General features: G+C 49.5%; 94 protein-coding genes, 2 tRNA genes, 3 other RNA genes and 23 pseudogenes (2 of these 122 cut by a window edge). 62 read left to right on the top strand and 60 right to left on the bottom strand.

Features of this window, described 5'->3' with window-relative positions; translation table 11 throughout:
- The 4 genes from trpCF to KQP84_RS11875 all read left to right on the top strand — a co-directional run.
- Nucleotides 1–187: the end of a bifunctional indole-3-glycerol-phosphate synthase TrpC/phosphoribosylanthranilate isomerase TrpF gene (gene trpCF, locus KQP84_RS11890; RefSeq protein ID WP_215846691.1), read on the top strand. The gene continues 1,175 nt to the left of window position 1, outside the view; only the last 187 of its 1,362 coding nucleotides appear in the window; the start codon falls outside the window, past its left edge; it ends in the stop codon at nt 185–187.
- A gap of 47 nt (nt 188–234) precedes the next feature.
- On the top strand, nt 235–1,425 hold the full coding sequence (gene trpB / locus KQP84_RS11885) for a tryptophan synthase subunit beta (protein ID WP_215846690.1): 1,191 nt from the start codon (nt 235–237) through the stop codon (nt 1,423–1,425).
- Entirely contained in the window at nt 1,425–2,228 is an 804-nt protein-coding gene (trpA, locus tag KQP84_RS11880) for a tryptophan synthase subunit alpha (protein WP_215846689.1), read from the top strand. Before trpB ends, trpA begins: the two co-directional genes overlap by 1 nt.
- Before the next feature lie 142 nt (nt 2,229–2,370).
- Nucleotides 2,371–2,685: a BON domain-containing protein gene (locus KQP84_RS11875; RefSeq protein ID WP_215846688.1), complete on the top strand. Its 315-nt coding sequence runs from the start codon at nt 2,371–2,373 to the stop codon at nt 2,683–2,685.
- 52 nt (nt 2,686–2,737) lie between these two features.
- On the opposite strand, the pseudogene ompW reads toward KQP84_RS11875, so the two are convergent.
- Nucleotides 2,738–3,369, bottom strand: a pseudogene (gene ompW, locus KQP84_RS11870) (outer membrane protein OmpW).
- 254 nt (nt 3,370–3,623) lie between these two features.
- Here ompW and KQP84_RS11865 point away from each other — a divergent pair.
- The 4 genes and pseudogenes from KQP84_RS11865 to yciA all read left to right on the top strand — a co-directional run bounded on the left by KQP84_RS11865 (nt 3,624) and on the right by yciA (nt 5,886).
- Nucleotides 3,624–4,040 (top strand): YkgJ family cysteine cluster protein, encoded by a 417-nt coding sequence (locus KQP84_RS11865; RefSeq protein ID WP_215846687.1) that lies wholly within the window; start codon nt 3,624–3,626, stop codon nt 4,038–4,040.
- A gap of 27 nt (nt 4,041–4,067) precedes the next feature.
- Nucleotides 4,068–4,801 (top strand): annotated as a pseudogene (locus KQP84_RS11860) (YciC family protein).
- Between the two features lie 56 nt (nt 4,802–4,857).
- Nucleotides 4,858–5,394, top strand: a complete 537-nt coding sequence (locus tag KQP84_RS11855; protein ID WP_215846686.1) for a septation protein A — start codon at nt 4,858–4,860, stop codon at nt 5,392–5,394.
- A gap of 69 nt (nt 5,395–5,463) precedes the next feature.
- Nucleotides 5,464–5,886 (top strand): acyl-CoA thioester hydrolase YciA, encoded by a 423-nt coding sequence (gene yciA, locus KQP84_RS11850; RefSeq protein WP_215846685.1) that lies wholly within the window; start codon nt 5,464–5,466, stop codon nt 5,884–5,886.
- A 152-nt stretch (nt 5,887–6,038) separates the two neighbouring features.
- Here yciA and tonB read toward each other — a convergent pair whose 3' ends face one another.
- Nucleotides 6,039–6,800 carry a TonB system transport protein TonB gene (gene tonB, locus KQP84_RS11845; protein ID WP_215848271.1) on the bottom strand — a complete coding sequence of 254 codons (762 nt, stop codon included), beginning with the start codon at nt 6,798–6,800 and terminating at the stop codon, nt 6,039–6,041.
- A gap of 203 nt (nt 6,801–7,003) precedes the next feature.
- On the opposite strand from tonB, the gene KQP84_RS11840 reads away from it, so the two are divergent.
- A complete protein-coding gene (locus tag KQP84_RS11840; protein WP_215846684.1) occupies nt 7,004–7,300 on the top strand; it encodes a YciI family protein in 297 nt (98 codons plus the stop codon).
- 70 nt (nt 7,301–7,370) lie between these two features.
- Nucleotides 7,371–7,544 carry a hypothetical protein gene (locus tag KQP84_RS11835; RefSeq protein WP_215846683.1) on the top strand — a complete coding sequence of 58 codons (174 nt, stop codon included), beginning with the start codon at nt 7,371–7,373 and terminating at the stop codon, nt 7,542–7,544.
- Nucleotides 7,545–7,575: 31 nt separating this feature from the next.
- Here the strand turns inward: KQP84_RS11835 and KQP84_RS11830 are convergent, their stop codons facing one another.
- Nucleotides 7,576–7,749, bottom strand: a complete 174-nt coding sequence (locus KQP84_RS11830) for a YciY family protein (RefSeq protein ID WP_215846682.1) — start codon at nt 7,747–7,749, stop codon at nt 7,576–7,578.
- 162 nt (nt 7,750–7,911) lie between these two features.
- Between KQP84_RS11830 and cls the strand changes: the two genes are divergently transcribed.
- Together cls and KQP84_RS11820 are read left to right on the top strand one after the other, a co-directional pair.
- A complete protein-coding gene (gene cls, locus KQP84_RS11825) occupies nt 7,912–9,372 on the top strand; it encodes a cardiolipin synthase (protein ID WP_215846681.1) in 1,461 nt (486 codons plus the stop codon).
- Nucleotides 9,373–9,416: 44 nt separating this feature from the next.
- A complete protein-coding gene (locus tag KQP84_RS11820) occupies nt 9,417–9,740 on the top strand; it encodes an HI1450 family dsDNA-mimic protein (protein WP_215846680.1) in 324 nt (107 codons plus the stop codon).
- Between the two features lie 45 nt (nt 9,741–9,785).
- Here the strand turns inward: KQP84_RS11820 and oppF are convergent, their stop codons facing one another.
- The 7 genes and pseudogenes from oppF to KQP84_RS11785 form a co-directional block, all read right to left on the bottom strand.
- Nucleotides 9,786–10,787, bottom strand: a complete 1,002-nt coding sequence (gene oppF, locus KQP84_RS11815) for a murein tripeptide/oligopeptide ABC transporter ATP binding protein OppF (protein WP_215846679.1) — start codon at nt 10,785–10,787, stop codon at nt 9,786–9,788.
- The gene (locus KQP84_RS11810; protein WP_215846678.1) at nt 10,784–11,797 is read right to left on the bottom strand and encodes an ABC transporter ATP-binding protein; all 1,014 of its coding nucleotides are present in this window, start codon (nt 11,795–11,797) and stop codon (nt 10,784–10,786) included. Before KQP84_RS11810 ends, oppF begins: the two co-directional genes overlap by 4 nt.
- 11 nt (nt 11,798–11,808) lie before the next feature.
- Nucleotides 11,809–12,717 (bottom strand): oligopeptide ABC transporter permease OppC, encoded by a 909-nt coding sequence (oppC, locus tag KQP84_RS11805; RefSeq protein ID WP_215846677.1) that lies wholly within the window; start codon nt 12,715–12,717, stop codon nt 11,809–11,811.
- 14 nt (nt 12,718–12,731) lie between these two features.
- Entirely contained in the window at nt 12,732–13,652 is a 921-nt protein-coding gene (gene oppB, locus KQP84_RS11800; RefSeq protein ID WP_215846676.1) for an oligopeptide ABC transporter permease OppB, read from the bottom strand.
- A 91-nt stretch (nt 13,653–13,743) separates the two neighbouring features.
- Nucleotides 13,744–15,383: pseudogene (gene oppA / locus KQP84_RS11795) on the bottom strand (oligopeptide ABC transporter substrate-binding protein OppA).
- A 160-nt stretch (nt 15,384–15,543) separates the two neighbouring features.
- Nucleotides 15,544–17,166: an ABC transporter substrate-binding protein gene (locus KQP84_RS11790; RefSeq protein WP_215846675.1), complete on the bottom strand. Its 1,623-nt coding sequence runs from the start codon at nt 17,164–17,166 to the stop codon at nt 15,544–15,546.
- A gap of 576 nt (nt 17,167–17,742) precedes the next feature.
- Nucleotides 17,743–18,390, bottom strand: coding sequence for a YchE family NAAT transporter (locus KQP84_RS11785; protein ID WP_370661485.1), 648 nt, complete (start codon nt 18,388–18,390; stop codon nt 17,743–17,745).
- 459 nt (nt 18,391–18,849) lie between these two features.
- Here KQP84_RS11785 and adhE point away from each other — a divergent pair.
- Nucleotides 18,850–21,536: pseudogene (gene adhE / locus KQP84_RS11780) on the top strand (bifunctional acetaldehyde-CoA/alcohol dehydrogenase).
- A gap of 56 nt (nt 21,537–21,592) precedes the next feature.
- On the opposite strand, the gene tdk reads toward adhE, so the two are convergent.
- A complete protein-coding gene (gene tdk, locus KQP84_RS11775) occupies nt 21,593–22,213 on the bottom strand; it encodes a thymidine kinase (protein WP_215846673.1) in 621 nt (206 codons plus the stop codon).
- A 426-nt stretch (nt 22,214–22,639) separates the two neighbouring features.
- Between tdk and hns the strand changes: the two genes are divergently transcribed.
- The gene (gene hns, locus KQP84_RS11770) at nt 22,640–23,047 is read left to right on the top strand and encodes a histone-like nucleoid-structuring protein H-NS (protein ID WP_215848270.1); all 408 of its coding nucleotides are present in this window, start codon (nt 22,640–22,642) and stop codon (nt 23,045–23,047) included.
- 98 nt (nt 23,048–23,145) lie between these two features.
- Here the strand turns inward: hns and KQP84_RS11765 are convergent, their stop codons facing one another.
- From KQP84_RS11765 to rssA, 5 genes and pseudogenes are all read right to left on the bottom strand, one after another.
- Complete coding sequence (locus KQP84_RS11765) at nt 23,146–24,153, bottom strand: NAD-dependent epimerase (RefSeq protein WP_215846672.1); 1,008 nt, start codon at nt 24,151–24,153, stop codon at nt 23,146–23,148.
- A 14-nt stretch (nt 24,154–24,167) separates the two neighbouring features.
- On the bottom strand, nt 24,168–25,508 hold the full coding sequence (locus KQP84_RS11760) for a UDP-glucose dehydrogenase family protein (RefSeq protein WP_215846671.1): 1,341 nt from the start codon (nt 25,506–25,508) through the stop codon (nt 24,168–24,170).
- A 22-nt stretch (nt 25,509–25,530) separates the two neighbouring features.
- The gene (galU, locus tag KQP84_RS11755) at nt 25,531–26,439 is read right to left on the bottom strand and encodes a UTP--glucose-1-phosphate uridylyltransferase GalU (RefSeq protein WP_215846670.1); all 909 of its coding nucleotides are present in this window, start codon (nt 26,437–26,439) and stop codon (nt 25,531–25,533) included.
- Nucleotides 26,440–26,631: 192 nt separating this feature from the next.
- Nucleotides 26,632–27,648, bottom strand: a complete 1,017-nt coding sequence (rssB, locus tag KQP84_RS11750) for a two-component system response regulator RssB (RefSeq protein ID WP_215846669.1) — start codon at nt 27,646–27,648, stop codon at nt 26,632–26,634.
- Nucleotides 27,649–27,747: 99 nt separating this feature from the next.
- A pseudogene (gene rssA, locus KQP84_RS11745) lies at nt 27,748–28,652 on the bottom strand (patatin-like phospholipase RssA).
- Nucleotides 28,653–28,847: 195 nt separating this feature from the next.
- On the opposite strand from rssA, the pseudogene KQP84_RS11740 reads away from it, so the two are divergent.
- The 8 genes and pseudogenes from KQP84_RS11740 to xthA all read left to right on the top strand — a co-directional run bounded on the left by KQP84_RS11740 (nt 28,848) and on the right by xthA (nt 31,980).
- Nucleotides 28,848–29,203 (top strand): annotated as a pseudogene (locus KQP84_RS11740) (YchJ family metal-binding protein).
- A 56-nt stretch (nt 29,204–29,259) separates the two neighbouring features.
- Nucleotides 29,260–30,107 (top strand): annotated as a pseudogene (gene purU / locus KQP84_RS11735) (formyltetrahydrofolate deformylase).
- 143 nt (nt 30,108–30,250) lie between these two features.
- Nucleotides 30,251–30,335, top strand: a tRNA-Tyr gene (locus tag KQP84_RS11730).
- A gap of 42 nt (nt 30,336–30,377) precedes the next feature.
- Nucleotides 30,378–30,462, top strand: a tRNA-Tyr gene (locus tag KQP84_RS11725).
- Nucleotides 30,463–30,499: 37 nt separating this feature from the next.
- Nucleotides 30,500–30,626: non-coding RNA, RtT sRNA (locus KQP84_RS11720), on the top strand.
- 37 nt (nt 30,627–30,663) lie between these two features.
- Nucleotides 30,664–30,790: non-coding RNA, RtT sRNA (locus KQP84_RS11715), on the top strand.
- 37 nt (nt 30,791–30,827) lie between these two features.
- Nucleotides 30,828–30,955: non-coding RNA, RtT sRNA (locus KQP84_RS11710), on the top strand.
- 218 nt (nt 30,956–31,173) lie between these two features.
- Nucleotides 31,174–31,980, top strand: a complete 807-nt coding sequence (gene xthA / locus KQP84_RS11705; RefSeq protein ID WP_215846668.1) for an exodeoxyribonuclease III — start codon at nt 31,174–31,176, stop codon at nt 31,978–31,980.
- A 27-nt stretch (nt 31,981–32,007) separates the two neighbouring features.
- On the opposite strand, the gene KQP84_RS11700 is transcribed toward xthA, so the two are convergent.
- From KQP84_RS11700 to KQP84_RS11685, 4 genes and pseudogenes are all read right to left on the bottom strand, one after another.
- A complete protein-coding gene (locus tag KQP84_RS11700) occupies nt 32,008–32,322 on the bottom strand; it encodes a YnjH family protein (protein WP_215846667.1) in 315 nt (104 codons plus the stop codon).
- Nucleotides 32,319–34,239: pseudogene (locus KQP84_RS11695) on the bottom strand (DNA topoisomerase III). The gene KQP84_RS11700 and the pseudogene KQP84_RS11695 overlap by 4 nt, the downstream one beginning before the upstream one ends.
- A 35-nt stretch (nt 34,240–34,274) precedes the next feature.
- Nucleotides 34,275–34,736 carry an AIR synthase-related protein gene (locus KQP84_RS11690; RefSeq protein WP_215846666.1) on the bottom strand — a complete coding sequence of 154 codons (462 nt, stop codon included), beginning with the start codon at nt 34,734–34,736 and terminating at the stop codon, nt 34,275–34,277.
- A 178-nt stretch (nt 34,737–34,914) separates the two neighbouring features.
- Nucleotides 34,915–35,466 (bottom strand): NAD(P)H nitroreductase, encoded by a 552-nt coding sequence (locus KQP84_RS11685; RefSeq protein ID WP_215846665.1) that lies wholly within the window; start codon nt 35,464–35,466, stop codon nt 34,915–34,917.
- 174 nt (nt 35,467–35,640) lie between these two features.
- Here KQP84_RS11685 and sppA point away from each other — a divergent pair, with 174 nt between their 5' ends.
- From sppA to pncA, 3 genes are all read left to right on the top strand, one after another.
- The gene (gene sppA / locus KQP84_RS11680) at nt 35,641–37,503 is read left to right on the top strand and encodes a signal peptide peptidase SppA (RefSeq protein WP_215846664.1); all 1,863 of its coding nucleotides are present in this window, start codon (nt 35,641–35,643) and stop codon (nt 37,501–37,503) included.
- Nucleotides 37,504–37,588: 85 nt separating this feature from the next.
- Complete coding sequence (gene ansA, locus KQP84_RS11675) at nt 37,589–38,602, top strand: asparaginase (protein ID WP_215846663.1); 1,014 nt, start codon at nt 37,589–37,591, stop codon at nt 38,600–38,602.
- Nucleotides 38,603–38,618: 16 nt separating this feature from the next.
- Complete coding sequence (gene pncA, locus KQP84_RS11670; RefSeq protein ID WP_215846662.1) at nt 38,619–39,227, top strand: bifunctional nicotinamidase/pyrazinamidase; 609 nt, start codon at nt 38,619–38,621, stop codon at nt 39,225–39,227.
- A gap of 47 nt (nt 39,228–39,274) precedes the next feature.
- Here pncA and KQP84_RS11665 read toward each other — a convergent pair whose 3' ends face one another.
- Together KQP84_RS11665 and msrB are read right to left on the bottom strand one after the other, a co-directional pair.
- Entirely contained in the window at nt 39,275–39,556 is a 282-nt protein-coding gene (locus tag KQP84_RS11665; RefSeq protein ID WP_215846661.1) for a YeaC family protein, read from the bottom strand.
- A 5-nt stretch (nt 39,557–39,561) separates the two neighbouring features.
- A complete protein-coding gene (msrB, locus tag KQP84_RS11660) occupies nt 39,562–39,972 on the bottom strand; it encodes a peptide-methionine (R)-S-oxide reductase MsrB (RefSeq protein ID WP_215846660.1) in 411 nt (136 codons plus the stop codon).
- Nucleotides 39,973–40,314: 342 nt separating this feature from the next.
- Here msrB and gapA point away from each other — a divergent pair, with 342 nt between their 5' ends.
- Together gapA and KQP84_RS11650 are read left to right on the top strand one after the other, a co-directional pair.
- Nucleotides 40,315–41,313 (top strand): glyceraldehyde-3-phosphate dehydrogenase, encoded by a 999-nt coding sequence (gapA, locus tag KQP84_RS11655; RefSeq protein WP_215846659.1) that lies wholly within the window; start codon nt 40,315–40,317, stop codon nt 41,311–41,313.
- A 75-nt stretch (nt 41,314–41,388) separates the two neighbouring features.
- On the top strand, nt 41,389–42,264 hold the full coding sequence (locus KQP84_RS11650; protein ID WP_215846658.1) for a D-hexose-6-phosphate mutarotase: 876 nt from the start codon (nt 41,389–41,391) through the stop codon (nt 42,262–42,264).
- A 27-nt stretch (nt 42,265–42,291) separates the two neighbouring features.
- Here KQP84_RS11650 and KQP84_RS11645 read toward each other — a convergent pair whose 3' ends face one another.
- Nucleotides 42,292–43,143: an aldo/keto reductase gene (locus KQP84_RS11645; protein ID WP_215846657.1), complete on the bottom strand. Its 852-nt coding sequence runs from the start codon at nt 43,141–43,143 to the stop codon at nt 42,292–42,294.
- 72 nt (nt 43,144–43,215) lie between these two features.
- Nucleotides 43,216–43,965 carry a MipA/OmpV family protein gene (locus KQP84_RS11640; protein WP_215846656.1) on the bottom strand — a complete coding sequence of 250 codons (750 nt, stop codon included), beginning with the start codon at nt 43,963–43,965 and terminating at the stop codon, nt 43,216–43,218.
- 424 nt (nt 43,966–44,389) lie between these two features.
- On the opposite strand from KQP84_RS11640, the gene yeaG reads away from it, so the two are divergent.
- The 6 genes from yeaG to KQP84_RS11610 all read left to right on the top strand — a co-directional run bounded on the left by yeaG (nt 44,390) and on the right by KQP84_RS11610 (nt 53,280).
- On the top strand, nt 44,390–46,324 hold the full coding sequence (gene yeaG / locus KQP84_RS11635) for a protein kinase YeaG (protein ID WP_215846655.1): 1,935 nt from the start codon (nt 44,390–44,392) through the stop codon (nt 46,322–46,324).
- Between the two features lie 93 nt (nt 46,325–46,417).
- On the top strand, nt 46,418–47,692 hold the full coding sequence (locus KQP84_RS11630; protein WP_215846654.1) for a YeaH/YhbH family protein: 1,275 nt from the start codon (nt 46,418–46,420) through the stop codon (nt 47,690–47,692).
- Between the two features lie 373 nt (nt 47,693–48,065).
- Nucleotides 48,066–49,793, top strand: coding sequence for a potassium/proton antiporter (locus KQP84_RS11625; protein WP_215846653.1), 1,728 nt, complete (start codon nt 48,066–48,068; stop codon nt 49,791–49,793).
- Between the two features lie 77 nt (nt 49,794–49,870).
- Entirely contained in the window at nt 49,871–50,104 is a 234-nt protein-coding gene (locus KQP84_RS11620; protein ID WP_215846652.1) for a DUF1480 family protein, read from the top strand.
- A gap of 377 nt (nt 50,105–50,481) precedes the next feature.
- Nucleotides 50,482–51,948: an undecaprenyl-phosphate galactose phosphotransferase WbaP gene (gene wbaP, locus KQP84_RS11615; protein ID WP_215846651.1), complete on the top strand. Its 1,467-nt coding sequence runs from the start codon at nt 50,482–50,484 to the stop codon at nt 51,946–51,948.
- Nucleotides 51,949–52,086: 138 nt separating this feature from the next.
- A complete protein-coding gene (locus tag KQP84_RS11610) occupies nt 52,087–53,280 on the top strand; it encodes a multidrug effflux MFS transporter (RefSeq protein WP_215846650.1) in 1,194 nt (397 codons plus the stop codon).
- On the opposite strand, the pseudogene dadX reads toward KQP84_RS11610, so the two are convergent.
- A pseudogene (gene dadX / locus KQP84_RS11605) lies at nt 53,273–54,342 on the bottom strand (catabolic alanine racemase DadX). The gene KQP84_RS11610 and the pseudogene dadX overlap by 8 nt on opposite strands.
- A 19-nt stretch (nt 54,343–54,361) precedes the next feature.
- Complete coding sequence (locus KQP84_RS11600; RefSeq protein ID WP_215848269.1) at nt 54,362–55,663, bottom strand: D-amino acid dehydrogenase; 1,302 nt, start codon at nt 55,661–55,663, stop codon at nt 54,362–54,364.
- Nucleotides 55,664–56,170: 507 nt separating this feature from the next.
- Here KQP84_RS11600 and KQP84_RS11595 point away from each other — a divergent pair.
- Nucleotides 56,171–57,706, top strand: a complete 1,536-nt coding sequence (locus KQP84_RS11595) for a SpoVR family protein (RefSeq protein WP_215846649.1) — start codon at nt 56,171–56,173, stop codon at nt 57,704–57,706.
- A 48-nt stretch (nt 57,707–57,754) separates the two neighbouring features.
- Here the strand turns inward: KQP84_RS11595 and fadR are convergent.
- Nucleotides 57,755–58,473, bottom strand: a pseudogene (fadR, locus tag KQP84_RS11590) (fatty acid metabolism transcriptional regulator FadR).
- A gap of 449 nt (nt 58,474–58,922) precedes the next feature.
- On the opposite strand from fadR, the gene dsbB reads away from it, so the two are divergent.
- Nucleotides 58,923–59,453, top strand: coding sequence for a disulfide bond formation protein DsbB (gene dsbB / locus KQP84_RS11585; protein WP_215846648.1), 531 nt, complete (start codon nt 58,923–58,925; stop codon nt 59,451–59,453).
- 73 nt (nt 59,454–59,526) lie between these two features.
- Here the strand turns inward: dsbB and ycgN are convergent.
- The 3 genes and pseudogenes from ycgN to KQP84_RS11570 all read right to left on the bottom strand — a co-directional run bounded on the left by ycgN (nt 59,527) and on the right by KQP84_RS11570 (nt 61,282).
- Nucleotides 59,527–59,972 (bottom strand): annotated as a pseudogene (ycgN, locus tag KQP84_RS11580) (cysteine cluster protein YcgN).
- Between the two features lie 64 nt (nt 59,973–60,036).
- Nucleotides 60,037–60,693, bottom strand: coding sequence for a fumarylacetoacetate hydrolase family protein (locus KQP84_RS11575; protein WP_215846647.1), 657 nt, complete (start codon nt 60,691–60,693; stop codon nt 60,037–60,039).
- Between the two features lie 313 nt (nt 60,694–61,006).
- Entirely contained in the window at nt 61,007–61,282 is a 276-nt protein-coding gene (locus tag KQP84_RS11570; RefSeq protein ID WP_215846646.1) for a YcgL domain-containing protein, read from the bottom strand.
- A gap of 154 nt (nt 61,283–61,436) precedes the next feature.
- Between KQP84_RS11570 and minC the strand changes: the two genes are divergently transcribed.
- From minC to minE, 3 genes are read left to right on the top strand one after another with little or no spacing between them, the layout of a single operon-like run.
- Entirely contained in the window at nt 61,437–62,138 is a 702-nt protein-coding gene (minC, locus tag KQP84_RS11565) for a septum site-determining protein MinC (protein WP_215846645.1), read from the top strand.
- 33 nt (nt 62,139–62,171) lie between these two features.
- Nucleotides 62,172–62,984, top strand: a complete 813-nt coding sequence (gene minD, locus KQP84_RS11560) for a septum site-determining protein MinD (protein WP_215846644.1) — start codon at nt 62,172–62,174, stop codon at nt 62,982–62,984.
- 3 nt (nt 62,985–62,987) lie between these two features.
- Nucleotides 62,988–63,257, top strand: coding sequence for a cell division topological specificity factor MinE (minE, locus tag KQP84_RS11555; protein WP_031374622.1), 270 nt, complete (start codon nt 62,988–62,990; stop codon nt 63,255–63,257).
- A 54-nt stretch (nt 63,258–63,311) separates the two neighbouring features.
- On the opposite strand, the gene rnd is transcribed toward minE, so the two are convergent.
- The 5 genes and pseudogenes from rnd to yoaA form a co-directional block, all read right to left on the bottom strand.
- A complete protein-coding gene (gene rnd, locus KQP84_RS11550) occupies nt 63,312–64,433 on the bottom strand; it encodes a ribonuclease D (protein ID WP_215846643.1) in 1,122 nt (373 codons plus the stop codon).
- Nucleotides 64,434–64,536: 103 nt separating this feature from the next.
- Entirely contained in the window at nt 64,537–66,210 is a 1,674-nt protein-coding gene (gene fadD, locus KQP84_RS11545) for a long-chain-fatty-acid--CoA ligase FadD (protein ID WP_215848268.1), read from the bottom strand.
- 208 nt (nt 66,211–66,418) lie between these two features.
- Complete coding sequence (locus KQP84_RS11540; RefSeq protein ID WP_215846642.1) at nt 66,419–67,012, bottom strand: Slp/YeaY family lipoprotein; 594 nt, start codon at nt 67,010–67,012, stop codon at nt 66,419–66,421.
- Nucleotides 67,013–67,068: 56 nt separating this feature from the next.
- Nucleotides 67,069–67,769, bottom strand: a pseudogene (gene tsaB / locus KQP84_RS11535) (tRNA (adenosine(37)-N6)-threonylcarbamoyltransferase complex dimerization subunit type 1 TsaB).
- A 45-nt stretch (nt 67,770–67,814) separates the two neighbouring features.
- Nucleotides 67,815–69,724, bottom strand: a pseudogene (gene yoaA / locus KQP84_RS11530) (DNA repair helicase YoaA).
- A gap of 561 nt (nt 69,725–70,285) precedes the next feature.
- On the opposite strand from yoaA, the gene KQP84_RS11525 reads away from it, so the two are divergent.
- The 3 genes from KQP84_RS11525 to KQP84_RS11515 all read left to right on the top strand — a co-directional run bounded on the left by KQP84_RS11525 (nt 70,286) and on the right by KQP84_RS11515 (nt 71,674).
- Nucleotides 70,286–70,594, top strand: coding sequence for a hypothetical protein (locus KQP84_RS11525; RefSeq protein WP_215846640.1), 309 nt, complete (start codon nt 70,286–70,288; stop codon nt 70,592–70,594).
- 275 nt (nt 70,595–70,869) lie between these two features.
- Entirely contained in the window at nt 70,870–71,109 is a 240-nt protein-coding gene (gene ycgZ / locus KQP84_RS11520) for a regulatory protein YcgZ (RefSeq protein ID WP_215846639.1), read from the top strand.
- Nucleotides 71,110–71,320: 211 nt separating this feature from the next.
- Nucleotides 71,321–71,674, top strand: a complete 354-nt coding sequence (locus KQP84_RS11515) for a biofilm development regulator YmgB/AriR family protein (RefSeq protein ID WP_252515265.1) — start codon at nt 71,321–71,323, stop codon at nt 71,672–71,674.
- Nucleotides 71,675–71,749: 75 nt separating this feature from the next.
- Here the strand turns inward: KQP84_RS11515 and KQP84_RS11510 are convergent.
- Nucleotides 71,750–72,612 (bottom strand): annotated as a pseudogene (locus tag KQP84_RS11510) (manganese catalase family protein).
- 273 nt (nt 72,613–72,885) lie between these two features.
- Here KQP84_RS11510 and KQP84_RS11505 point away from each other — a divergent pair.
- Nucleotides 72,886–73,229 (top strand): annotated as a pseudogene (locus tag KQP84_RS11505) (RidA family protein).
- A gap of 45 nt (nt 73,230–73,274) precedes the next feature.
- On the opposite strand, the gene KQP84_RS11500 reads toward KQP84_RS11505, so the two are convergent.
- Complete coding sequence (locus KQP84_RS11500; protein ID WP_215846638.1) at nt 73,275–73,466, bottom strand: YoaH family protein; 192 nt, start codon at nt 73,464–73,466, stop codon at nt 73,275–73,277.
- A gap of 109 nt (nt 73,467–73,575) precedes the next feature.
- Between KQP84_RS11500 and pabB the strand changes: the two are divergent.
- The 4 genes and pseudogenes from pabB (at nt 73,576) to KQP84_RS11480 (ending at nt 78,427) form a co-directional block, all read left to right on the top strand.
- Nucleotides 73,576–74,933: pseudogene (pabB, locus tag KQP84_RS11495) on the top strand (aminodeoxychorismate synthase component 1).
- Nucleotides 74,934–75,503 carry a CoA pyrophosphatase gene (locus tag KQP84_RS11490; protein ID WP_215846637.1) on the top strand — a complete coding sequence of 190 codons (570 nt, stop codon included), beginning with the start codon at nt 74,934–74,936 and terminating at the stop codon, nt 75,501–75,503.
- 88 nt (nt 75,504–75,591) lie between these two features.
- Nucleotides 75,592–76,821 carry an MFS transporter gene (locus tag KQP84_RS11485; RefSeq protein ID WP_215846636.1) on the top strand — a complete coding sequence of 410 codons (1,230 nt, stop codon included), beginning with the start codon at nt 75,592–75,594 and terminating at the stop codon, nt 76,819–76,821.
- Between the two features lie 241 nt (nt 76,822–77,062).
- Nucleotides 77,063–78,427: an L-serine ammonia-lyase gene (locus tag KQP84_RS11480; RefSeq protein ID WP_215846635.1), complete on the top strand. Its 1,365-nt coding sequence runs from the start codon at nt 77,063–77,065 to the stop codon at nt 78,425–78,427.
- Between the two features lies 1 nt (nt 78,428).
- On the opposite strand, the gene KQP84_RS11475 is transcribed toward KQP84_RS11480, so the two are convergent.
- A complete protein-coding gene (locus KQP84_RS11475) occupies nt 78,429–78,587 on the bottom strand; it encodes a hypothetical protein (protein ID WP_215846634.1) in 159 nt (52 codons plus the stop codon).
- Nucleotides 78,588–78,666: 79 nt separating this feature from the next.
- On the opposite strand from KQP84_RS11475, the gene pdeD reads away from it, so the two are divergent.
- The gene (gene pdeD / locus KQP84_RS11470) at nt 78,667–80,229 is read left to right on the top strand and encodes a cyclic di-3',5'-guanosine monophosphate phosphodiesterase PdeD (RefSeq protein WP_215846633.1); all 1,563 of its coding nucleotides are present in this window, start codon (nt 78,667–78,669) and stop codon (nt 80,227–80,229) included.
- Between the two features lie 92 nt (nt 80,230–80,321).
- Here the strand turns inward: pdeD and KQP84_RS11465 are convergent, their stop codons facing one another.
- Nucleotides 80,322–81,890, bottom strand: a complete 1,569-nt coding sequence (locus KQP84_RS11465; RefSeq protein ID WP_215846632.1) for a TerC family protein — start codon at nt 81,888–81,890, stop codon at nt 80,322–80,324.
- 508 nt (nt 81,891–82,398) lie between these two features.
- On the opposite strand from KQP84_RS11465, the pseudogene manX reads away from it, so the two are divergent.
- The 4 genes and pseudogenes from manX (at nt 82,399) to KQP84_RS11445 (ending at nt 85,633) form a co-directional block, all read left to right on the top strand.
- Nucleotides 82,399–83,357: pseudogene (gene manX / locus KQP84_RS11460) on the top strand (PTS mannose transporter subunit IIAB).
- 66 nt (nt 83,358–83,423) lie between these two features.
- Entirely contained in the window at nt 83,424–84,224 is an 801-nt protein-coding gene (locus tag KQP84_RS11455) for a PTS mannose/fructose/sorbose transporter subunit IIC (RefSeq protein ID WP_215848266.1), read from the top strand.
- 15 nt (nt 84,225–84,239) lie between these two features.
- Nucleotides 84,240–85,085: a PTS mannose transporter subunit IID gene (locus KQP84_RS11450; RefSeq protein ID WP_215846631.1), complete on the top strand. Its 846-nt coding sequence runs from the start codon at nt 84,240–84,242 to the stop codon at nt 85,083–85,085.
- A gap of 89 nt (nt 85,086–85,174) precedes the next feature.
- On the top strand, nt 85,175–85,633 hold the full coding sequence (locus tag KQP84_RS11445; protein ID WP_215846630.1) for a DUF986 family protein: 459 nt from the start codon (nt 85,175–85,177) through the stop codon (nt 85,631–85,633).
- On the opposite strand, the gene rlmA is transcribed toward KQP84_RS11445, so the two are convergent.
- From rlmA to KQP84_RS11420, 5 genes and pseudogenes are all read right to left on the bottom strand, one after another.
- On the bottom strand, nt 85,630–86,433 hold the full coding sequence (rlmA, locus tag KQP84_RS11440) for a 23S rRNA (guanine(745)-N(1))-methyltransferase (RefSeq protein WP_215846629.1): 804 nt from the start codon (nt 86,431–86,433) through the stop codon (nt 85,630–85,632). The genes KQP84_RS11445 and rlmA overlap by 4 nt on opposite strands.
- A 138-nt stretch (nt 86,434–86,571) precedes the next feature.
- Entirely contained in the window at nt 86,572–86,781 is a 210-nt protein-coding gene (cspE, locus tag KQP84_RS11435; RefSeq protein WP_003852684.1) for a transcription antiterminator/RNA stability regulator CspE, read from the bottom strand.
- An 81-nt stretch (nt 86,782–86,862) separates the two neighbouring features.
- The gene (locus KQP84_RS26190) at nt 86,863–86,937 is read right to left on the bottom strand and encodes a DUF2627 domain-containing protein (protein WP_110866451.1); all 75 of its coding nucleotides are present in this window, start codon (nt 86,935–86,937) and stop codon (nt 86,863–86,865) included.
- 520 nt (nt 86,938–87,457) lie between these two features.
- Nucleotides 87,458–88,466, bottom strand: a pseudogene (locus KQP84_RS11425) (MBL fold metallo-hydrolase).
- 17 nt (nt 88,467–88,483) lie between these two features.
- Nucleotides 88,484–88,756, bottom strand: coding sequence for a YebO family protein (locus KQP84_RS11420; RefSeq protein WP_215846628.1), 273 nt, complete (start codon nt 88,754–88,756; stop codon nt 88,484–88,486).
- A gap of 213 nt (nt 88,757–88,969) precedes the next feature.
- On the opposite strand from KQP84_RS11420, the gene KQP84_RS11415 reads away from it, so the two are divergent.
- Nucleotides 88,970–89,206, top strand: a complete 237-nt coding sequence (locus tag KQP84_RS11415) for a YobH family protein (protein ID WP_215846627.1) — start codon at nt 88,970–88,972, stop codon at nt 89,204–89,206.
- Between the two features lie 29 nt (nt 89,207–89,235).
- On the opposite strand, the gene kdgR is transcribed toward KQP84_RS11415, so the two are convergent.
- Nucleotides 89,236–90,027: a DNA-binding transcriptional regulator KdgR gene (gene kdgR / locus KQP84_RS11410; RefSeq protein WP_215846626.1), complete on the bottom strand. Its 792-nt coding sequence runs from the start codon at nt 90,025–90,027 to the stop codon at nt 89,236–89,238.
- Between the two features lie 196 nt (nt 90,028–90,223).
- On the opposite strand from kdgR, the pseudogene KQP84_RS11405 reads away from it, so the two are divergent.
- A pseudogene (locus tag KQP84_RS11405) lies at nt 90,224–91,599 on the top strand (MFS transporter).
- 52 nt (nt 91,600–91,651) lie between these two features.
- Here the strand turns inward: KQP84_RS11405 and htpX are convergent.
- The 4 genes from htpX to msrC all read right to left on the bottom strand — a co-directional run bounded on the left by htpX (nt 91,652) and on the right by msrC (nt 96,130).
- A complete protein-coding gene (gene htpX / locus KQP84_RS11400) occupies nt 91,652–92,533 on the bottom strand; it encodes a protease HtpX (protein ID WP_215846625.1) in 882 nt (293 codons plus the stop codon).
- 242 nt (nt 92,534–92,775) lie between these two features.
- Nucleotides 92,776–94,821 (bottom strand): carboxy terminal-processing peptidase, encoded by a 2,046-nt coding sequence (gene prc / locus KQP84_RS11395; protein WP_215846624.1) that lies wholly within the window; start codon nt 94,819–94,821, stop codon nt 92,776–92,778.
- Nucleotides 94,822–94,840: 19 nt separating this feature from the next.
- A complete protein-coding gene (gene proQ, locus KQP84_RS11390) occupies nt 94,841–95,533 on the bottom strand; it encodes an RNA chaperone ProQ (protein ID WP_215846623.1) in 693 nt (230 codons plus the stop codon).
- A 96-nt stretch (nt 95,534–95,629) separates the two neighbouring features.
- A complete protein-coding gene (gene msrC / locus KQP84_RS11385) occupies nt 95,630–96,130 on the bottom strand; it encodes a free L-methionine (R)-S-oxide reductase MsrC (protein WP_215846622.1) in 501 nt (166 codons plus the stop codon).
- Nucleotides 96,131–96,341: 211 nt separating this feature from the next.
- On the opposite strand from msrC, the pseudogene yebS reads away from it, so the two are divergent.
- The 3 genes and pseudogenes from yebS to rsmF all read left to right on the top strand — a co-directional run bounded on the left by yebS (nt 96,342) and on the right by rsmF (nt 101,698).
- Nucleotides 96,342–97,585: pseudogene (yebS, locus tag KQP84_RS11380) on the top strand (membrane integrity lipid transport subunit YebS).
- Nucleotides 97,554–100,193: a PqiB family protein gene (locus tag KQP84_RS11375; RefSeq protein ID WP_215846621.1), complete on the top strand. Its 2,640-nt coding sequence runs from the start codon at nt 97,554–97,556 to the stop codon at nt 100,191–100,193. The pseudogene yebS and the gene KQP84_RS11375 overlap by 32 nt, the downstream one beginning before the upstream one ends.
- A 71-nt stretch (nt 100,194–100,264) precedes the next feature.
- Nucleotides 100,265–101,698, top strand: coding sequence for a 16S rRNA (cytosine(1407)-C(5))-methyltransferase RsmF (gene rsmF / locus KQP84_RS11370; RefSeq protein ID WP_252515264.1), 1,434 nt, complete (start codon nt 100,265–100,267; stop codon nt 101,696–101,698).
- 3 nt (nt 101,699–101,701) lie between these two features.
- On the opposite strand, the gene KQP84_RS11365 is transcribed toward rsmF, so the two are convergent.
- Nucleotides 101,702–102,349, bottom strand: a complete 648-nt coding sequence (locus KQP84_RS11365; RefSeq protein ID WP_215846619.1) for a metallophosphoesterase — start codon at nt 102,347–102,349, stop codon at nt 101,702–101,704.
- A gap of 134 nt (nt 102,350–102,483) precedes the next feature.
- On the opposite strand from KQP84_RS11365, the pseudogene KQP84_RS11360 reads away from it, so the two are divergent.
- A pseudogene (locus KQP84_RS11360) lies at nt 102,484–103,217 on the top strand (class I SAM-dependent methyltransferase).
- 220 nt (nt 103,218–103,437) lie between these two features.
- Here KQP84_RS11360 and KQP84_RS11355 read toward each other — a convergent pair.
- The 3 genes from KQP84_RS11355 to KQP84_RS11345 all read right to left on the bottom strand — a co-directional run bounded on the left by KQP84_RS11355 (nt 103,438) and on the right by KQP84_RS11345 (nt 104,334).
- On the bottom strand, nt 103,438–103,650 hold the full coding sequence (locus KQP84_RS11355; RefSeq protein WP_215846618.1) for a DUF1272 domain-containing protein: 213 nt from the start codon (nt 103,648–103,650) through the stop codon (nt 103,438–103,440).
- 117 nt (nt 103,651–103,767) lie between these two features.
- Nucleotides 103,768–104,088, bottom strand: a complete 321-nt coding sequence (locus tag KQP84_RS11350; RefSeq protein WP_215846617.1) for a S24/S26 family peptidase — start codon at nt 104,086–104,088, stop codon at nt 103,768–103,770.
- 3 nt (nt 104,089–104,091) lie between these two features.
- Nucleotides 104,092–104,334: a hypothetical protein gene (locus KQP84_RS11345; protein WP_243077779.1), complete on the bottom strand. Its 243-nt coding sequence runs from the start codon at nt 104,332–104,334 to the stop codon at nt 104,092–104,094.
- 320 nt (nt 104,335–104,654) lie between these two features.
- On the opposite strand from KQP84_RS11345, the gene budC reads away from it, so the two are divergent.
- Together budC and KQP84_RS11335 are read left to right on the top strand one after the other, a co-directional pair.
- Nucleotides 104,655–105,419, top strand: a complete 765-nt coding sequence (budC, locus tag KQP84_RS11340) for a meso-2,3-butanediol dehydrogenase (protein ID WP_215846616.1) — start codon at nt 104,655–104,657, stop codon at nt 105,417–105,419.
- A gap of 283 nt (nt 105,420–105,702) precedes the next feature.
- Nucleotides 105,703–105,933: a hypothetical protein gene (locus tag KQP84_RS11335; RefSeq protein ID WP_215846615.1), complete on the top strand. Its 231-nt coding sequence runs from the start codon at nt 105,703–105,705 to the stop codon at nt 105,931–105,933.
- A gap of 538 nt (nt 105,934–106,471) precedes the next feature.
- Here KQP84_RS11335 and KQP84_RS11330 read toward each other — a convergent pair.
- The 3 genes from KQP84_RS11330 to copC are packed head-to-tail and all read right to left on the bottom strand — an operon-like array spanning nt 106,472 to nt 108,109.
- Complete coding sequence (locus KQP84_RS11330) at nt 106,472–106,819, bottom strand: YebY family protein (RefSeq protein ID WP_215848264.1); 348 nt, start codon at nt 106,817–106,819, stop codon at nt 106,472–106,474.
- A gap of 33 nt (nt 106,820–106,852) precedes the next feature.
- Nucleotides 106,853–107,728, bottom strand: a complete 876-nt coding sequence (gene copD, locus KQP84_RS11325) for a copper homeostasis membrane protein CopD (protein ID WP_215846614.1) — start codon at nt 107,726–107,728, stop codon at nt 106,853–106,855.
- 3 nt (nt 107,729–107,731) lie between these two features.
- Nucleotides 107,732–108,109, bottom strand: a complete 378-nt coding sequence (copC, locus tag KQP84_RS11320) for a copper homeostasis periplasmic binding protein CopC (protein ID WP_215846613.1) — start codon at nt 108,107–108,109, stop codon at nt 107,732–107,734.
- Nucleotides 108,110–108,260: 151 nt separating this feature from the next.
- On the opposite strand from copC, the gene KQP84_RS11315 reads away from it, so the two are divergent.
- Together KQP84_RS11315 and exoX are read left to right on the top strand one after the other, a co-directional pair.
- The gene (locus KQP84_RS11315) at nt 108,261–108,491 is read left to right on the top strand and encodes a DNA polymerase III subunit theta (RefSeq protein ID WP_215846612.1); all 231 of its coding nucleotides are present in this window, start codon (nt 108,261–108,263) and stop codon (nt 108,489–108,491) included.
- A 2-nt stretch (nt 108,492–108,493) separates the two neighbouring features.
- On the top strand, nt 108,494–109,162 hold the full coding sequence (gene exoX / locus KQP84_RS11310) for an exodeoxyribonuclease X (RefSeq protein WP_215846611.1): 669 nt from the start codon (nt 108,494–108,496) through the stop codon (nt 109,160–109,162).
- Here exoX and KQP84_RS11305 read toward each other — a convergent pair.
- Both KQP84_RS11305 and KQP84_RS11300 read right to left on the bottom strand, forming a co-directional pair.
- Nucleotides 109,156–111,183 carry a prolyl oligopeptidase family serine peptidase gene (locus KQP84_RS11305; protein WP_215846610.1) on the bottom strand — a complete coding sequence of 676 codons (2,028 nt, stop codon included), beginning with the start codon at nt 111,181–111,183 and terminating at the stop codon, nt 109,156–109,158. The two genes, exoX and KQP84_RS11305, sit on opposite strands and share 7 nt — an antisense overlap.
- Nucleotides 111,184–111,333: 150 nt before the next feature.
- Nucleotides 111,334–111,990: a tellurite resistance TerB family protein gene (locus tag KQP84_RS11300; RefSeq protein ID WP_215848263.1), complete on the bottom strand. Its 657-nt coding sequence runs from the start codon at nt 111,988–111,990 to the stop codon at nt 111,334–111,336.
- A gap of 165 nt (nt 111,991–112,155) precedes the next feature.
- Between KQP84_RS11300 and purT the strand changes: the two are divergent.
- Nucleotides 112,156–113,333: pseudogene (gene purT / locus KQP84_RS11295) on the top strand (formate-dependent phosphoribosylglycinamide formyltransferase).
- Nucleotides 113,334–113,369: 36 nt separating this feature from the next.
- Here the strand turns inward: purT and KQP84_RS11290 are convergent.
- Complete coding sequence (locus KQP84_RS11290; protein ID WP_215846609.1) at nt 113,370–114,008, bottom strand: bifunctional 4-hydroxy-2-oxoglutarate aldolase/2-dehydro-3-deoxy-phosphogluconate aldolase; 639 nt, start codon at nt 114,006–114,008, stop codon at nt 113,370–113,372.
- Between the two features lie 191 nt (nt 114,009–114,199).
- Nucleotides 114,200–115,343, bottom strand: a pseudogene (gene zwf, locus KQP84_RS11285) (glucose-6-phosphate dehydrogenase); it runs 331 nt beyond the window's last position.

Here is a 115,343-nt window from a genome sequence, read left to right as displayed (position 1 = left end):
GTCACTTTTGCAAGACCAAAAGCTCGATAATGTATTATTGGCAGGCGGATTAAGTGCTGACAACTGCGTTGAAGCGGCACGACAAGGTTGTGCGGGTCTCGACTTTAACTCTGGCGTAGAAAGTTCGCCGGGGATTAAAGATGCCAGCAAAATTGCGGCCGTGTTCCAGACGCTTCGCGCCTATTGATTTGCCGGACCCGCGTTGCTGCGGGTCAGAAAAAGAGAGATGAAAAAATGACGTTACTGAATCCCTATTTTGGCGAATTTGGCGGTATGTATGTACCGCAAATCCTGATGCCAGCCTTGCGCCAGCTGGAAGAAGCGTTTGTTGACGCGCAAAAAGACCCTGAGTTTCAGGCTGAATTCACCGATTTGTTGAAGAACTATGCGGGACGTCCCACAGCGTTAACGTTGTGTAAAAACCTGACTAAAGGCACCAAAACGCGTCTTTACCTGAAGCGTGAAGATCTGCTGCACGGCGGCGCGCATAAAACTAACCAGGTTCTGGGTCAGGCGCTGTTAGCGAAGCGCATGGGTAAAAACGAAATTATTGCCGAAACCGGTGCCGGGCAGCATGGCGTAGCTTCGGCATTGGCTTGTGCACTGCTTGGCATGAAATGCCGCATTTACATGGGTGCCAAAGATGTCGAGCGTCAGTCGCCTAACGTCTTTCGTATGCGTTTGATGGGTGCGGAAGTGATCCCTGTTCACAGCGGATCCGCGACCCTGAAAGATGCCTGTAACGAAGCATTGCGCGACTGGTCTGGTAGCTATGAAACCGCGCACTACATGTTGGGCACCGCTGCTGGCCCTCATCCTTTCCCAACTATTGTGCGTGAATTCCAACGCATGATTGGTGAAGAGACTAAAAAGCAGATCCTTGAAAGAGAAGGCCGTTTGCCAGATGCCGTGATCGCATGCGTGGGCGGCGGTTCAAACGCTATCGGTATGTTTGCTGATTTCATTGATGATACCAGCGTGAAGTTAATTGGCGTTGAACCAGCAGGACACGGCATTGAAACCGGCGAGCACGGTGCTCCGCTGAAACATGGTCGCGTTGGCATTTACTTCGGTATGAAAGCGCCAATGATGCAGACAGAAGATGGACAGATTGAAGAGTCGTATTCGATTTCTGCCGGTCTCGATTTCCCGTCCGTTGGCCCTCAGCATGCACACCTGAACAGCATTGGCCGTGCCGACTACGTATCCATCACTGATAATGAAGCCCTGGCTGCGTTTAAACAGTTGTGTCGTGCTGAAGGCATTATCCCCGCACTGGAATCGTCACACGCGCTGGCGCATGCACTGAAAATTATTCAGGCTGATCCTGAAAAAGAGCAGCTTATTGTGGTCAACCTTTCCGGTCGCGGCGACAAAGACATCTTCACCGTTCATGATATTTTGACAGCGCAGGGAGAAATCTGATGGAACGTTATGATCAACTGTTCAAGCGTCTGGCAGCGAACAAAGAAGGTGCTTTTGTTCCTTTCGTCACCTTGGGCGATCCGTCACCTGAACTCTCTTTGCGCGTAATTGATGCGCTGGTTGAAGGCGGTGCAGATGCGCTGGAGTTAGGCATTCCCTTTTCCGACCCGCTGGCTGATGGCCCGACAATTCAAAACGCAACATTGCGTGCCTTCGCTGCGGGTACCACGACGGCTCAATGTTTCGAAATGTTGGCAAGCATTCGTCAAAAATATCCCGAATTACCTATTGGCTTACTGATGTATGCCAACCTGGTGTTTGCGAATGGTATTGATGCGTTTTATGCACGCTGTGCAGAAGCTGGTGTGGATTCTGTATTAGTTGCTGATGTGCCGGTTGAGGAATCTGCGCCCTTCCGTCAGGCCGCCCTGCGCCATAATGTTGCGCCAATCTTCATTTGCCCACCAAACGCCAGCGATGATTTATTGCGTGAGATCGCTTCACATGGCCGTGGATATACTTATCTGCTGTCACGTGCCGGCGTAACCGGTGCTGAGAATCGCGCCAGCCTGCCGCTGCATCATCTGATCACCAAACTGCGTGAATACAATGCGGCCCCGCCTTTACAGGGTTTTGGTATCTCTGAACCTGGTCAGGTGAAAGAAGCCATTGCATCAGGTGCAGCGGGTGCTATCTCCGGATCGGCGATTGTGAAGATCATCGAAAAGAATCATGCACAACCTGACGTGATGCTGAGCGAGCTCAAAGCGTTCGTCAGCAATTTGAAAGCAGCCAGCCGCTAACAAAATCATGCCTTATCGTGCGGTAAGGCATGATTTCTTTCTCTTTATCTCCTCGCAGTTGCCCATTATTGAATTCTTGCACCACAATTAACTCGCGCCGTTATGGTAACGTCGCATCACCTTTGTGACAGGGAGAGAAGCAATGAAATGGTTTAAAGTGCTGACAGGTGCGTTGATTGCGAGTGTGGTTGCGCTGACACTGAGCGCCTGTGCGCCAACACCAACTAAAGAAGGCACCGGCGGTTATATTGATGACACCGTGGTAACGACTAAAGTTAAAGGTCAGCTTTTGAAAGATGACTCGCTGAAATCGACTGAAATTAATGTAGAAACCTTCAAAGGAAAAGTTCAGCTGAGCGGTTTTGTGAGTTCGCCACAAATGGCGAATCGTGCGGTAGAAGTGGCGCGAAGCGTAGCGGGTGTGAAATCTGTTGTGAATAACATGCAAATTAAATAGCACATTGTTCACCACTAAAAAGGCCGCTATGAAAAGCGGCCTTTTTCTTTTATCAGAAACGGTAACCCGCACCGAAGAAAAATACCCAAGGATCGATACGCATATTAATGTTCTGCTGCTCACCGCCTGCTTTAAACTTCACTTCTGTATCAATATCCATGTACCACACCGAAGCATTCAGCATCCAGTCGCGGTTAATCTGGTAATCCAATCCAACTTGTCCTGCCATACCCCACGAATCTTTAACGCTCAAATCAGTTAATCCGGCATCGCGTCCAGTGTTATTAAAATCGGCATCATAAAAAGTGGTGTAGTTAATACCTACGCCGATATAGGGGCGCGCTTTGCTTTTGCTGTCAAAAAATAGTATTGCGCCATCAGCGTTGGCGGCAACTGGCGCACCGTGGCCAACGTGCCGGTTGGTCCCAGACCCACTTTGTGGCGGAACGGCGTCGCTGCAAGTAGTTCCACGCCAATGTTATCCGTTGCCATATAGGTAAAAGTCAGGCCAAGCTGCGTATCATTGCTGGCGGAGAATGATCCCATGCCCAGCACATTATCCGATCCTTCGGTTGGTCGTACGGTTGCGCTGCCTGCACGCATAAAAAAATCGCCAGCCTGATGAGCCAGTGCCAGTTGAGGTAATACCAGAGTCAGTAGCATCGCGCATTTTGCCAGTTTCATGGTCGCTCCTTTGCAGAATTTTAATCGTGGGGAGATGTTGTCATTTATTTGTCGGCAAAGGTTTAACGCGATTTTTTGAAAAATGCATCCAAATCATTTCGACTAATTTGCTTAAAAAACAAAGGATTGATTTAGATCAATTTAGACGGAGCCATGATGTTGAAAATAGAGCTTGCTGAAAAATTTGCCCCCGCTTATTTTGCTTATCTTCTCTGGTGATTTTGGTTCGATGCTCAGGAGTAGCTGGCGATCAAATGAGCGAAATAACAAATCCATGTATCAGCTGTGGCGCCTGCTGCGCCCACTTCCGTGTCTCTTTTTACTGGGCTGAAGCTCAAGACGCGGGCGGCGTTGTGCCCACTGAATTAACTGAACCTCTCAGCCTGTTGATGCGCAACATGATCGGCACCAATACGCGTACACCACGCTGTATCGCGTTAGAGGGTGAAATCGGCGGGTGCGTTTCTTGCGGTATTTATGAACAGCGGCCAACACCTTGTCGAGAGTTTGCCATGTCCGGTGAAAATGGTGAGTGGAACGAAGCCTGCGATCGCGCCAGAGCGCGTCACGGTCTTCCAGCACTTTTTCACCCATCTTTACCTGTGATGACAGAAAGTTATGCCGCGGCGGGTGCCAGCGAGCTGCCAGAACATGTACAATCGCCGGGTTAATCAACCCGGTTTCTCCAAGGAGTGTACATGTCTATCACGGCAAGCTCGTTATACCGTGACACTGGAAATTTTTTCGCCACCAGTTATTAACTGTCGTGCTGATGTCGCTGTTGACCGCTTTTATCACGGTCATGCTGGCGCACGTAATGACGCCCGGTGAAGATCAATTGGCGATTTTGCAACAAGGCGATTCCAGCGCCACTTCTCTGTTTGACATGGTTCAGAATATGTCACCCGAACAGCAGCGTGTATTACTTCGCGCTTCCGCCGCGGGCACCTTTGCCGCGCTGGTGGGCAACGCCTTGCTGTTAGGTGGCATGCTGTGCCTGATCCCAATGGTCTCTTCCGGTCAACGCGTTAGCGCCTTACGTGCAATTGGTGCCTCTGCACCGCTGCTGCCGAAGCTGTTACTGCAAACCTTCCTCATCACCTTGCTGGTTCAACTCGGCTTCATGGTGGTTTTAATCCCGGGCGTGATTTTTGCGATTCTGTTTTCGCTGGCACCTGTGATGTTAGCCAGTGAAAATATGGGTGTATTCGCGTCTATGCGCGCCAGCATGCGTATGGCGTGGCAGAATATGAAGCTCATTGCTCCGGCTATTATTCTTTGGCTGCTGGCAAAAATCGCGGTTATGTTCTTCTTCTCCTCTTTGACCGTGCTGCCGGTAAATGTAACTTCAGTAATGCTGACCGCAGTGGGCAATCTGGTTTCCGTTGTCTTGATTATCTACCTGTACCGGCTCTATATGCTGTTACGTTAATTGTGGGTGCGCCTGCGGGCGCATCAACTAACGCCTCTGCCTTTACTGGAATGACTATGAAGCAGTTACTCGATTTTCTTCCCTTGGTGGTTTTTTTCGTTTTCTACAAGATGTACGACATCTTTGTCGCCTCCGGCGCGCTGATCGTTGCGACAGGCTTAGCCTTGGTTGTTAGCTGGGTGCTGTATCGCAAGCTAGAGAAAATGACTATCTTTACCTTTGTGCTGGTTGCAGTGTTTGGCACATTGACCCTGGTTTTCCATAACGATGAGTTCATTAAATGGAAAGTAACGGTGATTTACAGCCTGTTCGCGCTGGCATTGCTGTTTAGCCAATTTTTCATGAAACAACCGCTGATCCAGAGCATGTTAGGTAAAGAACTGCAGCTTCCTGGCCCCATCTGGCGTCGCTTGAATGTTGCCTGGGCGATATTCTTCCTGATGTGCGGCCTGGCAAATATTTATGTGGCCTTTTGGTTGCCTCAGGAAGTTTGGGTTAACTTTAAAGTGTTTGGTTTGACCGGCCTTACCCTGCTGTTTACCTTATTCAGCGGACTCTACATCTGGCGACAGATGCCGCAAGAACAAAAATAATGATTCGCCCGGTACGCGCCGGGCAATTTTTGGCGCCTGCCGCCATCACCTGCATAAGAAACTGAAGCAATGGACGATAAGCATAAGTTGCCGCAAGGCGAAATGGTGTTGCGTACCTTAGCCATGCCGGCGGATACCAATGCCAATGGCGATATATTTGGTGGCTGGCTCATGTCGCAGATGGACATGGGCGGCGCAATTTTGGCTAAGGAAATTGCAGAAGGACGCGTAGTGACAGTGCGTGTGGACGGTATGACGTTCCTCAAGCCGGTCGCTGTGGGAGATGTCGTGAGCTGCCATGCCAATTGCATTCGCACTGGCAACAGCTCCATGACGATTAACGTTCAGGTATGGATCAAGAAAGTCTCGTCAGAACCGATTGGCCAGACATATTGCGCGACGGAAGCGGTGTTTATTTATGTTGCGGTGGATAATGAAGGAAACTCTCGTCCGCTGCCGCAAGGCCGAGCCAATCAGCAACCCCATGCCTGAGTGACGTTGAAATAAACTGTGCTGGCGAAATCTAACGGATAAGGTTGAAAACTCTCAACGTCCGAGTCTGGGAAGGAGAGTCCGATGGTTAAAAGAAAAACGCGTTAACTGTCGGACATCCCCCACATTACCCCATCCTCAATAAAGAACGGTTATTCGATACTTGCGCCACCGTTCATTTTGAACACGATATTCATGGTCAAATTTTGTCCCGGACGACCACTCTGATAACGCCACTTCTTCATCGCCTGCTTCACTTCTCGCTCAAACATATTACGCGGCTCCGCTGAGAGCACGCGGATGTTATCAACGCGGCCATCGCTATCCACATCAAACTGCACACGAACGCGCCCTTCTATACGCAACGCAAAAGCACGTGCGGGATAAGCAGGTTTGCTGACATTCAGCGCTTTGGGTCCATTTGAGACCGATTGTGTCGGCGCAGGATTCGTTTTAGGCGCAGTAGTCGGCTTAGTTTGTGTTGTCGGCGTCTCTTGCTTAAAGGGATTCGCCTGCGGTTTGCTTTCCTGACGCGGTTTCACTTCGCGCTTCGGCTGCTCGCGTTTGTGCTCTGGCTTAGGTTTCGGCTTCGGCTTCGGCTTCGGTTCGGGCTTAGGAATGGGAACGGGCACAGGCTTAGGCGGTTCCGGCGCAGGCTGTGGCTCAGGAACCGGTTCAGGCTCTGGCTCAGGTTGCGGTTCCGGTTGTGGCGGTTGTACAACAGCAGGTGCCGGTTCAGGCTGCACTTCGGGAGCCACCATCGTTACGCTGATCGGCTGCGACGCCTTAGGAACTTCAATAACCTGGTTATACGAGGCATAAAGGACGCCTGCAATCACCGCGCCGTGTAATGCAACGGAAAGTAACATGGAAATCGGCGTGCGTTTTGGTAATGGCATAGTCAGCGTGGTCATAACAATCGCAGTCATTGAGTGAAGCAGCGATTTTAAATGCAAATAGCAATCAGTTTCAATAACTGCTGTAGCCAGGTTGAAAGAAAAGCGTTTTTTAAACCCTGGATGCTCACTAAAGTTGCGCATCTCTTCTTTCGTTTGCACTCTGATTAACGATCACTTAACGTGTTGCGAAATTCAGAAGAATTAATCGGAGCTACCAAGTGCTTTACGTCATTTATGCAGAAGACAATGCCGACTCACTGGAAAAACGTAACGCCGTGCGCCCTGCACATCTCGCACGCCTGAAACTGCTGCATGAAGAAGGTCGCCTGATCATTGCTGGACCCATGCCCGCTGTTGACAGCAACGATCCGGGTGTAGCGGGTTTTACGGGTTCAACGGTTATCGCTGAGTTTCCATCACTGGAAACCGCTCAATCCTGGGCTGAAGATGATCCTTACATTGCCGCAGGCGTATATAAGAACGTTGCGGTAAAGCCGTTCAAACGCGTTTTTTAATTTCCGCATTATATAAAAATGGCTTCTGAGCATCAGCGCAGAAGCCATTTTTTTGATTGGGCTCTGCATTATGCAAATGGTTATTTTGGCGCTGCTGTTGGTTATTGCTGTACTGATTGGCTCAGCGATTATGCTGTGGCGCAAACATGGCTGGAAGCGTAGAAAGCATTTGATTGTCATGCTGATTGTTCTTGCCGCCGCGCTACAGCTGGTCAACCTAAAATTAGTGATGACCGGACATTAATAAAAAAGCCGCATCGTGCGGCTTTTTTATTTTATAAAATTTGCGTAATGAACAGAATGGAACGACGTTGCTGCTGAGCAAGTTGATGCCGAATGCCGTGAATGCGCTTATAGCGTCGTGACTGCCCTTCCAGCCAACGCGAGCGGCGGCGGTGAGCCTGACGTAACATTCTCCAGCGAGCTACTTCATTTTTGCTTCGTCTCATGACTTCCTCTCTGACTTCGATATCACGCGGACGCATTATAGAGATCTGTACGCCAATGCCAAATCGTATCTCTTATCGTGAAGGGTCAACGATAAAGGGTTTCACTGACCGACATCTGCACGTAAACTTCTCAGACCAAAGCGCGAACAGGACGTCCACTTAATGACCACTTTTTACACGCTTATCAGTTGGTTATTGCTGTTTGGCTACTGGCTACTGATTGCCGGAGTCACGCTGCGAGTACTGATGAAGCGTCGTGCCGTGACTTCAGCCATGGCCTGGCTGTTAATTATCTATATTCTGCCGTTGGTTGGCATTATCGCTTATCTGTCGTTCGGCGAGCTACATTTAGGTAAACGGCGCGCCGAGCGTGCGCGCACCATGTGGCCTTCAACCGCAAGGTGGCTGAACGATCTTAAACAATGCCGTGAAATATTTGCCACCGAACACAGCGACGTAGCACGCTCACTTTTTCAGCTGTGTCAAAACCGTCAGGGCATTGCAGGCGTAAAAGGCAACCAGCTACAGCTGTTAACCAGCTCCGATGAAGTCATGCAGGCGCTGATTCGTGATATTCAGCTCGCTCGTCATAACATTGAAATGGTGTTCTATATCTGGCATCCCGGTGGCCTGGCGGATGAAGTTGCTGAGTCCTTGATGGCTGCCTCACGGCGTGGCGTACATTGCCGTCTGATGCTGGATTCAGCGGGCAGCGTAACGTTCTTCCGCAGCCCTTGGGTAGGTATGATGCGCAATGCGGGCATTGATGTGGTCGAAGCGTTGCAGGTCAGCTTGTTGCGTGTGTTTCTGCGCCGTATGGATCTCCGCCAGCACCGCAAAGTAGTATTAATCGACAACTATATTGCTTACACCGGTAGCATGAATCTGGTGGACCCACGCTTTTTCAAACAGGACGCAGGCGTAGGACAATGGGTCGATTTGATGGCGCGCATGGAAGGCCCCGTGGCTACCGCAATGGGCATTGTCTTTAGCTGTGACTGGGAAATTGAGACCGGCAAACGCATTCTTCCGCCGCCGCCCGATCGCAACATCATGCCTTTCGAAAAAGAGAGTGGTCACACGGTACAAGTTATCGCCTCGGGTCCAGGTTTTCCCGAGGACATGATTCATCAGGCTTTGTTAACCGCAGTTTACTCCGCGCGTGAGCAATTGATCATGACCACGCCCTACTTCGTGCCCAGCGACGATCTGTTACATGCGATCTGCACCGCAGCTTTACGTGGCGTGAATGTTAGCATTGTGGTACCACGCCACAATGATTCACTGCTGGTAGGCTGGGCCAGCCGCGCCTTTTTCAGTGAGTTACTGGAAGCGGGTGTTAAGATTTATCAGTTTGAGGATGGCTTGCTGCATACCAAAAGCGTGCTGGTTGATGGGCAACTCAGCCTGGTCGGTACGGTTAACCTGGATATGCGCAGCTTATGGCTCAACTTTGAGATCACCTTAGTGGTCGATGATGCAGGCTTTGGCAGCGACCTTGCTTGTGTTCAGGATGATTACATCGCCCGCTCAAGACTGCTGGATGGCAAGCGCTGGGCGAAACGTGCCTGGTGGCAACGTATCGTTGAACGACTGTTTTACTTCTTTAGTCCTTTACTGTAAAACGAGCAAAATTGTGTAAACGCCCTTGGGCAACGGGATAGATCATGGATTTAAATAATCGCCTTACCGAAGACGAAACCCTGGAACAGGCTTACGATATTTTTCTCGAACTGGCAGGTGACAACCTCGATCCGGCGGATATCATCCTCTTCAATTTACAATTCGAAGAGCGTGGCGGCGCAGAATTGTTCGATCCGTCTGAAGACTGGTCTGAACATGTTGATTACGATTTGAATCCAGACTTCTTCGCAGAAGTCGTGATCGGATTAGGTGAAGCGGACGGTGAACCGATCACTGATGTGTTTGCGCGCGTTCTGCTGTGCCGCGAGAAAGACAATAAACTGTGCCATATCTTGTGGCGTGAATAAGCGCCAATGATGAAGAAACGCCGGGCAACTGCCCGGCGTTTTGTTTTATAACGGGTCGACCTTGAGGCAAGAGACAGCATGGCGGAAACTGCCTTCCAGTAATGGACGCGTTTTCGCGCACTCTGGTCCAGCAATCGGGCATCGGGTGCGAAATACGCAGCCGGATGGCGGATTAATTGGCGAAGGCAGCTCACCTTCCAGCAATTGAATCTGCTTGTTCTTTTCCAGATCCGGGTCGGGAATGGGCACCGCTGACATCAACGCTTTGGTGTAAGGATGCTGCGGATTGCTATAAACCTCATCGTAAGTGCCTAATTCCACAGCATGTCCGAGATACATCACCAGGACACGATCGGAAATATGCTTCACGACGGCCAAGTCGTGCGCAATAAAGATCAGTGACAAGCCCATTTCACGTTGTAACTGCTGTAGCAGGTTGACCACCTGCGCCTGAATTGACACGTCGAGCGCTGAAACCGGCTCATCACAAATGATCAGTTTTGGCTCAAGAATCAGCGCACGCGCAATACCAATACGCTGACATTGGCCGCCTGAAAATTCATGCGGATAACGGTTTATCAGGTTTGGCAGTAACCCTACTTTCATCATCATATTTTTGACGCGATCTTTGACTTCCTGACGCGCCATTTTGGGATGATAGGTGCGCAGCGGCTCAGCAATGATGTCGCCAATGGTCATGCGCGGGTTCAGTGAAGCCAGCGGATCCTGGAAAATCATCTGGATATCGCTGCGGGCTTTACGCCACTCCTCTTCACTTTGTCCCAGCAGGTCGCGCCCTAACCACGCAACGCGGCCATCTGTGGCTTTTACCAAGCCGATGATCGCACGCGCTAAGGTGGATTTGCCACAGCCTGACTCTCCGACCACGCCCAGCGTCTCGCCTTCGTACAAACGCAGGCTGACGCCGTCCACCGCTTTTAAGCTTTTTGATGGCTGCCAGAACCACTGTTTGCCATCTTTGATATCGAAATGCACCTTCAGATCGGCGATTTCAAGCAACACTCTTTTCTCAGCTATGGTGCTCATACTAATTCCTCCACCGGTTTGAAGCAGGCGCGTAAACGTCCCTCTTCAAACGGTAATAGCGGCGGCGCTTGGGTACAGATGTCCATGGCGTGAGGACAGCGCGGCTGGAACGGACAACCTTGCGGTAGGCGCAGCAGATTGGGTGGATTGCCTGGGATGGTCGTCAGGCTCTCACCTTCTGCATCCAGACGCGGAACGGCATTGAGCAGGCCAATCGAATAAGGGTGTGCCGGTTTATAGAACACATCGCGCGCACGACCATATTCCATGGTACGTCCGGCATACATGACCAGCACTTTGTCGCAGATCCCGGCCACGACACCCAGATCATGGGTGATCATGATAATGGCCGTGTTGAACTCACGCTTCAGATCGTTCAGCAACGTCATGATCTGCGCTTGCACTGTCACATCCAACGCTGTAGTAGGTTCATCTGCAATCAGCAACTTTGGACGACACATCAGCGCCATAGCGATCATGACGCGCTGACGCATACCACCAGAAAACTCATGCGGATACATCTTCATGCGCTTGCGCGCTTCCGGCATTTTTACTGCGTCTAGCATGCGCACTGACTCTTCAAACGCCTGTGCGCTGTTCATGCCCTTGTGTAGTTTGAGCACTTCCATCAACTGCTCACCCACGCGCATATAGGGATTGAGCGACGTCATGGGATCCTGAAAGATCATGGCAATCTGCTCGGCACGCAGTTTATTTAGCTTTTTCTCGGGCAGATTGAGAATCTCATTGCCGTTGAACATCGCCGAACCGCCGATGCGGCCGTTTTTCGCCAACAGCCCCATTAATGCAAAAGCGGTTTGTGATTTGCCTGAACCAGACTCGCCGACAATACCCAGCGTTTCGCCAGCACGCAGTGAGAAATTCAGGTCATTAACGGCGGTGACATCGCCATCATGCGTATCGAAGGTGACGCGTAAATCTTTAACATCTAACAGCAGATCACTTCCCGAACGGGCAGCCAGGGCTGGCTGAAATTCATGAATAGTCATCGGGAAATTCCTTAACGATCTTTCGGGTCGAGGGCATCACGCAGGCCATCGCCGATAAAGTTAAAACAAAACAGCGTAACGACCAGGAAACCCGCCGGGAAAAACAGCAGCCACGGAGAGACTTCCATTGAATTGGCGCCGTCACTGAGCAACGCACCCCAACTGCTGAGCGGCTCTTGCGTACCTAAACCGAGGAAGCTCAGGAATGATTCGAACAGAATCATACTCGGTACCAGCAAAGAGGCGTACACCACCACCACGCCAAGCACGTTCGGCACGATATGACGTAACACAATGTTGTACGTTGAGACGCCGCCAACATGCGCCGCTTCTATGAACTCTTTGCGTTTTAGTCCCAAGGTTTGACCACGTACAATACGTGCCATATCCAGCCATGAAACCATGCCGATGGCGGCAAAGATCAGCAAAATGTTACGGCCAAAGAAAGTCACCAGCAAAATGACGAAGAACATGAACGGAAATGAGTTCAGTATTTCAAGAATACGCATCATGACCGAGTCAGTTTTCCCGCCGAGATAACCGGCAACCGAACCGTATAACGTGCCGACAATCACCGCGATCAACGCGGAAGCAATCCCTACCATCAAGGAAATTCGACCGCCAATGGCAACGCGCACTAACAAGTCACGTCCCGAAGAGTCGGTGCCAAACCAGTGTCCTGACGTGGTGTCTGGCGTTGCGGACATCATGCCCCAATCGGTGTCGTCATAGGCGAACTGCGACAGCATCGGTGCAATGATGACAAACAGCGTGATCAACAGCAGAACCAACAAACTGATCAATGCTGCACGGTTATGGATAAAGCGGCGACGCGCATCCTGCCAAAGGCTGCGCCCTTCTACTTCCAGTTTTTCACTGAATGCATCAAGAGCTTCGCTGTTTTTCTTACTCAACATCATGGCGAACTCCAGAATCAGTAGCGAATTTTTGGATCGATGACGGCATAAAGCACGTCGACAATCGCGTTAAATACAATGGTAAGCACACCGACCAGAATCGTCAGGCTCATGACCAGCGAGTAATCGCGGTTTAATGCGCCATTGACGAACAGCTGGCCTATGCCTGGCAGACCGTAAATAGACTCGATCACCATTGAACCGGTGATGATGCCGACAAAAGCCGGTCCCATATAGGAGATAACAGGCAGCAGTGCGGGTTTCAGCGCATGCCGTAAAACGATACGGTGCAGCGGCAAGCCTTTGGCGCGGGCAGTACGAATAAAGTTAGAGTGCATGACTTCAATCATCGAACCACGGGTAATACGCGCGATGCTGGCGATGTAAGCCAGCGAAAGGGCTACCATCGGCAGCAGCATGTAGTTCCATTGTCCGCCGTTCCAGCCACCACCCGGTAACCACTTCAGCGTGATCGCGAATACCAAGACCAGCAGCGGCGCGACCACAAAACTGGGTATCACCACGCCGGTCATTGCCACCCCCATCACGGCGTAATCCCATAGGCTGTTTTGCCGCAAAGCGGCGACCACACCCGCCGTCACACCCAGCACCATTGCCAGCAAAAAGGCCGCCAGTCCAAGCTTGGCCGAAACCGGGAAGGCGTGGGCGACAAGGTAGTTCACGGAGTAATCTTTGTATTTAAATGATGGGCCAAAGTCGCCATGACCGAGCTGAACCAGATAATCCAGATATTGCTTACCGATCGGATCGTTGAGGTGATATTTCGCCTCAATGTTGGCCATGACTTCTGGCGATAATGTGCGCTCGCCGCTGAATGGGCTGCCGGGCGCCAGACGCATCATAAAAAATGAGATCGTAATCAAGACGAAGAGCGTCGGGATTGCTTCAAGCAATCGACGCAGAATGAATTTTAACATTGCCGTATCCACCAGGCTGTTGCTTCACAACGCAATAAAACTAAAAAAGGCGGCGCGAGAAGCGCCGCCGCTGCCGATAGCCTGTGTGCTATTAATGTTTAATGATATACAAGTTTTTGTCGTAGACGTTGTCCAGTGGATCTTTACCGGTATAACCACCGACATAAGGTTTCACCAGACGCGCGTTCACGTAATAGAACAGCGGTACAATCACTGAATCTTTATCAAGAACCTGTTCAGCTTGCTGATAATCAGCCGCGCGCGCTTTGTCATCTGCTGCGCTTAAGGCTTCATGTACCGCTTTATCAAAGTCAGCACTCTTGTAATGCGAGGTGTTGTTGCTGCTGTCTGACAACATAATGTTCAGGAATGAAGTCGGTTCATTGTAGTCAGCACACCATGCCGCGCGTGAAACGTCAAAATTCCCCTGATGACGCGTATCCAGGAAGGTTTTCCATTCCTGATTTTCCAGCTTGATGTTAACGCCAATGTTTTTCTTCCAGATAGAAGATGCTGCGATTGCCAATTTCTTATGCAAATCGGAGGTGTTGTACAGCAGGTTGAAGGTCAACGGCTTATCCGCCGTGTAACCCGCTTCGGCTAACAATTTTTTCGCTTCTTCATTACGTTTTTCTTGCGGCCATTTGAACCAGTCTGGCGGCAGAATATCCATGCCGTCGGTTGCCGGAGGCGTGAAGCTGTAAGCCGGCATCTGGCCTTGCGCCAGGACTTTATTTACGATGATGTCACGATCGATACCCAGCTTCAGCGCAGCACGAACGCGTGGATCGGTAAACGGCGCTTTCTGGTTATTGATTTCGTAATAGTAAGTACAGAGATAAGGATCAACATGCAGCTCTTTGCCATTGTCACGCTGTAGCTTTTTGAACAGCTCGATAGGCATGTTGTTATAAGTCATATCACTGCCGTTATCTGAGAAGTAGCGGTTAACATCGCTGACTTCTGAAGAGATTGGCAGGAATGTCACTTTATTCAGCACAGTATGGGCGTTGTCCCAATACTGCGGGTTACGAACCAGCGTAATACGTTCGTTGATAATGTGTGATTCCAGCTTAAATGCACCGTTGCCGATCCAGTTTTGCGGCTGAGTCCACTGATCACCAAACTTTTCAATTGCTGGCTTGTATACAGGTGACATAGAGGGATGAATGAGCAGCTTATAGAAATAAGGCACACCTTCGCTCAACGTGACTTCCAGCGTGTGGTCATCAATGGCTTTTACGCCCAGCTCAGACGGCTTTTTTTGCCTGCAATGATGTCATCAACATTCAGCAGATGGCCGTACTGCAAATAGCTGGCGTAAGGGGAAGCCGTTTTTGGATCGGCCAGGCGCTGCCAGCTAAAGACGAAATCTTGTGCGGTAACAGGCTCACCGTTAGACCATTTGGCGTCTTTACGGAGATGGAAAGTCCAGACTTTAGCCTCTTTATTTTCCCAGCTTTCAGCCACGCCCGGAACAGGTTTGCCCTGAACATCACTGATCAACAGACCTTCTAACAAATCGCGGTTAACGTTTGATTCAGGTACGCCTTCAATTTTGTGCGGATCCAGCGACTGAACTTCATCGCCATTACCCTTAATCAGTTCTTGCTTTGCCGCTAATTCAACGCCAGATGGCACTGATGCCGCCTGAACAGCGTTCCCTGCCAGCGCGCTCATCGCCGCGAACACACCTGCTGCGATAAGGCTTTTCTTCGTGATGTTGTTCATTATTACACTCCAGTTTTTTTATTTTCACCCAGGCATTGTTCCGCCTTGGCGTCCCCGTTTCCGGGATCCTCGGTGTGAGCACCTGAGGATGTCATCGACCCCGAATGGTGGCCTTTACGGTCGCTAACTTCCCGGCTGTCTCGCCAGGTAAATTCGCGACTTAATGTTGTTTAATGAAATAGTATTTCAGGTCTGTCATGTCTTGCGGATCGGTGCCGGTAAACCCGCCCACCCAAGGTTTCACCAGACGTACACTAACGCGGTAGTAAACTGGCACAATTGGTGAGTCTTTGTCGAGTTGTGTTTCAGCTTGCTGATAGAGCGCTGCGCGCTGTGCTTCATCACTGGCGTTAAGGGATTGAGCCATTAACCGATCAAAATTTTCGTTGCTGTAAAAAGCCGTATTGATTGAGGCATTACTGATCAGCATATTCAGGAATGTGGAAGGTTCGTTGTAGTCCGCACACCATGTTGCGCGAACGACATCGTATTGTGCCTGGCGACGCGTTTCGAGCAGGGTTTTCCACTCCTGATTTTGCAAATTAACCGTTGCGCCAAGATTTTTTTGCCACATCGATGCCGCCGCAATCGCCTGCTTTTTGTTTTGATCTGACGTGTTATAAAGCAACGTGAACCGCAGTGGATTTTTAGTATCAAAACCGGCCTCAGCGAGCAATTTCTTCGCTTGTTCGTTACGTTGCTGCTGTGATTGCTCAAACCACGCCGGTGGCGATAATGTCATGCCTGCGGTAAAGGGTGGCGTGAAGCTATAGGCAGGAATTTGCCCTTGCCCCATGACTTTATTGGCGATGATATCGCGATCTAACGTCATTTTGATGGCCGCGCGCACGCGTGGATCGTTAAATGGCGGCTTCTTGTTATTTATCTCGTAATAGAAGGTGCAGAGCAGCGGGCTGACTTTGACCTGATCGCCAAGCTCATCCTGCAGGCGCTTGAACATTTCAGGCGGAACCGCGCTGTTAGTGATATCAGTGCCGCCACTGCGGTAGCGATTGATGTCACTGTTTTCGGAAGAAATGGGTAAGAAGGTGCCCTGCTCAATCACAGTGCGTGCGTTGTTCCAGTAAAGCGGATTGCGCTTCAGCACGATTTTCTCGTTCACCACCCAGTCGCTCAAGGTATAAGCGCCATTGCCTACGTAATGTCCTGGACGCGTCCAGGCTTCACCCCACTGTTTTATGGCGGGTGCGTAGACCGGTTTCATTGCGGTATGTGCCAGCATGGCAACCAAATAAGGCACTGGCTCACTCAAGGTGATTTGCAGATGCCGATCGTCTAGCGCTTTTACACCCAGTTGATCGGACGACATTTTACCATCAAGGACATTATCTATATTCGTAAAATGCGCAGCCTGCAGATAGCTTGCATAAGGCGAAGCGGTTTTAGGATCGGCGAGTCGGCGCCAGCTATAGACAAAATCTTGCGCAGTGACGGGTTTGCCGTCGCTCCATTTGGCGTTATTGCGCAGCGTGAAGACCCAGATTTTGCCCTGCTGGTTTTGCCATGATTCCGCCACGCCCGGCACGACATTGCCGGCGTTGTCGGTATTCACCAATCCATCAAGTAAATTCAAAATAATATTTGATTCAGGTACACCTTCGGTTTTATGCGGATCGAGTGAAGCCACTTCACTGCCATTGTTAATAACAATTTGTTGATTAGGTGCAAGCTTGATGCCATCAGGAACCGTTGCAGCGTAAGTGAGGGGCATAATGAGCGTTAAGCTCATGGCTAAATGCATCACAGTTTTTTGCGAGTTCATTATCCCAATCATTCGACAGCGCCAACCTTAAATTTATACATCCCGATAGCCTTTAAGCAAAAATCGTTCTCACTTTTGTCTGATCGGTAAAATTTTTTGGAGCGACGAAATTATCAGAAGCATTCGAAGGGCGCCAAAGCAAAATAACAAAAATGTTACCTGATTCTCTTTTATCATGAGAATTGCTTGGGCGAAAGTGTTAATTTTTAGCCTGAAAATAGATTAACCCTATGAAAAATAAAAGTTAAAACCTAATGATGACGTTAATGCGCTCACAAAATAACAATTATGTATTTTTTAGTGATAATGCGGAAAAGCGTCAAGAGAGTGGTAATAAAAGAGGGATTAGCAGATAAACATGGTTTTTAGTAACGTAAAGAAAATAATATACAGAGGATTATCATGTGATGATTATCACATAATTATTTTCAATGCTGAGGCTGTAGTAATGAATATGATAATAGGCAGACTATGTTTAGCAAGACGAATACTTGCATCATAAAGGTGCAAAAAAAGAGAATATTGCACCTTTATGGTTCGATTTTTCCTTTTACATGAAAAATAAGCCGGACTTTTTTAACCGACTAATCCAGGGAAGAGTGTTTTCATTCCGGTAACGACAAATTCAATACCCAGTGCCATGAGCAATAAACCCATAATGCGTGTAATAACGTTAATACCGGTTTGGCCAAGTACACGCACCATGAGCGGCGCCGCCCTGAATAACAACCAACAACAAAACGCAAAAATCGCTATAGCAAGGCTGAAACCTAATAAATTAAGCCAACTGTGATAACGCGTACTCCACACAATTGTTGAACTGATTGCGCCGGGCCCGGCCATTAAAGGTAGCGCCAAGGGCACAACGCCAATACTTTCGCGGATTGCCGTTTCGGTTTTTTCCTGCTTATTCTGCTTATCCTCACCCAGCTTGCCGCTGATCATCGACATTGCAATGGTGACAACCAGAATCCCACCTGCGATACGGAATGAATCAATAGAAATACCGAATATATGCAGAATGGCATCGCCCAAAAACAGCGAAGTCCATAAAATGATCGCCACCGCCAGGTTAGCCGTAAGATTGGTTTTATTGCGTTCGGCTGCGCCCTGATAACTGGTCATACTGATAAATACCGGAATAATACCCACCGGGTTAACCAGAGCAAAAAGGCCCACAAAAAACTTAACATAACCAGACAAATCTAACAGCGCAGGGTTCACGATGAACTCCATTCCAGAATGAAAAAATCGCGCCTAATGTAAGGCAAAAGCCAAGCCTAAGCCAGCGCGTCTCTCAGGTATTTATTCTGTCATTTTGCGTTTTATATGGTTTGATCATCCAGCTATTAAAATTGTCATGGTTCATGCCGCTATACGTCAAAATATGCCCGCTATTCAGGTGATGACTTTATAACCGATGCATTGATTCAAACGCTTCGGTTAGCTGAATGGTGTCAGCTTGCATGTAAATTGATCCAGATCATCATTCTCCTACCTCAAACCAGGTAATCTTTCCGCATCAAAAGTATTCAGGGCGCTCCACCCAGAATGCGATGAATTTTTTATTAAACAGCTGAAAAGCCTGGCAATTTAACTGTTACCGCCGTATTAACGCAGCGGAACTATACTCAGTGGTCAGGCTTGTTTACTAAAAAGTTTAACTTCTTTCAGGAGAGCATCATGGCCGTTACTAATGTCGCTGAACTTAATGCACTGGTTGAACGTGTAAAAAAGCCCAGCGTGAATACGCCAACTTTTCTCAACAACAGGTTGACGCTATTTTCCGCGCTGCCGCCCTCGCCGCCGCCGACGCCCGTATTCCTCTGGCAAAATTGGCTGTAGCCGAGTCCGGCATGGGAATTGTTGAAGACAAGGTCATCAAAAATCACTTCGCCTCTGAATATATTTACAACGCCTATAAAGATGAAAAGACCTGTGGTGTGTTAAATACCGATGATACTTTCGGTACGATTACCATTGCGGAACCGATTGGGTTGATTTGCGGTATCGTTCCGACCACAAACCCAACCTCAACCGCGATTTTCAAAGCACTAATCAGTCTTAAAACCCGCAACGGTATTATTTTCTCGCCTCATCCACGTGCAAAAGATGCCACCAATAAAGCTGCAGATATTGTCCTGCAGGCCGCTATTGCCGCCGGCGCTCCTAAAGATATCATTGGATGGATTGATACACCGTCTGTGGAACTGTCGAATCAGTTAATGCATCACCCAGATATCAACCTGATCCTTGCGACCGGGGGCCCGGGCATGGTGAAAGCCGCTTACAGTTCTGGTAAGCCAGCCATTGGTGTGGGTGCAGGTAATACCCCTGTCGTTATTGATGAAACCGCAGACATCAAACGCGCTGTCGCTTCTATCCTCATGTCTAAAACCTTCGATAACGGCGTGATTTGTGCCTCTGAGCAATCCGTCATTGTGGTGGATTCTGTCTACGAGGCCGTACGCGAACGCTTCTCAAGCCATGGCGGCTATATGCTGCAGGGCGCAGAGTTAAGCGCTGTTCAAGGTATCATCCTGAAAAATGGTGGGTTGAATGCCGCCATTGTCGGCCAGCCCGCAGTGAAAATTGCTGAAATGGCAGGCATTTCAGTGCCGCAGAATACCAAAATTCTCATTGGCGAAGTGAAACTGGTTGATGAGTCAGAGCCTTTTGCCCATGAAAAACTCTCACCAACATTAGCGATGTATCGTGCAAAAGATTTTCAGGATGCGGTGAGTAAAGCCGAAAAACTGGTAGAGATGGGCGGTATCGGTCATACCTCTTGCCTTTATACCGATCAAGATAACCAAACTGAGCGCGTACACTATTTCGGCGATAAAATGAAAACCGCGCGTATCTTGATTAACACGCCCGCTTCGCAAGGTGGTATCGGCGACTTGTACAACTTCAAACTTGCGCCGTCTTTGACATTAGGTTGTGGTTCATGGGGTGGCAACTCCATCTCAGAAAACGTTGGACCCAAACATCTTATCAATAAGAAAACTGTCGCCAAGCGAGCTGAAAATATGTTGTGGCATAAACTTCCGAAGTCTATTTACTTCCGTCGTGGTTCGCTGCCTATCGCCCTGGAGGAAGTAGCAACTGATGGCGCGAAACGTGCATTCATCGTGACCGACCGCTTCCTGTTCAATAACGGTTATGCCGACCAGGTTACGCGAGTGCTTAAATCTCACGGCATCGAAACTGAAGTGTTTTTTGAAGTTGAAGCCGATCCTACACTCAGCATCGTACGTAAAGGCGCAGAACAGATGAACAGCTTTAAACCTGACGTGATTATCGCGCTAGGCGGCGGTTCACCGATGGATGCGGCCAAAATTATGTGGGTGATGTACGAACATCCTGAAACCCATTTTGAAGAGTTAGCGCTGCGCTTTATGGATATCCGTAAACGCATCTATAAATTCCCAAAAATGGGTGTAAAAGCGCGCATGGTTGCTATTACCACCACATCGGGTACAGGCTCAGAAGTTACGCCATTCGCTGTGGTCACTGACGATGCAACAGGTCAAAAATATCCATTAGCTGATTATGCTTTAACACCTGACATGGCCATTGTTGATGCCAATTTGGTGATGGATATGCCGCGTTCACTTTGCGCTTTTGGTGGCCTGGATGCAGTCACTCACTCTCTTGAAGCGTATGTTTCGGTGCTGGCGAATGAATACTCTGACGGCCAGGCATTACAAGCCTTGAAATTATTGAAAGAGAATTTACCCACCAGCTACGCGGAAGGCGCTAAGAACCCGGTTGCACGCGAGCGCGTACATAATGCGGCAACCATCGCGGGTATCGCATTTGCTAATGCTTTTCTGGGCGTTTGTCACTCAATGGCACACAAACTCGGTTCTGAATTCCATATTCCGCACGGTCTGGCTAACTCTCTGCTGATTGCTAACGTCATTCGTTATAACGCGAATGACAACCCAACCAAGCAAACGGCATTTAGTCAGTACGATCGTCCGCAAGCCCGTCGTCGCTACGCGGAAATCGCTGACCATTTAGGTCTGAGTCGTGAAGGTGACCGTACTGCGCAGAAAATTGAAAGACTGCTGGCATGGCTTGATGAGATGAAAACGCAACTGGGTATCCCGACATCTATACGCGAAGCTGGCGTTCAGGAGGCAGATTTCCTTGCGAAGGTCGATAAACTGGCAGAGGACGCATTTGATGACCAATGTACAGGCGCCAACCCACGTTATCCGCTGATTGCTGAATTGAAACAGATCATGCTGGATACCTTCTACGGTCGTGAATATGTAGAACCGTTCTCAAGCATCGCAGAGGCCGTTGCGGCTCAACCGGTGAAAGACGTGAAAGTTGAGAAGAAAACCAAAAAAGCGTAATTGCTTATGAATAAAAAACCCGCTGCGGCGGGTTTTTTGTTTCTGTTACTTATCGATCACGTTTCAACAGATCGTGTTCCATGTATCGCCTGGAGCGAGCCTTGGTCAATTGCCTGCTTATAATGTTTACGGCATACAGAAATGTAGCGCTCGTTACCGCCTATCACTACCTGCTCTCCTTCACTAAAAGGCTTGCCGTTGCTGTCTAACCGCAGCACCATGCTGGCTTTACGCCCGCAATGGCAGATCGTTTTCAGTTCTACTAGCTTGTCAGCCCAGGCGAGTAAATATTCACTGCCCGTAAAAAGCTCACCGCGAAAATCAGTGCGTAACCCATAACAAAGCACCGGGATATCAAGGTCGTCAACGACGTCTGATAACGCTTTAACCTGTTCGCGCGTTAAGAACTGGCTCTCATCAACCAGAACGCAGTGCACGGGCTGACGCGCATGTTCTGCGGCAATATCAACGTTAAGCTTAGTCTCTGAATTATAAAGCGAAGCAGGTGATGAAAGACCAATTCTGGAGCTGACTTTAGCCACACCAAAACGGTCGTCTATCTCCGCGGTATAAACTAACGTCCGCATACCACGTTCCTGATAATTGTAAGATGACTGTAATAGCGCAGTCGACTTTCCGGCATTCATAGCGGAATAATAAAAATAGAGTTGAGCCATATGAGCTGAATCTCAGTTTGGACGAAACAGAATGCCGGCCATTTTAGCACAAACGATCAAACACGCCGCTGAGAATTAATGGTGATGTATTGTACAACTGCTCAGCTACTCGTCTATTAATGCCCCACTATTTTAGTGAGCGGGAGAACTTTCGTTGAAACTAAAAGTACATAAAGCTGTCTTTAAGTCAGTAATCATCACTTTTAGTCATAAAATAAATGATACCTTATTTTATATAAGGTTTCTGGATATATAAATTTTCTACTCAGTAATTTCTTAGCGTCTCGTTTAGGTTATGTCTCTCAAAGATGAATTTAATATCCATGATTAACTAATGAACATAATTTGCTGTTGAAGTTATTTTTTGCCAACACTATTATTAGCGGGCAGAACAACTCTTTTATTCATTATTCAGAGATCAGGACAATGAGCGAAGCACTTAAAATTCTTAATAATATCCGCACTCTGCGTGCTCAAGCCAGAGAATGTACAGTTGAAACGCTTGAAGAAATGCTGGAGAAACTGGAAGTTGTGGTGAATGAACGCCGCGACGAAGAATCTCAAGTTGAAGCGGAAAACGCAGAGCGCACGCGTAAGCTGGAACAATACCGTGAAATGCTGATGGCAGATGGTATAGATCCTAATGAGCTGCTCAGCGCATTAGCTGAGTCCAAAACCTCAGGCAAAGCCAAGCGTGCAGCACGTCCTGCAAAATATCAGTACGTTGATGAAAATGGCGAAACTAAAACCTGGACAGGTCAAGGTCGTACTCCAGCAGTTATTAAAAAAGCCCTTGAAGAACAAGGTAAACAGCTAGAAGACTTTTTGCTTTAATAGCAGTGAGTGCTTCGTAATTTGGCGGGTCATTTTGATCGATTACAGACCTGCCTTTTACACATCAGGAAAGGAAGCCAAGGCTTCCTTTTTTATCTTTAAATTTTATAAAAGTCACGATACCAATCGACAAAGCGCTTAACGCCCTCTTCAACGCTGGTTTGCGGCTTAAAGCCAATCGCATCAAATAAAGCCTGCGTATCGGCGCTGGTTTCAAGTACATCGCCAGGCTGCATTGGCATTAAATTTTTAATGGCGGTGATTCCCAGCGCTTTTTCAATTGCTTCAATGTAACTGATTAATGTCACTGGATGGCTGTTACCAATATTATAAACACGGTAAGGCGCAGAACTGGTAGCAGGCGAACCTGTTTCTACGCTCCAGTTATCATCTTTCTGCGGAATGACATCCTGCAAACGCACAATGGCTTCAGCAATGTCATCAATATAAGTGAAATCACGCTTCATTTGGCCTTGGTTATAAACATCAATGGCTTCACCGGCGAGCATCGCCCGTGTGAATTTGAACAATGCCATATCGGGGCGTCCCCAAGGACCGTATACGGTGAAGAAGCGCAATCCTGTGGTCGGTAATTGATAAAGATGCGAATAGGTATGCGACATCAGCTCATTGGCTTTTTTAGTCGCCGCATAAAGCGATACAGGATGGTCAACGCTATCGTCGGTAGAGAAAGGCATTTTACGGTTGAGACCATATACCGAACTGGAGGATGCGTAGAGCAGATGCTCTATTTTATGGTGACGGCATCCTTCAAGAACATTGAGATGGCCAATGAGGTTAGCATCTGCATAGGCGCCGGGATTTTCAATTGAGTAACGAACCCCTGCCTGCGCGCCAAGATGAATGACGCGTTGGAATTGATGCTGCTGAAAAAGTGAAGCCATAGCTTCACGGTCGGCTAAATCCAGTTCAATAAAATTAAAATCTGGAGAGTGCTTTATTAAATCGAGGCGGGATTTTTTGAGGTTGACGTCGTAATAGTCATTCAGGTTGTCGATTCCGACAACCTGGTGACCGGCGGCCAACAAGCGTTGGCTAACATGAAATCCAATAAAGCCTGCGGCGCCGGTTACCAGAAAGTTCATAAATCCCTCGTCAATTACGCAATATTGATGGACGCTCCGCGGCCGATTGCATAATAAACGAAACCGCGTTTGCTTGTACGCTCTGGATCATACAGGTTACGACCATCAAAAATCACGGGTTCTTTCAGTGCATTTTTGATAACGTCAAAGTCAGGTGCACGGAAATTCTGCCATTCCGTACAAATCACCAGCCCGTCAGCGCCCTGCAATGCTGCTTCTTTAGTACCCATCAGCTTAAGATCGCTGCGGTGACCATAGATGCGTTGCGCTTCATCCATTGCTTCAGGATCAAAAGCCTGAACCGACGCGCCCGCTTCCCACAGTGTTTCCATCAGCACACGGCTGGAGGCTTCACGCATGTCATCGGTGTTCGGCTTAAACGATAAACCCCATAAAGCAAAGGTCTTACCGCTCAGGTTTTCGCCGAAGTGACGCTTAATGAACGTAGGCAGCTTATTCTTCTGGTTGTCATTCACATCTTCCACGGCCTGTAAAAGGCGTGGTTGATAGCCAATTGACTCAGCGGTGCGAATCAGTGCCTGTACATCTTTCGGGAAGCATGAGCCGCCATAACCACAGCCTGGATAGATGAAGTGATAGCCAATGCGTGGATCAGATCCAATACCCTGGCGCACTTTTTCAATATCTGCGCCTAAGCGCTCAGCGAGGTTCGACATCTCATTCATGAAGCTGATTTTAGTCGCCAGCATGCAGTTCGCGGCGTACTTAGTCAGTTCTGCACTTCGGATATCCATCAAAATCATGCGATCGTGGTTACGGTTAAACGGCTCATAGAGCTCGCGTAACAGTTCAACCACCTCATCATTGTCGGTGCCGACAACGATGCGCTCTGGGCGCATGCAGTCATTTACCGCAGCACCTTCTTTAAGAAACTCAGGGTTAGAAACCACATCAAAACTGATGTTAGCATCACGCGCCTGAAGTGTTTCAGCCATTACCGAACGCACTTTATCTGCGGTTCCAACAGGAACGGTAGATTTGTCGATAACCACTTTATGATCGTTCATGTGCTGCGCAATGGTTCGTGCCACGGCGGTAACATATTTTAGATCGGCAGAACCATCTTCGTCGGGTGGCGTGCCCACAGCAATAAATTGCATCACACCATGATCGACGCCCAATTTAGCGTCGGTGCTGAACTTAAGGCGGCCCGCTTCGTAATTAGACATTACTAACGGCGTCAAACCTGGTTCAAAAATAGGGATGATGCCCTTTTTGAGGTTTTCGACCTTGTTTTCGTCGACATCAATGCACAGAACGTCATGTCCGACTTCGGCCAACACCGCAGCCTGAACCAGACCGACATAGCCGATACCAAATACAGTGACTTTCATTGAGTTATCCCGTGTTTATAAATTACTTTTTGTTGCCAATCTCGTTATTGAGCCATTCAGAGAAATCTTTGCCCAATACTGAGTGACGAACACCATACTCAACGAAAGCTTGCATGTAGCCCAGTTTGTTACCGCAGTCATGGCTAACACCTTTCAGGTGGTAAGCTTCAACGGTTTCTTTTTCCATCAACATAGCGATGGAGTCAGTCAGCTGAACTTCACCACCCGCACCTGGAGGCGTTTTAGCCAGCAGTGGCCAGATATCAGCAGACAGAACATAACGTCCTACTACAGCCAGATTTGAAGGTGCTTCAGCCGCTTTTGGTTTTTCAACAACGCCAACCATCGGAGCACTTTCACCTGGGTTCAGTTCTGCGCCCTGGCAATCTACCACACCGTAAGCGGTTACATCGGCAACAGGCTCAACCATGATTTGACTGCGGCCTGACTCTTCATAACGGCTCAGCATTTCTGCCAGGTTATCTTTGGTCGGATTTGATTCATATTCGTCGATGATCACGTCCGGCAGAATAACCGCAACAGGCTCATCACCGATCAGCGGATGTGCGCACATTACCGCATGGCCAAGGCCTTTAGCGATACCTTGACGAACCTGCATGATGGTGACATGTGGAGGACAGATAGACTGAATTTCATCCAGCAACTGACGCTTAACACGTTTTTCCAACATGGATTCCAATTCAAAGCTGGTATCGAAGTGGTTCTCAATGGCGTTTTTAGAAGAGTGCGTTACCAGCACAATTTCATTAATTCCAGCCGCGATACACTCGTTAACGACATACTGGATTAACGGCTTATCGACCAGCGGTAACATCTCTTTCGGAATCGCTTTAGTGGCAGGCAACATGCGTGTACCCAAACCAGCTACCGGGATTACCGCTTTTTTTACTTTGGACTTATAGGCAGACATTAAGATACCTCTCTTATAGGCCGTTCAAGTTAATACTTGATATGTCGGTTTAAATTCGGAAATGAGTATATCAGTTACTATCGAACGGATTTATCCTGGAAGAAGTGAATCCGCAGAAATTAAGACTATTACCCAAGTGTAAAGCCATCTCCTGGACCTGTCTCCAGCGCCAGGAGAATTTTGTTTTTCTGTCTATTCTTCAGCAGATAACATCAGACGAATGCGGCCACCAGCGCCCCACACGTGGCATTGCCAGGTGTCTGCACGCTGACTGATCTGGTTGAGGTGGGTACTTCCCATAGTGCCAAGGGGAACCCCATTACTGAGTTGAATTTGATGGGCATGAACATGCAAAGTGGCATTTAAACCTGCTGAAACCAATATCAAATTTTTCAAACCGCGGTGATAATAACCCACTAAGAGCGGAAACTGACCGCTCAGGTTTGCTTGCCGCAAGAGTAAATTTACCTGCCGGAGCAAACCGTTGAGTTCAGGAAGCAGCTGTTTTTGTCCCGATAACTGTTCTTGCAGCAAGCCATTGAACAGCGCCCGTAAGAGCAGCGCAGCCAGAACGCCATTGTCGCCTGCTCGGGTAACATCCAGACAATAGAAAGCCAGGTCTTTGTCAGATAGCGCGGCAATATCCAGCACCAACCCCGGCTGCTCAGCCATGGTTAACTGACGATAATTGACGCGGCAATTGGCGATATTTTGCTGTACCGGCGGCTGAAGTTGCTTAAGCAATTTTGCGGCGGCTTTGGGATCACGAACTAAGGCGTCCCAGTCCTGAAAAAGCTGTTCATCCTCTTCGACTTTAGAGGTAAACATCGAAGGGTAAAGGCATTCGTATACCGCTTCACGAAAGCGTTCAAAGTTTTTCAGCGGTTTGAGCAGCACATCCTGTACACCTAATCTCAAGACATGGGCAATGTCAGCCATGTTTTCTGTGGCTGAAATAACCAACACCGGTACACTATTACCCCGTGTCCGAATATGCTCAACAAACTGAATGCCGTTCATACGCGGCATCTCAAGATCACAAATTATAAGGTCAACAGTGTGCTGTTGTAGCTGCGCTATCGCGTCTACACCGTCTTCCGCTTGTAACGTCACAGCACCCATCGATAACAAAAATTGGTCCAGCAACGAACGGAAAACGGCCTCATCTTCGACAATGAGTATCTTTTTGCCGATTAGTGGTTTTTCCATTCTCTCCCCCTGCGTACCAGATAATTCAATAGTGGTTCATAAAACGCAGTTGCGCCTTTCAGAATTGACCGAAGTGACATCTGTGAATGAACAACCTGATTATCTACTGCGGACCAGCGGTAAAAGTTCATCCATTTTTTCTCAACAGCGGCCTTACCTGCCTCAATAGCTTCTTCGGCACGATGAAAGTCCAGTGTGGAAATTTGCGGACAAAACGGCTGAATAAGAACATCGGGAGGATCACCTGCCATGCGGTTGCGTTTAAGGCGATTTTCCAAAACCTGAATTGATGTTGTCATAATTTCCATCGCTCCAGGCGTTTGTGATGCGCGACGCTGGGTAAAATTCACCAGACGCTGACGCAACTTACTTCTCCAGTCTAACGCAGCCGCAGCAGCTTCTTCCTCACTGTTTTGCGGTGTAACCGATAACAAGTCTTGCTGCATTAAGTGTGCATCATGTTGAAGATCAACAGCAATAACGATATCAGCACCCATCGCTCGCGTCAGCGAGACAGGAACAGGATTGACTACCGCGCCGTCGACTAACCAATAACCATTGTAGCCGACAGGTGGTAATAAGCCTGGCATACTACAGGAAGCACGCACAGCCTGATGAAGATCACCTTCCGTAAGCCACAATTCCCGCCCTGTGCTGAGATTGGTCGCCACGACACCAAAAGGCTTGTTACAGGCTTCAATAGAATCATGTGGGATCAACTGTCGGATGTGGTTAAATACCCGCTCACCGCGCAGTAATCCGCCGCGTTGCCAGGAGACATCCATCAGACGAATGACATCCCAATAGCTAAAGGCGCTGACCCACTTTTCCATCACGGCTAATCGGTTATTCACGTAAGCCGAACCGACTAAAGCCCCGACAGAGCATCCAGCAACAACGTCAATTTCAATGCCTGCGCGTTCAAGAGCCTTGATTACACCTATATGTGCCCATCCTTTGGCTGCGCCTGAACCCAGTGCCAATCCAACTTTTACTTTTCTCATCTGTTCTCTGGTCCTGCTTCAATACATAGCTTCGCAGCTTGGGGTCGGCTACCATAGCGCTTATTATTTTTCTTCTTCACACTCTCAGGAGCTTACGTGTCTGAAAAGTGCCCCTGCTGCAGCGGAAAGCAGTATAGCCTATGTTGTGAGCCCTTTCTGAAAGGCAATCAAACCCCGGCAACTGCTGAACAACTCATGCGTTCACGTTACAGCGCTTATGCTAAGCAAGATGCTGCTTACCTTGTCTCGACCTGGCATCCAGCCAAACGTGAATCCACTCTTGCAGGGCTTTTATCTGAAAGTTTTCCCGGCACCGAATGGTTAAGTCTGAATGTAACTCGTTGTATTATCGGAAGCCATGATAATGAAGCTTTCGTTACCTTTTTGCGCGATACCGCGAAAAAAACAGCATTCACGCTCTCTATGAATGTTCACGCTTTCTTCGCGAGGATCAACGCTGGTACTATGTTGATGGAACAGCGCCAGAGTTAGGGCGCAACGATCGCTGCCCGTGTGGCTCCGATAAAAAATACAAGAAGTGTTGCGGCTGAGTGAGCCACCAGCACAACAGTTTTACCCTTAATGCTTTGACAGGACTCTTATTGAGATGCAAGCGCAAACCATGCAAAGAAAAGTTCTACGTACCATTTGTCCCGATGCAAAAGGTCTGATCGCCAAAATCACTAATATTTGTTACAAGCACGAACTCAATATCGTGCAAAACAATGAGTTTGTTGATCATCGCACCGGGCGCTTCTTTATGCGCACTGAGCTGGAAGGGATTTTTAACGACAACACACTGCTAGCCGATTTAGATAGTGCCCTGCCCCAAGGTTCAGTCCGCGAATTACACAGCGCTGGACGTCGTCGCGTTGTAATTTTGGTGACTAAAGAAGCGCATTGTCTTGGCGATCTGCTGATGAAAAGTGCTTTTGGCGGTCTGGATATGGAAATTGCGGCTGTTATTGGTAATCACGATACTTTACGTTCTTTAGTTGAACGCTTCGATATTCCTTTTGCGCTGGTAAGCCATGAAGGATTGACGCGTGAAGAGCATGATAACCGCATGGTAGAAGAGATTGATCGGTATCAGCCCGATTACGTGGTATTAGCGAAATACATGCGCGTATTAACGCCCGCTTTTGTTCAGCGTTATCCCAATCAAATTATCAATATTCACCATTCGTTTTTGCCTGCCTTTATCGGGGCGCGCCCTTATCATCAAGCCTATGAACGCGGCGTTAAAATCATCGGTGCAACTGCGCACTATGTGAATGATAATCTTGATGAAGGCCCAATCATCATGCAGGACGTGATTAATGTGGATCACAGCTATACCGCGGATGAGATGATGCGAGCCGGTCGCGACGTAGAAAAAATGTATTAAGCAATGCATTATATAAAGTTCTTGGCCAACGCGTTTTCGTTTACGGCAACCGCACGATTATTCTTTAAACGCTTTAGCGCTGAATTGCTTGGGAATTCAGCGCTACGCGTAAAAAGTGGGCAAACGATTCATCATTTCAACATGGGCGCTTTACACCCATTGCCCATTTGGTATGATGCGCCCCGCCTTCAGGCACAAAGATTCAGGCCATGGTGGGATTCCCGAGCGGCCAAAGGGAGCAGACTGTAAATCTGCCGTCACAGACTTCGAAGGTTCGAATCCTTCTCCCACCACCATCTGAATCGTTTCTTCGCCTGAGCTCACAAGATTATATCCCTGGTGGGATTCCCGAGCGGCCAAAGGGAGCAGACTGTAAATCTGCCGTCACAGACTTCGAAGGTTCGAATCCTTCTCCCACCACCATCTCAGATACTCCGATTTCACCTCAAATGAAAAATTCAACCTGCTCTACACGAGAAGGATGAGAAGCTTCGACCGAAGGTTCGAGCCGAGCGTAGCGAGACAACGCGCTTCAGCGCGGCCCGCAGGAAGGCGCAGCGCGCCGCATAATCCTTCTCCCACCACCATCTCAGATACTCCGATTCCACCTCAAGTGACAAATTTAACCTGCTCTACACGAGAAGGATGAGAAGCTTCGACCGAAGGTTCGAGCCGAGCGTAGCGAGACAACGCGCTTCAGCGCGGCACGCAGGAAGGCGCAGCGCGCCGCATAATCCTTCTCCCACCACCATCTCAGATACTCCGATTCCACCTCAAATGAAAAATTCAACCTGCTCTATATGAGAAGGATGAGAAGCTTCGACCGAAGGTTCGAGCCGAGCGTAGCGAGACAACGCGCTTCAGCGCGGCCCGCAGGGAAGGCGCAGCGCGCCGCATAATCCTTCTCCCACCACCCTCTCAGATACTCCGATTCCACCTCAAATGAAAAATTCAACCTGCTCTATATGAGAAGGATGAGAAGTTTCGACCGAAGGTTTACGCCGAGCGTCAAGTTCGCTGTGTTAATCAGCAAGAGACAAAACTGCAACAGATAATCTCGCCCGCTCAACCATGACATTCTCCCTGAAAATCGCTACCATCCAGCGCATCATTTGCTGAACAATGGTCGACACCATGAAATTTGTTTCATTTAACATCAACGGATTGCGCGCGCGCCCACATCAACTGGAAGCGTTGGTGGAAAAACATCAGCCCGATGTCATCGGTCTACAGGAAACGAAAGTCCATGATGATATGTTTCCGCTCGAGGATGTGGCAAAACTGGGCTATAACGTCTTTTATCACGGCCAGAAAGGTCATTATGGCGTGGCGTTGTTAACGAAGGTTCAGCCTGTCTCTGTACGCCGTGGCTTTCCTGGCGATGACGAAGAGGCACAGCGCCGTCTGATCATGGCTGAGATTCCTAGCCCAATGGGCGATATTACCGTTATAAATGGCTACTTCCCGCAAGGCGAAAGCCGCGACCACCCGACTAAATTTCCTGCTAAAGAGAAATTTTACCGTGACCTGCAAAGTTATCTGACAGAAAACCACACCGCAGATAAACCGGTATTAATCATGGGTGACATGAACATCAGCAGCACAGATTTAGACATTGGTATTGGTGAAGAGAGCCGTAAACGCTGGCTGCGCACCGGAAAATGTTCATTCCTGCCTGAAGAGCGTGAATGGATGGACCGATTGCTGCAGTGGGGTTTAGTGGATACCTGGCGCGATAAAAATCCTGAAACGGCAGATTGTTTCTCATGGTTTGATTATCGTTCCAAAGGATTTGATGACAACCGCGGTTTGCGCATCGACTTAATTCTGGCAAGTCAGCCATTATCATCACGTTGTACTGATACGGGTATCGATTATCAATTGCGCAGTATGGAAAAACCCTCCGATCACGCGCCGATTTGGTCTACTTTTCAGTTTTAATCACAGCGTGGCCAAGGCCACGCTTTTTTATTTGATTATTTTCCATATCAGAGTGTTTGTGCCAATGGATTGCTCATCCCGCGCGCACTGTAACAGCACGCCTTCAGATTTCACCACGGCACCTTCGGTATAATTACGATTATCAAAAATACAGCACTTCAAACAATTAGGCTGACGGTTTTGCCCTTGCGTCCAGGCTTCTGGCGGCAAGTCCACCACCACATCTGTATTGCCGCCTTGACTGGCCTGACCTTGGTTGTACTGTTCATGCCGATTATTTGCCTGCGCCGTGGCGCATATCAACATCATAATCAAACACGCTAAAGCAGAATTACGTCTCATCCTGTCTCCTTGGTTTTACGTTTAGCCTTGGCCTTGGCTGCAGGCCTTTTCTTGCCGGTGGAAGGTAAACCACGAAAGGCATGTCCCGAAGGCTGCTGTCTTGCCTGCTGAATCAAACCCGTTAGCGTGTGCACCAGCGGATGCATGAACTCATCATAGCGACAGGCTTTTTCACTGATACGTGTCAGGGTTGATTCCCACTGCGCAGTCATATCGGGTCTTGCCGCCAAATCGGGAAGAGAATGAATCAGCGCGCGACCCGTCTCAGTCGCATTGATTGAACGCCCCTTCTTCACTAAAAACGCCCGGCGAAATAACAGCTCGATAATGCCTGCACGTGTAGCCTCGGTCCCTAAACCATCGGTTGCTCGCAGCACTTTCTTTAATTCTTTATCCTGCACGAAGCGCGCGATACCAGTCATGGCTGATAAAAGCGTGGCATCAGTAAACGGTCGTGGCGGCTGAGTCTGTTTTGCTAACACTTCACCCTGCTCGCAAAGCAGTTCATCATCTTTAGCTACCACTGGCAGCGGCGTGCCATCGTTCTCTTCATCTCGCTCTTTACCACCCAGCAAAGCACGCCAACCCGCTTCCGCCAGAAAACGTGCTTTGGCAACGAACTTGCCACCAGCAATATCCAGTTCAATAGTGCATTTACGAAAAAGCGCATCAGGACAAAACTGCATTAAATATTGACGCGCGACTAATCCGTAAACGTTTTGTTCATTTTCGGTTAGCTTGACGGCGCTGGAACGTGCAGTCGGAATAATTGCATGATGCGCATCCACTTTTTTATCATCCCAACAGCGATTCTTGCGATCTGCGCTAAAGTCGCCAGGCGGCGTAAGATTCGGTTGATGGGCCTGAATAGCCTTTAATACCGCATGACGGCCGGCAAAATGTTCATCGGGTAAATAGCGGCTATCGGAACGTGGATACGTAATGAGTTTGTGCGTTTCGTACAGGCGTTGACACGTATCAAGAACCGTTTGAGCGCTTAATCCAAAACGTCTTGCCGCTTCAATTTGCAGGCTGGAAAGTGAAAATGGCAAAGGTGCCGTTTCACTTTCACGTTTATCACTGTAAGCCGTCACCCGCGCCGGTTTTCCCGCAATACGCGCAACGACGTGTTCAGCCAACGTGCGGTTGAGCAATCGGCCCTCTTCGTCTTGCCAGGGCTCACAAGCGTCGCTTGGCACCCAATTGGCTGTGAAACGCATCTCTTCAGGCGTGACAATATGCGCTTTTACTTCGAAGTAATCTTTTGGGATAAAGTTTTCTATCTCTTCATCACGGCGTACGACTAAACCCAGAACCGGCGTTTGAACACGACCTACCGAAAGCACGCCGTCGTATCCGGCGTTTCTGCCTAACAATGTCCAGGCCCGGGTCATGTTGATGCCATAAAGCCAGTCTGCGCGCGCGCGCTAAGGCAGAAACACACAGCGGAATAAATTCGCGATTTTCGCGTAACCGATTGACCGCACGATCCACCGCTGATGGATTAAGATCGTTGATCAAACAGCGCTGCACTTTGCTGCGTTTTTCGGCAGGCAGCTGCAAGTAGTCAAGCACTTCATCCACTAACAACTGACCTTCGCGATCCGGGTCGCCAGCATGGACAACTTCATCGGCTTGCTTCAGTAACCCTTCGACAACTTTGAGCTGTTTCGCAACGGAAGGACGTGGTTGCAAACGCCATTTTTCAGGAATAATAGGTAAGTCCGCCAGTGACCAGCGAGCGTAACGGCTATCGTAGTGATCGGGTTGCGCCTGTTCTAATAGATGCCCAACGCACCAGGTTACAATTTGATCGTTACCACAGGCAATATAGCCGTCGCCACGGCGATGGGGTTTTGGCAGAACGTCGGCAATCGCCCGACCAAGACTGGGTTTTTCCGCAATAAACAAACGCATTTACTCAGGCAATCCTTAACTTCAGGGAACAACGGTTATAACGGGCACTTGCGCGTCAGCAGGCAGCAAGTTACACATCGTGCTGACATGAACAGGGGTGATTTTGCACAATGGCGGTGTGCTTCAATTGCCAGCGGATGAAACGCCACCCGCAATCCGCCAAAGGTTTGAGCATCGCAGCGCAACGCGTTCGTTGCCGCTGGTAACGTTACGTTCGGCACGGCAACTGCAGCAATAAAGACATCGACGCCCGCTAGCGTCGGAATCTGTTCAAACTGAACTTCCGCGCGCAATGACGATCCCTGACACACTTCGCTAAGATGGCCAAACAGACCAAAACCGGGCACATCGGTCATCCCATCCTCGCCCGCAATTTCTGCGAAAGCTGAGGATTGCGGAAAAACATTAATGCGCTTTTTGTCTAACACGTGCGGCGATTTATCACAGCCGCAGCCCGCTCCATGGCTGTATTGCGTCAGGCGAATACATTCTGACATGTAGGGATCCTTGTGCTGAGATTCGTACAGTTAACAACGCTGAAAATGATGGCGCTATGTTAGCCTGGTGAGACCTTAAGCGTAAGCGTGGTCTGACAGGTTCTCGATCATTCGCACAGGATCCATTCAAAGATGCAGGGCCAAGCGGCACCCTGCTTTAAAGTGTGTTGGATGCCTATCAGAAATAACTGACAAAGGGCGTCGTGTCAGGATGGACAACAGTGGTGCTGGATTTCAGTTGTGGTGTACCTAAATAAAGGAAACCCACAATGGCGTCCTGTTCACGGCAACCAAAAGCGTCACGTACAGTCTCGTCGTCGGTCCAGGGACCACTGCGCCAGATGCCATTAAATCCCTGTGCTGCGGCCGCCATCTGCATCGCCATCACGGCACAGCTGGCTGAAGCGATCTGCTCCCAGCGCGGCACCTTGTGATGCTCTTGGCAATGTGCCACCACCGTAATAATCATCGGGGCACGGAAAGGAGACTGCGTGGCTTTATCGATAGCTTTATCATCCAACTGCTTTTCACGAGCTGCTTTTTCCAGCAGTTTGCTCAGGCGATCACGCCCTTCTTGTTCGACAATAATGAAGCGCCACGGTTGCAGAGTACCGTGATCCGGCGCGCGCATACCTGCCCGGAGAATATTCTCTAACGCCTCTCCGGCAGGGGCCGGTTCAGATAAACGCGAAGCCGAACGTCGATTTACCAGTAATTCAAGCGCATCCATGTTTTTCTCCTGTTGTATGTCATGCTGTTTTAATCCTGGCACAGCCAGATTTTTTGTAACAGTCCGCAGTGATTTCCTGCTGACTTTTAGCACGCCGCTCATTAGGATGAGGTCGTCAAAGGAGGCCTGGTCCGCGCGGCGGCCACTTCCGGCTACACGAATATGGAGAGTCTGATGCGCACATTGTGGCGAATAATTGCTGGTCTGTTCCGCTGGACATGGCGGGTATTGAATTTTATCAGGGAATTTATTCTTAATTTATTCCTGATTTTTTTGATTGTGGTAGGTGTGGGGATTTGGTTACAGGTCAGTGGTTCTGGCAATAGTTCAGCTCCCGTGCAGCAAGGTGCTCTGAAAGTTGACCTAAATGGTGTGCTGGTCGATAAACCTTCGGTGAGCAATCGTTTGAGCAAGATTGGTCGTCAGTTGCTGGGTGCCAGCAGCGATCGTCTACAAGAGAACTCACTGTTTGATGTCGTGGACGCAATTCGCCAGGCCAAAGATGATAAAAACATTAAAGGCATGGTACTTGATCTGCGTGATTTTGCGGGTGGCGATCAACCTTCGCTGCAGTATGTTGGCAAAGCACTGCGCGAGTTCCGTGACAGCGGCAAGCCTATCTACGCATTAGGCGACAGCTACAGTCAGGCGCAATATTACCTCGCCAGCTACGCCAATAAGATTTACCTGTCGCCACAAGGTACCGTTGATCTTCACGGTTTCGCCACCAACGGTTTGTATTACAAATCGCTGCTGGAGAAACTCAAAGTCACTTCACACGTGTTCCGAGTGGGCACCTATAAATCTGCTGTAGAACCTTTCCTGCGCGATGACATGTCGCCAGCAGCACGTGATGCGGACAGTCGCTGGGTGGGACAATTGTGGCAAAACTACCTGAACACGGTTGCCGCAAATCGTCAGATTACGCCTGAGCAACTGTTCCCGGGTGCGACGGCGATAATTGCCGGGTTGCAAGCTGTAAACGGTGATACCGCCAAGTATGCACTGGATAACAAACTGGTCGACATCCTGGACTCGCGTGCTGCTGCCGATCAGGAGTTGGTGAAAGCCTTTGGTCTGAATAAGCAGAACAATGACTATCACAATGTCAGTATTTACGATTACAGCGTGAAACCTACAAACGCACAGCAAGATGGCAACATTGCGGTGGTCATGGCCAGCGGCGCAATCATGGATGGTGAAGAGTCGCCAGGCAATGTGGGTGGTGATACGACGGCAGCACAGATTCGTGATGCTCGCCTCGACCCGAAAATTAAAGCCATCATTCTGCGGGTAAACAGTCCCGGTGGAAGCGTCACGGCGTCGGAAGCGATTCGTGAAGAGTTGGCGGCGGCGCATGCAGCCGGTAAACCGGTGGTGGTTTCCATGGGCGGTATGGCAGCTTCTGGTGGTTACTGGATTTCAACGCCAGCAGATTACATCGTAGCTAACCCGAGCACGCTTACGGGTTCCATCGGTATTTTTGGGGTGATCAATACGCTGGAAAACAGTTTGGATACGCTTGGTGTGCATACTGATGGTGTGGCGACTTCGCCGCTTGCCGATATCGCGCTGACCAAAGCGCTGCCGCAAGAAGTGCAGCAAATGATGCAGCTAACCATCGAGAATGGGTATCACAACTTTGTCGGCTTAGTGGCGAAATCGCGCCATAAAACGCCAGAGCAGATTGATGCCATTGCGCAAGGCCACGTTTGGACGGGTAGCGATGCAAAAGCCAATGGTCTGGTGGATGCGTTGGGTGATTTTGATGATGCTGTGAAAAAAGCGGGCGAACTGGCGAAAGTTGCTAATCCGCAGCTCAGCTGGTACCAGGACGATCCGACTTTCATTGATATGATGTTGAGTCAGGTAAATGCATCGGTACAAGCCGTGCTGCCTGATACGCTGAAAGCTTGGTTACCCGCGCCAATGTTAGATGTGATGAGCGCAGTAAAAAATCAGCCAGGTATGTTTGATCACCTTAACGATCCACAAAATCGTTACGCCTTCTGTTTAAACTGTGGCGTAGTGCGATAAACCTCGCAGCCCGGCCACTGGCTGGGCTGCTTTTCCCCGCTATAGCCCTTATACTGCGCGTTTTAAGGCAAGTCTGAGTTTGATAATGCAAAAGAAAAACATCTATGTAGCCTATACGGGCGGTACCATTGGTATGCAACGTTCTGCCCAAGGTTACATTCCGGTTTCAGGACATCTGCAGCAGCAGCTCGCCAATATGCCTGAGTTTCACCGCCCTGAAATGCCTGATTTCACCATTCATGAATATCAGCCATTAATTGACTCTTCAGATATGACGCCGCAAGACTGGCAATCGATTGCTGAAGATATTCGTCAAAACTATGATCATTATGATGGTTTTGTGATTCTACATGGTACCGATACCATGGCTTTCACTGCCTCAGCACTCTCTTTTATGCTGGAAAATTTAGCCAAGCCAGTTATCGTTACGGGTTCGCAAATTCCTTTGGCAGAACTGCGCTCAGATGGCCAACAAAACTTGTTGAATTCACTGTATGTCGCGGCGAATTATCCTATTAACGAAGTCGCGTTGTTTTTCAACAACACGCTCTACCGTGGCAACCGTACAACGAAAGCGCATGCTGACGGATTCAATGCTTTTGCTTCCCCTAACCTTTCAGCCCTTCTGGAGGCGGGCATTCATATTCGTAAATTGAATACGCCTCCCGCACCTCAGAGCGTCGGCGAACTGATTGTTCATACCATTACGCCGCAACCCATTGGCGTGGTGACTATTTACCCTGGCATTTCCGCTGACGTGGTGAAAAACTTCCTGCGCCAGCCAGTTAAAGCCCTTATCCTGCGATCGTATGGCGTGGGTAATGCACCGCAAAATGCTGAATTTTTAGCCGAGCTGCAGCAGGCTAGCGATCGCGGCATTGTTGTGGTGAATTTAACCCAGTGCATCTCAGGCAAGGTCAACATGGGCGGTTACGCTACAGGTAACGCGCTTGAGCATGCAGGGGTGATCAGTGGGTTCGACTTAACCGTAGAAGCAGCATTAACCAAGCTGCATTTTTTACTTAGCCAAAATCTGTCAAGCGAGCAAATTCGTGCCAAAATGCAGCAAAATTTGCGTGGCGAACTGACCGAAGATTGATATGGAGCGACTGGTAATGAAACGGGCACTTATCATCATTGATATTCAAAACGACTTTTGTCCGGGCGGCCCGATGGCGGTTCACGAGGGCGATAAAACCGTTGAGGTGGCTAATCGCTATGCGCGTGAATTCCATCAAAACGGTGAATGTGTTTTGGCGTTACAAGACTGGCATCCGGCAGATCACGGCAGTTTTGCTTCCGTGTCAGGTGAACCGGTTTATACCCTTGGCGAGCTGAATGGTTTAGCACAAATTTGGTGGCCAGATCATGGTATTCAGGGTTCGAAAGGCGCTGATTTTCATCCCGGACTCGATACCAGCTTATTTGACGCCAGGTTCCATAAAGGTCAGGACCAGGATGTCGACAGCTATAGCGCCTTTTTTGATAATGGGCATCGCCGTAAAACAGAACTCGACAGCTGGCTGCGTGAACGCGGTATCACGCATCTGGTGATGTTAGGGCTGGCGACAGATTATTGCGTGAAATACAGCGTGCTGGATGCCCTTGAGCTGGGCTATCAGGTCGACGTGGTTAAAGAAGGTTGCCGTGGTGTAAACCTCAACCCTGATGACAGCGAAATCGCCTTTTCGCAGATGGCTGCGCAAGGTGCGGTTCTGATTTAGAACAGCAGGCAAAAACTAAAAAAGGCTGGCTTAATCGCCAGCCTTTTTTAATGCAAGTTGATGCGAGTGATATCTGGCTCTATGCCAAACTCTTCCTTAAGCTGCTTCTTGGATTTCATCACCATTTCGCCACCCTTGCCAATGCTCATATGCTGCGGGCTCTCGTTATGACGCGCCTGCCACAACATCACTAACTGCATGCAGTTATCACGCTGTTCTGGTGTTAGCGCCACACCATCAGGCCATTTGCCGGTTTCAACCGCAGTAGAGAGCCGCTCATAGACTTCTGGCGTCATCGCATTGAGCATGGCTTCAAGTTCTTGCTTCATTGCCATTACCCTTCTGTTTGTTCGCCTTGCTCATCGGTAAAGTTCAACGAGGCTGAATTCACACAATAGCGCTCGCCGGTAGGCTGTGGGCCATCTGGGAAAACATGCCCAAGGTGCGCATCACAGTTATTACAACGAATTTCAATACGCTGCATGCCGTGTGAGTCATCCTCAATATAGCGAATCGCTTCGTCACTGACGGGCTCGTAAAAGCTCGGCCAGCCACAACCTGAGTCATATTTTGTTTCAGAGAGGAACAACGGTGAATTACACACCAGACAGTGGTAAATGCCGTCCTGTTTGTTTTGCAATAGCGCGCCGCTGAAAGGCGGTTCTGTGCCACGATGCTGAGTAACGTAACGCTGCATTTCAGACAATTGCGCAATTTTTGCTTCGGGTGCGGTTTCTTTAGCCATTTAAGAGATTCCGGAGGGTGTCATTCTGAAAAAATCGACTACTATTCTAACAAATGAACAACATTAGTCGGGTCTTATTTCGTGCTCATCCTTTCGTCGAGACCTCCACAACGTAGATTTGTGACTCTGATCACCTTTTATCTTAGGTATCCCTTTATATTCGGCGATGGTGTTAACGAAGCGCAATGACACATTCGTTGCGCAAGCGTTTGCGCAACGAATTATTCCTGTTGAGTGGATTGACCTGTCGCAACAATTGACACGATTCCGCTTGACGCCTGGTAAGGTTTTTGTAATTTTACAGCCAACCTTTTATTCACTAACAAATAGCTGGTGGAATATATGACTATCAAAGTAGGTATCAACGGTTTTGGCCGTATCGGTCGCATCGTTTTTCGTGCTGCTCAACAGCGTTCAGACATCGAAATCGTTGCTATCAACGACCTGCTCGACGCTGAATACATGGCGTACATGCTGAAGTTTGACTCAACTCATGGTCGTTTCGACGGTACCGTTGAAGTGAAAGATGGCGCGCTGGTTGTTAACGGTAAGAAAATTCGTGTTACCGCTGAGAGAGATCCGGCTAACCTGAAGTGGGACGAAGTTGGCGTTGACGTTGTTGCTGAAGCAACCGGTATCTTCCTGACCGACGAAACTGCCCGTAAACACATCACTGCTGGTGCTAAGAAAGTCGTTCTGACTGGCCCGTCTAAAGATGACACCCCAATGTTTGTACGTGGTGCCAACTTCGACAAATACGAAGGTCAGGATATCGTTTCTAACGCATCTTGCACCACCAACTGCCTGGCGCCGTTGGCTAAAGTAATCAACGACCAGTTCGGCATCGTTGAAGGCTTGATGACCACCGTCCACGCGACTACGGCAACACAGAAAACTGTTGATGGCCCGTCTCACAAAGACTGGCGCGGCGGTCGTGGCGCATCTCAGAACATCATCCCTTCATCAACTGGCGCAGCTAAAGCCGTTGGTAAAGTTCTGCCAGAATTGAATGGCAAACTGACCGGTATGGCGTTCCGCGTTCCAACCCCTAACGTTTCAGTTGTTGACCTGACTGTACGTCTGGCGAAGCCTGCTTCTTACAAAGAAATCTGCTCTGCTATCAAAGCAGCATCAGAAGGCGATATGAAAGGCGTTCTGGGCTATGTTGAAGATGAAGTGGTTTCTACCGATTTCAACGGCGAAACGCTGACTTCAGTATTCGATGCTAAAGCCGGTATCGCGCTGAATGATAACTTTGTGAAACTGGTTTCCTGGTACGATAACGAAACTGGCTACTCGCACAAGGTACTCGACCTGATTGCACTGGTTTCTTCTAAATAAGATAGCCAGACAGTGTTGAGAATAAGGGCGACTTCGGTCGCCCTTTTTTATGGTCCGCACAGGAAGGATTCGCACATGCAAGACAAACTCTTTTCATTGCCCGTTGTGACTCAAATTACGCCTTATCTGTCGCAACGTCAGGTGGGCGATCTGCCTGCGATTGTCATCAGCCATCCTAAAGTACGCGCTGCCATTACGCTGCAGGGCGCGCATTTAATTGCCTGGCAACCCAGCGGTGAAAAACCGGTGATTTGGTTGAGCGATAAAACCCCCTTCTCACCCGGTAAAGCGATCCGTGGCGGTGTGCCTATTTGCTGGCCGTGGTTTGGCCCGGCAGGTGAACCCGCCCACGGCTTTGCCCGTAATCAAACCTGGACACTTTCCGCACACGATGAAAACGATGAGGGTGTGATATTGACCTTTGTGCTGGAAAGTAATGCACAAACCAAAAAGCTATGGCCACATGATTTCACCCTGTTTGCTCGTTTTCGTTTAGGTCAACATTGCGAAATCGAATTAGAAGCGCACGGCGATTTTGAAGCGACAGCAGCGCTGCACAGCTATTTTACCGTGGCGGATATCGCTGAGGTTGAAGTCAGCGGTCTGGGCAAAACCTATATTGATAAAGTCGAAAACAACGTTCAGGGCACCAGCGAGGGTAAGCAGCGTTATCCGGGACGTGTTGATCGTATTTTCACGCAAGCTGAAGATTGCTCTGTGATTCACGATAAGGCAGGACAACGTCTGATTGAGGTTTATCATCACCATCACAGCGATGTTGTTACCTGGAATCCCGGCGTTGAGCTTTCTTGTAGCATGGCGGATATGGCGAACGATGGGTATAGAACGCTGGTATGTGTAGAAACAGCGCGCATCAATACACCCCTGCGTAGCGCAGGCGAGAAACCTGCGCGATTAGGAACAACTTTTCGTTTACGCAAAAAAGCGTAGCGGCGACATCGTTTAATTTTTTCACATTTAAACAATATCCAGCGGTAATTTATGCGGCGGCGGCGGAAAGGCTTGATTGATGAGAAACAGATCTTCATCCGTCAATTCAATATCCAGCGCCGCAGCATTTTCCTGAACATGCGCGATCGAACTGGCTTTTGGAATAGCAAGAACGCCTGCTTTGCGTATGACCCAAGCCAACAGTAATTGCGCCACGCTTATGCCCTTTTGCTGTGCAATTTTTCCTAATGCAGCCTCCGAGAACAGCGCGTTGCGTAGACGTCCAGCCTGAGCCAACGGACAGTAAGCCATAATGGGCAGATTACGCTGCTGACATTCAGGCAGCAGATCATATTCAATGCCCCGTGAAGCAAGATGGTAAAGCACCTGATTAGTCGCGCAGTGTTCACCGCCCGATTCGCTCCACAATTCCATCATGTCGTCGATGTCGAAATTCGAAACGCCCCAATGCAGAATTTTACCCTGCCGTTGCAACGAGACCATCGCTCTGATGGTCTCCTCTAGCGGTACATTGCCACGCCAATGCAATAAATAGAGATCGATACGATCGGTCTTGAGCCGGGCAAGACTGCGCTCACAGGCTTCGATAGCGTCATATTCGCCCGCATTCCACGGGTAAACTTTGGAAACCAGAAAGGCCTCATCGCGTCGTCCTTGTAAGGCTTCTCCCACTACGCTTTCTGCGCCGCCATCTGCATACATTTCAGCCGTGTCGATAAGCTTGAGTCCACAATCGAGTCCGGCTTGCAGCGCCTTGACTTCCTGCTGTCGATGGGCGTTATCTTCGCCCATAAACCAGGTTCCTTGACCTATTGCGGGAAGGGTATGTTGACTAGCAAAGGTGACTGTTTTGTTCATTCTGCTCTCCTGCATCAATTTAAGGCACCAGAAAAGAGCAGAGGGCATAAAATGCCCTCATTTGGTGCATAATCAGAAGGTATAGCTGATGCCAGTCCAGAGTGTAGCCTGGCCGCTTTTATCAACCATTGGGCTTTCTTTGATCTCACTGTCAAAACGGGTATAGCGTCCGATGACACTGGCATTCCATTGCGGTGAGATTTGATAGCTGGCGCTGAGTTCAAGATAGGGTGACCAGCTGTCGTCTGGGTCATAACGATCAATGCCGGTACGCGCGCTCTCATGACCTGAAACACCATAATAATAGCGGTTCTGGTTAGCGCTGTTCCACATCGCCCCGATGCCTGGCGTGACAGAAAAATCACCCATCTCGAAGCGGTACAAGTAAGTCAGATCCCAAATAATCCCGTTGCTGTTATTGAGCACATCACCCAGCAATGCAGTGCGCACAATGCCCCAATCGGCGGTATGGCGATACGTTGCGCCGCCCATTAATGTCATGCGACGCTTATCCAGATGTTTCATATCCCCCAAATCGTTGTCACCAGGATCGTACTGTTGCGGCGAGCCAGCCAGCGTTAATGACAATTGATTTTGTGGGTCTTTCCAGAGGTAATAGCCGCCTTGCAGGCTACGGAACCAGAAGTTCTCGCCTTCATAATTAATTACCGGTACGGGAATGTAACGATCCTGTCCGCCACGATAAGGTGATTCAGCATAAATTACTGATGCACCAAGTGATAAGGGTGCAGCCTGGGCGACATTAAAGAGTAAAGAACAAGGTAAAAGAGCAGCAAGGGCTTTAAGTTTGAATTGGTTCACAATTTATTCATTCCATAAATATAACAATCACCCATGGAGTCTAACGGCTTTTTTTCACGGGTTTAACCGTTATATGGAGCAGGCTTAGCATTCATCGCTGAAAGAAGGCATGAATGGTTAAATTTCTCCTCCTCAACGCCGTTTTTCCTGACAAGGTTGTTTTGCAATTAAATGACTTTGCTATTGATATATCACTACATCATCTCAATACGCGGAGGAAATTTCTTAAATGCCTTCTACAGTTAGAAGTAAGACGAGACTTTTTTGTACGAGCAGAGTAACCATAAGAATTGTGTATCCGGATTAAAAGACGTCAGGTTGGCATAAGGGTTGCTGTACTCAATAGAGAATATTTTCCGGGAGCTGCATGAGCAACTAATTACGCTCCTTTACCTGTGCTAAAAACGAAAGGACGGGCATCGCTATGAATATATTCGATCACTATCGTCAGCGTTATGAAGCTGCCAAGGACGAAGAGTTCACACTGCAGGAATTTCTTGCTACCTGTAAACAAGATCGCAGTGCATACGCTAATGCTGCAGAGCGACTATTAATGGCTATAGGTGAGCCAGTAATGGTCGACACTGCTCAAGAGCCACGCCTTTCCAGAATATTCTCCAATCGTGTGATGGGACGCTATCCGGCGTTCGAAGAGTTTTACGGCATGGAAGAAGCGATCGAACAAATCGTTTCCTATCTGAAACACGCCGCTCAAGGGCTTGAAGAGAAGAAACAAATTCTCTATTTACTGGGACCGGTTGGTGGGGGTAAGTCCTCGCTGGCTGAACGCCTTAAAGCATTAATGCAGCGCGTGCCCATTTACGTTTTGAGCGCAGATGGCGAGCGCAGCCCGGTAAACGACCATCCACTCTGCCTGTTTAACCCGCAAGAAGATGCCAACATCCTTGAGAAAGAGTATGGCGTACCGCGTCGTTACCTTGGCACCATCATGTCCCCTTGGGCCGCTAAGCGTTTGCATGACTTTGGTGGCGATATCACCCGCTTCAAAGTCGTAAAAGTTTGGCCGTCGATTTTGGAACAGTTAGCCATCGCTAAAACTGAACCAGGCGATGAAAACAACCAAGATATCTCTGCGCTTGTGGGTAAAGTGGACATCCGTAAACTGGAAAACCACGCTCAAAACGATCCTGATGCTTACGGTTATTCTGGTGCGCTGTGCCGTGCGAACCAAGGCATCATGGAGTTCGTCGAAATGTTTAAAGCGCCAATTAAGGTGCTGCATCCTTTGTTAACCGCGACGCAGGAAGGTAACTACAACGGTACCGAAGGTATTTCCGCCCTGCCGTTCAACGGCATTATTTTGGCGCACTCAAACGAATCTGAATGGGTGACGTTCCGTAACAACAAAAATAATGAGGCGTTTCTTGACCGTGTTTACATCGTTAAAGTGCCTTATTGCCTGCGCGTTTCCGAAGAGATCAAGATCTATGAGAAGTTGCTGAATCACAGTGAATTAGCGACATCGCCTTGCGCACCGGGCACGCTGGAAACGCTGGCTCGCTTCTCCATCTTGTCGCGCATGAAAGATCCTGAGAACTCCAGTATCTACTCAAAAATGCGCGTTTATGATGGTGAAACCCTGAAGGATACCGATCCTAAAGCGAAATCCTGGCAGGAATACCACGATTACGCGGGCGTAGACGAAGGCATGAACGGTCTATCAACACGTTTCGCCTTTAAAATCCTTTCACGCGTATTTAACTTCGACCATGTAGAAGTTGCCGCTAACCCGGTGCATCTGTTCTATGTACTTGAACAGCAGATTGAGCGTGAACAGTTCCCGCAAGATCAGGCCGAGAAGTATCTGGAACATCTGAAAGGCTATTTAATTCCGAAATATGCTGAGTTCATTGGCAAAGAGATTCAAACGGCCTATCTGGAATCTTACTCCGAATATGGTCAGAACATCTTTGATCGCTACGTGACCTACGCAGACTTCTGGATCCAAGATCAGGAATATCGTGACCCTGATACCGGGCAACTCTTTGATCGTGAATCGCTCAACGCTGAGCTGGAAAAAATCGAGAAACCGGCCGGGATCAGTAACCCGAAAGACTTCCGTAATGAGATTGTGAATTTTGTCCTGCGTGCCCGTGCACACAACAATGGCCGCAATCCAAACTGGACCAGCTATGAGAAGCTGCGTACCGTCATTGAGAAGAAAATGTTCTCTAACACGGAAGAGTTATTGCCGGTGATTTCATTCAACACCAAAACCTCAACGGATGAACAGAAAAAACATGATGATTTTGTCGATCGCATGATGGAAAAAGGCTATACCCGCAAACAGGTTCGCCTGCTGTGCGAATGGTATCTGCGTGTGCGCAAATCGTCCTAATCAAAGCCTGTAAGCAAGCCGATGCTGTGACATTGGTAAAGGTTCAAGGTCGGGCATGCCCGACCTGCTTACAATGTAGTTTGGGGGAAGACTATGGCCTATTTTATCGATCGCCGACTGAACGGCAAAAACAAGAGCGCGGTCAACCGTCAGCGCTTCTTGCGCCGTTATAAGTCACAAATCAAGCAGTCGATTTCCGAGGCCATCAACAAGCGCTCGGTTACTGACGTTGAGAGTGGAGAATCCGTTTCAATTCCCATTGATGATATTAACGAGCCAAGTTTTCATCAGGGACGCGGCGGTAATCGCCATCGCGTTCATCCCGGCAACGATCACTTTGTCCAAAACGATCGCATTGAGCGGCCGCAAGGCGGCGGCGGTGGCGGCAGTGGTCAGGGAAACGCCAGCCAGGATGGTGAAGGCCAGGACGAGTTCGTTTTTCAAATCTCAAAAGATGAATACCTTGATCTGCTGTTTGAAGATTTAGCGTTACCGAACTTGCGCAAAAATCAGCATCGGCAATTGAACGAATATAAGACGCATCGCGCCGGTTTCACTTCAAACGGCGTGCCCGCCAACATCAGTGTGGTGCGCTCACTGCAAAACTCGCTGGCGCGTCGCACAGCCATGACGGCAGGTAAACGTCGCATGTTGCATGAACTGGAAGATGCGCTGACTTCTGTAGAGAAAGCGGAGCCTGCCCAGTTGCTTGAAGAAGAGCGGCTGCGTAAGGAGATAGCTGAACTGCGGGCACGTATCGAACGCGTCCCGTTTATCGACACGTTTGACCTGCGTTACAAGAACTTCGAGAAACGTGCAGAACCTTCTAGCCAGGCCGTGATGTTTTGCTTGATGGATGTTTCAGGTTCAATGGATCAGGCCACTAAAGATATGGCGAAGCGTTTTTATATTCTGCTCTATCTGTTCCTTAGCCGAACCTATAAGAACGTAGATGTGGTCTATATTCGCCACCATACCCAAGCGAAAGAAGTCGATGAGCAGGAGTTCTTCTACTCACAGGAAACGGGCGGCACTATTGTTTCCAGCGCCCTGAAATTAATGGATGAAGTGGTAAAAGAGCGTTACGACCCGGCTCAGTGGAATATTTATGCTGCACAAGCTTCCGATGGCGATAACTGGGCAGATGACTCACCGTTATGTCATGAGATATTAGCGAAAAATATTCTGCCGGTGGTGCGTTACTACAGTTACATCGAAATTACGCGACGTGCGCATCAAACACTCTGGCGTGAGTATGAGCACCTGCAATCAACCTTTGATAACTTTGCTATTCAGCATATTCGTGAGCCAGAAGATATCTATCCTGTGTTCCGCGAACTGTTTCATAAACAGGCTGCTGAAGCCTGAGTAACTTAGCCAGCCTTTTTCGAGAAGTTAAGTTGTTGTCTGCGGGTTAGTCTGTGAATCTCCCGAAAACTTACTGAGGTAAGAGACCGGGGGTAAGCGGGTCTAGTCAACCGATCTTCTGCTTAACGTTCCTGGATAGAGGCTGGCCTCTCTATTTTATCCTTTGAATAACCTGCAAAAACACCCTCTTTTCTTCGTCTGGCCCGCCAACCCCTTCATTCTTCACATTAATCCTATTCTGCAGGGTTATTAACATTTCATATAATTAGAATATTGACGATGACAACTCATTGATAAAACATTATCTTTCATACATAGCATGGAATATTGCCACACTCGCTGATACCGCCCTTATTACCGCAGGAGACCGGGTTTGAACCACAATATTGTTTATAGTCTGTTTATCATTGGTTCTGTGCTGGTTGCTTCAAGCATTTTACTCAGTTCATTCTCCTCACGTTTAGGCATCCCTATTCTGGTTATCTTTCTTGCGCTGGGCATGTTGACCGGTGTCGATGGCATTGGCGGCATCGCCTTTGATAACTATCCTGCGGCTTACCTCATCTCAAACCTGGCACTCGCGATCATTTTGTTAGATGGGGGAATGCGTACCAAAGCCAGCTCTTTTAAAGTTGCGTTGGGCCCGGCGCTTTCGCTTGCCACCGTCGGCGTAATGATTACCGCGGGATTAACCGGCCTGGTCGCCGCATGGCTATTCAATCTGGACATGATGCAGGGCTTCCTGATTGGCGCAATCATCGGCTCCACTGACGCTGCGGCGGTATTTTCACTACTTGGCGATAAAGGTCTTAATGAGCGCGTCAGCTCAACGCTGGAAATCGAGTCGGGCAGTAATGATCCAATGGCGGTGTTTCTTACCATCACGTTGATAGAAATGATCCAGCAGGGGCAAACCGGCCTCGACTGGATGTTTCTGGTTCATCTGATTCAGCAGTTTGGTTTAGGCATTGCGCTGGGACTCGGCGGCGGTTGGGCGTTGCAACAGTTGATAAACCGTATCAACCTGGCCAGCGGCTTATATCCTTTACTGGCATTAAGCGGCGGCATCTTAGTCTTCGCCCTGACTACCATGCTGGAAGGCAGCGGCATTTTGGCGGTTTACCTGTGCGGGTTCTTATTAGGGAATAGCCCAATCCGCAACCGCCACGGCATCTTACAAACCTTTGATGGTATGGCATGGTTAAGCCAAATCGGCATGTTTATCGTGTTGGGTCTGTTAGTCACCCCGTCCGATCTTTGGCATATCGCCGTACCGGCCATGATTTTGTCGTTGTGGCTGATTCTGGTGGCGCGCCCGCTTTCGGTGTTTATTGGTCTGTTACCGTTTCGTAACTTTACCGGGCGTGAGCGCATATTTATCAGCTGGGTAGGTTTACGCGGCGCCGTACCGATTATCCTGGCAGTGTTCCCGATGATGGCAGGCTTAGAAAATGCCTCGCTCTATTTTAATATCGCCTTCTTTGTGGTGCTGGTCTCTTTAATGCTGCAAGGTACTTCGCTTGGCTTTGCTGCGAAGAAAGCCAAAGTAGTCGTGCCGCCAACGGCCTCTCCTATTAGCCGCATTGGCCTGGACATTCACCCGGAAAACCCGTGGGAACAATTTGTCTATCAATTGAGCGCAGACAAATGGTGTGTGGGAGCAGCACTTCGCGATCTCCAAATGCCGCGTGAAACCAGGATAGCCGCCCTGTTCAGAGACAACGTATTGATGCACCCCAATGGCGGAACGCGTTTAAAAGAAAACGATGTGATCTGCGTCATTGGACGTGAGCGCGACCTGCCCGCACTGGGCAAGATGTTTAGCCAATCGCCGCCGGTTTCATTAGATCAACGTTTCTTTGGAGACTTCATTCTCGACGCGGAAGCACGTTTACGAGATATCGCGCAAATCTACGGTCTGGAACTTGATGAAGAGACCAATGATCAACAATCGCTCGGGCAGCTAATGCTAAATATGCTCGGCGGAACCCCGGTAGTTGGCGATCATATGGAATGGAAGCAATTAACCTGGACCGTTGCAGAAAAAGAGGACAATCGCATTGTGAAAATCGGCGTACGTCCAGCAGAAGACAAGGATTAATCCTACAAAATCAGGCTCGTAATTCGGCATAAACCCACTAAGCTAAATATTCAACCCAGTATAAACGGGAGAATTGAATGGGACACGTCGTTAAAATTGGCCGTTACGAGATCATTGATGCCGAGTTCGACAGCGAGAATTTTGAAACCGTCAGCATTCCCTGCCAGACCAATCCCGGCTTAAGTTATCAGCTTGATGGCTGGGATCAAGAGACCAGCGTTCCTGCGTGGATAGATGATAATCCCGTGGATCTGGAAATAGCGCATTACGATAAAGAAGGCGATCGTTGGGTATTAAGAAAACCAGCCTGACCCGGAATACTTACCGCCAGATAACATATTTGGCGGTAATTCTGAAAATGAGTCTTAAAATCATTAGTTCCAACTTCGAATAAAAAGGTTTTATCCTCTCTTTTCAATAAGATAACCCAATTAATCTTTAGTGCATTTTTTGGTTTTCAGAATAGTTCCGTATTAACTCTATCAAATATCTCCTGCATACTCTTAAACAACGCTGCAGTTTTTCGTGATGGATGTCACGATTTTTCCCATCGCCCTCGACGCAGCAACTTTGGCTCTAATGACTGTAACAGACTGAAAATATATTTAATTATTTTCAGTAGCCCACTCCTGAACGCGTACTTGATTCTGGTCAGGCCATCTTTTACTTGAAGAAGAGAGCAGGTTTTATGGCAAGTACATTAGTAATGAATGACGCGAGCCGCTCATGGAGCGGAACACGTAAAAACATCATCGTGAAGTTTGCCTTAAGTTTTTCCGATCTTATTGCTTTAAATTTGGCGCTATTTTTATCCGCCGCCACAATCCAGGGTATTTGGGGAGAGCTGGATTCGTTTATTCCTCCGCATCAAATCGAATACCGTTTTACCGCACAGTTTATTATGTCAGTGATGTGTACTGGCTGGTTCTGGGTTCGATTACGTCACTACACTTACCGCAAACCCTTTTGGTTCGAGCTGAAAGAAGTCGTTAAAACGTTGTTCGTCTTCTCCCTGCTCGATCTCGCCCTGATTGCTTTTTCTAAGTGGGATTTTTCACGCATGGTGTGGGTTTTCAGTTGGACCTATGCGCTGATTCTTCTGCCGTTGATGCGTGCATTCGTGAAACGAGCGATCAACAAAGCCGGCCAATGGCAAAAAGACACCATCATCATTGGTTCGGGTAAGAACGCCACCGAAGCGTATGCGGCATTGCAAAGCGAAGAGATTCTTGGCTACAACGTGCAGGCGTTTATCTCAATTGATGACGTGCCAAAGCAGCAGAGCGTAAATGGCGTACCGGTGGTGGCCTGGAAAGACATTAACTGGCAGACCATTGACCGTGACAATATCCAGTTCATCGTAGCGATGGAATATGAGCAGCAGCCGATGCGTGACCGTTGGCTGAAATTCCTCTCCAAAATGAATTGCCGTAGTGTTTCAGTTATTCCTACCCTACGTGGCGTGCCTTTGTATGGCACCGACATGTCGTTCATTTTTAGCCATGAAGTGATGATTTTGCGTGTCAGCAATAACCTTGCTAAGCATTCGTCACGCTTCCTTAAACGCGCTTTTGATATCGTGGTCGCCTCAATATTGCTGGTGTTTCTGGCGCCCGTTTTCGCTCTGCTCTGCTCAATGGTAAAACGGGACGGCGGCAACGCAATTTATGGTCATGAACGCATTGGTCAGGATGGTAAAAAGTTTAAATGCCTGAAGTTCCGTTCAATGGTAACTAACTCGAAAGAAGTGTTGGAACATTTGCTCGCCACCAGCGAAGAGGCGCGTGTTGAATGGGATAAAGACTTCAAACTTAAGAACGATCCCCGCATTACCAAAATTGGCGGTTTTCTGCGTAAAACCAGCCTTGATGAACTGCCGCAATTATGGAACGTAATACGGGGTGAGATGAGTTTAGTGGGGCCACGTCCGGTTGTTGAAGCTGAACTGGCGCGTTACGCTGGCGATGTCGATTACTATCTGATGGCGAAGCCCGGTATGACCGGTTTATGGCAGGTCAGTGGGCGAAACGACATCGATTATGATACCCGCGTCTATTTCGATTCCTGGTATGTCAAAAACTGGGCGCTGTGGACTGATATCGCTATCTTGTTTAAAACCGCAGGTGTGGTATTCCGCCGTGATGGCGCTTACTGATTTAATGATATCTCTTTAAAATGCGATGCCTGCTAAAGCAGGCATCGCATTTTATGCGCGTTTATTTTCTTTCCTTTTGCCTGCTGAGTCATTACCCTCTTCGCCTCGTTTTAACGAACGTTTTACCCTCTGGTTGCTATGCAAAAATTTACGTTATTGTTATTAAGCTTGGTGCTGTTAGCGCCTTTAGGCATCGATCTTTATTTGCCCACTCTGCCTCAAATAGCTGAAGGTTTAGCTACGCCCGTCAGCCTGATTCAGATTACCATTCCGCTGTTTTTGCTGGTAATGGGATTAGGTCAGCTCGTTACCGGCCCGCTGGTTGATAATTATGGCCGCAAACCTATTGCCCTGATTGGCCTGGCGCTCTACATCATCGGCAGCATCATTGCTGCCACAGCCACTTCCTGGCCGCTGTTCCTGATTGCGCGTCTGGTACAAGGTTGCGCAGTTTGCTGTACCGCGGTGGTGGCCTTCAGCGGCGTACGTGATCGCTTAAGCGGCGATGACGCCGCGCGCGCTTATGGATTTCTGAATGGCGCGCTGAATATCGTTCCGGCATTGGCACCGTTGCTGGGTGGATTACTGGCCAGCGCATTTGACTGGCGCGCGCCCTTCTGGTTCCTGTGCGGTTACGCTGCGCTGATCACGGTATTAGTGATCTTCTGGTTACCGGAAACCCGTCCCGCCAATACGCTGCGGGTAAAAGGCCTGCCGCTGGCGCAATACGCTGCAATTTTGCGTCAGCCGCGTTTCCTGGCTTTTGCCTTTGCCAACGCTGGCGCACTTGGCATGGTATTGACCTATGTTTCGCTGGCACCGCATGTTTTGATGACTGAAGGCGGTTTATCTTCTCTGCAGTTCTCTTTCGCTTTTGGCGCTAATGGGTTTTGGATCATGCTGGTTAGCGTGTTTGTTAATAAAGCGATTCGCAAAGCAGGTCGCCCATTTTGTCTGGCGATGGGATTTATTACCATGCTGCTCGGCGCGTTGCTGCTGATGGCAGGCATGTATTTGCTGCCCGCATCGATTCAAACGCATTGGACACTCTATATGCTGCCGGTCGCTGTTTCCGTAGCAGGATTAGCCTTTACTGTGGGTCCCGCCACCAGTTACGCGCTAGAGCCTTATCAGCAGCAGGCAGGTGTGGCTTCAGCATTGCAGGGTTTTATTCAGATGGCGGGTGGCGCAGCGGGCAGTTTAGTGATTGTTACTCTGCCGCTGGCTGAGAAAATGTCGCTGGCGTGGATGATGTTGTTAGGTGCAGCGCTGGCGTTAATTGCCTGGCGCTGCAGTAAAACAATTCAGGGTACGCTGACCGCGCTTAAATAACCTCGACCGGAACGCGTGGAGCAAGAGCACACATCAGCTCATAACCCACCGTTCCGGCTGCTTTTGCAACCTGATCGATTTTCACCTGGTCGCCCCACAACTCCACTTTCGATCCTATTCCTGCCTGCGGACAAGGCGTTAAATCGACGGTAATCATATCCATCGATACCGCCCCCACGACTTGGGTTACCACCCCATCAACCCAAACAGGCGTGCCGGATGGCGCATGACGCGGATAGCCATCGGCATAACCGCATGCCACCACGCCAATGCGCTGCGCCTGCTGTGCATGGTAACGATAACCATATCCCACACCGTCGCCAGGATTTAACTGCTGCACCCCAATGATCTCGCTGGTTAAGCTCATCACCGGTTGCAAGCCGCTGCTGGCAATATCCTGCCAGTCACCGCTTGGTGAAGCGCCGTATAAGACGATACCGGGACGCACCCAATCATAATGGGCTTCGGGATGCCACAAGGTACACGCTGAGTTAGATAATGAGCGTGGTGCGCTAAGGCCTTCTGCAGCGCGTTCAATACGCTGCATCGGTTCGATAATTCCTTCAGGGTTTTCAGCGTCGGCGAAATGAGCCATCAGCGTCATGTCACCCACATTTTTCAACGCACGCAGTTTCTGCCAAACGCCATTGATTTGCTCAGGGCGAAACCCGAGTCGGTTCATCCCGCTGTTCACTTTTACATAGAGATCAATCGGTGCCGACAATTGCGCATTCGCTAATGCCTTGATCTGCCAGTTGCTGTGTACGCTGGTGGTTAATCGGTAACGGTCAATTAATGGCAGGTCCTGTTCATGAAAAAACCCTCCAGCAACAAAATGGGTTTATTCCAGCCTTGGTCACGCAGCAAAATGGCCTCTTCCAGATTGAGTAGCGCAAAGCCATCCGTTTCGGCCAGGCTCTGCCAAATACGCGCAATACCGTGACCATAGGCGTTGGCTTTAACCACCGACCAGACGCGTGAGTGTGGAGCAGCACGGCGAACAATCGCCAGATTATGCCGCAGCGCCTGTTGATTAAGGGTGGCGACAATGGGACGTGACATTCTTCCTCTCCCTGAAAGCTTAACGGGTTGCGTTAGCGTTGCGTAACGGCGATGCGTTCGCGTTGAATCCGGGTAAGTAACGGAACACGGATAAATCATCCGCCGCAATTGCCGGTTTCTTACCGGAAATAAGGTCAGCCAGCAGTTGGCCGGAACCGCACGCCATTGTCCATCCCAGTGTACCGTGACCGGTGTTGAGATAAAGATTAGAGAGCGGCGTCGCGCCAACAATCGGTGTACCGTCTGGCGTCATTGGGCGCAAACCCGTCCAGAAACTAGCCTGCTCAATATGACCGCCTTCAGGATAAAGATCGCTTACCACCATCTCCAGCGTTTCTCGCCTTGCCTCTAACAGTTTGGTGTTAAATCCAACAATTTCGGCCATCCCACCCACACGAATGCGATCGTCAAAGCGCGTTACGGCAACTTTATAGGTTTCATCCAGGATTGTTGAAACGGGTGCGGCATCGGCGTTCTTGATAGGAATGGTCAGTGAATAACCTTTCAGGGGATAAACCGGGATGTCGACGATGTTTTTCAGTAAGGAAGTCGAGTAAGAGCCAAACGCTACAACATAGCTGTCAGCTTTAATCACCTCTTCTCCGCATTTCACCCCGTAAATACGATTACCATTGCACAGAAGATGATCCACTGAAGTATTAAAACGAAATTCCACACCCGCTTCTTCTGCCATTTTGGCCAGGCGCTGCGTGAAAAGCTGACAGTCACCGGTTTCATCATTCGGCAAACGTAATCCACCGGTGAGCTTATGCTGCGTTGCCGCTAATGCTGGCTCAACGCGTGACAGCTCGTGAGACTGCAATAACTCATAAGGCACTCCCGCATCACGCAGCACGGCAATATCTTTGCTGGCACTGTCGAATTGCTGCTGAGTGCGGAACAGTTGCAAGGTTCCACCTTGACGACCCTCGTAGAGAATACCGGTTTCAGTGCGTAAGGCTTTCAGGCAATCGCGACTGTACTCAGCGATACGCACCATGCGGCTCTTGTTCTGCTGATAGTGGCTCATATCGCAGTTACGCAGCATGTTCCACATCCATTCCAGCTGGAAGCTGCTGCCATCCAGACGAATCGCCAGCGGTGCATGGCGCTGGAACATCCATTTAACGGCTTTGAGCGGGACGCCGGGCGCAGCCCAGGGAGCCGCATAGCCTGGCGAAATCTGGCCTGCATTTCCTGCACTGGTTTCCATTGCCGCTGCTGACTGTCGATCAATTACCGTCACCCGATGTCCCGCTCGCGCCAGATACCAAGCGCTGGCTACGCCAACAACACCACTACCGAGAATCACTACGTGCATATCTGCCCCCGCCGCAAGATGTAAAGCATAATTCACTAATCTCAAGGATATATTCAGCGCAATGATTTAGCTGGAATTACCCTCAAATTCATACAACTATTTCACATCTTTTTTATCAAACTGGTAACTAAAATCTTATCAATGGTAGAAAATTAGTGATTTATGCGTCTTTTTCCATAAATGCGGGAATTAATGACGATGGCTTTAGTTAATTCGTCTTTTATCAGGAGAATAAGCCAACCCCATACATTGTACTTATAAACAGGATATTATCCTGACAATAGAGGCGGTGAAGAAATATAAGGTTGTAAAATTTACCTGCATAAGTTTCGAAATGATTTTCTGCCAAATAAATTCGTTTGAGTTCCGGTTTCGGATAGGCGACAGTGGGCTATCATTGAAGTGTTCGCTCAGTTTTTTAGGTTTTTCTTTCTCAGGATGAAGCCTTAAATAACCGAAACGGGCTACCCATAAGGGTAAGCCAGTTTGCTAAAACAGAGGTGCGCTATGACGACTATCTTTGACGAGCCCATTAAGGACAGCAAACGACTCAGTGACGGACCAGACTGGACATTTGATTTACTTGATGTCTATCTTGCTGAGATTGACCGCGTAGCCAAACTCTATCGGCTCGATACCTATCCACACCAAATCGAAGTGATCACCTCCGAGCAAATGATGGATGCCTACTCCAGCGTCGGCATGCCTATCAATTATGCGCACTGGTCCTTTGGCAAAAAATTCATTGAAACTGAACAGCGCTACAAACATGGCCAGCAAGGTTTGGCTTACGAGATTGTGATCAACTCTAATCCTTGTATTGCCTATCTGATGGAAGAAAACACCATGACGATGCAGGCGCTGGTGATGGCGCACGCCTGCTACGGTCACAACTCTTTCTTCAAAAATAATTATCTGTTCCGCAGTTGGACCGACGCCAGTTCGATTGTTGATTACTTGCTATTCGCTAAGAATTACATCACTGACTGCGAAGAACGCTACGGCGTAGAAGTTGTAGAACGGCTGCTGGATTCCTGCCACGCGCTGATGAATTACGGCGTTGATCGCTATAAGCGTCCACAGAAGATTTCGTTGCAGGAAGAGAAGGCGCGACAGAAAAGCCGCGAAGAGTATCTGCAAAGTCAGGTAAATACGCTGTGGCGCACTTTGCCGCGTCGCGAGAAAGAGACGGTGCAGGTCGAAGCTGCGCGCTACCCTTCTGAACCGCAAGAAAACCTGCTCTATTTCATGGAAAAAAATGCACCGTTGCTCGAACCGTGGCAGCGTGAGATTCTGCGTATCGTTCGCAAAGTTAGCCAATATTTTTATCCGCAAAAACAGACGCAGGTGATGAATGAAGGCTGGGCGACGTTCTGGCACTACACCATCCTAAATCACCTTTACGATGAAGGGAAAGTGTCTGAACGCTTCATGATGGAGTTCTTGCACAGCCACACCAATGTGGTGTTCCAACCGCCTTATAACAGTCCTTGGTACAACGGCATTAATCCCTATGCGCTGGGCTTTGCGATGTTCCAGGACATCAAGCGTATTTGTCAGACGCCAACCGAAGAAGATCGTTACTGGTTCCCAGACATTGCTGGATCGGACTGGCTTGAAACGCTGCATTTTGCGATGCGTGAATTCAAAGATGAAAGCTTCATCAGCCAATTCCTGTCACCTAAAATCATGCGTGATTTCCGTTTGTTCACTGTGCTGGATGATGACCGCAATAATTATCTGGAAATTGCAGCCATTCACGATGAGGCGGGATATCGAGCGATTCGCCAACAGCTTTCGGCGCAATACAATCTCAGCAACCTTGAACCTAATATTCAGGTCTACAACGTTGATTTACGTGGTGATCGCTCGTTAACGCTGCGCTATGTGCCACAAAGCCGCACGCCGCTGGATAAAAGCCGTCGTGAAGTGCTCAAACATGTGCACCGTTTGTGGGGATTTGATGTAATTTTGGAACAGCAGAATGAAGATGGAAGCGTTGAACTGTTGGATCGAAATCCAGCGCGAGGCAGCCCACTTTAATCTTATGCAGCGTGAAAAAACCGGATGGGATGTCCGGTTTTTTTATATTTATCGCTTGCTGCCTAAATCATCGGGCAGATTTTTTTGCATGCTGTGCCAGATTTCGCCACTGCGACGTCCGTAATTTCTTACGGTTTCAACAATTTCATCTTGAGCGGGTTGTCCGTCACACAGGCTCAACAGCTTTTGATAGAAATCTCGTGCAACCTGGCGCGCTTCTGGGCTTGAGAAATAATGACGCCCAACACGGGTATACAACCCTTTCAAACCGTTAAGAATCAGGCCATAGATAGGATTACCCGAGGCGAAAGCCAGACCGCGAAATACGCGATAATCCATCTCGGTGTAAGCATCAGCGTGATCCTCAGCAATCGCGACGGTTTCCAGCACTTCTCTGGCTTTTTCAGGGTGATGACGTAGCGCGCGGCTGATAAAAATTGACGAAATATTGGTGCGCACTGACAGCAGATTATCGATCAAAACCGGCACGCTATCGTGATCGAGTCGTGCCAGCGTTTCAAGAATGTTGAGTCCTGACGTTTCCCAAAATCATTAACGCGAGTAGGTTTACCGTGTTGAATGGTTAACCATCCATCACGCGCCAGGCGTTGTAAAACTTCTCGCAGCGTGGTGCGCGTTACCCCAATCAATTCAGAAAGCTCACGCTCAGCAGGCAAAATTGATCCCGGCGGAAAGCGGCTATTCCAGATGCTTTCAATAATATATTCTTCAGCAAATCCCGCTGGGCTCTGAGCCTTAATGACCATAGCAGTTTGTTCTCGTTGCTTTCTTTATCATGATGGGCACTCATCATACCAGACGCCCTATAGCGGATATAGCCTGCGAAACTATTAAAAGCGGGCGCTGACGCAAAATTCAGCCGCTTTCTTTCTCATCCCATGCCGGGATTTGCCTCAGCCCTACCTGAATAGGATTTTTTGAGACTCAACTGTAAAAACATCAAGAGGATAATGCAGTATTTTTGATGCGCTAACTTTTTAGCGCGGTGCTCTCCAGCGTGGTCATCTTCTTCCTGGCGATCTATCACCCACAGCATGCCGAACACAGGCTGAATTCACGTGCCGCATTTTCAACGCTTCAGCTAGCCAGGATCAATGTTACGTCATGTTTGTACATGATTTTACGCGAAGCCAGGCTGGCGTAGAGACGCTTTTGGTTTACACTGCGGAGCATTAACGTTTACAGGGAATGCAATATGTTGCGATATCTAAATCAATGTTCTCGTGGTCGTGGAGCATGGTTATTACTGGCTCTAACGGCGCTGGCACTGGAACTGACGGCGTTGTGGTTCCAACATGTTATGGGTTTAAAACCCTGCGTGATGTGTATTTATGAACGCAACGCACTCTTCGGGGTGATGGGTGCGGGAATTGTCGGCGCCCTTGCACCAAAATCACCATTACGTTTAGTCGCCCTGTTGATGTGGTTATACAGCGCGTGGGAAGGATTGCGTCTTTCATGGGAACACACCATGATTCAGCTGCACCCGAATCCTTTTACAACCTGTGATTTTGCCGCACGCTTCCCAACCTGGCTGCCATTAGATAAATGGCTGCCCGCTGTGTTTGTTGCCAGCGGCGATTGTGCAGAACGCAGCTGGACCTTTATGACATTGAGCATGCCGCAATGGATGATTGTGGTGTTTGGGGCTTACCTGTTGGTCGGATTATTGGTGCTGATTGCTCAGCCTTTCAAAGCCAAGCGTCGCGATCTTTTTAGCCGCTAACCTGCGCTAAACGCAAAAAGGCTGCCTGAGGCAGCCTTTTTCTTATGCGTTATCTCATTCTTCACTGCAAAACCTAGCCGTTACGATCGGGCCGGTCAATGATGTGGTCTTCCCAATCACGTACTTCGCTTTCTCGTACCGCAATGTAACGCACCGAAATCCGCTGTGCATGCATCTCTTTTTTGAGCCAGCCCGTAAAGGGTGCCATGCAGGTAAGGTTTTGCCTTCACCTAACAAACGGTAAGCGCAGGTACGCGGTAGCCAGTTAAACGTGGTGAGGTTTTCCCGCGTCAGCTTGATGCAATCCTCTTCCAGTTCAAAACGGCGTTCATAGTTGCGACACTGGCAGGTTTTAATATTGAGCTGGTTACAGGCGACGTTGGTGAAATAGATCTCATCCGTGTCGGCATCTTGCAGTTTGTTCAGGCAGCACTGACCACAACCATCACATAAGGATTCCCATTCCTCATCGCTCATTTGTGCCAGGCGTTTATGTTGCCAGAAAGGGGTGTCAGTCATGATCAATGTCCTGCTTTAAATCAAACCGCACCTTATAAAGCCTCTGGTGCGGCGATGCAAGTTTTTACAATACGCGGGTGCTAATTCCGTGGCCCGCCAACGACACTTCCAGCGTATCACCAGAATGCATTGGGCCGACACCTTCCGGCGTACCGGTTAGCACCACATCTCCGGCGCGCAGGGTAAAATACTGACTCATATGCGCAATCAGCGGCAGGATTTTATGGATCATATCCGACGTATTGCCATGTTGTCGAACCTCACCATTAACCACCAGCTTCAACTCAACATTTTGTGGATCGCTAAACTCCGATACAGGAATAAAACCCGACAGCGGACAAGAGTTATCAAATCCTTTTGATTTTTCCCAAGGCTGGCCCGCTTTTTTGAATCCAGCTTGCAGATCACGCAGGGTAAGGTCCAGCGCCACACCGTATCCGGCGATCGCTTTTGCCACATGTTCTTCGGTTGCCTGTTTCAATGTGGCCCCAATGAGAACCGCCAGTTCGATTTCGTGATGAACCTCACCAAAGGCGCTGGGAATTGACAGCGGCTGACGCAAATCACACAACGCCGTTTCCGGCTTGATAAACACCACCGGCTCAGTTGGCGTAGCGCTGCCCATTTCCTTAATGTGTTTCGCATAGTTGCTGCCGACGCAAACCACTTTGTTAACCGAATAGTCCAACAGAGCGCCTTGCCAGTTACGATGCTGATACATGCTAATCCCCTGCTTTTGTTAGGTGTGGCGCCAGCGATGCTGGCAGATTGATGAGTGCGCACGCGTTGGTCAGAAAGCCAACCTCGTCGGCAAATAATAAGATGCTTTTAACGGTAAGGTATGTGGAAATTGTCAAAAACCGTTAATTTGTCGACGACAGTGGCGATTAAGTGCGCAGAAACGTTACCGGAGGACATAAAAAATAACGCTAATAACGGCGTAATTACGCCGCTGTTAATAATATAAAGTTGTAAAGAATATAATTCGCTAAGAAAGAGCTGATCAGATAATTATATTTACAGATGAATCCGAATTAATCTTTTTTATCCGATCCAAGATGAACTTTTAGCAAATTTTCAATCGGTGGTGGAAGCTGCAAATAATAGCCTTGTTCGCTTAAACCTTGCTTAACTTTATTGATATCCGCATTAGCCAGTTTGTCGCGCCCCTCCAGCGTTAGCACCATTGCCAGCTTTGGCTTACCAAAGCCTTTGAGCAGCGCTTCCGGCACCCTTGAAAAATCGTCTCTTTTTTCAACATAGAGATAAGTTTGATCACGCATTGGACTTCTGTAGATCACACAAAACATATTTTTTACTCGAATTAACCCGCAATGAGGCTTGTCTGAATATAGCTGTAACTATAACATGCTTGCAGTACTTCGAATATTCACCGTTTTTGTAAAATGATGGATTTATCATCGCTTAGCAAACGGTAGTGAAAACAGGACTGAGTCGGGACAGATGTCGCAAACGCCAATCGAATTCAAAGGTAGCAGTTTCACCCTGTCTGTCGTTCATCTGCATCACCACGATCCTGAGGTGATTCGCAAGGCACTTCAAGACAAGATTGACCAGGCTCCAGATTTTCTGAGAAACGCACCGGTGGTGTTGAATGTTGCGACGTTGACCGGAGATGTGAACTGGAAACAGTTGCAACAGGCGGTGCTGGCAACAGGTTTGCGTATTGTTGGCGTCAGTGGCTGCAAAAACGAAGCGCTAAAGCGGATGATCGTCCGTGCGGGTTTGCCTGTTTTGGCAGAAGGTAAAGAGGGGAAAAAGCGCAGCGAACCCCCAGAGCCAGAAGCGAAACCGATCGTGGCTGAACCGGTTGCCACCAAAACTCGCATCGTCAACACACCTGTTCGCTCGGGTCAGCAAATCTATGCGCGCAATGCCGATCTGATCGTGACTAGCAGCGTCAGCGCCGGGGCAGAACTGGTTGCCGATGGCAATATCCATATTTACGGCATGATGCGCGGGCGGGCGCTGGCGGGTGCCAGCGGCGATCGCGATTGCCAGATTTTTTGTACCAACCTGGCTGCAGAGTTGGTCTCAATTGCCGGCGAATACTGGATTATGGATCAGATCCCGGAAGAATTTTTTGGTAAAGCCGCGCGCCTCTCGCTTCAGGATGGCGCGCTGACTATCCAGACACTTAATTAGGCCCCTTTTCTTTCGTTAAGGAAATCAACATTTATGGCACGCATTATTGTAGTTACATCCGGTAAAGGGGGCGTTGGTAAGACCACGTCAAGCGCGGCCATCGCCACCGGTTTAGCGCAGAAAGGCAAAAAAACGGTAGTTATCGATTTTGATATTGGTCTGCGTAATCTTGATTTGATTATGGGTTGTGAACGTCGTGTTGTTTATGACTTCGTCAATGTCATTCAAGGCGATGCCACACTGAATCAAGCGTTGATCAGAGATAAGCGCACCGAGCAGCTCTACATTCTGCCCGCCTCACAAACGCGCGATAAAGATGCGTTAACACGTGAAGGTGTAGAAAAAGTATTGAATGATTTAGCGACCATGGAATTTGATTTCATCGTCTGCGACTCACCAGCAGGTATCGAAACCGGTGCATTAATGGCGCTCTATTTTGCAGATGAAGCGATCATTACTACCAACCCAGAAGTATCTTCAGTACGCGACTCGGATCGTATTCTTGGCATCATCTCTTCCAAGTCTCGCCGTGCTGAAAACAGCCAGGAGCCCGTTAAGGAGCACCTGCTATTAACCCGTTATAACCCTGGCCGCGTCAGTCGTGGCGACATGCTGAGCATGGAAGATGTGCTGGAAATCCTGCGCATTCCGCTGGTTGGTGTGATCCCAGAAGATCAATCTGTCTTGCGCGCCTCCAACCAAGGTGAGCCGGTGATCCTCGACAGCGAATCTGATGCTGGCAAAGCCTATGCCGATACCGTTGAACGGTTACTCGGTGAAGTTCGCCCCTTCCGCTTTATTGAAGAAGAGAAGAAGGGTTTCCTGAAACGCCTGTTCGGGGGATAAACCATGGCATTACTCGATTTCTTTTTATCCCGGAAGAAGAACACTGCCAATATAGCCAAGGAAAGGCTACAGATTATCGTGGCAGAACGCAGAAGGGGCGACAGTGAGCCCCACTATCTTCCGCAACTTAAGCGCGACATTCTGGAAGTGATTTGCAAATACGTGAAGATCGACCCGGAAATGGTTACTGTCCAACTCGATCAGAAAGGAGATGACATCTCAATTCTGGAGCTGAACGTGACCTTACCGGAAACGGAAGAAGTGACTAAATGACACCAGCCGTTTCCTGAATTTCCCCTGCGCTGTTGCAGGGGAAAGTTCAAGAGACTAAACGTCAGCCAGAATTTTATCGATACCCGGCTTTAACAGCTCGCCCCGCCATCCTGTCAGCAATTCGGGTAGACGTCCCTGTGGCTTTAATCCCCAGTGTTGACTCAATACCTGATTGATCTGTCGACGCGATGCCAACAGCTCCTGACTAAATCCGCTCTCTTCACTTACCTGCTGCACCAACGCTTTCATCGCTTTGAATACCTGCTTGTAGTGCGGATGATCGATCAGATTACCCAGCGGCTGCGGAAGTTCACTTTCATCCAGCGCCTGCGCCTCAGCAACCAGCGCCACCAGCGTTTTACCGTGAAAACGAATCTCATGACCTGACAAACCCAGATGATCCAGTTCACCCAATGAACCCGGCATAAAGCGCGCCACTTTCCATAAGTGCTCTTCGCGCACGACAAAATTAACTGCCATATCTTTTTCACGCGCCACTTTCAAACGCCACGCAGCTAAGCGTTGCAGTACCGCCAACTGGCGTGGACGCAATTGCCAGGCATTGGTGATATCGCGCCAGGCTTCTTCTGGTGCCAGCGCATCCAGACGACGCTGACAAAGGTTGTCGCACTCGCTCAGCGCAGCAGCCATATTGCCCGCTTCGGTAGTTAACGCCATCAGCTGATGGGCGATTGGCAACAAATAATGCACATCCGCTGCTGCATAAATGCATTGGCGCTCCGTTAATGGGCGCGCCAGCCAGTCGGTACGCGATTCGCTCTTATCCAGTTCAACCTGAGTGAAGTGCGCAACCATTGAAGCGAAGCCCCATGAAAGCGGCTGACCGGAGAACGCGGCCAGGATTTGCGTGTCGATCATCGGCTGCGGCAATACGCCAAAACGATGCAGGAAGACTTCAAGATCTTCGCCACCGGCATGCAAAAATTTAGTGACCTTGGTGTCAGTCAGTAAATCAATAAAAGCGGACCAGTCACTGATTTTTAAAGGATCGATCAGAACCAGCTGTTCATTATCGAACAGTTGAATCAAGCCCAATTGCGGATAATAGGTGCGGGTGCGGACAAACTCAGTGTCGAGCGCCACAGCGGCATGTCGGCGCGCCTTTTGGCACACCAAAGCCAGTTGATCATCTTGGTCAATCAGGGAATAGTTCACGTTCAATTTTCCACCGCAGCAAACAACGCGCGGTGCTCCATGTTAAAAGCAATAAAAACGCCGGTCATCGCCGGCGTTCAACCTGTAAATGTGTTGAGGCTCATTAGGCGCTGGGTTTCGCCTCATCACGCAATTCCCGGCGTAGAATCTTGCCGACGTTGGTCTTTGGCAATTCTTCGCGGAACTCGATAATTTTTGGCACCTTGTAGCCGGTTAACTGGCGACGACAGTGATCAAGCAACTCTTCTTTGGTCAGAGACTGATCCTTTTTTACGATGCAGACTTTCACTGCTTCGCCGGATAAATCACTGGGTACGCCAATGGCCGCAGCTTCACGCACTTTAGGATGTTGCATTAGCACATCTTCAATTTCGTTAGGATAAACATTGAAACCGGAAACCAGAATCATATCCTTTTTACGATCGACAATGCGGATAAATCCTTCCTGATCAACGGTAACAATATCACCGCTGTGGAGCCAGCCATTTTTAAGCACTTCAGCGGTGGCGTCTGGATGCTGCCAGTAACCTAACATCACCTGCGGGCCACGAATGCACAGTTCGCCCGGTTCACCTGGCGGAACATCATTACCCGCATCATCCAATACCCGAACGTCGGTTGATGGAACAGGCAAGCCAATGCTGCCAGTGTGGCTACTGATGTCATAAGGATTAACCGAAACCAGCGGCGAACACTCTGTCAGACCATATCCTTCCAGCAAATAGTGCCCGGTCAGTTTTTCCCAACGCTCTGCCACCGCTTTTTGCACTGCCATACCGCCGCCTGCAGAAAGGCGCAGCGTAGAAAAGTCGAGTTTGTTAAACTCCGCGTCGTTCAACAGGGCGTTAAACAAAGTATTGACGCCAGTGATCGCGGTGAACGGAAATTTGGCCATTTCCTTCACGAAACCGGGAATATCGCGTGGATTGGTGATGAGCAAATTTTGTCCGCCCAGCTCCAAAAAGAGCAGCCCGTTAACTGTTAAAGCGAAGATGTGATAAAGCGGCAATGCCGTGACAACGCACTCTTTACCGTCACGCAGCACTTTGCCATAAGTCGCGCGGGTCTGTTCGAGGTTGGCCTGCATGTTGCGATGCGTCAACATCGCCCCCTTCGCTACGCCCGTGGTACCGCCGGTATATTGCAGAAAGGCTAAATCGTCATTGCTGATTTCAGGGCGTTGATATGGCATGTCAGCGCCAAGCTGCACTACGCTGCGAAAGGAGATCGCGCCCGGTAGATGATATTTGGGAACCAGACGCTTAATGTATTTAACCACGAAATTAACCAGCGTCGCTTTTACCGGCGCCAGTTGATCACCCATTCGCGTCAGGATGACGTGCTTAACTTGGGTCTCCGCCGCCACTTTTTCCAGCGTATGCGCAAAATTAGAGACGATGACAATCGCGCTGGCCCCGCTGTCGTTGAGCTGATGCTTTAACTCGCGCGGGGTATAAAGCGGGTTAACATTCACCACCACCATTCCCGCACGCAATACACCAAACAGTGCCACTGGATATTGCAGTAGATTTGGCATCATTAACGCTACACGATCGCCGGGTTTAAGCTTCAACGCATTTTGTAAATAAGCGGCAAAAGCCCGGCTTTTTTGCTCCAGTTGACGGTAGGTCATTTTTTGACCCATGTTCCAAAACGCAGGTTGTTCAGCGTAGCGCTTTGCGGCTTGCTCAAACAGATCCACTAAGGAGGTATAACGATCTGCACTAATTTCAGCCGGAACATCAGCCGGATAGCGTTTTAGCCAAACCTTATTCAAGGATGCACCCCGATAATCATGTTGTATTCCCATCGCCGCCTCGCCCAACTGGTTTGTTAACAATATTTTAACTGATTGTACCAGTCTGCGTATTTCGGCCTTTAGAGGTTGCGAAGTTCATCACTAAATTTCGTGCCAGTGAAAAAGCACAATAAAAAAGCCCGGTTACGCGCGCTGCGACCGGGCTGAAAAATTAAACGAGCCAGATCTATTCTGTCAGGATAGTTTCCACCTGAGCGGGACCGCTGCTATACATGCCCCAATAAGGATTTGGCCCCCAATAACCGGCGCGATGCCGCGTTGGTCCGTACCAAATCCACGGATCAATGGGTTGCGGTGGCGACATCACCTGTTTGGTTAAATGCCAGCGTTGATAACCCCGCACATCGATCACGACAAAGTTATATTTGGCTTCACCAATCATTCCCGCTTCAGTGCCTTTGATGGCTCCTAGCACGGTAACAAACTGGTCTTTTACGTCGACGGGATCGACGAAGCCATGAATATCAGCGTATATCCGTCCAACGGAAGCCGCGCCAAGGCGTGGACGTGCGCTATCATCCAGCGGCTGGGTCGCAATTTCAAGGCGGGTTTTGCCATTGAGGTTCTTCACGTTGACCACCTTGCCGCCAAAACGTGACTCCTGACCTTTATAAATGGCTGGATCATTCATCACGCGCAATAGATCTTGCTGCGGGAGCGCCGAGCCGCCTTTAATGTTGTCCGGGATGGAAACACAACCCGTTAAAATCAGCGTGCAGGTCAACAACAGGCCCGACAGGCTCTTACGGCAAATTGACATAGGCGATCTCCAGATAATAATTGTTTAGACTGGTCGCATAACAATAAGTTGCGTGGCTATTCGCGGCCCGGTAATTTTTCCAGGCGACTTCATTACGCAAGTAAGTCGGTTCCGCATGTTCAGGCAGAACCGTTTTGCCCTGCTCAAGCGCCTGTTGTGCTAATGGCAGCATATCTTGCGCAGCCGGAAGCAAAACTTCACTTGCAGTAAGTTGCAGCGCATGACCTTGTTGTAATTCAGGATAGGCTTGCCAACCGGTGCCAGCGGTGTGCCATTCGCCTTCCAGCGCCTGCATGCGTGTTAACGCCGCCTCTGGCGATAGTACGCTTTCACTGGCTTCACCCTGCCATACGCCTTTCTCATCACGCTGATATTCGGCCCAGTAAACTTCACCCATACGCGCATCAATGGCAGCCAACACCCGGCTGGCGCCCTGTTGACGCCAGGCACCTTGCGCTAGCGTGGCTAAAGTCGATACACCAATCATCGGTAGCGTTGCACCAAACGCTAAACCTTGTGCGATGCCAATGCCGATACGTACGCCGGTAAAACTGCCAGGGCCACGACCAAAAGCCAGCGCATCTAGCTCAGTTAATTCAAGCTGCTGTGCCACTAATAATTCTTCAACCAGCGGGAGAATACGCTGCGTATGATCGCGCGGCGCAATTTCAAAGCGAGCATCAATGTATTGCTGATTTAACAACGCGGCTGAACACGCTTCTGTCGCGGTATCCAGCGCTAAAATTCGGGCAGACATAACCACCTCTGGAGATTCAAAAACGGCGCGCATCTTAGCACAAAATTACGCTGTCGGTTGCTGACGAATGAACGCAATCGCACGGCCAATATCACGCGTACGCGGCGTGGGTGGCAGGCTGTTAAGGAACAAGGCGCCATAAGGACGCGAGACTAAACGCTGATCGCAAATCACCAACACCCCCGATCTTCAGTATCACGAATAAGACGACCGACGCCCTGTTTCAGCGTAATCACCGCATCCGGTAATTGCACATCCGCAAACGGATCGCCGCCGCGAATGCGGCAATCTTCCATGCGCGCTTTTAACAGCGGATCTTCCGGTGATGTGAACGGTAATTTATCGATGATAACTAATGAAAGCGCGTCTCCCCGCACGTCCACGCCTTCCCAGAAACTGCTGGTCGCAACCAGCAACGCGTTGCCTTTCTCGATGAATTGTTTGAGCAACTGACCTTTGCTGGTCTCACCTTGCACCAACACTGGCAATGTCATTGAGGCGCGGAATTCTGCCGCCAGCTCACGCATCATCAGGTGAGAGGTGCAAAGAAAGAAGCAGCGCCCTTTATTGGCATCAATAAGCGGTTTCATCATCTGCGCCAGTTGACGCGCACCACCGGGGCGATTGGGTTCAGGTAAATGACGCGGCACGCAAAGCAGCGCCTGCTGGGAATAATCAAACGGGCTGTTGAGAATAAGGCTTTTCGCCTGATTCACGCCTAAGCGATCGGCAAAGTGATCCATCTTTTCATCGACCGCCAGCGTGGCGGAGGTAAAAATCCATGCAGCTTTGCGATTATCCATGACTTCGCGGAAGCGTTCCGCTACAGAAAGCGGCGTCAACGCCAGGGTAAAATGCCGTGAAGTGCACTCATACCAATAACTAAAGCCAGGTTCGCTAATGGCGCGCAGCCGCTTCAGGCGAGTCCGATAAAGAGCGGCACGCTCAAAAGCGGCATCCAATAAAGCGGAACGACCCAGCGACATTTTTATAACGTCGTAACAGAGTTCCAGCGCATCATCTAATAAGGTGAACATGCGCATAATATTGTTATCGCTGAGCAGGTCACGCAAATTGCCGCGATAGCCCGGATCGCCCAAGGATAAGCGAAAATCTTGCGCGCATTGCGCCAGGCGATCGGCTGATTTTTGCAGTTGCTGTACATCGCGTACTTCAGTGCGATAAGCAATGATGATGTCTTTGGCGAGATCCAAAAGCTGGCGGCTGGAAAGTTGTTGGCCAAAATATTGGCTGGCAATATCAGGCAGCTGATGGGCTTCATCGAAGATCATTACGTCAGCTTCAGGGATCAATTCAGCAAAGCCACTCTCTTTAACCACCAGATCAGCCAGAAACAGATGGTGATTCACCACCACGACGTCAGCATCCATGGCACGTTTCCGCGCTTTAACGACAAAACACTCTTTATAGAGTGGGCAGTCGCTGCCGAGGCAATTGTCGTTGGTGCTGGTGACCAAAGGCCAGATTGGGCTGTCTTCCGTTACGCCACCACAGCTACTGATATCACCATCTGCGGTTTGCGATGACCATCCACGTAACGTGACAAGATCGGTCAGCGCCTGCACAGTCAAATCGCCGCCCGCCATGGACTGCTGTTCCAGACGTTCAAGACAAAGATAGTTTGAGCGCCCTTTTAGCAAGGCCGTTTTGCCCGTGAACTTCAGCGCTTTGGCAATGGTGGGCAGATCGCGGCTATAAAGCTGGTCCTGCAAGGCTTTAGAGCCGGTGGAAACGATGACCTTTTTACCGGCACGTAACGCTGGGGCTAAATATGCATAAGTTTTTCCTGTGCCGGTTCCCGCTTCTACCACCAGCTCGCCCAAGCCTTTCACGGCTTCTGAAACCGCCTGCGCCATTTCACGCTGCGCTTCACGGGGTTTAAAGCCAGCTATCGCCTGCGCAAGCGCGCCATCCACTGCAAAATCGTCTGTCACACACCCTCTCAAAGAACAGCAAAAACACTGTAATTATGTCAGTATTGTAGGCGTTAAGCAAAAGGCCCGAATTATCGTAAATTTTGTATTATCCCTTGTTTTGTATGCAATTAAACAGTTACCTCCCCCTTTATGCTGCGCGTTGTAAAATATTATTTTTGAAAGACAAGCCGATGCAGACGCGAAATGAAATGAGGAGAATCGACTTGAAGCCGAAATTAAAACAAGCATTAAAAATATTTGTTTTAAATTGCCGGTTAACCCTCTCTTTTTCAGCCTTATTAATTAAAGCAACCAGCCCTCTAAATGACGCATAAACCACAATAAAAATAAGTTGTTATCTGCAGCTCATATCACGACGTATTATCAGCGTTTATTCACTACGGATTATCACGATTTATTCCAGAAAATTGCAGCAATAATAATAGTGTCAACAATCTCTGCCTATTGCTGTTATAAGCTGAAGCCAACAACGTCGCTCCCAAAATCATTATTTTCTGCTAGGCTTAAATTTCAACACTAGGTAAATCACTACAGCATCAATATAACGGAGGTACAACTTTGCTATTTCATGATGAACAAAAAGGACATGCCGTTATTGGTGAAGCAGCGGTAAGTCTCGCCGTTAACGATCAGCAAATCAGTGTCGATGCGTTGATGAATAAACTGACTTTGATGGCCGAGGTTGAGAGCAGCGATGCGCGTCTACAACTCATTTATGACGCGCGGAAATGGTTATCAAGCTTCTTGCAGCCGGCAAACCGCAATCGCGCTGAGCTCAACTGGCTCACGCTTACCGGTCAACCCAAAGAGGGAAACCGTATATTTGGTACCGATCTTTGGCTGCAGCAAAGCGCTGTAAAAGAGTAACCTGTAGCGCTTTCCGGCAGATGCACCCTCTGTGCATCTGCTTTCTCCTTCCTCAAGCAAGACAAATCCTGAACACCCTCAGCCGATCCGCTTTTCTAATCAAAAAATATTAGTTCATAGCTGTGACTTAAGTGATTGTTTATCCTTAAATGGTTTCCTAACGTTAAAATTAAATCCCTAAGCTTTAACGAATCCCTGTACAAAGGTTTAGTTTTTGTATAACTTTCGCCTCAGAAAACGCCGATCACCAAATGATGACATATTGAGGGTAGAACATGCGCCAGAACGGACTCGTACCGAATTCCGCAAACGACATTGCCCGCTATTTTAACAAGGCTTCGCTACCCTCCCAGCAAGAAACCCTGGGACAGATTGTTGTCGAGATTCTTCGTGCAGGTGGCAATCTCAATCGCAAATCCTTGTGTACCAAATTAGTGCGCCGTCTTGAACTTGCCTCAAGCGCTGAAGAAGAACGTCATTATCATGTTTTGATTGGTCTGTTATTTGGCCGCTGATGATTTCATCGCTCATTCACTGGGTTCATCCATTAATTTTACTCAGCGAAAAGAGAAATGAATAAAAGACGTTTTTGCGCCTGCCTTTACGGCTTATCCTTGAAAGTATCATCCAATAATTAATAATCTTTTGGGATTCAGTTATCTCTAAAAGAGAAAAGCAAAATACCTTTTCATTTCAGGAAGAGATCGTAAAGCGCCGAATCGTCAATTGGCGCGCGTCATATATATAGTTTTAACAACCAGCACTGATGAAAATAAACACTGGATTGCTTCCGAAAAACAACAAATTATAGTCGAGAATATTGTAATGCAGCACAGCACAATCATTAATAATAGTTCCGCCTCTCTTTCAGATAGCGGAGACAGGTATTCTCCAGAAACTCAGCTTTTAAATGCGATTGTAGAGCGAGTTGAAATGGCTAATGGGCATGTCAGTAATAAAGCGATTATTCTTTTTATTATTGCTGAGTTGGAAAGCAGTTCTGATCACGTAAAACAGGATCTGCTAAGAACGCTGTTGGAAAGGGTTGTCAGCAAAACACCCGACGATCATGGGTTTTGATTTTACGTTTAGATCAGCATAAAAAAACCGGCAAATGCCGGTTTTTTTATGACTTGAGCATTCAGGCTCAGATGATTATTTTTTCAGAACAGAAGGCGATGATGCAGATGCTGAAAGCATTTGTTCCGACTGCGCACCTGACCCCGCACGAGCATGCCCTAAAACAGGTTCTTCACCCAAAATATCAGGCTGCTCTTTCGCACTAAATTCGCCAACACCATCAAATGCCGGTCCTTCACTCCAGCGTCCTTTAGGCAGTGGTTTGTCTAATGAAGTATTGAGGCAGTAATAGGAATGTTCCTGCGCCTCTTCAGATTGCGGGAAACTATTAGGAATGGGTAGAGAAGCACTCAATCCGCCCATATCCTCAATGACCGCCAGCCACTGTTGCTGGTGCATTGTGTCGCGAGCAATCAGGAAGAGAGAAAATCTTTCATTCCCTTATCTTCCGTAAGATTGTACAAACGGGTAGCCAGCACGCGGCCTGTTGCTTCAGCGGTAACGTTAGCCAACATGTCCGCCGCGACGTTTCCAGAAGCATAAATGTGACTCATATCGAATGATACGCCGTTTGCATTAACCGGCATCGCAGCCAGGCCAGATGACAATATATGACGCGGATTCATTCCGCCCAGTATCGCATTAACCACCGGATCTTTTGCAGAAGCTTCCTGATAAGAAAGCGGTGCACCCTCCAGATTAAGCGCAACAGCATGGCCAAGCATTTCAATATGGGCTAACTCTTCTGTTGCCGTTGATATCAGTAGATCTTTAATGCGCGCATCACCGCGTGCGCCCATCGCCTGAAAGAAATACTGCATCGCAACACGGATCTCGCCTTCTACCCCACCAATCGCTTGTTGCAACAACATCGCAAACTCGGGATCGGGCTTTTCGACACGGACGGGATACTGAAGTTTTGATGAATGATGGAACATGGTTTTCTCCTGGTAAGTGATTCGCCTGAAGTTGCCCATTAAGCCTGGAACGAGGTCGCTGAGAATAAAAGCGTAACGAGAAGGATTCGTATTAGGCTATTTTGTTTTTTTATTTTAATTTCAACTAATTAAGCGGAGAAAATTTTTATGACTTCATCTCTAAAAAAGAGAAGCCAATGCTTTCATTGATGGCGTTTACGCCTTTTTTAACAAAAGATGACAGCAATGGCAGAGTTATGTCAGGCTAATCGACTTAAAACTAAGGAGAAGAACATGAGCATTACGCGTATTGACCCGGAACACCGCATGTCTGAAGCCGTGATTCACAATGACACTGTTTATTACACCAGCGTGCCGGAAAATCTGGATGCAGATGCGGAAGAGCAAACGGCAAATGCTCTCGCTGTTATTGACGCACTGTTAACGCGCGTGGGAAGTGATAAAAGCAAAATCCTTGATGCCACCCTATTTCTGGTCGACAAAGCCGATTTTGCTGCAATGAATCGCGCCTGGGACGCATGGGTTTCCCCGATAACGCCCCCGTTCGCTGTACGGTTCAGGCCGGTTTAATGAACCCAAAATACAAAGTTGAAATCAAAATTATTGCTGCTCTTTAAACCATACTGAAATAGACGAAACTGAAGTAAGCAAAACGGCGGGCGTCAGACTTCTTCATCCTCGTCTTCATCTTCAAAGAGCGCTCGAATTTGCTCGCCTTTATGATTTTGACGAATTTCTTGAGCAACCTGAGTGATGGCTTGACCGCTAGACATGCCGCCCGCCATCAACTCCTGAATTCGCTCAACTGCCTGCTGCTGCTGTTCGTGAGAAAGTGCCGGTAAACCTGTAAACATGTTCTACTCCTGGTTTTGGGCGGACATTATTCCACGTGGAACTAACAGGTGCTAGTGCGTTAAAAATATGTCAGTCTAGCGCCCTCATTGACGTTTGATCTTTTGCCCGATGATTGTAGAAACCCTCAGCTTAAAGTATACCCCGGATGCGCTTACCCAGCGCTTTGCCCGCATAGCACATCTTCCCTGGGCAATGTTGCTCTCTTCTGGCAATGCCGATCACGCCGATAACCGTTTTGATATTCTCACCGCCGATCCGCGCGTGACCTTAACCACACGCGGGCCGCTGACCGCTGTTTGTCAGGATAATCAGGTTATTGACACGCCGGGTTGTCCGTTACAACTGGTGCAACAGCAGTGCGATGCCCTTGGCATAAAGCCAACATCCAATGCCAATCTGCCTTTTCAAGGTGGGGCGCTGGGCCTGTTTGGTTATGATCTGGGTCGCCGATTTGAATCGTTGCCAGCGATGGCCGAAGCCGATCTCAATACGCCCGACATGGCGGTTGGCATTTATGACTGGGCGTTAATCGCCGATCACCATTTACACTCCCTCACGCTGGTTGCGCTGAATGATCTACAGGCACGCCTGGCATGGCTTGAAAAATGGCCTGTCCGCGCTGCCCTGCCCTTTTCGCTTACCAGCAGCTGGCAATCCAATCTCAGCTACGACGACTACGCCAAACGCTTCCACGCGGTGCAGGCGTATATTCAGGCGGGCGATTGTTATCAGGTCAACTTTGCGCAGCGGTTTCAGGCAAGCTATCAAGGTGACGAATGGCAGGCGTTTTGCACCCTTAACCACGCTAATCGCGCGCCGTTCAGCGCATTCTTGCGTCTGCCCGACAGTGCGATTCTGAGCCTGTCGCCGGAGCGCTTTTGGCGCTTGACCAGGGTGTGATTGAAACGCGTCCCATCAAAGGAACGCGCCCAAGAATGGACGATCCCGTCGCCGATCGCCAGCAAGCCGAGCAGCTTGCCGCCTCTGAAAAAGATCGCGCCGAGAATTTGATGATTGTCGATCTGCTACGTAACGATATTGGACGTGTCGCGTTGCCCGGTTCCGTCAGCGTGCCGGAATTATTTATCGTTGAGCCTTTTCCGGCGGTGCATCATCTGGTCAGCACCATTCGCGCCACATTACCTAACACTTTGCACGCCACAGATTTATTGCGCGCCTGCTTCCCCGGTGGCTCAATCACCGGCGCCCCCAAAATCCGTGCAATGCAAATTATTGATGAACTCGAACCGCAGCGCCGTAATGCATGGTGCGGTAGCATCGGTTATCTCAGCCTTTGCGGCCGCATGGATACCAGCATCGCCATTCGTACACTGATTGCCGAAGCGCAGCAGCTTTATTGTTCCGCAGGCGGCGGTCTGGTCGCAGACAGTGAACTGGACGCGGAGTATCAAGAAACCTTTCACAAGGTGAGCCGCATTTTGCCGACCCTTGAGCAGGGAGAGTAAATGACACCTTCACTGACGCTTGAAGCCTTTCGTAGTCGCTTTATCTTGCATCAGCCGCTGCAGCAAACGCACCGCCTGGCAGGCCGTCATGCTGCGGTTTTAGTGCCGATTATTGCGCGTGAACAGCCTGGATTGTTATTAACACAACGATCCCACGCCTTGCGCAAACATGCAGGCCAGGTCGCGTTTCCTGGCGGCATGCAGGATGCCAGCGATGAATCGTTGATCGTTACGGCATTACGAGAAGCGTATGAAGAAGTGGGCATCGACCCTAGCCAGGTCGAGATACTCGGCAGCTTACCTGCAGTCACCAGCAGCACCGGTTTTCAGGTAACACCGGTTGTGGGCATTATACCCGCAACACTTTCTTTGCGGATCAATCCTGATGAAGTACAAAGCGCTTTTGAAATGCCATTAGCGGAAGCGTTGCAGCTGAGCCGATATTCCTCGTTGACTATTCATCGTGCCGGTATTCGACATCCAGTTTGGCTCTCAATTTATGAGGATTACCTCGTTTGGGGCATGACCGCTGGCATCATTCGCGCTCTCAGCCAGCAGATCGCCTTCTAACGATGCACAATTGGCGGTAAAACCGGTAACAGTATGTTGACCAAAAGCCGCTCTTTATGCTTTAAAAAGACCCTTTTCGGAGAAGACATTGAACGACACAGTAATAGCCTGTTCTTCTGGTCGTGCATTCCATTACCCTTCGTTTCGATATTTGTTTACTGCGCGTTTCCTCACCGTCTTAGGAAATGCCATTGCGCCTATTGCACTGGCTTTTGCGGTTTTGGACATCGGTGGATCAACCGGGGAATTAGGGTTTGTCGTTGCCGCACGTTCTGTTTTTAACATCGTCTTTTTATTGATTGGCGGCATACTCGCTGATCGCTATTCCCGACGCGTTGTTCTGTTTTCATCTTCAATGATGGCTGCACTCTCTCAGGCAGTCGTTGCGTGGACGGTGCTCGACGGATCCGCGACCATTGTGTCGTTAGCCGTACTTGGCGCCTTTAACGGCGCAGCTGCCGGTATCGCACTGCCAGCGTCTTCGGCAATGGTGCCTCAAATCGTCCCTGCGCATGCTCTTCGTGAAGCCAACGCATTTATTCAACTCGGCGTTTACGCGGGAACCGTCATTGGTGCCTCGCTGGGCGGATTATTAACCAGCGCGGTCGGCCCCGGATGGGGATTAGCTATAGATGCGCTGGGGTTCGCCCTTTCCGCGCCACTTTATACCCTGATAAGCACGCGCCAGGTTGCGTCTGCAGAACCGAACAGCAATATCCTTCACGATCTGCGAGACGGCTGGAGAGAATTTATTAGCCGCGCCTGGGTGTGGATTATCGTGGTTCAGTTCACCCTCGTTAACGCCGCGTTTAGTGGCGTGATGATGGTAATCGGACCTGTTGTAGCTGATTCAACCTTTGGCCGAGCAGGCTGGGGAATGAGCTTAGCGGCACAAAGTATGGGCTTGTTTGTTGGATCTTTTATTGCACTTCGATGGCGTCCACGCCGGGAGCTGTTTGTTGGCACTCTGCTGGTCGCTCTTTGTGCGTTACCCATTATCGTGCTGAGTTTGGTTCCTTCTGCTTTACTGTTGATGGCTGCATTTTTCATCGCCGGCGTGGGATTTGGCCAGTTTGGTGTCGTTTGGGCACATTCGCTACAAACACATATCGCCCCCGATAAACTGGCACGCGTCTATGCCTGGGACGCGATGGGTTCATTTGTGGCCATTCCTGTAGGCGAAGTCGCCGCTGGCCCGCTGGCTATGCATTTTGGCAATATGAACGTACTGCTGGCTTCAGCCGCCGCAGTGCTGATTGCCACACTGGCCGCGAGCCTGACACCCGCAATTCGACGTCTCGATAACACCACGACGTGATGTGCCAGACCTGGACAGGGGCTTCGCATTCTTTGTGATTGTTCTGTTCGGTCACGCCCAGTTTCCTTTAGCCCCATGTCCTAAACTTTGCGGTATGCAGTCCGCCAGAACGATAATATTTTCTCGCCTTTTTAATTAGTTTTTTCATGCGAAAAGCTACTGCTTTCTGGTTGGTGATGGTTACTATTAGCGCCATAAACTGCTTCGGCAGACTTAGAATAATTTGTGAGGAGTGTCACCTGTGATTAGCGTTTTCGACATGTTCAAAGTGGGCATTGGCCCATCAAGTTCTCATACTGTTGGTCCGATGAAGGCCGGTAAACAGTTTGTGGATTTATTATCAGAACAGGGAAAGCTGCATGATGTGACACGGATTGCGGTTGACGTCTACGGTTCACTCTCTTTGACCGGCAAGGGTCACCACACTGATATCGCCATTATTTTGGGATTAGCAGGTGAATCACCGGACAGCGTCAACATTGATGCTATTCCTGCTTTTATTAAAGACGTTGAGCAGCGTGAACGTCTGTTGCTGGCTAAGGGCGCGCATGAAGTCGATTTTCCTCGCGAAGGCGGCATGGTTTTCCGCGGTGAGAACCTCTCGCTGCATGAAAACGGATTGCGCTTACTTGCTTTTGCCGGCGACCTGTTAATTCTGTCTAAAACCTACTATTCCATCGGCGGCGGCTTCATCGTCGATGAAGAGCATTTTGGTCAATCTGCGCTAGACGAGGTATCGGTTCCCTGGCCCTTCCACTCCGCTAAAGATCTGTTAGCGCACTGTCGCGAAACCGGCTTATCGCTTTCTGGTTTGGTCATGAAGAATGAACTGGCGCTGCATTCACGTGATGAAATATACGCCTACTTCACGACTATTTGGCAAACCATGCAGGCCTGTATTGATCGGGGTTTAAATACTGAAGGCGTGTTGCCAGGTCCGCTGCGAGTGCCGCGTCGAGCGGCGTCCCTGCGTCGTCTTTTAGTCTCTTCTCACAAGCACTCCAACGATCCGATGGATGTTATCGATTGGGTCAATATGTTTGCTTTGGCAGTTAATGAAGAGAATGCTGCTGGCGGACGGGTGGTGACTGCGCCAACTAACGGGGCCTGCGGTATCGTGCCCGCTGTGTTGGCCTACTATGATCATTTTATCGAAACCGTTACGCCGGATATCTTTATCCGCTACTTCCTGGCATCAGGCGCCATTGGCGTGCTGTACAAAATGAATGCCTCCATTTCTGGTGCCGAAGTAGGCTGTCAGGGAGAAGTTGGCGTGGCGTGCTCTATGGCCGCAGCAGGCTTAGCCGAATTGCTCGGTGGCAGCCCGGAACAAGTCTGCGTCGCCGCAGAGATTGGCATGGAACATAACCTGGGATTAACCTGCGATCCAGTTGCGGGTCAGGTGCAGGTTCCCTGTATTGAGCGCAATGCGATTGCTTCAGTGAAGGCGATCAATGCGGCGCGTATGGCGCTACGTCGTACCAGCGAACCGCGCGTGTCGCTCGATAAAGTTATCGAAACTATGTATGAAACCGGTAAAGACATGAATGCGAAATATCGCGAAACCTCGCGCGGTGGTTTGGCGATTAAGGTCCAGTGCGATTAAATTAAGCGATACGCAAAATGCTTAATTTACGTGCAATCGTTTTCAAATCCGCATCCTCCGCTATCTCAGCCCCTGGAATTATGTAAAGTAATTTTCCGCGCGACTTGAGGGTCGCGCAATTTTCTAATACCGCTTTTTTCAGTGCCGTTTTCAGGAACATGGCCTAAACCTGGACCGTGTCGTGCCGATAACAACCCCGTTATATTGGATTTCTCTTGCTCTTGGGAAGGTGGTTACTGATGCTCATGGCCCAGCAATTTGTTGGACAATTCAGGCGCAAGCGCTTGCTTATTGCGCTGGTGATCGCCGCCATCGTTCTTATTTTGACTCTGGCTTTTCGCTTTATTGAAGAGAAGTCACGTATAGAGCAGCGAGCACTTAATTTTGCCGATAACGCCATTATGCGTTTTGATCGGATGTTCTCGCCGTTAGATGTTTCAGCGAATAACACGCTGGGACTGGTGGGCGTTTCCTGTAGTGATGTACGCTTTCCGCTGATCGAAAAAATAGCCGCCTCACAAACTGTACGCGCTATTTTGCTGGTGGAAAATGACACCATTTACTGCTCCAGTATTTATGGTCCTCGCGATATCTCTTTCAGTCAGAATTACCCTGAACTCGCCATTAATAATCAGCGCATGATGTTATCAACCGATAATTTTTTGCTCAAAGGCTCACCGGTTTTGCTGCTCTGGACACCTAAAAGTATCGATAACCACTCCGGTATATTGCAGGTCATTAATATTGAGTTGATGAGCAATTATCTGCTTGAGCCTCAATTGCCGTGGGTTGAGCGAGCGATTCTTAACGTTAATGGCGACAGTTTGGAATATGGCAATCCGCTGATTGAACCAACGGTGCCTTCAGAGGATGAGGTGAGCTACAACGAAGCGTCGCTACGTTATCCATTTAGTATCACGCTGTATGGCCCTTCGCCTACGCGACTGGCACTGGCGACGTTGCCTTCCCAGCTTCCGCTGGCCTTGCTGTTAAGCCTGCTAATGGGTTATATCGTCTGGCTGGCAACGGCTAATCGCATGAGTCTGAGCTGGCAAATTAGCTATGGCATTACGGCTAACGAATTTATGGTTTACTGCCAGCCGCTGATCAACGCCAAAACAGGCGAGTGCGATGGCATTGAGTTACTGCTGCGCTGGCATAACGCGCGGCAGGGCTGGATTGCACCCGACGTGTTTATTCCGCTGGCTGAGCGTCAGAATCTGATTGCTCCGCTCACCCGCTTTGTACTGAATCAGGTCGTTGCACATTTACCTATTCTGCCGCGCTGCCCTTCCTTTCATATTGCCATTAACGTCGCTGCCAGCCACTTCCGCAATCGGGCGATTGTAGAGGATCTGCAGCACCTTTGGTGGCCGGCTAACCCCGTGCCGAAGTTGGTTGTTGAATTAACCGAGCGGGATGCGCTGCCGGTCGTCGATCAATCAGTGATTTCTCAGCTGCATGAGATTGGCGTTCGGCTGGCGATTGATGATTTTGGAACCGGACACAGCTCGCTTTCCTACCTAAAAGATTTGAAGCCGGATGTTCTGAAAATCGACAAGATTTTTACCGCTGCAATTGGCACTGATGCAATTAACGCTACCGTAACGGATATGGTGATATCGCTGGCGCAGCGCTTGAATATCAGTCTGGTGGCAGAAGGTGTTGAAACAGCGGAACAAGCGGCCTACTTAAGAGAGCGTGGCGTTGATCATCTGCAAGGCTATTATTATGCGCGCCCGATGCCGCTGGGAGATTTCCCGGCATGGCTGGAACACCATCAAAGTGACATTGAAGCTTAATAATTTAACCGGCTCTTTCACTGCTTCGACCAAAACATAAATCAAAAAAAACGCACCGATCAACGGTGCGTTTTAAGTTCGATTATTTCGCTTTACGCCTGCTGTTCTTCATCTTCATCGTAAGGCTTGTCCTTGGTCACACGCACCAGGTCAACGCGATAATCTGTCGCTTCGATAATTTGGAAATGCAGTGGCGCGATATCAATAACTTCACCCGGCAGCGGCAGCTGACCTTTCTGAGCAATCAATAAACCGGCCAGTGATGCATGATCCTCTTCAGGATCGACCAACTCATGAAAGTCGAGTAGCTGCTGCAATGAATGCAGATCCGTCCCACCCTTTACTAACCAACCGTCACCATCTGCGATGATATCCGGCGTTTCATCTTCATCCGGGAACTCACCGGCGATAGCTTCCAACACGTCTAGCGGGGTAATTAAACCCTGAACGACACCGAACTCGTTGGTAACGATAACAAAACTGCCTTTGGCACGACGCAAAACACCTAGCAGGTTGATCGGATCCAGCGTTTCCGGCACAACAATGGTCGGCGTATTTGCAGCAAAGGATGCTACGTCTATACCATGTTCCAGCGCCACTAACAGCTCTTTCGCCCGCACTACGCCGACGATTTCATCCAGTTCACCGCGACATACAGGGAACAAGCTGTGAGGCGTATCAAGCAGCTGAACGCGAATCTCATCAACCGGACGATTGGCGTCTACCCAAGAAATTTCACCACGCGGGGTCATAATGCTACGAATAGAACGTGATGCCAGCGTCAGAACACCATTGATCATGTAGCGTTCTTCATCTTTAAACGCTTCCTGTGGCATCGCCTCGGCTAAGGCTGATTCTTCACTGCTTGTAGGCTGCGCGCGATTTCTTCCACCCATTAAGCGCAAAATAGCTTCTGCGGTACGTTCACGCATGGGACGATGCGACTGATGACGAATGAAGTTGCGACGTGCAATCTGGTTGAACATCTCAATCAGGATTGAGAAGCCAATGGCAGCGTAGAGATACCCTTTAGGAATGTGGAAACCAAAACCTTCCGCCACCAGCGACAAACCGATCATCAGCAGGAAGCTCAGACACAGCACCACTACGGTTGGATGCGCGTTGACGAAATTCGTCAGCGGCTTCGACGCCAACAACATCACACCCATGGCAATGACCACGGCGGTCATCATCACCGGTAAGTGGTTTACCATACCTACAGCGGTAATCACCGCGTCGAGTGAGAACACCGCATCTAACACCACAATTTGCGTCACCACCGCCCAGAAACTGGCGTAGCCACGATTACCTGAACCTTCAAGCTGACGGTTTTCCAGCCGCTCATGCAGTTCCATCGTTGCCTTAAACAGCAAGAACAGACCCCCTGCCAACAAGATTAAATCTCGTCCAGCAAAGCTGAAATCGCCTACGCTGAATAGGGGCCGCGTTAGCGTCACCATCCAGGAGATCAGCGACAACAAACCCAAACGCATGACCAAGGCCAGTGACAAACCGATCAGACGCGCTTTATCACGCTGCTTCGGTGGCAGTTTGTCGGCCAGTATGGCGATAAACACCAGGTTGTCGATGCCTAAAACGATTTCCAGCACGACAAGCGTGAGTAAACCCGCCCAAATTGAGGGGTCGAATAGAATTTCCATTAATGACTCCTGAACGAGGAACAGATTGCGCGAGAGTGTGCCAGCACCATTGGGCGTGACAAAAATGCATTTGAATGAGCAGTGAATACGCCGTCAGGCGTGAAATGACGCGCCAGAAGGCGCAAAGAACAGGTTAAGCGACGTCGGTGACGATCCATAAAGGTGGGCTGATGCCCGTTACTCCTGAATAATAAACAGATCGTTAATGTAACAGTTAGTGCAATGGCGTCAAAAAATTTTCTTACCTTTACAATCTGCTGCGTGATGGCGTAAGCGTGCTGAAAATTCAAATTCCAGAAGTTAGGCGCTGAATAACTGACAAACATCACATAATTTATTTTTTCGATCACTAAAATAAATCGCGAACTTCTAGCCCGAATACCGTTAACTGATGAATTTTCAAACGTATCCAAATGATCAGGCTACACCTATTTTGATGTAACCGAAGCGATAACTCTTAACGGTTCATTCACTTCAGATGAACCTCTCTAGCGAACGGAGGTAGCACGTGACCATTGCTATTGTAATTGGTACACACGGCTGGGCAGCCGAACAACTGCTTAAAACAGCAGAAATGCTGTTGGGTGAGCAGGAGAATGTCGGATGGATCGACTTCGTGCCCGGTGAAAATGCAGAAACGCTTATCGAGAAATATCAGGCACGTCTTGCAGAGCTGGATACCGCAAAAGGCGTGTTATTTTTAGTGGATACCTGGGGCGGCAGCCCTTTAACGCGGCCAGCCGCGTGGTAGTTGATAAAGAGAATCATGACGTCGTGGCTGGGGTTAACATTCCCATGCTAGTGGAAACGCTGATGGCGCGCGATGACGATCCGGGTTTTGATGAACTGGTTGCCATCGCCGTGGAAACGGGACGTGAAGGCGTCAAAGCGCTTAAAGCCAAAGAGGAAGAACCTGCTCCCGCTAAGGCCGCTCCCGCTGCAGCACAACCACAACAACCTATGGCACCCGGTGACCATATGAAGATTGGTCTGACACGCATCGATGACCGATTGATTCATGGCCAGGTTGCTACCCGCTGGACAAAAGAGACTAACGTTAACCGCATCATCGTCGTAAGTGATGAAGTCGCCAAGGATCATGTGCGTAAAACGCTGCTGACTCAGGTTGCGCCGCCCGGCGTAACGGCACACGTCGTTGATGTCGACAAAATGGTTCGCGTCTGGAACAACCCGAAATATGGACGTGACCGCGTGATGCTGCTGTTTACCAATCCTACCGATGTACTGCGTGTCGTTGAACAAGGGGTCGATATTAAAACCGTTAATATCGGCGGCATGGCATTTCGCCAGGGCAAAACACAAGTGAATAACGCGGTATCGGTCGATGAGCAAGATATCGCCGCTTTCCGCAAATTAAATGAACGCAACATTGAGCTGGAAGTGCGCAAAGTCTCCAACGACCCGAAACTGAAAATGATGGATCTCATTGCGAAGGTTAACGCGTAATTTGCAGCCACATGCGCCTGCGCGAGTAGGCTCAATTTCGCTATCCTGCTGAGGACAAGAAGTATGATGGAAATATCCGCACTACAAATTGTTTTAATATTTATCGTCGCCTGTATTGCCGGTATGGGGTCCATTCTTGATGAGTTTCAATTTCACCGTCCGCTGGTGGCTTGTACTTTGATTGGTGCCGTGCTGGGCGATATGAAAACCGGGATCATTATCGGCGGTACGCTGGAGATGATTGCACTGGGTTGGATGAACATTGGGGCCGCCGTAGCGCCTGACGCCGCCCTCGCCTCAATTATCTCCACCATACTGGTTATTGCCGGTGGTCAAAGCGTGGGTGCGGGTATCGCACTGGCCATTCCGCTAGCGGCTGCTGGACAAGTTCTGACGATTATTGTTCGTACTCTTACCGTAGCCTTTCAACATGCTGCTGACAAAGCAGCAGAGAAAGGTAATCTCACGGCTATATCGTGGATCCACGTCTCGGCCTTGCTGTTACAAGCAATGCGTATTGCCATTCCTGCGTTGATCGTGGCGATTTCAGTCGGCACCAGTGCGGTTCATGCATTACTCAGCTCCATCCCTGAAGTGGTCACCAACGGCTTGAACATCGCCGGTGGCATGATCGTGGTCGTAGGTTATGCGATGGTCATTAATATGATGCGCGCAGGCTACCTGATGCCGTTCTTCTATCTGGGTTTCGTTACTGCGGCTTTCACCAACTTCAACCTGGTCGCGCTGGGCGTGATTGGCGTTGTGATGGCGGTGCTGTATATCCAGCTTAGTCCTAAATATAACCGCGTGGCCGGTGCGCCTGCCGCAGGTCCGTCAGCTAATGACCTCGACAACGAACTTGATTAAGGAACAGGTGACAACATGGTAGATATCACAAAGGTTGAGAAGAAGCTGACGCCAGGCGATGTACGTGCGGTATTCCTGCGTTCAAACCTGTTTCAGGGTTCATGGAACTTTGAACGCATGCAGGCGTTGGGATTCTGTTTTTCAATGGTGCCGGTCATTCGTCGTCTCTATCCTGAGAACAATGACGATCGCAAACAGGCAATTAAGCGTCACCTTGAGTTCTTTAATACCCATCCTTACGTGGCCGCGCCAGTGTTAGGCGTTACCATGGCAATGGAAGAGCAGCGTGCTAACGGTGCAGCCATTGATGATGGCGCAATTAACGGACTCAAAGTTGGATTAATGGGACCCTTGGCAGGCGTAGGCGATCCTATTTTCTGGGGCACTGTACGTCCGGTGTTTGCCGCCTTGGGCGCGGGAATCGCCATGAGCGGCAGCCTGCTGGGGCCCTTACTGTTCTTTATCCTGTTCAACGTTGCCCGCTTGCTTACGCGTTACTACGGTGTGGCATACGGTTATCGCAAAGGGATTGATATTGTCAGCGATATGGGCGGCGGCTTCCTGCAAAAACTGACGGAGGGCGCGTCGATTCTTGGCCTGTTTGTCATGGGCGCGTTGGTAAATAAATGGACGCACGTGAATATCCCGTTGGTGGTATCACGTATCACCGATCAGACCGGGAAAACCACGGTAACCACGGTGCAATCCATCCTTGATCAGCTGATGCCTGGCGTGGTGCCATTGCTGTTGACGTTCGGCTGCATGTGGCTGTTACGCCGCAAGGTCAATGCGCTGTGGATCATCGTTGGCTTCTTTGCCCTTGGTATTTTTGGTTACTGGGTCGGCTTTTTGGGTCTGTAAATGTGAAATGTCGGGAGCGTTAGCTCCCGATTTTTTAGCGTGCTTATCTGAGCCTGAGCGGTTGAGATAATTTCGTTTGAGGAAGAATAATGTCACTGACCGACGCTATCATCGTGCTCTGTATTGCTGCACTGCTGATCTTCGCTGTTTATGATGAAGCTGTTTTACCGCGTCGACGTGGCCCTACTCTGTTGCGCGTTTCCTTACGCCGTCGACACAAAATAGACAGCCTGATTTTTATCGGCCTGCTGCTCATTCTGCTGTGGAATAATGTTTCACACCAAGGCCCGCAACAAACAACCACACTGCTGTTGGTGTTGTGCTTTCTGGCATTTTGGTTGTTTTGGCTGCGTAAGCCGAAACTGCTTATGAAAAATCAGGGACTGTTTTACGCGGGCGTGTGGATTGATTACACCCGCATTCAAAGCATCAATCTTTCCGAAGATGGCATTCTGGTTATGCAACTGGAGCAGCGCCGCTTGTTAATCGCTGTGCAGCAACTCGACGATCTGGAACGCATCTATCAGACGTTAGTTGAAGCGCGTTAATCTCGGCGCCAGAGCGTCAACGTGAAATCGGCATCACACTCAAAAGTGTTGGTTTGTTGCAGGGTTTGCCAAACCTCTTCCCGCGCACGCCAGGCAAACGGCGTCATTTGTAAAAGTTTCGCCGCATCGCCACCGCTCAAGGTCATGCTGTAGCGCAGCGAATGTTGCGCTGCTTGCTCAAAACCTGCATAGACTTTTTCTTCTGGCGTATGCAATTGTACTTCTCGATAAATCAGCGCTTTAAGTTGCTGTAAATGGTGCGCGCCTGGCGTCACTGTAAGGATAACGCCGCCCGGTTTTATCACTCGTGCCAGCTCAGCTTCGTTGCAAGGGGCATAAATTCTGACGATGCCATCAAGTGAAGCATCCGCAAAAGGCAATCGCTGACTGGACGCAACGCAGAACAGGATATCCCGATAGCGTTTAGCAGCGAGGCGAATCGCCATTTTCGCTACATCAAGCCCATAAACCTGCCCGGTGAAATGCGCGGCCATGGCTGCGGTGTAATACCCTTCGCCACAACCGATATCCAGCAATTGCACACTTGTCTGACCAAGATGCCCGGCGAGCAGTTCAACGACACGCTCGCGCAGTGGTTGATAATGCCCAGCCTGAAGAAATTCGCGCCGCGCCTGCATCATTTCTGCGCTGTCACCGGGTTCGCGCGACCCTTTATGCTGAACGGGCAGCAAATTGACGTAGCCCTCTTTTGCCTGATCAAATTGATGACGATTCTCACAGTGCCAGCTGCGATCGTTAAGCAAAAGAGGAAGATGACAAAGCGGGCAAATCAACGACATGAAGCACTCCGGAAAAAAATAACGCGCCGAAGTGTACTCTGAACCCTGCTGCATCGAAAGCAAAAGAAAGCCCCGACCAATTGGTCAGGGCTTTAAGATTCGTGTCAGCGGTGCAAAGCACCAGGTCTGTGGACGAAATTAGATAGCAGTTACGTTAACTGCAGCTGGGCCTTTCTGGCCGTCCTGAATTTCGAACTCAACGCTCTGGCCTTCAGCCAGGGTTTTGAAACCATTGCCCTGGATAGCAGAGAAGTGTACGAACACATCTTTGCTGCCGTCAGCAGGAGTAATGAAGCCAAAACCTTTAGACTCGTTGAACCACTTAACCTGACCTTTAATCTTTGCCATTTTGCAAATTCCTTAGAATGTTTATTTTGCCCGAAGGCTGACCTACAGAGAAACCAGAGACATTACTGAATGAGGCACTTATTAAGGTTCGGCAAGGAAGCGGTATTCAACGTCAACGTCTTTACTCGTAACTTCTTTACTGAAGATGCCATACATAAACAGGACTGTACCTCGTTAACCTACGAATTGTTATCACATATCTGTAAATTAATGGCAAGCCATTTTTAATCGACAATTGATGCTTAACACATAATTGCCAAACAGCTCGCAGACTTTGTCCATCTTGGTACAAAACAGAGTCGGCGTTTATTGAAAATTAGGATAGTCACTATTCATCAGAGCCAGTTAACGCTGATACCAACGCTTCACGAACAAAACTAAAGCGCGCTAAACCAATGGATAACCTTAAGAAAAGTATATTTCATTAATATGGCAATGCTAAAGTTAAATTAAACTGACTTACAAGTGAGTTGTGAATAAGCGAAGCGTTAATCTTGTACAACGCTATTTAATCCGTACATTTTTAATATGATATTGCACCAAAATCAGGAAAGAGGATTTACCGCTGCCCCAATTAAAAGCAATTGCGCACCTATTGTTTATTACCATTTTTTCTAAATGTGTGAAAAATTGATATTGAACAAAATTAAATTGCACACGATTTAATTTTGATGCTTTAGGATTTATCCTGGTCGATATTCTCCAGCCCCCGACTTTCCCCTATTCGCCATGCTGAAAAGCGGGTGTTATCTTCTCCTGCACTTTGTAGGGCGCGCATGAGCTCTGCGGGGGTTCATCCAGTGATTCATCAGCTAACTCAAACACGCCCCAGTGAATGGGAATGGTCACAGGTTTTCCGATGGCACGCCACAGTGACACAGACTGATCAGGGTCCATGTGTTGGCCCCCATGAACCATTTTGGTGCGTAGGCACCCACGGGCAATGCTGCAAGATTAAAAGGTCCCAGCCGTTTGGCTATCTCAGGCAGTTTTTCAGAATATCCGCTGTCTCCTGAAAACCAAAAACGCAGGGTTGGCGTTCTGATTACCCACCCACACCATAATGAGCGATTTCGGTCATACACTGTTCGCATGCTCCAGTGGCGCGCGGGAACAGCATCAATGCGGATACCGGCAAACTCGGTATGCTGCCACCAGTCCAGTTGATGGACATGACGTAAACCATGCTGATGGCACCAACGCGCTAATCCCAGCGGGACAATAAATCTGGCTTGTGGGAAGCGGCGCGCAATACGTTTCACCGTAGGTTTATCAAGGTGATCGTAGTGATTATGCGAAATTAAGACGTAATCAAGCCGAGGCAATTGGTGGATATCGAGCGGCGACGGCGTTTTCCGCTGCGGCCCGGCAAAAGCAAAAGGTGATGCGCGCTTCGACAACGCGGGATCGATTAAGATGTAGTGCTTATTCAGACGCAACAACAACGCGGCATGACCCAGCCACCAAACGCGATCGTCTTCTCCGCTTAAATCTGCGGGATGACACCAATGCTCAATAAAAGCGGGATAACCCGCCTTCGGCGGATGCGGCAGGCCTTGTTCTTTGCGTTCTTTGCGCCAGCGTTTTAAATCACCGCTCTGGCGCAAATCAGGTTCGAGATTGCGAAAGCCTTCAGGTGTATGGTGCGGTTTACTTCCATCAAACCAAGGATTTTTCCAAGCCATCCAGCCTCCATTAATGATTAACGTTCTGGAATCAGACGAATAAAATCTCGCTTATCCTGTTCTTCCCCATGTTTCTTTTCTTCGGCGCCCGGTTGAGCATCGACTAAACGACGCAACAAAGTGTTTTGCTTTTTTTGTTCTTCCAGCAGAGATTGCAACAGCTCAATCTGCTCACCGGCACGTACGCTGGCCCGGTTGATGAAAAACCAGGCGATAAACGCCACGATCAGGATAATAATCCATACGCCATAACTGACCAGTGGACCCGAATTTGCGGCTAAATCATTCATAACGGCCTCGTCTTACCCTTGCTTGTGCTAAAGAACAGTTCAACCGCGCATTCTACCTGTAGCAAGGCCAAATGGTAATGGGTACGGCTGCAATGCAGATTTTCCCGTTTCAGTTATCTCTGATCGATTCAGCGAGAAAAGCGAGGCATGCTGTTATTATCACGAGTAGCAGCAATAAGCGGATAGCTGCGTTATGTATCACAAGGAGACAAAATGAAACTTTTTATTCGGGCGATCGTGGTGATCGGCGTTATCTGGATGGCAATGCTTCTCACCGGCTACGGTGTATTGACAGGCAGTAATAAAAACGCTGCCGGGCTGGGATTGCAGTGTAGTTACCTGACTGCGCGTGGCGTGATTACCGCACAATATCTGCATACCGACAGCGGTGTGGTTGGCGTTACAGATTGTCCGCTACTGAAGAAAAGTGGTGAAGTGGTTGATAATTGATTAAAAAGCGGGCTAACCAGCCCGCTTTTTTAGAATGTGTACTGATGATATCCCATCTCAGAAGAAAGCGTGCGTGCCGCCCGATGCAGCATCGCCACATAATCCTGTTTTGCATCTTCAGAAAAGCGAATCGTTGGGAAAGAGATACTTAGCCCGGCAATCACGACGCCAAAACGATCGAAAACCGGCACCGCAATGCAGCGTAAACCCTCTTCCTGCTCTTCATTGTCCTCACCGAAACCCTGAACTTTTACCTGGTCCAGAACCTCAAGCAAAGATTCCGCACTGACCAACGTGTTGGCCGTACTGCGTTTAAACTCAACTTCGCTCAAAATCTCTTTTACTTCACTGCGATCGCGCCATGCCAATAACACTTTGCCAATGGCGGTGGTATGCAAAGGATTACGGCGGCCGATGCGTGAGTACATACGAAGGTTGTACAGCGAGTCGATTTTATGGATGTAGACAATGCTGTCTTCTTCCAGCGCACCGAGATGAATGGTCTCTTTCGTCAGCCGCGACAGCTCACGCATCTGCACGTCAGCACTGCGGATCAGATCAACGTTTTGCAACGCTTTGGCTCCCAGCTCGAACAGTTTAAGCGTCAGCGAATATTTTTCACTTTCACCTTCCTGCGTAACGTAACCGAGTGACTTCATGGTTTGGAGGAAGCGGTACACGGTGCTTTTTGACATCATCACGCGCTGCGCGAGTTCTGTAATACCGTGATCGCGTTCTTCGCCGAGCGCCTGCAAAATGCCAAACACTTTCAGTACCGAGGAGACCGAATCGGGCTGTTTGTCGTTATCAGCTAAGGACATCTTGCACCTTTCTAAATATGTTTCAAAAAAACGGAACGAGGGACCAGTATAGAGTTATGCCCGGCACGACGGCAATCGTTTACGTCACAAGACATATTTTAAGATAAAATTTATACGTAAACGCGATGCTTTTGCTCTGTGAATTCATTAGCATGGTGATATTCACCTACTTTACTTATTGGCGCTACTCAGCTCTATGTCTCCTTCCCTTGCTCAAGACGGATTACCGGTTCCGCAACGTTATGGTGCCATTCTCACTATCGCCTTAGGCATTACTATGGCGGTGCTGGATGGCGCGATTGCAAATGTGGCTTTGCCCACGATTTCCCGCGAGCTGAATGCCAGCCCGGCTGAATCCGTGTGGATTGTGAATGCCTATCAAATCGCAATCATCGTTTCGCTGCTGTCGCTCTCATTTTTGGGTGATATGCTGGGTTATCGGCGCGTTTATCAGGTTGGCCTGGCGATGTTTATCGCCACTTCGCTGTTTTGCGCCCTCTCCTCTTCGTTGACGATGTTAACCTTTGCTCGCGTACTGCAAGGGTTTGGTGGTGCTGCATTAATGAGCGTGAACACGGCGCTGATACGCATCATCTATCCTCAGCGATATCTGGGACGCGGCATGGCGATCAATTCGCTGATCGTGGCAGTTTCGACGGCCGCAGGCCTGACCGTAGCCGCAGCCATACTTTCGGTGGCAAGCTGGAAATGGCTGTTCCTGATTAACATTCCGCTTGGCTTGATTGCGCTGTGGTTCGCTCTGCGTTATTTACCGGACAACACGCAAAAAACCAAATCACAGAAATTCGATATTCCCAGCGCCATCATGAATGCGTTGTTCTTTGGACTGCTGATTTCAGCGTTAAGCGGCTTTTCGCAGGGACTGAGTCATCTGCTGGTGGCTGGCGAAGTTATCGCGTTGATCATTGTCGGCTGGTTTTTTATCCGTCGCCAACTGAGTATGCCGATACCGTTGCTGCCGGTTGATCTGCTGCGCATTCCGATCTTTAGCCTGTCGCTGGGCACGTCAGTCTGCTCTTTTGCGCCCAGATGTTGGCAATGGTTTCACTGCCCTTTTTCCTACAAAACGTTTTAGGCCGGGATGAAGTGGCAACGGGCTTGCTATTGACGCCGTGGCCGCTGGCAACCATGGTATTAGCGCCTATTGCGGGGCGTTTGATTGAACGCTTTCATGCAGGCTTATTGGGTGGAATTGGTTTGGCGGTGTTCGCGGCGGGTTTGTTCTTGCTGGCAATGTTGCCTTCACAACCGCAGGACTGGGATATCATCTGGCGCATGGTGCTGTGCGGGGCAGGTTTCGGTCTGTTTCAATCGCCAAATAATCATACGATTATCACTTCGGCTCCAGGTAATCGCAGCGGCGGTGCCAGTGGCATGCTGGGCACGGCACGATTATTAGGCCAAAGCATGGGAGCGGCCTTGGTTGCACTGTTATTTAACCTGTTTGGTGATAATGGCACTCATGCATCGCTGCTGTTGGCAGGGGCATTTTCCAGCGTAGCGGCAATCATTAGCCTGTCGCGCATGACGCAAGACCGCGCGACCCGCTGATCGTCAGGCACAAAAAAGGCGACGTTTCCGTCGCCTTTTCATTTAGTGCGAATTACTTCAAATATTGACCGCTACGTAACGCTTCAATGCGTTTGTCCAACGGCGGGTGAGACATAAACAACTCACTGAACGACTTGCCTTTACCGTTGATGCAGAAAGCCATCATGCTGCTTGGCTCCTGCGGTTCGTAGCTGGTTTTCAGACGTTGCAGTGCAGCAATCATCTTTTCACGACCGACAAGTTTGGCCGAGCCCGCATCCGCGTGGAATTCACGATGACGAGAGAACCACATGGTAATGATGCTGGCAAGAATACCAAACACCAGTTCCAGCACAGTTGCGACCGCAAAATAGACCAGCGGATTCCCGTTGCTGTTCTCTTCTCCGTCACGATTGCCTGACATAAAGCCAGACGCGATTTGCGCCAGAATACGTGAAATAAAGATCACGAAGGTGTTCACCACGCCTTGGATCAGTGTCATGGTGATCATATCGCCATTGGCAATATGCGACACTTCATGTGCCAGTACCGCTTCTGCTTCATCACGGCTCATGTTTTGCAGTAAACCGGTTGAAACCGCCACCAACGACGCATCACGACGTGCGCCGGTAGCAAAGGCGTTGATATCCGGTGCATGATAGATCGCGACTTGCGGCATCTTAATACCTGCCTGCTGCGCCTGGCGACCAATAGTATCAACCAACCAACGCTCTGTTTCATTGCGTGGTTGTTCAATCACTTCACCGCCGACCGAGCGCAACGCCATCCACTTCGACATCAGCAGTGAAACAAACGCACCGCCGAAGCCAAACAGACCTGCCATAATCATCAGGCCTTGAACACTGCTTGACTGGATCCCTGTCAGGCTGAGAATCAGCCCGAATACCAACATCACAGCCAGGTTGGTCATCAGGAAAAGAGCAATACGCATCATATTTGTTAATCTTCCTCAGTGGTTCACGCGCATATGCGCGGATACATATCCTATGAGCATTGCGCGGGTTTTCAAGCAACCTTAATGTTTAAGTGCCTAAAAAGACATAACTTTACATTTAATCTTGTTTTGCCCACTGCGCAAAATTTCATCTCGTTTAGCCACGCTAATTAGTGACCGAAAATACCAAATCGCAGCCAAAAAAAGCACCGCCAGGCGGTGCTTTTATTAACGCTTAGCGGTTACTTCGCGCTAGCCGCTTGTGCTTCTGGCTGGGCCTTATCCATCTTCGCGAGATCGTTGGCAATATTTACCGTCTCGTCCAGATAAGGATCGGGCTCTTTGTAATCTTTCGGCAAATCGTCCAGGTTCTTCAGCGGTTTCTTGCCTTCAGCCTGATAACGCGCATTGATTCGTTCCAGACGTAACGCATCTTCTTCATGATTCTCTTTCTCACGTTGAGCAAGATTGAGGGAAACCCTATTGCGTTTCTCCTTCATCGCATTGAAACGCGCAATATCCTTCATGATGTACTGGAATTCACGATCCTGAGCGATACGATCAGCGTGATCTTTCGTTAATTGCGGAACCAGCGGCTTAACATCGCCAGATTTAACGTAGGTTGCTGCATTAATGCTATCCCACGGTAATGCGTTGTCTTCAAACTTCTCGCCGGTTTCAGCCGCTTCTACGCCGGTTGGCATCAGCAGATCAGGCGTCACACCTTTGCGCTGCGTACTTCCGCCATTGATGCGATAGAACTTCTGAATGGTGTACTGCACTGAACCCAGCGCTGGCCATTCTGGACGCAACATTTGATCATAAATACGGTTCAGCGAGCGATACTGCTGAACGGTGCCTTTACCGAAGGTAGGCTCACCGACGATCAGCGCGCGGCCGTAATCCTGCATAGCTGCAGCAAAGATCTCAGAAGCGGAAGCACTGAAGCGATCAACCAGTACAACCAATGGGCCTTTATAATAAACAACGCCGTCGTTGTCGCTGTCTTCACGTACGCGACCGTTATTGTCACGCACCTGCACAACCGGGCCGCTTGGAATAAACAAACCGGACAATGAAACGGCTTCCGTCAAGGCCCCGCCACCGTTGGTACGCAGGTCAATAACGATACTGTCGACATTCTGCTTCTGAAGTTTTTGCAGTTGCACTTTAACGTCATCAGTCAGGCCAACGTAGAAGCCTGGAATATCCAGCACGCCTACTTTTTCTTTACCGACGTTATGCACCGACATCTTCACAGCACGATCTTCAAGACGAATTTTTTCGCGCGTCAGCGTAACAGTGCGGGTTTTGGTGCCCTTACCGGCGGGTAACACTTCAAGGCGAACTTTACTGCCTTTCGGACCTTTGATTTTTGCGACGACATCGTCCAGACGCCAGCCAATAACATCTTCCATTGGCTTGCCTGGTTGGCCAACACCTACAATGCGATCGCCCACCGTAATCGATTTGCTTTTCGCTGCGGGTCCACCTGCGACCATCGAGTTAATGACGGTATAATCATCATCCATTTGCAACACCGCGCCGATACCTTCCAGTGAAAGGCTCATTTCGGTATTGAACTGTTCAGTGTTGCGTGGCGATAAATAGTTCGTGTGCGGATCGATTTCGTGAGCAAAAGAGTTCATTGCCAGCTGGAAAACGTCTTCACTGTTACTTTGGGCCAGGCGACGAATGGCAAAGTTATAGCGCTTGGTCAGCACTTCGCGAATCTCTTTGTCGTCTTTGCCTGCCAGCTTAAGGCTCAACTCATCGTATTTAACCTTCGCATCCCAGAGCGCGTTCAGCTCAGCCTGATCTTTCGGCCAGGGCGCTTTGGCACGGTCAATGTCGATGGTGTCATTGCCAGTGAAATTCATTGGGCGGTTCAGCACGCTCAGCGCATATTGATAGCGCTCAAAGCGGCGTTTCTGCGCCAGATTATAGAGATCGTAAAATACGTCCAGCTTGCCGCTTCTCAGCTCATCGCCCAACGTGGTTTTCTTGCTAGCAAACTGGGCAATATCGGACGCCAACAGCACGTTATGGCTGTAATCGAGCATATTCAGGTAGCGATCAAAAATTTTCGCTGAAAAATCCTGATTCAGATCGAACTGACGATAGTGTGAACGCGTAAAACGTGAGGTAACACGTTCACTGACGGTGGGATCTTGCGCATCTTCGTGTAGCTGTGGAATCTGGTCGGCGCGGGTAATGTTCTCCGCACCAAAGGAAGGGCCTGACAACAGCAGGCCCGCAATAAGTCCAATTTTAAAAAGGGTGTTCATGCCGGGGTCAGCCTCCGTTTCAGAACTGTAAGTGTTCTGCGCGCACAATCATTGCCATGCCGGAAGCGAGCTGTACCCGAACGCCGTCTTTCGATACTTCCAGAACGGTAGCGTCCATTGCACTTTTGCCTGCTTTAACTTTAATACTCTGGCCGGGTTGTAAAGTTGAGGTGTCAGTGATGGGTTTAAGCTGCTCCGGGCGTGGCGCCGGTTTGCGATTCTGTGAAGCTGTCGCACGCTCAGCTTGCGGACGCGGTTTACGCGCAGCATCGCCTTCAGCGGGCTTGCGAGGTGCAGGTTTGCGGGGACGACGTGTTGCTGCGCCCTCTTCACCTTCACCCGCTTCACGGCGGGCGGCACGCTGCTGCTCACGCTGCGCCTGAACACGCGCTTTGGCGTCTTCCAGCTGCTTACGCGCATGCTCTACATGCTGCTCGTCCAATACGCCACAGGCGTTACCGTCGAGGTCAACACGCGTTGCACCGGCTTTAATGCCGTACAGATAACGCCAGCTAGAGGTATAAAGACGCAGCGCAGAGCGTAACTGAGTTTTGCTCAGACCCATTTCGCCCTGAACACGCTCTACCAGATCCTGAAAGATGCCGATTTTGAGCGGACGCGCTTCGCCTTCAGCGCTAAAGCAGTGCGGAAAGCGCTCCGCCAGAAAGCTAATGACTTCTTTACTGCTATTCAACTTAGGTTGATTTTCCATGAAATTTCCTGATTACAACGGGTTTGCCGACCAGAGCAGGCATGAACAGGCGACATTATAATGACAACATCGCTAAATGCCATGTGATCCAGTCGATTAGCTGCGCGTCAGCTGCAGATATTTTTCTAAGTCGCTGCCCGCAAGCACTTCGCAAAGCCCATCAGTAAGGGTGACTAACCCCGCTTCGTCATCGCTATCAAAGCGATTGTATTCAACACTGTCGATATCAAGGACACCAACCAGAGTGCCATTCACTTTCAGAGGAATCACAATTTCCGCGTTGCTTGCAGCATCACAGGCGATATGACCTGGGAATGCATGCACATCATCAACGCGTTGCACTTTGTCTTCAGCCAGTGCAGTTCCACAAACCCCTTTGCCTACAGGGATTCGTACACAGGCAATCTTGCCCTGAAACGGCCCCAACACTAAGGTGTCAGCTTCCGTTAGCAGGTAGAAACCTGCCCAGTTCACGCCATCGAGACGTTCATACAACAGCGCGCTAAAATTACCCATCGCGGCAAGAAAGGCCGTTTCTCCGGCCAGCAAGGCGCGCATATCGCGATTCAAATCGGCGTAAAAGGCAGTTTTGTTCATTATTTAACCATTACCAATGACAACTGAGCGAGTTTAGGTTCGCTCGTTAAAAATAAGCACTAAATATCCAGAGCGACAAGGTGAATCATAGCGTTAGTTGCTATAACCTTAGCATTCTGTGGATCGAAGCGTGATGCCCGAAACCAGCACACCGGCAACGTCTTAACGACCGATTTGTGTCACACACGATGAGCGAAACTTGCATCACCCTATGAAAATTCACGCTATCAGCCAGACATTGCCTCACGCACGTTATCAGCGTTGCCCGCAATGCGATACCCTTTTTCCTTACCGGATGTGAAATCGCACCAGTCTGCATATTGCCCTCGCTGCAATGCGCAAATTATGAGCGGGCACGACTGGTCCATAACCCGATTAATGGCGATGGCTGCCACCATGATTGTGCTGATGCCTTTCGCTTTTAGCCTGCCGCTGGTTGATATTCGCCTGCTCGGCATGCGCATCAATGCCAACCTGCTGGAAGGCGTGGTGCAGATGACGCAACAAGGTGATGTGTTAACGGCTTCTATGGTGGCGTTCTGTACTATTGGCGCGCCTGTCACGCTCGTTGCGGGTATTTGCTATCTCGGTATCGGTCACAAACTTGGCATGAATCTGCGCCCCGTTTTATTGATGCTTGAAAAGCTCAAAGAGTGGGTAATGCTGGATATCTATTTGATTGGCATTGCCGTTGCCTCTATCAAAGTTCAGGATTATGCGACGCTGGAGTTGGGCTATGGCTTAGCGGCCTATATTGCGTTGACGCTTTTAAGCTTAATAACGCTGATTCACCTTAATATTGAGCAATTATGGGACCACTTTTATCCGCAGAAACCAGGCAACGCCGCGCGTGATAAACTTCAGGTTTGCCTGAATTGCCACAATACCGGTGTCCCCGATGCACGCGGACGCTGTCCACGCTGTCATACCCCGCTGGATTTTCGCCGCCGTCACAGCCTGCAAAAATCCTGGGCTGCGCTGATTTCATCCATTGTGCTGCTCATTCCCGCCAATTTACTGCCCATTTCAGTGGTCTATCTCAACGGTTCGCGGCGTGAAGACACCATTTTCTCCGGTATTTTATCATTAGGCTCCGGCAATATTCCGGTCGCCGCCATCGTTTTCATTGCCAGTATTTTGGTGCCTTTTACCAAAGTATTGGTGATGTTAACGCTGCTACTCAGCATTCATTTCCGGTGTGAACAAGGCCTGAAAACGCGCGTTCGCTTGCTGCGTGTAGTGACTTGGGTTGGACGCTGGTCAATGCTGGATCTCTTTGTCATTTCATTAACCATGTCGTTGGTCAATCGCGATCAACTGCTGGCTTTTACCATGGGACCGGCCGCTTTATATTTTGGCGCCGCCGTGATCCTGACCATTATGTCTGTTGAGTGGCTAGACAGCCGCCTGCTCTGGGATGCACATGCAACAGGAAACGCCGACTACACCGACTAACGCCACGCTGCGCAACAAGCGTAAAATTTCGCCTTTTTGGTTGCTGCCGATTATCGCAATGTTGATTGCGGGCTGGCTGCTGTGGACAAATTATCAAGAGCGCGGCACCACTATCACAATTAACTTCCAGACGGCGGATGGCATCGTGCCGGGACGCACGCCAATACGTTATCAAGGCGTTGAAGTGGGCACCGTGCAGGGCATCAATCTGAGTGATGACTATCGCAGTATTCAGATCAAGGCCAGCATCAAAAGCGATATGCGCGATGCACTGCGTGAAGATACGCAATTTTGGTTGGTCACGCCGAAAGCTTCGCTGGCGGGGGTGTCTGGATTAGATGCGCTGGTTGGGGGGAACTACATAGGCATGATGCCAGGCAAAGGCAAAGCCAGCGAAAATTTCACTGCACTGGACACTCAGCCTAAATACCGGGTTAATACTGGCGAGTTATTGATCCATTTGCATGCACCGGATTTAGGCGCGCTGAGTACAGGATCGCTGGTCTACTACCGCAAAATTCCTGTAGGACGGGTCTACGACTACAGCATCAATAATGATACCGATGGCGTCAGCATTGATGTCCTGATTGATCGTCGTTTCAATAATTTGGTGAAAACCACCAGCCGTTTCTGGAATGTCTCTGGCGTCAATGCTGATATCAGTTTAAGTGGCGCGAAAGTGAAGCTTGAGAGCCTGGCAGCGCTGGTTAATGGCGCTATTGCGTTTGATTCACCCGACGGTGCTGAAACCGCCAAAGCCGATCAAAACTATCAGCTCTATCCCGATTTAGCGCAAAGCCAGCGTGGCGTTTCCGTCTCGTTAGATCTGCCAAATGGCAACAATCTAAAAGCGGGCAGCACGCCGCTGATGTACCAAGGACTTGAAGTAGGCACGCTCACCAAGCTGAATCTGAAAGATGGCGGTAAAGTCACCGGCGAATTAACGATTGATCCTTCGGTAGTCGGCCTGATGCGTAGCGAAACGCGTATTGAAATGCGCAGTCCCAAAATTAGTCTGACCGACACCAGCCTTAGCAGCTTGTTAACCGGCAATACGTTTGAACTGATTCCCGGTAAAGGCCAACCACAACAGCATTTTGCCGTGCTGCCAGCAAACGAATCGCTGTTGCAAAAACCGAACGTGCTTACCGTTAAATTAAGCGCACCAGAAAGTTACGGTGTCGACGCCGGTCAACCGTTGATGCTGCACGGCATGCAGATTGGGCAAGTGATGTCGCGAAGTCTGGATGAGAATGGCGTTAATTTTGTGGTTGCCGTTAATCCTGAATATCGCCAGTTGGTACATGGCGACAGTAAATTTATCGTTAACAGTCGTCTTGATGTGAAATTTGGTTTGGACGGTATGCAAGTGATCGGTGCCAGCGCCCGTGAGTGGGTTGACGGTGGCATCCGTTTAGACCCAGGCAAGCAAGGTAATGTGAAAGCAACCTACCCGCTATTTGCTGATGCAGATAAAGCAGCCGAAGGCATTACAGGCGATGGCCCGTCTACCACATTAATGCTAACGGCGAACAGCTTGCCGGACGTTCAGGCAGGTTCTGTGGTGCTTTACCGTAAATATCAGGTGGGTGAAATAACTAAAGTGACACCGCGGGCAAATGCTTTTGAAATCGCGGTACACATCCAGCCTGAATATCGCAAGCTGCTGACCAATGAAAGCGTATTTTGGGCTGAAGGAGGCGCGCGCGTCCAGCTCAACGGCAGCGGGTTGACCGTGCAGGCATCGCCACTTAATCGTGCCCTTAAAGGTGCGATCAGTTTCGATAATATGAGTGGTGCAGTTTCAAATAAAGGCGCTAAACGCGTGCTTTATCCTTCCGAAACGGCGGCGCGTGCGGTGGGTAGCCAAATTACCCTGCACACCTATGATGGCAGCAAATTGTCTGCTGGCATGCCTATTCGTTATCTTGGCATTAATGTAGGACAGGTTGAATCGCTGTCGCTGAGTAAAGACAACAATCAGGTTGTTGCAAAAGCGGTGCTCTATCCTGAATACGTTCAGGATTTTGCGCGCAACGGTAGCCGCTTCTCGGTGGTATCTCCAGAGATCTCCGCTACCGGCGTGAATCATCTGGAAACCTTGTTGCAGCCCTACGTTAACGTTGATCCCGGCAAAGGCAATGCCGCACGTATTTTCGAGCTGCAGGAAAGCACCATCACCGATTCGCGTTACCTCAACGGTCTGAATATCTATGTCGATGCGTCTGAAGCGGGCTCGTTGTCGCTGGGGACTCCCGTGCTGTTCCGTGGCGTAGAAGTGGGTACCGTGACCGGTACATCGCTGGGCAACATGGCCGATCGCGTACAAATCGCTCTGCGCATCAGCAAGAAATATCAACATCTGGTGCGCAACAACTCCGTGTTTTGGCTGGCTTCCGGCTATAACCTCGACTTCGGCCTGGTCGGTGGCGTGGTGAAAACGGGGACGTTCCAGCAGTTTATTCGCGGCGGCATTCAGTTTGCCACGCCGCCAACGGTGCCGCTGGCTCCGCAGGCCACGGCGAATAAACACTTCCTGTTGCAGGATGAAGCGCCGAAAGCGTGGCGCAACTGGGGCACAGCGATACCGGATCCCAATCAACCGTAAGCAAAACGGGCAGCCTGGCTGCCCGTTTCATTTCTGCGTGATACACTTCCCGCCTTTGCTTCTATTGGATATTGCCTGTGTCGGACTCTTCTTCGCTTTTACCCGCCGATTTTCTCACCTTAATGCGCCAAAACCTGCCGGACGAAGCCGCGTTCGAGGCATTTGTTGCCATTTGTCAGCAACCGCTTCGTCGCAGCATTCGCATTAATACGTTGAAGATCAGCGTCGCTGATTTCTTGGCCCAAACCGCCCATTATGACTGGCAATTAACGCCGGTTCCCTGGTGCGATGAAGGATTCTGGATTACGCGAGAAGATGAAAGTTTGCCCTTAGGCAGCGTGGCAGAACATCTGAGTGGCCTGTTCTACATTCAGGAAGCCAGCTCGATGTTGCCCGTGACAGCGCTGTTTGATGCCGTCAGCAATGCGGAAACAGTCATGGACATGGCCGCTGCCCCGGGATCAAAAACAACTCAAATCGCAGCGCGAATGAATAATCACGGCGTGATCCTCGCTAATGAATTCTCATCCAGTCGTGTAAAAGTCTTGCACGCTAATATCAGCCGTTGTGGCGTGAGTAATACAGCATTGACGCATTTCGATGCCCGCGTTTTCGGACCTGCGTTGCCTGAAATGTTCGATGCTATTTTGCTTGATGCGCCCTGTTCGGGTGAAGGCGTCATTCGTAAAGATGCCGATGCAATGAAGAACTGGTCGTTAGAGAGCACCGCTGAGATTGCTGCAACGCAACGCGATTTGATCGATAGCGCTTTCCATGCCTTAAAGCCGGGTGGCACGTTGGTCTACTCCACCTGTACGCTAAATCAGATTGAAAATCAGCAGGTCATTGCCTGGCTGCTGGAACGCTATCCTGATGCCGTTGAAATCACGCCACTTAACGATCTTTTCGCGGGCGCAGCTCAGGCCGCGACGGTAGAAGGCTATCTGCACGTCTTCCCACACTTATTCGACAGCGAAGGCTTTTTTGTGGCGCGTCTGCGCAAGCTGGCTTCTGTTGAGCCGATGCCTGAACCAACCTATAAAGTCGGTAAACTGCCTTTTTCACATGTCAGCCGTAAGCTGGAAAGCGAGATCGTTCAGGCTGCCGCAGCGGTCTCTTTGACGTGGGACGCATCGCTGACGCTTTGGCAACGCGACAAAGAAATCTGGCTTTTCCCCACTCACGTTACGCCCATGCTTGGCAAAGTACGCTTTTCACGCATTGGTCTGAAGCTGGCTGAGACATTCGCCAAAGGGTATCGCTGGCAACATGAAGCTGTGATTGCGCTGGCGCAGCCAGACGAAAATCAGACTTTCGAGCTCAGCGCAGCCGAAGCGGAAGAGTGGTATCACGGTCGCGATGTCTATCCTGAAGTCGCGCCCACGCGAGATGAAATGATTGTCACCTATCAGCAGCAACCACTGGGTTTAGCCAAGAAAGTGGGTAGCCGCATCAAAAATAGTTACCCACGAGAATTGGTACGTGATGGACGGCTGTTCCGCTGATTATTACTGCACCTGTACCAACGTAAGATGGTTACCAAACACCGCGCCAGTGTCGATGTAGTGAAGATTATCTACGTCGAGCCGGTGCTGGAGCGGTGTATGTCCAAAGTAAAAGGCATCTGCACCCGGTATTGTGTCGCGCCTTCCCTGCTGCAACCCGTCAATACGCCTGCGGCTCCACACCACGTCATGCCAGTTTACCGCCTGCTCCCAGGCATAATGTTCCGCTGGATAATCGGCATGCGCAATCACCACAATCTGCTCTTCAAGCTGCAGATGCAGTATCAGCGGTATCTCTTTTAATCGATTAAGGGCATGTCGCGCAGTAATCACTTCTGCGCCTTTTAACTGCCAAAACCATCCGCCGCCATTCATCTCCCACAACTGCGATTCGTGACCCTGTAACGCATTAAGCGCCATTTCTTCATGATTTCCCCGCACACAACGGAACCACGGCTCTTCAAGTAGCGCTAAGCAGCCTAAGCTGTCAGGGCCGCGATCAATCAAATCACCCACAGAAATCAACAAATCTTGCTGCTTATCGAAGTCATGTGCCTGTAATAAGGTATCGAGTTGGCTACGGCATCCGTGCAAGTCACCCACGATCCAAATCTTTTGCCAGTTCTCACCGTTCAGATATTGATAATTCATCGTTTAACCCTGGGCTGAAAACGTGAAATGCAGATAATTAAAATTATAGACGCTGCGATCGCGCTCAATGTCAGCCCTGTTAACCCAGCGTTGATCGCCCTACACTTCTTTGTTCTGCAAAAAAGGAGTGTTCAATGAGCCAAAATATTTATGACGATCCACAGTTTTTTCCGGTTACGCCACGCTGGATCGATCAGTAAAGGGTTTGGATGGCGCACCAGAATGGCCCGCGTTGCGTGCACTGCTTCCAACGCTACACGATAAAAAGGTGGTTGATTTGGGTTGCGGCTACGGCTGGTTTTGCCGTTATGCGATTGAACAAGGCGCAGCGTGCGTGTTGGGATTGGATGTTTCAGAAAAAATGTTGGAGAAGGCTCACTCATTGGGCGATGCCGAACGCATCGTTTATCAGCGTGTCGATTTGGAAACATTGCAACTTCCCGCTGCACATTACGATCTGGCTTACAGTTCACTGGCGCTGCATTATCTGGAAAATATTGATGGGCTGTTTTCCATGCTTTTTACAGCCTTGAAACCGGGTGGAAAACTGCTGTTTTCCTGCGAACATCCCATTTATACAGCGCCTCATCAGCAAGGCTGGATACAGGATGCGCAGCAAGCAAAATCCTGGCCTGTGAACCATTATCAGCAAGAAGGTGAACGTTTTAGTCATTGGTTTGCTGAAGGGGTGAAAAAGCAGCATCGTAAGCTTTCAAGCTGGATCAACGCGTTGATTGCCCACGGTTTCATCATTGATCATCTTAATGAATGGGGCCCGACTGATGAGCAGATTGCGATTAATCCTGCTTTAGCTGAAGAGCGAGAGCGTCCCATGCTGTTTCTGCTGGCTGCACATAAACCGCGTTAAGCGCATTTCGGTTAAGCGCTTTGCCAAATAGAGATCATCACTCGAGACAGCAGCTTTTGTGTGATGCCCCTTCCGGCGCTTATCTCCGGCACTCATCAAAGGTGTTCGGCTTTTAGGGACAACAGAATTTTATCGGCACAATACCTGCCAAACAATACCGGCCAAACAGGTTGAATGATATTAACTATCACTCACATCTTTCTAAATCAGCCTGTTTTCATTACCGCGTTTTTGCAGGATATTTTATTAACTTTTCAGCGGGTCGGATCGGGCGCCGCACCAGTTCGCCGCCACAGTTCGGACAGATATGCTGCAAGTGTTGCTCAGCGCAGGTCGTGCAGAAAGTGCATTCAAACGAGCAGATCAGCGCTTCACGCGATTCGGCTGGTAAGTCGATATCACAATGTTCGCAGTTAGGTCGCAGTTCAAGCATGTAAAATTCCCCTGTTTATTTTCAACAGAGCATCTCAATCTGTCACAGCCATGTCGAGACCATTTATGGACATGAATGCGCATCCGTAGGACATGATGCTGATGACTTTATTTACCGCTAAATCGGCACATCTGGCTCAAACACCTTCAGCACTTCGCAACACATTTTTCCCAGAACAATTACAGCTTCAAGCGCCTCGCCCTGGATGGCTTCGCCTTCAACAGGCGTGATCCTGTCGTGATCTATTTTTCCCAGCATCGAATGACCATCATATTGGAAAGCGATCATGTCACCTGCGCGGAGAGCCGCGGCACGATCTATCAACACAAAACCATTACAGGTATCGACTCTGAAGGTATTTTCAGGATGCGGAATAAACAAAGCATTAAGATTAAGGCGACTCTCGATATAATCCTGTGCCGGTGATTCGAATGCCATCGATCACCTCACGTAAGCCATATTACGCAGCGCAAATATACGGTGGACGTTTTCATAAGGCGTGAGATCTTTAAAACCACTTTGATAATACTCAATCCATTTGTTGCACTCACCGTGGCTCCAGCTATGGTTGCGCTTTGCAAGCTGTCGGCAAAACTCATCAGTTGTCACAATCTGTCGTCCACGCGCATCTATCTCAATGGCTGCCCGAAACGCTGACTCAATGTCGTCTCTTCTGCTCATCATTATCCCTCACAATTTAGCTGTATATAAACACAGTAATCGCAATCGATTGATATGATCAAGCGAGACGCTAAGATTTTGAGGTAGTCGATTGATCATTAATGGAATTTATTTTCTCTGTGGTGGATTCAATCGCTGACGTTTAGCGCTGTTATAAAAAGCCTATTTCTGCAGCTCATCAGCTTTATAGCGAACAGGCTGAGTATTCAAACACAAAATGTTACGGCTACATTTTCTGCTTCGCTTGAACTCCACGGCATGAATGCCAGGCTTGATCCTCGTATGTTTAACGCCAAAAGTAACGCCATCAGTAAGGAGGCAACATGTCCAGATTTACAGGAAAAGTCGTTGTGGTCACTGGCGCAGGTTCCGGCATCGGTGAAGCCGCCGCTAAACGTTTTGCTGACGAAGGGGCTTCTGTCGTTTTAGTCGGTCGCACTGAGAATAAACTTGAAACCACACTGGCATCGTTAAGCAAGGGAGATCACCTTGTGGTGCCTTGTGATGTTTCTGAGGCTGAACAGGTAAAAAGCCTGGCGGAAAGCGTACAGGATAAATATGGTCGCGTTGATGTTTTAGTTAACAACGCCGGCGTGGTGGTGCAAGGTCGCATCCATGAAATTGAACTCGACGACTGGAAAAAATTGATGAAAGTCGATCTGGATGGCGTATTCCACTGTGTGCACTATTTTGTCCCGGCGTTATTAAAGACCAAAGGCAATATCGTCAATATCTCCTCTGTTTCAGGATTAGGCGGTGACTGGGGAATGAGTGTCTATAATGCGGCGAAAGGCGCAGTAACCAACTTTACCCGGTCGCTGGCAATGGATTACGGCGCAGACAATGTACGCGTAAACGCTATTTGCCCCGGATTTACGTTGACTGATTTAACCGAAGATATGAAAGACGATCAGGAATTACTGAACAAATTTTATGATCGTATTCCATTAAGACGCGCGGGCGAGCCAGAAGATATTGCCAGCGCTATTGCATTTATCGCCAGCGATGATGCGCGCTACATCACCGGCGTGAATCTCCCGGTTGATGGCGGCATTACGGCATCAAATGGTCAGCCAAAGCAGGCTTAAGGATAGTGGCGGCGCTTCAGATGCCGCCTTCTTCCCGGCCAAGTGGCAAAGAAAAACACAGGCACAGAACATGCCCCTTAGGTAAGTTTTGGTCGTCAATAAAGTCCCTGGACGGCAAATGATTCAGTGATATGTGCGGGATTATGTAAACAGCAGAACAAAATACGTAATGATCTTGTCATAGCGATAACGTTTATTGCCGGTTAATTATCACAGCGCGCAATATCTCAATGTAATTCTATAATAAGTAGTTAGGCACGCTGCATAACAAGGAGCAAGCCAAATGAAACCTGACATGTTGATATTTAAAGGTAAACCAGAACCTTTAGTCACCCTCCAAAAGTATGAAGGTGTTCCTGATTTTCCTGACACTATTACGCTCGATAATGAGACTTATGAATTAACGGTATTCTCCTATGGCCCAGCACAATATCTTATCGCCCATAATGCGCCATTAAATGAGAGTGAAGTCATAGCTGCTATAAATCACTGGCAGCCGACGATGTTAAGTTAATTATTTCACTCGACACAGCCGCCGCCCACTGAGGCGGTTTTTTTAGTTCAGCTCATAAGAGCGCCTGTACAACGACGGCGAGCCTGCTCAGCTCATCGCTGACAAAGCACTAGCAACCATCGCGTTGTCAAACTCGCTCTGGTTACGCATGTTGAACAGACCAAAGCGCTGCAACACAAATCATTCATTTTCTGTGAATGGCGTGGAGTGCTACGCCTCAGCTCTTTTGAATGAATACGTAATGGTTTAAACCAAATAAAAAATATTCGGGCATTTCATTTTCTATTGTTCTAAATCATACAGGCAAAAAAAGACCGAATACGATTCCTATATTCGGTCCAGGGAAATGGCTCTCAAGGAGCCGTGCGCTAAAAGTTGGCATTAATGAAGGCGGTTTCGCCTTGCATCTTAAGATTAGAACAGAGTGGTAGATTTTCCAGCCGACCGGGCTGTGAGGGGCAGAAAGCGGATCAGTTTGTGATCCGGACGGCAGAAAAGTGCATGAAACGGGTGCAACGCAACGCTGCACCCTGAGAATTTACTTACCGCACAGCGCCTGAGCGCGATCAACAATAGGCTGCAAGCTCATCATGTTGCCTGGATTGGCTTTATCTTCGGTTTGAATCACGCTGATGGGTTGGGCTTTCACCTGCCCCGCTTTGAATTGTGCATCAGCAAGATCGTTAAGCGGATACTGCATCAGAGTGCTGGGGTTAATGGCGAAAAGCGAGCCATCTTTCTCACAGGTCAACATCACTTCTTCGCGGTTAAAGGGCCACTTATCTTTGCCGATCTCAAAGCGGCTAACGGTAATGATTTGAGCCGCCAGCGCCTGGCCGCAGACAGAGAACAACAGGATTGCGGGAATCACTTTCTTCAACAAAATAGCCTACCTTGTACACATTCGTTTTGTTCACATTCAGGCTGGTGAAAGCGTAGCAAATACGCTAACCAGTCCAACCACCCCGCATGCCAACAGCAATTCGAGCTGCGTCATGCGAATAAATTTTTGCTGCGTTCCGCTGCCCGCCAGGCGAAAACGTGGCACCAGCCAGTAACGGTTTATTAAGGCCACCAGCACCATTATTGTCACCAATGCCACCTTGCACAGCAACAGCGTGACGTAGATATTATCGCGCCAGATCAGCGGCCAGCCAGCAATCACCAGGCTGTTAATCAGTCCCGTTATCAATGCCAATGCGACCGCGAGATGACCATAACGAGAAAATCGCATCATGGTACGGATGGCATCAGTTCGATAATCAATTCGACGTGCTTCTCGCATTAGCAGTAACAGTGGAAGCAATCCACCAGCCCAAAAACTTGAAGCTATCAAATGTAGCGCGTGATTTATCTGCTGCAACATGCCTGCAATACCATCGTGCATGGCGGCGTGACCAACCAACGCCAGGCATAACAACTGTAAAATGCCGAACAACAGCAAAGCTTGCTGACGAACGCGGCCACGCAGCAGTAGCGTGAAACATCCGCCCAGCCCGAACAGGATTTCCCATTGCCATACCGCCCCAAACCGCGTATCGAACACGGCTAACCAAATATCGACGTCGCTGAGATTATGCCAGTCGCCGCTCATCAACACGTTTTGTGCTGCCAGCATCGCCAGCGCACTTGTTAAAGCCAGCCAGACGCTACACTGCAACACGCGATGCAAATGTCCCGCCAGCGCATGGCGATAGCGCGCAGGTGCCAGCAAGACTGTGTAAAATGCGCTACCCGTCAGTACCATCACGGCGATAAAATGCAACATGCGCAGCAAAACCCACAACGTTGTCACCGATCAGTTCACGTTAAAGCGGTAGCTGCCTTTGGTTTTATGACCATCAACCGACAACACATGCCAGTTCACCTGATAATGGCCTGCCGGAAGCGGCTGAGCGAGTTCAACAACCAGACGATCGTGCTGCTTAGCATCGCGCTTCGCCTTCTCGCTGGCGACAGGTTTCTGTTGCGCATCGACGATCTCAACGCCGCTAAATGCGGCTTCGACATCTTCCGTAAAGGTCAGTGCCAGCGATTTCGTTGAGTGCGTCACGTCGGCTTTGGCTGCGGGCACGGATGACTGAAGATGTGCATGTGCGGACGCAAACTGGCTAAAGGCTAGCGCGCTGGTAGCAATCAGTGAGATTACTACTCGCGAAACACGGGTTTTCTGCATGAGATCATCCTTTTAAATGCAACTGACACGGCAAACGTGGCGCAAGGATACGCTGCTGTTTTTAGGGTGTCGAGACCAGCAGTGCGATCCTTTACCCTTGATTCAAACCGGGGAAAACATTACTTTTGCCCGACATCATCAGGAGAACCCCATGAGTCAGAACCTTGCCCTGCTTTCGCAGGAAGAGAAAGACAAAGTGAACGTCGATTTAGCCGCTGCCGGCGTGGCGTTCAAAGAGCGTTATAACATGCCAGTCGTGGCCGAAATGGTGGCGAACGAACAGCCTGAAGCGCTGCGTGACTGGTTTCGTCAGCGGTTAATGCATTACCGCCAAGCCTCATTGAGCCTGTCTCGCCTGCCCTACGAACCGAAGCAGAAATAATTATGTTGCGAGTAATTGATACCGAAACCTGTGGCTTACAAGGCGGGGTTGTCGAAGTTGCGTCGGTGGACGTGATCGATGGGCAGATCGTTAATCCAATGAGCGATTTAATCTCACCCGATCGCCCCATTAGTCGCCAGGCTATGGCTGTGCATCGCATTACCGAAGCGATGGTGATCGGAAAGCCGACCATTGAGCAAGCGATTGATCGCTATCATGGCAGTCCGTTTTACGTCGCGCACAATGCCAGTTTTGATCGCCGCATGTTGCCGGAAATGCATGGCGAATGGATTTGCACGATGACACTGGCGCGTCAGCTGTGGCCTGGCATCAAATATGGTAATCAGGCGCTGCGCCACAGTTTGAAACTCGAGGTGACGCCACCTGCTGAGTTGCATGCACACCGTGCGCTTTATGACTGTTATGTCACTGCTGCGCTGTTGATTCGCATTATGGAAGCCTCTGGCTGGGATGCGGCGCAAATGATGCAGCGCTGTCAGCCTGCAGAGCAGTCAGCCGATGTGTTGCCGTTTGGCAAATATCGTGGGCAAGCCGTGGCAGTGATAGCGAGGAAAGATCCGGGATATTTAAAATGGATGCTGGATAACGTTAAAGATTTGCGCCCACCGTTGCGGCAGGCGCTGCGTAAATATCTCAGTCAGGCTCAGTAATCGTGTGCTTCGGGCAAGCTGCCCTGCGCTAGCGCGATAATGAAGGTCAGCTCCATCGCCACGCCTTCATAAGCTTTATAACGGCCCGATTTACCGCCGTGACCGGAATCCATATCGGTACAGAGCAATAGCAGGTTATTGTCAGTTTTCAGCTCTCTGAGCTTTGCGACCCATTTTGCAGGTTCCCAATATTGCACCTGGGAATCATGCAGGCCGGTGGTGACCAGCAGATGCGGATAAGCTTTTGCCTCAACGTTATCATACGGGCTGTATTGTCGAATGTAGCGATAATACTCCGCATCGTTGGGGTTGCCCCACTCATCATATTCACCGGTAGTCAGCGGGATCGATTCATCAAGCATGGTGGTGACTACATCCACAAAAGGCACCTGCGCGACCACACCATGGAAACGCTGAGGCGCCAGGTTGATTACCGCGCCCATTAATAATCCCCCTGCGCTGCCGCCCATGGCGAAGAGTCGCTCAGGATGGGCGAATCCGCGTTTGACTAGCGCATCAGTAACATCAATGAAATCAGTGAAGCTGTTCATCTTATTCAGTAAACGCCCACCGTCGTACCATTGCTGCCCCAGTTCACCGCCGCCACGCACCTGCACCAGCGCATAGACAAATCCACGATCCAGCAGGCTCAGGCGGCTGACGCTGAAGTCTGCATCCATGTTGCTGCCATAAGCGCCGTAGCCATAGACCAGCATCGGATTTTGGCCGGGCTGATAGTGTTTACGGTTATACACCAGCGATACCGGCACTTCAGTGCCATCACTGACAGTAATCCAATGATGTTCACTTTTATAATCGTCTGCATTGAAGTTGCTGACGGCGCTTTGTTTAAGAATACGACGCTCGCCAGTATCCATATCCAGCTCAAACAGCGTGGTTGGCGTGGTCATGGATGAGTAGCCATAACGCAGTTTACTGGTACGCGGCGTTGGATTATACGCCAGCCAGGTCACATAAGTGGGATCGTCAAAGGCGATACCGCTGGTTTCACCGCTGGCCCAGTTGATCTGACGCAAACTGGTTAAACCGCGTTGCCGCTCTTCTACCACCAGCCAGTCGGTGAAGAGCTGAAAATCTTCCATCACAACATGGTCGCGTGCTGGAATAATGGTCTCCCAGCGCGACTCCGCCAGATAACGTGTGCGGTATAAACCAAAGTTTTTGCCGTCTCGATTTGATCGAATGAAGAACTGATGATCGTAGTGATCAAGACTGTACTCATGATCTTTGCGGCGTGGCAAAAACACCTGCGGCTGAGCATCAGGGAAATTAGCATTTATTAACTGAATTTCGCTGGTTGTCGTGCTGTAAAGCACGATCAGAATAAATTGCTTCGAGGTGGTTTTATGTACGCTGAGATGAAACGTATCATCTTTCTCTTCGTAAACTAACTGGTCATGCGCCTGTGGCGTACCCAGCTCATGTCGCCACACCTGATACGAGAGCAAAGTTTGTGCATGTTTTTGCACATAATAAACCGTACGCGAATCATTGCCCCAGGCGAAGCTGGAAGAGGCATTTGTCAGCACTTCAGGATACCAACTGCCGCTTTGCAGGTTGCGAAAGCGAATGCCGTATTGACGCCGCGAAAGGAAATCTTCTGCCAGCGCCATGACGTTATTGTCTGGGCTGATGTGTAACGCGCCCATTGTGTAAAAATCACTGTGGGAAGCACGCTGATTGGCGTCGAGTAATAGCGTCCACTCATCGTCAGGATTACTGCTGGCGGGCTGCCGATAATAGGCTGCGTATTCATTGCCGCTTTCGTAACGACTTTGGTAGCGATAGCCATTTTTTACGTAAGGCACTGAATGGTCTTGCGGTGGCAAGCGGCCAATGATCTCTTTAAGAATCCGATCTTGCAGCGGCTGCTGCGAAGCCATGATTTTCTTGCCGTAATTATTTTCTGCTCGCAGATAATCGAGCACTTCGCTGTTTTCACGTTTGTCATCGCGCAACCAATAATAATTATCGACGCGCGTTTCACCATGCAGCGACATTTCATGAGGAATTTTTTCGCAATGGGTGCTTTCATGACATCCGTCTCCGTGAAAGTAATGATCTGTAAGCGTGGCATCTCTGACCGAAGATGCCAAGCGAAGACATGTAAACGGAGCGGTGACAGACTATTTTTTGACGCCAAAGGCAGATTAGCTGGCTGGTAAGCGGGCTTTTTCCTCAGCAATATCTTTTTGAATATCATCGCGAACATCCTGGGGAATCTTCAGTGCATCACCCAATGCCGAGAGATAACTTTTCTCCATAAAATGGTCAACATCGATCGCCGCACAGCTGAGAAAGTAGAGTTCCAACGCCTCTTCTTCATTTTTCACCTCCGCTGCCAACCATTGAGGATCAAGCGGACGATTCATCGCCTGCTGAATCAAACGCTCTGCATCCTGACCATAACCTGATTGGTGAATATTTTGTTCGATGGCTGCGCGCTCCTGCTCGTCAATATGGCCGTCACTTTTCGCAGCAAAGACCAGCGCGGTAACCAGCCGCTCAGCGCGAAGATCAACCGGCGTCTGCGCCGTACCAAAGCCAGGCTCGTCCTGATGGGATTCGCGTATGCGCTGTTTGTACTTATTCCACAATACCGCTCCCGCTGCGGCACCACCGCCAAGCAGCAGTGCTTTTCCGCCATATTTGGTGAGCAGCTTGCGTGACGACTTGCTGGCGATCAACATCGTCGCTAAGCCTCCCAACGCGCCGGGGGCCAGCATGTCGCTTAATCCGCCAGACGATTTTCCGCTTCCACTTTTCTTCGCCAATACCGACTGAATTTGTTGCAACCAGTTATTCATCATCCACTCCTGATCGTGTTGTTAGCTCCCCATCCTGACAACCAGGATGTCAGGAAACGTCAGAGCGAGAAAAGTAAGGAAAAAGCGTGCAGACAACAGAGAAGGATGAGTACGCAAACGTTTTCGTTTATACTGCGCGCGCATTTTGACTGCTTAGGTGAATTTATGACGACTCTCGGAACTGCGCTGCGCCCTGCTGCAACGCGTGTGATGCTGTTGGGCTCAGGCGAACTGGGCAAAGAAGTGGCGCTGGAATGTCAGCGTTTGGGTGTGGAAGTGATTGCCGTCGATCGTTATGCCGATGCGCCAGCGATGCACGTTGCGCATCGTAGCCACGTCATCAACATGCTGGATGGCGACGCGTTAGCCGCATTAATTGCACTCGAGAAACCGGATTTTGTGGTGCCGGAAATCGAAGCTATCGCCACCGAAAAGTTGGTTGAGCTGGAGCAGCTTGGTCAGCGCGTGGTGCCAACGGCGCGTGCCGCACGTCTGACCATGAATCGCGAAGGCATTAGACGCCTTGCCGCTGAAGAGTTGTCACTGCCAACGTCCAGTTACCGCTTCGCCGATACCCAGGCCAATTTCAATGCAGCCGCGGCTGAAATCGGTTTCCCCTGCATCGTTAAGCCGGTGATGAGTTCATCCGGCAAAGGTCAGAGCTTTATTCGTGAAGCCAGCCAGCTGGACAAAGCGTGGGATTACGCGCAGCAAGGCGGCCGTGCCGGCGCAGGTCGCGTGATCGTAGAAGGTGTAGTGAAGTTTGATTTTGAAATTACGCTGCTGACGATCAGTGCAGTGGATGGCATTCATTTCTGCGCGCCCATTGGGCATCGTCAGGAAGAGGGGATTATCGCGAATCCTGGCAGCCGCAAAAGATGAGCGAACTGGCGCTGAAGCGTGCGCAAGCCATCTCTGAGCAAGTGGTAAAAGCGCTCGGCGGATATGGCCTTTTTGGCGTTGAACTGTTTGTTTGTGGCGATGATGTGGTGTTTAGTGAAGTTTCACCGCGCCCGCACGATACCGGCATGGTCACGCTGATTTCGCAGGATCTTTCTGAGTTCGCCCTGCATGTTCGCGCTTTCCTGGGTTTACCGATTGGCGGTATTCGTCAATACGGCGCTTCGGCCTCGGCCGTTATTCTGCCGCAACTGACCAGTCAAAACATTCAATTCGTGAATGTCGAAGCGGCACTGGGCGCAGGTTTACAGGTTCGTCTGTTCGGCAAGCCAGAGATTGATGGACAGCGTCGCTTAGGTGTGGCGTTGGCCAGCGGAGAGACGACCGATCAGGCGATTGCACGTGCAGTGGCCAGCGCGGCGTCGATCACCGTTCAGGGTTAATGCCATGCGGTGAGCTTCGCGCTCACCGCACGCCGGTTATTTCGCGCCTTCGACAGCTTCACGCGCCAACTGAGTAATACGATCCCAGTCACCAGCTTCCAGCGCATCGTTCGGCACCAGCCATGAACCGCCAATACACAACACGCTTTTCAGCGCCAAATAGTCACGATAATTGGCCGGCGAGATGCCGCCAGTTGGGCAGAAGCGCACCTGCGGGAAAGGCCCGCTGATTGCCTGTAACGCTTTCACGCCGCCATTGGCTTCGGCCGGGAAGAATTTAAATTCGCGCAGACCATAATCCATGCCAGTCATCAATTCAGAGACGGTACTGATACCCGGAATTAGTGGAACCGGGCCATCCACCGCTGCTTTCAACAGTGATTCGGTAATGCCCGGGCTGATAACAAACTGAGCGCCCGCTTCGGTCACTTCTTGCAGCTGCTGCGTGTTGAGCACGGTGCCCGCACCGACAATCGCGTCTGGCACTTCTTTGATCATCGCGCGTAATGCATCCATCGCGACAGGCGTGCGCAGCGTCACTTCCAATACTTTCACACCGCCCGCCACCAGCGCTTTCGCCATGGGTACTGCGTGTTCCAGCTTGTTAACCACGATAACCGGGACAACAGGTCCGGTTTTCAGAATCTGTTCTGCACTCGTTTTCCAGTTTTTCATCACTTCCCCTTGCTTGAGAATGTCGGATTTAGCCGCCCGACTTTGACAACCCTGTGAATTAGCGCAACTACCATACATGATTGGCTTCCGGGCCGTCCATTGAACTCACCGATTTTTGAAACGCCAGTTCAATTATTTGAAGCAACGCCAGATACAAAAAGGCCCGCACGCGGCGGGCCAACTTGTTTTAGTTATTCGAACTCATTCCACGAGCGTCCATCACGGGTAATCATGGCGACGGAAGCCACTGGCCCCCAGGTTCCCGCCTGATAAGGCTTGGAGGAGTCGCCATCGGCCGCCCATGCGTCGATAATCGAATCTACCCACGTCCACGCTGCTTCCACCTCATCGCGACGTACAAACAGCGCCTGAATGCCGCGCATAGTTTCCAGCAGCAAACGTTCATACGCATCCGCCAAATGTGACTGGTTGAAGGTTTCGGAGTAGCTCAGATCCAACTTCGTTGTCTGCAGTTTGTGCTTGTGATCGAGGCCAGGAACCTTGTTCAGAATCTCGATATCCACACCTTCATCCGGCTGCAAACGAATGGTCAGTTTGTTTTGTGGCAGTTCAGAGTAGGAATCTTTAAACAGGTTCATTTCAGGATTTTTGAAATAGACCACAACCTCAGAACATTTGGTTGGCAAACGCTTACCGGTACGCAGGTAGAACGGCACGCCCGCCCAGCGCCAGTTATCGATATCTACGCGAATCGCCACAAAGGTTTCAGTGGCGCTGGATTTGTTGGCACCCTCTTCTTCCAGGTAACCCGGCACTTTTTTACCTTGTACGAAACCTGCGGTGTATTGACCACGTACGGTTTTGTCCCGTACGTTGGTTTGATCGATACGGCGAAGTGAACGCAACACTTTGACTTTTTCATCGCGAATACTGTCCGCGCTGAGGTCAGAAGGTGGCGACATGGCAATCATCGTCAGGATCTGCAACAAGTGGTTCTGAATCATGTCGCGCATCTGACCCGCTTTGTCGAAGTAACCCCAACGCCCTTCGATGCCCACTTCTTCCGCGACGGTAATCTGCACGTGATCGATTGTGCGATTATCCCAGTTATTTACGAAGATAGAGTTGGCGAAACGCAGTGCCAGCAGATTGAGTACGGTTTCTTTGCCGAGGTAATGGTCAATACGGAAAACCTGGCTCTCTTCAAAATACTCGCCCACGCTGTCGTTGATTTCTTTCGAGGTGTCCAGAGAAGTGCCGAGTGGCTTTTCCATCACAACGCGAGCGGGTTTGGCATTGAGCTTAGCGGTACCGAGGCCCTGACAAATTGCGCCAAACGTGCTGGGTGGCATAGCAAAGTAATTGATGGTGGTA

The sequence above is a fragment of the Candidatus Pantoea bituminis genome, assembly GCF_018842675.1.
In the GTDB taxonomy this organism is placed as follows: Bacteria; Pseudomonadota; Gammaproteobacteria; order Enterobacterales; family Enterobacteriaceae; genus Pantoea; species Pantoea phytostimulans.
The sequence above is the reverse complement of the archived record's forward strand: the minus strand, read 5'-3'. Positions and strand labels throughout refer to the sequence as shown.

Bases quoted from the DNA above. Each gene is read 5' to 3' on its own strand.
- trpB (WP_215846690.1), top strand. From the start codon at position 235: ATGACGTTACTGAATCCCTATTTTGGCGAATTTGGCGGTATGTATGTA.
- trpA (WP_215846689.1), top strand. From the start codon at position 1,425: ATGGAACGTTATGATCAACTGTTCAAGCGTCTGGCAGCGAACAAAGAA.
- KQP84_RS11875 (WP_215846688.1), top strand. From the start codon at position 2,371: ATGAAATGGTTTAAAGTGCTGACAGGTGCGTTGATTGCGAGTGTGGTT.
- KQP84_RS11865 (WP_215846687.1), top strand. From the start codon at position 3,624: ATGAGCGAAATAACAAATCCATGTATCAGCTGTGGCGCCTGCTGCGCC.
- KQP84_RS11855 (WP_215846686.1), top strand. From the start codon at position 4,858: ATGAAGCAGTTACTCGATTTTCTTCCCTTGGTGGTTTTTTTCGTTTTC.
- yciA (WP_215846685.1), top strand. From the start codon at position 5,464: ATGGACGATAAGCATAAGTTGCCGCAAGGCGAAATGGTGTTGCGTACC.
- tonB (WP_215848271.1), bottom strand. From the start codon at position 6,800: ATGACCACGCTGACTATGCCATTACCAAAACGCACGCCGATTTCCATG.
- KQP84_RS11835 (WP_215846683.1), top strand. From the start codon at position 7,371: ATGCAAATGGTTATTTTGGCGCTGCTGTTGGTTATTGCTGTACTGATT.
- KQP84_RS11830 (WP_215846682.1), bottom strand. From the start codon at position 7,749: ATGAGACGAAGCAAAAATGAAGTAGCTCGCTGGAGAATGTTACGTCAG.
- cls (WP_215846681.1), top strand. From the start codon at position 7,912: ATGACCACTTTTTACACGCTTATCAGTTGGTTATTGCTGTTTGGCTAC.
- KQP84_RS11820 (WP_215846680.1), top strand. From the start codon at position 9,417: ATGGATTTAAATAATCGCCTTACCGAAGACGAAACCCTGGAACAGGCT.
- oppF (WP_215846679.1), bottom strand. From the start codon at position 10,787: ATGAGCACCATAGCTGAGAAAAGAGTGTTGCTTGAAATCGCCGATCTG.
- KQP84_RS11810 (WP_215846678.1), bottom strand. From the start codon at position 11,797: ATGACTATTCATGAATTTCAGCCAGCCCTGGCTGCCCGTTCGGGAAGT.
- oppC (WP_215846677.1), bottom strand. From the start codon at position 12,717: ATGATGTTGAGTAAGAAAAACAGCGAAGCTCTTGATGCATTCAGTGAA.
- oppB (WP_215846676.1), bottom strand. From the start codon at position 13,652: ATGTTAAAATTCATTCTGCGTCGATTGCTTGAAGCAATCCCGACGCTC.
- KQP84_RS11790 (WP_215846675.1), bottom strand. From the start codon at position 17,166: ATGAACTCGCAAAAAACTGTGATGCATTTAGCCATGAGCTTAACGCTC.
- tdk (WP_215846673.1), bottom strand. From the start codon at position 22,213: ATGGCTCAACTCTATTTTTATTATTCCGCTATGAATGCCGGAAAGTCG.
- hns (WP_215848270.1), top strand. From the start codon at position 22,640: ATGAGCGAAGCACTTAAAATTCTTAATAATATCCGCACTCTGCGTGCT.
- KQP84_RS11765 (WP_215846672.1), bottom strand. From the start codon at position 24,153: ATGAACTTTCTGGTAACCGGCGCCGCAGGCTTTATTGGATTTCATGTT.
- KQP84_RS11760 (WP_215846671.1), bottom strand. From the start codon at position 25,508: ATGAAAGTCACTGTATTTGGTATCGGCTATGTCGGTCTGGTTCAGGCT.
- galU (WP_215846670.1), bottom strand. From the start codon at position 26,439: ATGTCTGCCTATAAGTCCAAAGTAAAAAAAGCGGTAATCCCGGTAGCT.
- rssB (WP_215846669.1), bottom strand. From the start codon at position 27,648: ATGGAAAAACCACTAATCGGCAAAAAGATACTCATTGTCGAAGATGAG.
- xthA (WP_215846668.1), top strand. From the start codon at position 31,174: ATGAAATTTGTTTCATTTAACATCAACGGATTGCGCGCGCGCCCACAT.
- KQP84_RS11700 (WP_215846667.1), bottom strand. From the start codon at position 32,322: ATGAGACGTAATTCTGCTTTAGCGTGTTTGATTATGATGTTGATATGC.
- KQP84_RS11690 (WP_215846666.1), bottom strand. From the start codon at position 34,736: ATGTCAGAATGTATTCGCCTGACGCAATACAGCCATGGAGCGGGCTGC.
- KQP84_RS11685 (WP_215846665.1), bottom strand. From the start codon at position 35,466: ATGGATGCGCTTGAATTACTGGTAAATCGACGTTCGGCTTCGCGTTTA.
- sppA (WP_215846664.1), top strand. From the start codon at position 35,641: ATGCGCACATTGTGGCGAATAATTGCTGGTCTGTTCCGCTGGACATGG.
- ansA (WP_215846663.1), top strand. From the start codon at position 37,589: ATGCAAAAGAAAAACATCTATGTAGCCTATACGGGCGGTACCATTGGT.
- pncA (WP_215846662.1), top strand. From the start codon at position 38,619: ATGAAACGGGCACTTATCATCATTGATATTCAAAACGACTTTTGTCCG.
- KQP84_RS11665 (WP_215846661.1), bottom strand. From the start codon at position 39,556: ATGAAGCAAGAACTTGAAGCCATGCTCAATGCGATGACGCCAGAAGTC.
- msrB (WP_215846660.1), bottom strand. From the start codon at position 39,972: ATGGCTAAAGAAACCGCACCCGAAGCAAAAATTGCGCAATTGTCTGAA.
- gapA (WP_215846659.1), top strand. From the start codon at position 40,315: ATGACTATCAAAGTAGGTATCAACGGTTTTGGCCGTATCGGTCGCATC.
- KQP84_RS11650 (WP_215846658.1), top strand. From the start codon at position 41,389: ATGCAAGACAAACTCTTTTCATTGCCCGTTGTGACTCAAATTACGCCT.
- KQP84_RS11645 (WP_215846657.1), bottom strand. From the start codon at position 43,143: ATGAACAAAACAGTCACCTTTGCTAGTCAACATACCCTTCCCGCAATA.
- yeaG (WP_215846655.1), top strand. From the start codon at position 44,390: ATGAATATATTCGATCACTATCGTCAGCGTTATGAAGCTGCCAAGGAC.
- KQP84_RS11630 (WP_215846654.1), top strand. From the start codon at position 46,418: ATGGCCTATTTTATCGATCGCCGACTGAACGGCAAAAACAAGAGCGCG.
- KQP84_RS11620 (WP_215846652.1), top strand. From the start codon at position 49,871: ATGGGACACGTCGTTAAAATTGGCCGTTACGAGATCATTGATGCCGAG.
- wbaP (WP_215846651.1), top strand. From the start codon at position 50,482: ATGGCAAGTACATTAGTAATGAATGACGCGAGCCGCTCATGGAGCGGA.
- KQP84_RS11610 (WP_215846650.1), top strand. From the start codon at position 52,087: ATGCAAAAATTTACGTTATTGTTATTAAGCTTGGTGCTGTTAGCGCCT.
- KQP84_RS11600 (WP_215848269.1), bottom strand. From the start codon at position 55,663: ATGCACGTAGTGATTCTCGGTAGTGGTGTTGTTGGCGTAGCCAGCGCT.
- KQP84_RS11595 (WP_215846649.1), top strand. From the start codon at position 56,171: ATGACGACTATCTTTGACGAGCCCATTAAGGACAGCAAACGACTCAGT.
- dsbB (WP_215846648.1), top strand. From the start codon at position 58,923: ATGTTGCGATATCTAAATCAATGTTCTCGTGGTCGTGGAGCATGGTTA.
- KQP84_RS11575 (WP_215846647.1), bottom strand. From the start codon at position 60,693: ATGTATCAGCATCGTAACTGGCAAGGCGCTCTGTTGGACTATTCGGTT.
- KQP84_RS11570 (WP_215846646.1), bottom strand. From the start codon at position 61,282: ATGTTTTGTGTGATCTACAGAAGTCCAATGCGTGATCAAACTTATCTC.
- minC (WP_215846645.1), top strand. From the start codon at position 61,437: ATGTCGCAAACGCCAATCGAATTCAAAGGTAGCAGTTTCACCCTGTCT.
- minD (WP_215846644.1), top strand. From the start codon at position 62,172: ATGGCACGCATTATTGTAGTTACATCCGGTAAAGGGGGCGTTGGTAAG.
- minE (WP_031374622.1), top strand. From the start codon at position 62,988: ATGGCATTACTCGATTTCTTTTTATCCCGGAAGAAGAACACTGCCAAT.
- KQP84_RS11540 (WP_215846642.1), bottom strand. From the start codon at position 67,012: ATGTCAATTTGCCGTAAGAGCCTGTCGGGCCTGTTGTTGACCTGCACG.
- ycgZ (WP_215846639.1), top strand. From the start codon at position 70,870: ATGCGCCAGAACGGACTCGTACCGAATTCCGCAAACGACATTGCCCGC.
- KQP84_RS11500 (WP_215846638.1), bottom strand. From the start codon at position 73,466: ATGTTTACAGGTTTACCGGCACTTTCTCACGAACAGCAGCAGCAGGCA.
- KQP84_RS11490 (WP_215846637.1), top strand. From the start codon at position 74,934: ATGACACCTTCACTGACGCTTGAAGCCTTTCGTAGTCGCTTTATCTTG.
- KQP84_RS11475 (WP_215846634.1), bottom strand. From the start codon at position 78,587: ATGTTCCTGAAAACGGCACTGAAAAAAGCGGTATTAGAAAATTGCGCG.
- pdeD (WP_215846633.1), top strand. From the start codon at position 78,667: ATGCTCATGGCCCAGCAATTTGTTGGACAATTCAGGCGCAAGCGCTTG.
- KQP84_RS11465 (WP_215846632.1), bottom strand. From the start codon at position 81,890: ATGGAAATTCTATTCGACCCCTCAATTTGGGCGGGTTTACTCACGCTT.
- KQP84_RS11455 (WP_215848266.1), top strand. From the start codon at position 83,424: ATGGAAATATCCGCACTACAAATTGTTTTAATATTTATCGTCGCCTGT.
- KQP84_RS11450 (WP_215846631.1), top strand. From the start codon at position 84,240: ATGGTAGATATCACAAAGGTTGAGAAGAAGCTGACGCCAGGCGATGTA.
- KQP84_RS11445 (WP_215846630.1), top strand. From the start codon at position 85,175: ATGTCACTGACCGACGCTATCATCGTGCTCTGTATTGCTGCACTGCTG.
- rlmA (WP_215846629.1), bottom strand. From the start codon at position 86,433: ATGTCGTTGATTTGCCCGCTTTGTCATCTTCCTCTTTTGCTTAACGAT.
- cspE (WP_003852684.1), bottom strand. From the start codon at position 86,781: ATGGCAAAGATTAAAGGTCAGGTTAAGTGGTTCAACGAGTCTAAAGGT.
- KQP84_RS11420 (WP_215846628.1), bottom strand. From the start codon at position 88,756: ATGAATGATTTAGCCGCAAATTCGGGTCCACTGGTCAGTTATGGCGTA.
- KQP84_RS11415 (WP_215846627.1), top strand. From the start codon at position 88,970: ATGAAACTTTTTATTCGGGCGATCGTGGTGATCGGCGTTATCTGGATG.
- kdgR (WP_215846626.1), bottom strand. From the start codon at position 90,027: ATGTCCTTAGCTGATAACGACAAACAGCCCGATTCGGTCTCCTCGGTA.
- htpX (WP_215846625.1), bottom strand. From the start codon at position 92,533: ATGATGCGTATTGCTCTTTTCCTGATGACCAACCTGGCTGTGATGTTG.
- prc (WP_215846624.1), bottom strand. From the start codon at position 94,821: ATGAACACCCTTTTTAAAATTGGACTTATTGCGGGCCTGCTGTTGTCA.
- proQ (WP_215846623.1), bottom strand. From the start codon at position 95,533: ATGGAAAATCAACCTAAGTTGAATAGCAGTAAAGAAGTCATTAGCTTT.
- msrC (WP_215846622.1), bottom strand. From the start codon at position 96,130: ATGAACAAAACTGCCTTTTACGCCGATTTGAATCGCGATATGCGCGCC.
- KQP84_RS11375 (WP_215846621.1), top strand. From the start codon at position 97,554: ATGCAACAGGAAACGCCGACTACACCGACTAACGCCACGCTGCGCAAC.
- KQP84_RS11365 (WP_215846619.1), bottom strand. From the start codon at position 102,349: ATGAATTATCAATATCTGAACGGTGAGAACTGGCAAAAGATTTGGATC.
- KQP84_RS11355 (WP_215846618.1), bottom strand. From the start codon at position 103,650: ATGCTTGAACTGCGACCTAACTGCGAACATTGTGATATCGACTTACCA.
- KQP84_RS11350 (WP_215846617.1), bottom strand. From the start codon at position 104,088: ATGGCATTCGAATCACCGGCACAGGATTATATCGAGAGTCGCCTTAAT.
- KQP84_RS11345 (WP_243077779.1), bottom strand. From the start codon at position 104,334: ATGATGAGCAGAAGAGACGACATTGAGTCAGCGTTTCGGGCAGCCATT.
- budC (WP_215846616.1), top strand. From the start codon at position 104,655: ATGTCCAGATTTACAGGAAAAGTCGTTGTGGTCACTGGCGCAGGTTCC.
- KQP84_RS11335 (WP_215846615.1), top strand. From the start codon at position 105,703: ATGAAACCTGACATGTTGATATTTAAAGGTAAACCAGAACCTTTAGTC.
- copC (WP_215846613.1), bottom strand. From the start codon at position 108,109: ATGCAGAAAACCCGTGTTTCGCGAGTAGTAATCTCACTGATTGCTACC.
- KQP84_RS11315 (WP_215846612.1), top strand. From the start codon at position 108,261: ATGAGTCAGAACCTTGCCCTGCTTTCGCAGGAAGAGAAAGACAAAGTG.
- exoX (WP_215846611.1), top strand. From the start codon at position 108,494: ATGTTGCGAGTAATTGATACCGAAACCTGTGGCTTACAAGGCGGGGTT.
- KQP84_RS11305 (WP_215846610.1), bottom strand. From the start codon at position 111,183: ATGTCGCTGCATGGTGAAACGCGCGTCGATAATTATTATTGGTTGCGC.
- KQP84_RS11300 (WP_215848263.1), bottom strand. From the start codon at position 111,990: ATGAATAACTGGTTGCAACAAATTCAGTCGGTATTGGCGAAGAAAAGT.
- KQP84_RS11290 (WP_215846609.1), bottom strand. From the start codon at position 114,008: ATGAAAAACTGGAAAACGAGTGCAGAACAGATTCTGAAAACCGGACCT.